The organism is Rhodanobacter sp. B04 (assembly GCF_002001125.1).
In the GTDB taxonomy this organism is placed as follows: domain Bacteria; phylum Pseudomonadota; class Gammaproteobacteria; order Xanthomonadales; family Rhodanobacteraceae; genus Rhodanobacter.
Genome location: NZ_MUNV01000008.1, coordinates 113634 through 225943, shown reverse-complemented (window position 1 = coordinate 225943; position 112310 = coordinate 113634). Strand labels below are relative to the sequence as shown.

At 64.2% G+C, this 112310-nt stretch carries 103 protein-coding genes, 1 tRNA gene, 1 other RNA gene, 4 pseudogenes and 1 riboswitch (2 of these 110 cut by a window edge); of the genes and pseudogenes, 39 read left to right on the top strand and 70 right to left on the bottom strand.

The genetic code is table 11. The features are described 5' to 3' along the window. From B0E46_RS07660 to folD, 5 genes and pseudogenes are all read right to left on the bottom strand, one after another. A pseudogene (locus B0E46_RS07660) lies at positions 1-184 on the bottom strand (conjugal transfer protein TrbE); its annotated part reaches 302 nt to the left of the window's first position; the annotation flags it as partial. A gap of 4 nt (positions 185-188) precedes the next feature. Then, a pseudogene (locus B0E46_RS07655) lies at positions 189-731 on the bottom strand (Arm DNA-binding domain-containing protein); the annotation flags it as partial. 301 nt (positions 732-1032) lie between these two features. Continuing rightward, a complete protein-coding gene (gene guaA / locus B0E46_RS07650) occupies positions 1033-2610 on the bottom strand; it encodes a glutamine-hydrolyzing GMP synthase (protein ID WP_077555175.1) in 1578 nt (525 codons plus the stop codon). A 198-nt stretch (positions 2611-2808) separates the two neighbouring features. Further along, complete coding sequence (gene guaB / locus B0E46_RS07645) at positions 2809-4266, bottom strand: IMP dehydrogenase (protein WP_077555174.1); 1458 nt, start codon at positions 4264-4266, stop codon at positions 2809-2811. Positions 4267-4348: 82 nt separating this feature from the next. Further along, on the bottom strand, positions 4349-5218 hold the full coding sequence (folD, locus tag B0E46_RS07640; RefSeq protein ID WP_077555233.1) for a bifunctional methylenetetrahydrofolate dehydrogenase/methenyltetrahydrofolate cyclohydrolase FolD: 870 nt from the start codon (positions 5216-5218) through the stop codon (positions 4349-4351). A 66-nt stretch (positions 5219-5284) separates the two neighbouring features. On the opposite strand from folD, the gene B0E46_RS07635 reads away from it, so the two are divergent. Further along, on the top strand, positions 5285-5854 hold the full coding sequence (locus B0E46_RS07635; RefSeq protein WP_077555173.1) for a GNAT family protein: 570 nt from the start codon (positions 5285-5287) through the stop codon (positions 5852-5854). On the opposite strand, the gene moeB is transcribed toward B0E46_RS07635, so the two are convergent. The 8 genes from moeB to ndk all read right to left on the bottom strand — a co-directional run bounded on the left by moeB (position 5851) and on the right by ndk (position 13872). Continuing rightward, entirely contained in the window at positions 5851-7020 is a 1170-nt protein-coding gene (moeB, locus tag B0E46_RS07630) for a molybdopterin-synthase adenylyltransferase MoeB (RefSeq protein ID WP_077555172.1), read from the bottom strand. The genes B0E46_RS07635 and moeB overlap by 4 nt on opposite strands. 38 nt (positions 7021-7058) lie before the next feature. Further along, a complete protein-coding gene (gene der / locus B0E46_RS07625) occupies positions 7059-8462 on the bottom strand; it encodes a ribosome biogenesis GTPase Der (RefSeq protein ID WP_077555171.1) in 1404 nt (467 codons plus the stop codon). Between the two features lie 35 nt (positions 8463-8497). After that, positions 8498-9709 (bottom strand): outer membrane protein assembly factor BamB, encoded by a 1212-nt coding sequence (gene bamB, locus B0E46_RS07620; protein WP_254425083.1) that lies wholly within the window; start codon positions 9707-9709, stop codon positions 8498-8500. After that, the gene (locus tag B0E46_RS07615; RefSeq protein ID WP_077555169.1) at positions 9706-10356 is read right to left on the bottom strand and encodes a tetratricopeptide repeat protein; all 651 of its coding nucleotides are present in this window, start codon (positions 10354-10356) and stop codon (positions 9706-9708) included. Before B0E46_RS07615 ends, bamB begins: the two co-directional genes overlap by 4 nt. Before the next feature lie 150 nt (positions 10357-10506). Beyond that, positions 10507-11499: a RodZ domain-containing protein gene (locus B0E46_RS07610; RefSeq protein ID WP_343124467.1), complete on the bottom strand. Its 993-nt coding sequence runs from the start codon at positions 11497-11499 to the stop codon at positions 10507-10509. A gap of 5 nt (positions 11500-11504) precedes the next feature. After that, the gene (pilW, locus tag B0E46_RS07605) at positions 11505-12296 is read right to left on the bottom strand and encodes a type IV pilus biogenesis/stability protein PilW (RefSeq protein WP_077555167.1); all 792 of its coding nucleotides are present in this window, start codon (positions 12294-12296) and stop codon (positions 11505-11507) included. Next, positions 12286-13419 (bottom strand): 23S rRNA (adenine(2503)-C(2))-methyltransferase RlmN, encoded by a 1134-nt coding sequence (gene rlmN / locus B0E46_RS07600; protein ID WP_077555166.1) that lies wholly within the window; start codon positions 13417-13419, stop codon positions 12286-12288. Before rlmN ends, pilW begins: the two co-directional genes overlap by 11 nt. A gap of 27 nt (positions 13420-13446) precedes the next feature. Beyond that, on the bottom strand, positions 13447-13872 hold the full coding sequence (gene ndk, locus B0E46_RS07595) for a nucleoside-diphosphate kinase (RefSeq protein ID WP_077555165.1): 426 nt from the start codon (positions 13870-13872) through the stop codon (positions 13447-13449). Positions 13873-14095: 223 nt separating this feature from the next. On the opposite strand from ndk, the gene B0E46_RS07590 reads away from it, so the two are divergent. From B0E46_RS07590 to B0E46_RS07570, 5 genes are all read left to right on the top strand, one after another. Next, positions 14096-14722, top strand: a complete 627-nt coding sequence (locus B0E46_RS07590) for a TetR/AcrR family transcriptional regulator (RefSeq protein ID WP_077555164.1) — start codon at positions 14096-14098, stop codon at positions 14720-14722. 76 nt (positions 14723-14798) lie between these two features. Beyond that, positions 14799-17186 carry a 3-hydroxyacyl-CoA dehydrogenase/enoyl-CoA hydratase family protein gene (locus B0E46_RS07585; protein ID WP_077555163.1) on the top strand — a complete coding sequence of 796 codons (2388 nt, stop codon included), beginning with the start codon at positions 14799-14801 and terminating at the stop codon, positions 17184-17186. A gap of 151 nt (positions 17187-17337) precedes the next feature. After that, complete coding sequence (locus B0E46_RS07580; RefSeq protein WP_077555162.1) at positions 17338-18543, top strand: acetyl-CoA C-acyltransferase; 1206 nt, start codon at positions 17338-17340, stop codon at positions 18541-18543. A 177-nt stretch (positions 18544-18720) separates the two neighbouring features. Next, positions 18721-18999: a type II toxin-antitoxin system RelE/ParE family toxin gene (locus B0E46_RS07575; protein WP_077555161.1), complete on the top strand. Its 279-nt coding sequence runs from the start codon at positions 18721-18723 to the stop codon at positions 18997-18999. 8 nt (positions 19000-19007) lie between these two features. After that, positions 19008-19307: a HigA family addiction module antitoxin gene (locus tag B0E46_RS07570; RefSeq protein ID WP_077555160.1), complete on the top strand. Its 300-nt coding sequence runs from the start codon at positions 19008-19010 to the stop codon at positions 19305-19307. An 83-nt stretch (positions 19308-19390) separates the two neighbouring features. Here the strand turns inward: B0E46_RS07570 and B0E46_RS07565 are convergent. The 3 genes and pseudogenes from B0E46_RS07565 to B0E46_RS07555 form a co-directional block, all read right to left on the bottom strand. Beyond that, a pseudogene (locus B0E46_RS07565) lies at positions 19391-19627 on the bottom strand (FAD-dependent oxidoreductase); the annotation flags it as partial. A gap of 19 nt (positions 19628-19646) precedes the next feature. Then, positions 19647-20585: a hypothetical protein gene (locus B0E46_RS07560; RefSeq protein ID WP_077555158.1), complete on the bottom strand. Its 939-nt coding sequence runs from the start codon at positions 20583-20585 to the stop codon at positions 19647-19649. Between the two features lie 429 nt (positions 20586-21014). Next, positions 21015-21833 (bottom strand): ATP-binding cassette domain-containing protein, encoded by an 819-nt coding sequence (locus B0E46_RS07555; RefSeq protein WP_077555232.1) that lies wholly within the window; start codon positions 21831-21833, stop codon positions 21015-21017. Positions 21834-22130: 297 nt separating this feature from the next. On the opposite strand from B0E46_RS07555, the gene B0E46_RS07550 reads away from it, so the two are divergent. Further along, positions 22131-23534: an MDR family MFS transporter gene (locus B0E46_RS07550; protein ID WP_254425086.1), complete on the top strand. Its 1404-nt coding sequence runs from the start codon at positions 22131-22133 to the stop codon at positions 23532-23534. A 55-nt stretch (positions 23535-23589) separates the two neighbouring features. Here B0E46_RS07550 and B0E46_RS07545 read toward each other — a convergent pair whose 3' ends face one another. Beyond that, positions 23590-24696, bottom strand: coding sequence for a hypothetical protein (locus B0E46_RS07545; RefSeq protein WP_254425082.1), 1107 nt, complete (start codon positions 24694-24696; stop codon positions 23590-23592). A gap of 377 nt (positions 24697-25073) precedes the next feature. Here B0E46_RS07545 and B0E46_RS07540 point away from each other — a divergent pair, with 377 nt between their 5' ends. Further along, positions 25074-26603, top strand: coding sequence for an SDR family oxidoreductase (locus B0E46_RS07540; RefSeq protein WP_139350467.1), 1530 nt, complete (start codon positions 25074-25076; stop codon positions 26601-26603). Between the two features lie 34 nt (positions 26604-26637). Here the strand turns inward: B0E46_RS07540 and B0E46_RS07535 are convergent, their stop codons facing one another. Then, a complete protein-coding gene (locus B0E46_RS07535) occupies positions 26638-28296 on the bottom strand; it encodes a M28 family peptidase (RefSeq protein ID WP_077555155.1) in 1659 nt (552 codons plus the stop codon). Positions 28297-28495: 199 nt separating this feature from the next. Then, complete coding sequence (locus B0E46_RS07530) at positions 28496-29560, bottom strand: hypothetical protein (RefSeq protein WP_254425081.1); 1065 nt, start codon at positions 29558-29560, stop codon at positions 28496-28498. Between the two features lie 346 nt (positions 29561-29906). On the opposite strand from B0E46_RS07530, the gene B0E46_RS07525 reads away from it, so the two are divergent. Then, entirely contained in the window at positions 29907-30608 is a 702-nt protein-coding gene (locus B0E46_RS07525; RefSeq protein WP_077555154.1) for a pirin family protein, read from the top strand. 30 nt (positions 30609-30638) lie between these two features. Here the strand turns inward: B0E46_RS07525 and B0E46_RS07520 are convergent, their stop codons facing one another. Further along, positions 30639-31277 carry a trimeric intracellular cation channel family protein gene (locus B0E46_RS07520; RefSeq protein ID WP_077555229.1) on the bottom strand — a complete coding sequence of 213 codons (639 nt, stop codon included), beginning with the start codon at positions 31275-31277 and terminating at the stop codon, positions 30639-30641. Positions 31278-31494: 217 nt separating this feature from the next. Between B0E46_RS07520 and B0E46_RS07515 the strand changes: the two genes are divergently transcribed. After that, the gene (locus tag B0E46_RS07515; RefSeq protein WP_077555153.1) at positions 31495-32496 is read left to right on the top strand and encodes an NAD(P)H-quinone oxidoreductase; all 1002 of its coding nucleotides are present in this window, start codon (positions 31495-31497) and stop codon (positions 32494-32496) included. 6 nt (positions 32497-32502) lie between these two features. Here the strand turns inward: B0E46_RS07515 and B0E46_RS07510 are convergent, their stop codons facing one another. Next, positions 32503-33249, bottom strand: a complete 747-nt coding sequence (locus tag B0E46_RS07510; RefSeq protein ID WP_139350459.1) for a hypothetical protein — start codon at positions 33247-33249, stop codon at positions 32503-32505. A gap of 53 nt (positions 33250-33302) precedes the next feature. On the opposite strand from B0E46_RS07510, the gene ada reads away from it, so the two are divergent. The 5 genes from ada (at position 33303) to B0E46_RS07485 (ending at position 38536) form a co-directional block, all read left to right on the top strand. Further along, a complete protein-coding gene (ada, locus tag B0E46_RS07505; RefSeq protein ID WP_077555151.1) occupies positions 33303-34382 on the top strand; it encodes a bifunctional DNA-binding transcriptional regulator/O6-methylguanine-DNA methyltransferase Ada in 1080 nt (359 codons plus the stop codon). After that, the gene (locus tag B0E46_RS07500) at positions 34379-35116 is read left to right on the top strand and encodes a 2OG-Fe(II) oxygenase (protein WP_077555150.1); all 738 of its coding nucleotides are present in this window, start codon (positions 34379-34381) and stop codon (positions 35114-35116) included. Before ada ends, B0E46_RS07500 begins: the two co-directional genes overlap by 4 nt. Further along, entirely contained in the window at positions 35113-35772 is a 660-nt protein-coding gene (gene alkB, locus B0E46_RS07495) for a DNA oxidative demethylase AlkB (protein ID WP_254425080.1), read from the top strand. The genes B0E46_RS07500 and alkB overlap by 4 nt, the downstream gene beginning before the upstream one ends. An 87-nt stretch (positions 35773-35859) precedes the next feature. Beyond that, positions 35860-36789, top strand: a complete 930-nt coding sequence (locus tag B0E46_RS07490; RefSeq protein ID WP_077555148.1) for an MBL fold metallo-hydrolase — start codon at positions 35860-35862, stop codon at positions 36787-36789. Positions 36790-36925: 136 nt separating this feature from the next. Then, complete coding sequence (locus B0E46_RS07485) at positions 36926-38536, top strand: tryptophan halogenase family protein (RefSeq protein WP_077555228.1); 1611 nt, start codon at positions 36926-36928, stop codon at positions 38534-38536. 186 nt (positions 38537-38722) lie between these two features. Here the strand turns inward: B0E46_RS07485 and B0E46_RS07480 are convergent, their stop codons facing one another. The 11 genes from B0E46_RS07480 to cmk form a co-directional block, all read right to left on the bottom strand. Further along, a complete protein-coding gene (locus B0E46_RS07480) occupies positions 38723-39166 on the bottom strand; it encodes a GNAT family N-acetyltransferase (protein ID WP_077555147.1) in 444 nt (147 codons plus the stop codon). Between the two features lies 1 nt (position 39167). Next, complete coding sequence (locus B0E46_RS07475) at positions 39168-39512, bottom strand: tRNA-binding protein (RefSeq protein ID WP_077555146.1); 345 nt, start codon at positions 39510-39512, stop codon at positions 39168-39170. Then, positions 39509-40801, bottom strand: a complete 1293-nt coding sequence (locus B0E46_RS07470) for an FAD-binding oxidoreductase (RefSeq protein ID WP_077555145.1) — start codon at positions 40799-40801, stop codon at positions 39509-39511. The genes B0E46_RS07475 and B0E46_RS07470 overlap by 4 nt, the downstream gene beginning before the upstream one ends. A 175-nt stretch (positions 40802-40976) precedes the next feature. Next, a complete protein-coding gene (gene galU, locus B0E46_RS07465) occupies positions 40977-41861 on the bottom strand; it encodes a UTP--glucose-1-phosphate uridylyltransferase GalU (RefSeq protein WP_077555144.1) in 885 nt (294 codons plus the stop codon). After that, positions 41858-43756 carry a nucleoside-diphosphate sugar epimerase/dehydratase gene (locus B0E46_RS07460; RefSeq protein WP_077555143.1) on the bottom strand — a complete coding sequence of 633 codons (1899 nt, stop codon included), beginning with the start codon at positions 43754-43756 and terminating at the stop codon, positions 41858-41860. Before B0E46_RS07460 ends, galU begins: the two co-directional genes overlap by 4 nt. Beyond that, positions 43743-44768: a glycosyltransferase family 4 protein gene (locus tag B0E46_RS07455; RefSeq protein ID WP_077555227.1), complete on the bottom strand. Its 1026-nt coding sequence runs from the start codon at positions 44766-44768 to the stop codon at positions 43743-43745. Before B0E46_RS07455 ends, B0E46_RS07460 begins: the two co-directional genes overlap by 14 nt. A gap of 7 nt (positions 44769-44775) precedes the next feature. Next, the gene (lapB, locus tag B0E46_RS07450; protein WP_077555142.1) at positions 44776-45948 is read right to left on the bottom strand and encodes a lipopolysaccharide assembly protein LapB; all 1173 of its coding nucleotides are present in this window, start codon (positions 45946-45948) and stop codon (positions 44776-44778) included. Next, complete coding sequence (locus B0E46_RS07445; RefSeq protein WP_077555141.1) at positions 45945-46208, bottom strand: lipopolysaccharide assembly protein LapA domain-containing protein; 264 nt, start codon at positions 46206-46208, stop codon at positions 45945-45947. The genes lapB and B0E46_RS07445 overlap by 4 nt, the downstream gene beginning before the upstream one ends. A 143-nt stretch (positions 46209-46351) precedes the next feature. Beyond that, positions 46352-46651 carry an integration host factor subunit beta gene (locus tag B0E46_RS07440; RefSeq protein ID WP_077555140.1) on the bottom strand — a complete coding sequence of 100 codons (300 nt, stop codon included), beginning with the start codon at positions 46649-46651 and terminating at the stop codon, positions 46352-46354. A gap of 71 nt (positions 46652-46722) precedes the next feature. Then, complete coding sequence (rpsA, locus tag B0E46_RS07435; protein WP_077555139.1) at positions 46723-48396, bottom strand: 30S ribosomal protein S1; 1674 nt, start codon at positions 48394-48396, stop codon at positions 46723-46725. Between the two features lie 188 nt (positions 48397-48584). After that, complete coding sequence (cmk, locus tag B0E46_RS07430) at positions 48585-49265, bottom strand: (d)CMP kinase (protein ID WP_077555138.1); 681 nt, start codon at positions 49263-49265, stop codon at positions 48585-48587. Between the two features lie 110 nt (positions 49266-49375). Between cmk and B0E46_RS07425 the strand changes: the two genes are divergently transcribed. From B0E46_RS07425 to ykgO, 4 genes are all read left to right on the top strand, one after another. Next, positions 49376-49633 (top strand): acyl-CoA-binding protein, encoded by a 258-nt coding sequence (locus tag B0E46_RS07425; protein ID WP_077555137.1) that lies wholly within the window; start codon positions 49376-49378, stop codon positions 49631-49633. A gap of 99 nt (positions 49634-49732) precedes the next feature. Beyond that, positions 49733-51751 (top strand): NADPH-dependent 2,4-dienoyl-CoA reductase, encoded by a 2019-nt coding sequence (locus B0E46_RS07420; protein WP_077555136.1) that lies wholly within the window; start codon positions 49733-49735, stop codon positions 51749-51751. A gap of 255 nt (positions 51752-52006) precedes the next feature. Further along, the gene (locus tag B0E46_RS07415) at positions 52007-52918 is read left to right on the top strand and encodes a LysR substrate-binding domain-containing protein (protein ID WP_077555135.1); all 912 of its coding nucleotides are present in this window, start codon (positions 52007-52009) and stop codon (positions 52916-52918) included. A 61-nt stretch (positions 52919-52979) separates the two neighbouring features. Next, a complete protein-coding gene (gene ykgO / locus B0E46_RS07410) occupies positions 52980-53105 on the top strand; it encodes a type B 50S ribosomal protein L36 (RefSeq protein WP_007080705.1) in 126 nt (41 codons plus the stop codon). 70 nt (positions 53106-53175) lie between these two features. Here ykgO and B0E46_RS07405 read toward each other — a convergent pair whose 3' ends face one another. From B0E46_RS07405 to carA, 5 genes are all read right to left on the bottom strand, one after another. Next, entirely contained in the window at positions 53176-53652 is a 477-nt protein-coding gene (locus B0E46_RS07405; protein ID WP_077555134.1) for a hypothetical protein, read from the bottom strand. Positions 53653-53699: 47 nt separating this feature from the next. After that, positions 53700-54869 carry a glycosyltransferase gene (locus B0E46_RS07400; protein WP_077555226.1) on the bottom strand — a complete coding sequence of 390 codons (1170 nt, stop codon included), beginning with the start codon at positions 54867-54869 and terminating at the stop codon, positions 53700-53702. Between the two features lie 113 nt (positions 54870-54982). After that, the gene (greA, locus tag B0E46_RS07395; RefSeq protein WP_077555133.1) at positions 54983-55459 is read right to left on the bottom strand and encodes a transcription elongation factor GreA; all 477 of its coding nucleotides are present in this window, start codon (positions 55457-55459) and stop codon (positions 54983-54985) included. Continuing rightward, a complete protein-coding gene (gene carB, locus B0E46_RS07390; RefSeq protein ID WP_077555132.1) occupies positions 55456-58683 on the bottom strand; it encodes a carbamoyl-phosphate synthase large subunit in 3228 nt (1075 codons plus the stop codon). The genes greA and carB overlap by 4 nt, the downstream gene beginning before the upstream one ends. A gap of 1 nt (position 58684) precedes the next feature. Beyond that, positions 58685-59812 carry a glutamine-hydrolyzing carbamoyl-phosphate synthase small subunit gene (gene carA, locus B0E46_RS07385; RefSeq protein ID WP_077555131.1) on the bottom strand — a complete coding sequence of 376 codons (1128 nt, stop codon included), beginning with the start codon at positions 59810-59812 and terminating at the stop codon, positions 58685-58687. Between the two features lie 203 nt (positions 59813-60015). Here carA and B0E46_RS07380 point away from each other — a divergent pair, with 203 nt between their 5' ends. Further along, positions 60016-60711 carry a 2OG-Fe(II) oxygenase gene (locus B0E46_RS07380; protein ID WP_077555130.1) on the top strand — a complete coding sequence of 232 codons (696 nt, stop codon included), beginning with the start codon at positions 60016-60018 and terminating at the stop codon, positions 60709-60711. Positions 60712-60729: 18 nt separating this feature from the next. On the opposite strand, the gene B0E46_RS07375 is transcribed toward B0E46_RS07380, so the two are convergent. The 6 genes from B0E46_RS07375 to hrcA form a co-directional block, all read right to left on the bottom strand. Further along, positions 60730-61734 (bottom strand): sodium:calcium antiporter, encoded by a 1005-nt coding sequence (locus tag B0E46_RS07375; RefSeq protein ID WP_077555129.1) that lies wholly within the window; start codon positions 61732-61734, stop codon positions 60730-60732. Next, positions 61727-61953, bottom strand: a riboswitch (yybP-ykoY riboswitch). Its footprint overlaps the gene before it by 8 nt. 54 nt (positions 61954-62007) lie before the next feature. After that, complete coding sequence (dapB, locus tag B0E46_RS07370; protein ID WP_077555225.1) at positions 62008-62808, bottom strand: 4-hydroxy-tetrahydrodipicolinate reductase; 801 nt, start codon at positions 62806-62808, stop codon at positions 62008-62010. 55 nt (positions 62809-62863) lie between these two features. Beyond that, on the bottom strand, positions 62864-63991 hold the full coding sequence (gene dnaJ / locus B0E46_RS07365) for a molecular chaperone DnaJ (RefSeq protein WP_077555128.1): 1128 nt from the start codon (positions 63989-63991) through the stop codon (positions 62864-62866). Between the two features lie 134 nt (positions 63992-64125). After that, the gene (gene dnaK / locus B0E46_RS07360) at positions 64126-66045 is read right to left on the bottom strand and encodes a molecular chaperone DnaK (protein WP_077555127.1); all 1920 of its coding nucleotides are present in this window, start codon (positions 66043-66045) and stop codon (positions 64126-64128) included. A 151-nt stretch (positions 66046-66196) separates the two neighbouring features. After that, positions 66197-66730, bottom strand: coding sequence for a nucleotide exchange factor GrpE (grpE, locus tag B0E46_RS07355; RefSeq protein ID WP_077555126.1), 534 nt, complete (start codon positions 66728-66730; stop codon positions 66197-66199). An 83-nt stretch (positions 66731-66813) separates the two neighbouring features. Then, positions 66814-67875, bottom strand: a complete 1062-nt coding sequence (gene hrcA, locus B0E46_RS07350) for a heat-inducible transcriptional repressor HrcA (RefSeq protein WP_077555125.1) — start codon at positions 67873-67875, stop codon at positions 66814-66816. A gap of 122 nt (positions 67876-67997) precedes the next feature. On the opposite strand from hrcA, the gene recN reads away from it, so the two are divergent. Further along, positions 67998-69671 carry a DNA repair protein RecN gene (recN, locus tag B0E46_RS07345; protein ID WP_077555124.1) on the top strand — a complete coding sequence of 558 codons (1674 nt, stop codon included), beginning with the start codon at positions 67998-68000 and terminating at the stop codon, positions 69669-69671. Positions 69672-69688: 17 nt separating this feature from the next. Here recN and B0E46_RS07340 read toward each other — a convergent pair whose 3' ends face one another. Then, positions 69689-70324, bottom strand: a complete 636-nt coding sequence (locus tag B0E46_RS07340; RefSeq protein WP_077555123.1) for a response regulator transcription factor — start codon at positions 70322-70324, stop codon at positions 69689-69691. An 81-nt stretch (positions 70325-70405) separates the two neighbouring features. On the opposite strand from B0E46_RS07340, the gene B0E46_RS07335 reads away from it, so the two are divergent. Continuing rightward, entirely contained in the window at positions 70406-72004 is a 1599-nt protein-coding gene (locus tag B0E46_RS07335; RefSeq protein ID WP_077555224.1) for an MASE1 domain-containing protein, read from the top strand. Between the two features lie 309 nt (positions 72005-72313). Here the strand turns inward: B0E46_RS07335 and fur are convergent, their stop codons facing one another. Beyond that, positions 72314-72736, bottom strand: a complete 423-nt coding sequence (gene fur, locus B0E46_RS07330; RefSeq protein WP_077555122.1) for a ferric iron uptake transcriptional regulator — start codon at positions 72734-72736, stop codon at positions 72314-72316. Positions 72737-72812: 76 nt separating this feature from the next. Here fur and bamE point away from each other — a divergent pair, with 76 nt between their 5' ends. Next, entirely contained in the window at positions 72813-73280 is a 468-nt protein-coding gene (gene bamE, locus B0E46_RS07325) for an outer membrane protein assembly factor BamE (protein ID WP_077555121.1), read from the top strand. A 32-nt stretch (positions 73281-73312) separates the two neighbouring features. On the opposite strand, the gene B0E46_RS07320 is transcribed toward bamE, so the two are convergent. Both B0E46_RS07320 and B0E46_RS07315 read right to left on the bottom strand, forming a co-directional pair. Then, positions 73313-73588 (bottom strand): RnfH family protein, encoded by a 276-nt coding sequence (locus tag B0E46_RS07320; protein WP_077555120.1) that lies wholly within the window; start codon positions 73586-73588, stop codon positions 73313-73315. Continuing rightward, positions 73581-74012: a type II toxin-antitoxin system RatA family toxin gene (locus B0E46_RS07315; RefSeq protein WP_077555119.1), complete on the bottom strand. Its 432-nt coding sequence runs from the start codon at positions 74010-74012 to the stop codon at positions 73581-73583. The genes B0E46_RS07320 and B0E46_RS07315 overlap by 8 nt, the downstream gene beginning before the upstream one ends. Positions 74013-74095: 83 nt before the next feature. Between B0E46_RS07315 and smpB the strand changes: the two genes are divergently transcribed. Both smpB and B0E46_RS07300 read left to right on the top strand, forming a co-directional pair. After that, entirely contained in the window at positions 74096-74587 is a 492-nt protein-coding gene (gene smpB, locus B0E46_RS07310; RefSeq protein ID WP_077555118.1) for an SsrA-binding protein SmpB, read from the top strand. Between the two features lie 1283 nt (positions 74588-75870). Then, positions 75871-76413: a demethoxyubiquinone hydroxylase family protein gene (locus B0E46_RS07300; RefSeq protein ID WP_077555116.1), complete on the top strand. Its 543-nt coding sequence runs from the start codon at positions 75871-75873 to the stop codon at positions 76411-76413. Between the two features lie 219 nt (positions 76414-76632). Here B0E46_RS07300 and B0E46_RS07295 read toward each other — a convergent pair. Then, positions 76633-77022: pseudogene (locus B0E46_RS07295) on the bottom strand (transposase); the annotation flags it as partial. A gap of 526 nt (positions 77023-77548) precedes the next feature. Here B0E46_RS07295 and B0E46_RS07290 point away from each other — a divergent pair. Further along, positions 77549-78142 (top strand): hypothetical protein, encoded by a 594-nt coding sequence (locus B0E46_RS07290; RefSeq protein WP_139350458.1) that lies wholly within the window; start codon positions 77549-77551, stop codon positions 78140-78142. 15 nt (positions 78143-78157) lie between these two features. Here the strand turns inward: B0E46_RS07290 and B0E46_RS07285 are convergent, their stop codons facing one another. Next, positions 78158-79930, bottom strand: coding sequence for a type 4 pilus major pilin (locus B0E46_RS07285; protein ID WP_077555114.1), 1773 nt, complete (start codon positions 79928-79930; stop codon positions 78158-78160). 154 nt (positions 79931-80084) lie between these two features. Further along, on the bottom strand, positions 80085-80402 hold the full coding sequence (locus B0E46_RS07280; RefSeq protein WP_077555113.1) for a conjugal transfer protein TraD: 318 nt from the start codon (positions 80400-80402) through the stop codon (positions 80085-80087). A gap of 284 nt (positions 80403-80686) precedes the next feature. On the opposite strand from B0E46_RS07280, the gene mobQ reads away from it, so the two are divergent. Beyond that, positions 80687-82405 (top strand): MobQ family relaxase, encoded by a 1719-nt coding sequence (gene mobQ / locus B0E46_RS07275; RefSeq protein WP_077555112.1) that lies wholly within the window; start codon positions 80687-80689, stop codon positions 82403-82405. Positions 82406-82544: 139 nt separating this feature from the next. Continuing rightward, complete coding sequence (locus B0E46_RS07270) at positions 82545-83132, top strand: BglII/BstYI family type II restriction endonuclease (protein ID WP_077555111.1); 588 nt, start codon at positions 82545-82547, stop codon at positions 83130-83132. Here B0E46_RS07270 and B0E46_RS07265 read toward each other — a convergent pair. The 4 genes from B0E46_RS07265 to ssrA form a co-directional block, all read right to left on the bottom strand. Continuing rightward, a complete protein-coding gene (locus tag B0E46_RS07265; protein WP_077555110.1) occupies positions 83104-83772 on the bottom strand; it encodes an MT-A70 family methyltransferase in 669 nt (222 codons plus the stop codon). The genes B0E46_RS07270 and B0E46_RS07265 overlap by 29 nt on opposite strands. 80 nt (positions 83773-83852) lie before the next feature. Beyond that, positions 83853-84761, bottom strand: a complete 909-nt coding sequence (locus B0E46_RS07260) for a hypothetical protein (RefSeq protein WP_077555109.1) — start codon at positions 84759-84761, stop codon at positions 83853-83855. Between the two features lie 385 nt (positions 84762-85146). Continuing rightward, positions 85147-86808, bottom strand: a complete 1662-nt coding sequence (locus tag B0E46_RS07255; protein ID WP_077555108.1) for a site-specific integrase — start codon at positions 86806-86808, stop codon at positions 85147-85149. 105 nt (positions 86809-86913) lie between these two features. Beyond that, positions 86914-87268, bottom strand: a transfer-messenger RNA (tmRNA) gene (ssrA, locus tag B0E46_RS07250). Positions 87269-87500: 232 nt separating this feature from the next. Here ssrA and B0E46_RS07245 point away from each other — a divergent pair. Together B0E46_RS07245 and B0E46_RS07240 are read left to right on the top strand one after the other, a co-directional pair. Continuing rightward, positions 87501-87824 carry a cytochrome c gene (locus B0E46_RS07245; protein WP_077555223.1) on the top strand — a complete coding sequence of 108 codons (324 nt, stop codon included), beginning with the start codon at positions 87501-87503 and terminating at the stop codon, positions 87822-87824. Positions 87825-87842: 18 nt separating this feature from the next. Next, complete coding sequence (locus B0E46_RS07240; protein WP_077555107.1) at positions 87843-88196, top strand: cytochrome c; 354 nt, start codon at positions 87843-87845, stop codon at positions 88194-88196. Positions 88197-88273: 77 nt separating this feature from the next. Here B0E46_RS07240 and B0E46_RS07235 read toward each other — a convergent pair whose 3' ends face one another. Continuing rightward, positions 88274-88882, bottom strand: coding sequence for an NfuA family Fe-S biogenesis protein (locus tag B0E46_RS07235; protein WP_077555106.1), 609 nt, complete (start codon positions 88880-88882; stop codon positions 88274-88276). Between the two features lie 155 nt (positions 88883-89037). On the opposite strand from B0E46_RS07235, the gene B0E46_RS07230 reads away from it, so the two are divergent. Continuing rightward, a complete protein-coding gene (locus B0E46_RS07230; protein ID WP_077555222.1) occupies positions 89038-89379 on the top strand; it encodes a 4a-hydroxytetrahydrobiopterin dehydratase in 342 nt (113 codons plus the stop codon). On the opposite strand, the gene B0E46_RS07225 is transcribed toward B0E46_RS07230, so the two are convergent. After that, entirely contained in the window at positions 89380-90378 is a 999-nt protein-coding gene (locus B0E46_RS07225) for an RluA family pseudouridine synthase (protein WP_077555105.1), read from the bottom strand. It lies immediately after the preceding gene. Between the two features lie 332 nt (positions 90379-90710). Between B0E46_RS07225 and B0E46_RS07220 the strand changes: the two genes are divergently transcribed. Beyond that, entirely contained in the window at positions 90711-93947 is a 3237-nt protein-coding gene (locus B0E46_RS07220) for an Rne/Rng family ribonuclease (protein ID WP_077555104.1), read from the top strand. 108 nt (positions 93948-94055) lie between these two features. On the opposite strand, the gene B0E46_RS07215 is transcribed toward B0E46_RS07220, so the two are convergent. Together B0E46_RS07215 and B0E46_RS07210 are read right to left on the bottom strand one after the other, a co-directional pair. Next, positions 94056-94709, bottom strand: a complete 654-nt coding sequence (locus B0E46_RS07215; protein WP_077555103.1) for a response regulator — start codon at positions 94707-94709, stop codon at positions 94056-94058. Between the two features lie 159 nt (positions 94710-94868). Next, positions 94869-95183 (bottom strand): hypothetical protein, encoded by a 315-nt coding sequence (locus B0E46_RS07210; RefSeq protein WP_254425079.1) that lies wholly within the window; start codon positions 95181-95183, stop codon positions 94869-94871. Between the two features lie 16 nt (positions 95184-95199). Here B0E46_RS07210 and B0E46_RS17265 point away from each other — a divergent pair, with 16 nt between their 5' ends. Next, positions 95200-95385, top strand: coding sequence for a hypothetical protein (locus B0E46_RS17265; RefSeq protein ID WP_139350457.1), 186 nt, complete (start codon positions 95200-95202; stop codon positions 95383-95385). Positions 95386-95413: 28 nt separating this feature from the next. On the opposite strand, the gene B0E46_RS07205 is transcribed toward B0E46_RS17265, so the two are convergent. From B0E46_RS07205 to tpiA, 3 genes are all read right to left on the bottom strand, one after another. Then, positions 95414-95498: transfer RNA gene (locus tag B0E46_RS07205), tRNA-Leu, on the bottom strand. Between the two features lie 11 nt (positions 95499-95509). After that, complete coding sequence (gene secG, locus B0E46_RS07200) at positions 95510-95965, bottom strand: preprotein translocase subunit SecG (RefSeq protein WP_077555101.1); 456 nt, start codon at positions 95963-95965, stop codon at positions 95510-95512. A gap of 6 nt (positions 95966-95971) precedes the next feature. Further along, on the bottom strand, positions 95972-96739 hold the full coding sequence (gene tpiA, locus B0E46_RS07195; protein ID WP_077555100.1) for a triose-phosphate isomerase: 768 nt from the start codon (positions 96737-96739) through the stop codon (positions 95972-95974). Positions 96740-96865: 126 nt separating this feature from the next. Here tpiA and B0E46_RS07190 point away from each other — a divergent pair, with 126 nt between their 5' ends. Further along, positions 96866-97675 (top strand): SDR family oxidoreductase, encoded by an 810-nt coding sequence (locus B0E46_RS07190; RefSeq protein ID WP_077555099.1) that lies wholly within the window; start codon positions 96866-96868, stop codon positions 97673-97675. 27 nt (positions 97676-97702) lie between these two features. Here B0E46_RS07190 and B0E46_RS07185 read toward each other — a convergent pair whose 3' ends face one another. From B0E46_RS07185 to orn, 4 genes are all read right to left on the bottom strand, one after another. Beyond that, positions 97703-98635, bottom strand: coding sequence for a 2-oxoglutarate and iron-dependent oxygenase domain-containing protein (locus B0E46_RS07185; protein ID WP_077555098.1), 933 nt, complete (start codon positions 98633-98635; stop codon positions 97703-97705). Positions 98636-98737: 102 nt separating this feature from the next. Then, the gene (glmM, locus tag B0E46_RS07180; protein WP_077555221.1) at positions 98738-100090 is read right to left on the bottom strand and encodes a phosphoglucosamine mutase; all 1353 of its coding nucleotides are present in this window, start codon (positions 100088-100090) and stop codon (positions 98738-98740) included. An 89-nt stretch (positions 100091-100179) separates the two neighbouring features. Then, on the bottom strand, positions 100180-101088 hold the full coding sequence (folP, locus tag B0E46_RS07175) for a dihydropteroate synthase (RefSeq protein WP_174567066.1): 909 nt from the start codon (positions 101086-101088) through the stop codon (positions 100180-100182). A gap of 51 nt (positions 101089-101139) precedes the next feature. Beyond that, complete coding sequence (gene orn, locus B0E46_RS07170) at positions 101140-101706, bottom strand: oligoribonuclease (protein ID WP_077555096.1); 567 nt, start codon at positions 101704-101706, stop codon at positions 101140-101142. 70 nt (positions 101707-101776) lie between these two features. Between orn and sbcB the strand changes: the two genes are divergently transcribed. Further along, the gene (gene sbcB, locus B0E46_RS07165) at positions 101777-103237 is read left to right on the top strand and encodes an exodeoxyribonuclease I (RefSeq protein ID WP_077555220.1); all 1461 of its coding nucleotides are present in this window, start codon (positions 101777-101779) and stop codon (positions 103235-103237) included. 13 nt (positions 103238-103250) lie between these two features. Continuing rightward, positions 103251-103937 (top strand): DUF2461 domain-containing protein, encoded by a 687-nt coding sequence (locus B0E46_RS07160; protein WP_077555095.1) that lies wholly within the window; start codon positions 103251-103253, stop codon positions 103935-103937. On the opposite strand, the gene B0E46_RS07155 is transcribed toward B0E46_RS07160, so the two are convergent. Then, positions 103934-105268: an MFS transporter gene (locus B0E46_RS07155; protein WP_077555094.1), complete on the bottom strand. Its 1335-nt coding sequence runs from the start codon at positions 105266-105268 to the stop codon at positions 103934-103936. The genes B0E46_RS07160 and B0E46_RS07155 overlap by 4 nt on opposite strands. A gap of 298 nt (positions 105269-105566) precedes the next feature. Here B0E46_RS07155 and aqpZ point away from each other — a divergent pair, with 298 nt between their 5' ends. Further along, positions 105567-106271 carry an aquaporin Z gene (aqpZ, locus tag B0E46_RS07150; RefSeq protein ID WP_217316331.1) on the top strand — a complete coding sequence of 235 codons (705 nt, stop codon included), beginning with the start codon at positions 105567-105569 and terminating at the stop codon, positions 106269-106271. A gap of 42 nt (positions 106272-106313) precedes the next feature. Here aqpZ and B0E46_RS07145 read toward each other — a convergent pair whose 3' ends face one another. The 3 genes from B0E46_RS07145 to ligA are packed head-to-tail and all read right to left on the bottom strand — an operon-like array spanning position 106314 to position 110072. Then, on the bottom strand, positions 106314-106712 hold the full coding sequence (locus tag B0E46_RS07145; protein WP_077555093.1) for a VOC family protein: 399 nt from the start codon (positions 106710-106712) through the stop codon (positions 106314-106316). 7 nt (positions 106713-106719) lie between these two features. Next, entirely contained in the window at positions 106720-107670 is a 951-nt protein-coding gene (gene epmA, locus B0E46_RS07140; protein ID WP_139350456.1) for an EF-P lysine aminoacylase EpmA, read from the bottom strand. Positions 107671-107678: 8 nt separating this feature from the next. Further along, positions 107679-110072: an NAD-dependent DNA ligase LigA gene (gene ligA / locus B0E46_RS07135; RefSeq protein ID WP_077555091.1), complete on the bottom strand. Its 2394-nt coding sequence runs from the start codon at positions 110070-110072 to the stop codon at positions 107679-107681. 142 nt (positions 110073-110214) lie between these two features. Between ligA and B0E46_RS07130 the strand changes: the two genes are divergently transcribed. After that, positions 110215-110841, top strand: coding sequence for a phosphatase PAP2 family protein (locus B0E46_RS07130; protein ID WP_077555218.1), 627 nt, complete (start codon positions 110215-110217; stop codon positions 110839-110841). A 19-nt stretch (positions 110842-110860) separates the two neighbouring features. On the opposite strand, the gene rnk is transcribed toward B0E46_RS07130, so the two are convergent. Beyond that, the gene (gene rnk, locus B0E46_RS07125) at positions 110861-111271 is read right to left on the bottom strand and encodes a nucleoside diphosphate kinase regulator (RefSeq protein ID WP_077555217.1); all 411 of its coding nucleotides are present in this window, start codon (positions 111269-111271) and stop codon (positions 110861-110863) included. A gap of 236 nt (positions 111272-111507) precedes the next feature. On the opposite strand from rnk, the gene B0E46_RS07120 reads away from it, so the two are divergent. Beyond that, positions 111508-112310: the 5' portion of an MFS transporter gene (locus tag B0E46_RS07120; protein WP_077555090.1), read on the top strand. Its footprint extends 622 nt past the window's final position; only the first 803 of its 1425 coding nucleotides appear in the window; its start codon is at positions 111508-111510; its stop codon lies beyond the right edge, outside the window.

The following is a 112310-nucleotide window of genomic DNA, read 5'->3' as shown; positions in this document are numbered from 1 at the left end:
TGGTGCGAATCTGCGGCTCGGTCGCCTGCGGGTTTGGCAGGAAGATGCGGCTCGCGCAGCTCTCGATGATCGCCGGTGCAATGCTCGAATCCTTGATGTCGGCGAGCGATTGCGTGGCAAAGATGACGCTTACGTTCTTCTTGCGCAGTGTCTTCAACCACTGGCGGATGCGCGCCGCAAATACCCACCTTCTCGCCATGCAGGACGGCGAAGGCATAAACCTGCTTCACGATGTCGCGGATATGGATGGCGGTCGCCGGGGCGCCGCGGGCCTTCACCTTGTTGCACAACGCGCGCAAATCGTCGGGACCGATCTCGGTCAGCAGTCGGTTCTGGAATGCTGGAAAGATATCGCGGTCAACGATGCTCTTGCGCATCGCGCGCGTGCTGTCGGCCATACGGGCACCGACGAGCCAGCGGCCCAGCATGTCGCCAAAGGTCTTCACCGCAGTCAGGCGACGCTTCTCACGCTGTTTCTCAAGCGCCGGGGAATTGCCTTGGGCGACTGTCTTCTTGGCGTCGATCAACTTTTCTCGGGCCAAAGCCAGCGAGACGCCAGCCGGCCCGTACCGGCCGATGGTTAGAGTCTCGCGGCGGCCGTTAAGGCGGTAATCGTAGCGGAAGGTGACGGTACCGACGGGCGATACCGTCACGTACATTCCGTCCCGGTCAAAAGCCTTATAAGTCTTTGACTTAGACTTGAGATTACGCAGTGCAGTGTCGGTAAGCATCGAGGTTTTTCCTCCTGTTCGTGACGGCTTTTACCGTCAGGGGCCAAGAGACCTGCTGATGCTCGGAAAGCCGCATAAAACCAGCTTTCCTGAGATGATTTTTACCGTCAAAGACCGTTTTGGTCTGATTAGTAAACGAGAGGGTCTTAATCCGACCTCCAGTTCCTACCGTCAGTTCTACCGCCAACTTGTTTCGCTAGCCGGCGATAGCCACCAATAGCTGCCGAGACGTATTTTTATTATAATCAACACGTTATGACAGTTTTTCGATAGCTTGCGATAGGCCTCGAAGGACCTGATTTCACTCCCACTCGATCGTGGCGGGCGGCTTGCCGCTGATGTCATAAACGACGCGAGAAACACCACGCAACTCATTGATTATTCTGTTAGAAACCTTGCCTAGAAACTCATACGGCAGGTGCGCCCAATGCGCCGTCATGAAGTCGATGGTCTCCACCGCGCGCAGTGCGATCACCCATTCGTAGGCACGCGCGTCGCCCACCACGCCGACCGATTTCACCGGCAGGAATACGGCAAATGCCTGGCTGGTCTTGTCGTACAGGTCGGCCTTGCGCAGTTCGTCGATGAAGATCGCATCGGCCTGGGCCAGCAGTTCGGCGTACTCGCGCTTCACTTCGCCCAGGATGCGCACGCCCAGGCCCGGGCCCGGGAACGGGTGGCGGTAGACCATCGCGCGCGGCAGGCCGAGTTCGACGCCGATGCGGCGCACCTCGTCCTTGAACAGTTCGCGCAGCGGCTCGACCAGCTTGAGCTTCATGTGCGCCGGCAGGCCGCCGACGTTGTGGTGGCTCTTGATGACGTGCGCCTTGCCGGTCTTGCTGCCGGCCGACTCGATCACGTCGGGGTAGATGGTGCCCTGCGCCAGCCACTTCACCTTGCTGCCGGCGGCGGCGATCTTGCCCGACTCCTCGTCGAAGATCTCCACGAACAGGCCGCCGATGATCTTGCGCTTGGCTTCCGGATCGGCCACGCCTTCGAGTGCCTTGAAGTAGCGGTCCGCCGCATTGACGCGGATGACCTTGACGCCCATGTGCTCGGCCATGGTGGCCATCACCTGGTCGCCTTCTTGCCAGCGCAGCAGGCCGGTGTCGACGAAGACGCAGGTGAGCCGGTCGCCGATCGCCTTGTGCAGCAGCGCGGCGACCACCGAGGAATCGACGCCACCGGACAGGCCGAGCAGGACATGGTCGTCGCCGACCTGTTCGCGCACCCGGGCGATCTGGTCGTCGATGATGTTGGCGGCGGTCCACAACGTGGCGCAGCCGCAGATCTCGGTGATGAAACGCTTCAGCAGCGCCCCGCCCTGCTTCGTGTGGGTCACTTCGGGGTGGAACTGCACGCCGTACCAGCGCCTGGCCTCGTTCTCCATCACCGCGACCGGGATGCGGTCGGTGGTACCGGTGATCGCGAAACCCGGCGGCGCCTTGGCGACGTGGTCGCCGTGGCTCATCCACACGTCGAGCTTGTGCCCGCCGGCATGGTCGCTGAGGCCGTCGAACAGACGGCTCGTCGCCACGATATCGACTTCGGCGTGACCGAACTCGCGCGCATCGGCCGCCTCGGTGGCACCACCGAGCTGGGCAGCCAGCGTCTGCATGCCATAGCAGATGCCGAGGATCGGCACGCCGGAGTCGAACACCTCTTGCGGTGCTTTCGGCGCACCTTCGAGCGTGGTCGATTCCGGGCCGCCGGACAGGATGATGCCCTTGGCACCGAACGCAGCGATTTCAGCCGGTTCGTGATCCCAGGCCCAGATCTCGCAATACACGCCAAGCTCGCGGATGCGACGGGCGATCAGCTGCGTGTATTGCGCGCCGAAATCGAGGATCAGGATCTTGTCGGAATGAATGTTGGTCATGGCTGGCCGGGAGGCAAGGATGTGTCAGTCTGGCGGGAGGGTTATGCGTTCCGTCCTTGTGGAAGCCTTGAAAAATCGCCGTCATGCCTGCGCAAGCAGGAATCCAGCGACTTCAGGCCGCAACAACCCACGGCACTGGGTCCCGGCTTTCGCCGGGATGACGAGCAAAAAAGCAGTCTTTCGAGACTTCGCGCATGCTCAGGAATTGAGCCGGTAATTCGGCGCTTCCTTGGTGATCTGGATGTCATGCGGATGCGCTTCGGTGACGCCGGCGGAAGTCACCTTGACGAACTGCGCTTTGTGGCGCACGTCCTCGATGTTGGCCGCGCCCAGGTAACCCATCGACGCACGCAGGCCGCCGATCAGCTGATGGATGATGTTGCGCAGCGGGCCGCGGTACGGCACGCGACCTTCGATGCCTTCCGGCACCAGCTTGTCGGCATCGGCTTCGTCCTGGAAATAGCGATCCTTGGAGCCGAGCTGCATCGCCCCGATCGAACCCATGCCGCGGTAGCTCTTGTAGGAACGGCCCTGGAACAGTTCGACTTCGCCCGGCGATTCCTCGGTGCCGGCGAACATCGAGCCGAGCATCACGGTGGATGCGCCGGCGGCGAGTGCCTTCGGGATATCGCCGGAGTAGCGGATGCCGCCATCGGCGATCAGCGGGATCTCGTCCTTCAGCGCGGTGGCGACCAGGTCGATCGCGGTGATCTGCGGCACGCCGACACCGGCGACCACGCGGGTGGTGCAGATCGAGCCGGGACCCACGCCGACCTTGACCGCATCCACGCCGGCATCGAGCAGCGCGCGCGCCGCTTCGCCGGTGACGATGTTGCCGGCGATCACCTGCACCTGCGGATAGTGTTTCTTGACCCAGCCGGCGCGGTCGATCACGCCTTGCGAATGGCCATGTGCGGTGTCCACCACCAGCACGTCGACCCCGGCATCGACCAGCGCGGCGACGCGCTGCTCGGTATCGCCACCGACGCCCACCGCTGCGCCGACCAGCAGCGCCTCGTTGGGACCCTTGGCGGAATGCGGGTTGTCGCGCGCCTTCTGGATGTCCTTGACGGTGATCAGGCCGCGCAGCTGGAACGCGTCGTTGACCACCAGCACCTTCTCGATGCGGTGCTTGTGCAGCAGCTGCAGCACGTCGTCCTGGCTGGCGCCTTCCCTGACCGTGACCAGCTTGTCCTGGCGGGTCATGATGTTGCGCACCGGATCGTCGTGCTTGCGTTCGAAACGCAGATCGCGGCTGGTGACGATGCCGACCAGCTGCTCGCCGTCGACCACCGGTACGCCGGAGATGTTGTGCGCGTGGGTCAAGCGCAGCACTTCGCGGATCGAGGTGTTCGGGCCCACCGTGATCGGGCTGCGGATCACGCCGGCCTCGAACTTCTTTACCAGCCGCACTTCCGCCGCCTGCTGCTCGGCCGTCATGTTCTTGTGGATGATGCCGATGCCGCCGCACTGCGCCATGGTGATGGCGAGGCGAGCCTCGGTGACCGTGTCCATGGCGGCAGAGACGATCGGGATGTTCAGCCGCAAATTGCGGGTGAACCGCGTGGAGGTGTCCACATCGCGTGGCAACACGATGGAGTGGCCCGGAACCAGATAGACGTCGTCGTAGGTCAGAGCCTCGGCGAGGATGCGCATGCGAAAGTCCCGCTGCAAAGAGGGAATTATACGCGCGTGACCATGAAGCTCGCCAGATCCACAGCTGAATGCAGGCCGTGAATCAGGCGATTTTTTGCAGCGTGGTGCGGGCGTCGGCCGCCTCCAGCGTGTTTTCCATCAAGGTAGCCACCGTCATCGGGCCGACGCCGCCGGGTACCGGCGTGATCCAGCTGGCGTGGGCCGCCGCTGCGTCGAAGTCCACGTCACCGACCAGCCGGCCATCATCGAGGCGGTTGATGCCCACGTCGATCACCACGGCGCCCGGCTTGATCCATTCGCCCTTGACCAGCCCCGGCTTGCCGACCGCCACGACCAGGATATCCGCCTGCCGCACGAAGCTTTCCAGGTCGCGGGTGAAGCGATGGCAGCACGTGGTGGTGCAGCCGGCGATCATCAATTCCAGCACCAGCGGACGGCCGACGTGGTTGGAGACGCCGACCACCACCGCATGCTGGCCACGCACCGGCCGATCGGTGTGTCCCAGCAGGGTCATCACGCCCTTGGGCGTGCATGGACGCAGGCCGAAGCGGCGCAGCGCGAGGCGGCCCACGTTCACCGCCTGGAAACCGTCCACGTCCTTGCCGGGATCGATGCGATCGACCAGTGCGTCCTCGTCGATATGTTCCGGCAGCGGCGACTGCACCAGGATGCCGTGCACGGCCGGATCCGCATTCAGCCGATCGATCAGGGCGAACAGCTCATCCTGCGTGGTGCCCGCCGGCAGGTCGAAGTCGAACGAGCGAAAGCCGACCTGGTGGCAGGCCTTGCGCTTGTTGCGCACATACACCGACGACGCCGCGTCGTCGCCCACCAGTACCACCGCCAGGCCGGGCTCGGCCTGGCCGCGCGCCACGCGGTCGGCGACGCGCAGGCGCAGCCGCTCCAACAGCTCCTGTGCGATGCGTTTGCCGTCGAGGATGCGTGCGCTCATGTTGATGCCTTGCAGGAAGTTGCCCATTATCGCGGCTCCACTTGGTGCGCACAAACCCGGGTTCGCATGGACACATCCGAGACTCCCCTGCCCGCGCCGGAGCTTGCCGACGGACGGCTGCGCCTGCGTCCGTGGCAGGATCAGGATGCTGCCGAGCTGTATCGCGCGGTCCACGAGTCGGTGGCAAGTGTCGGCCAATGGTTGCCGTGGTGTCATGCAGAGTATGGACATGAGGACGCGACTGCCTGGGTGCAGCACTGCCAAGCCGGCTGGCATACGGGCGAACATTTCGCGTTCCCGATTTTCGATGCGTCCACCGGCGAACTGCTGGGCGGTACCGGCCTCAACCAGCCTGATCGGCTGCATCGCAGCGCCAATCTCGGTTACTGGATCCGCCAGTCGCGTCAACGCGAAGGCATTGCCGCGGCTGCCGCGGTGCTGGTGGCGCGTTTCGGATTCGAACAGCTGGGCCTGATCCGGATCGAGGTCATCATCCAGCCCGACAACCATCCGAGCCTGCGTACGGCCGAAAAGCTGGGAGCGAAGTTCGAGGGAATCGCACGCCATCGTCTATGGGTACGAGAGCAGCCGCGTGATGCGGCGGTGTATGCACTGGTGCCGGACGACCTGCGCTAACCCGCCGCCGCACAAAGCCCGGCGATCTGCTGGTATCCCGCGAAGGGCGCCTCAACCGCACAACCTGGACAGGCCGGGTCCCGCGGCAGGCGTGTCTCGCGGAAGTGCATGCCGAGCGCATCGACGCTCAGTACGCGGCCGACCAGCGGCTCGCCCAGGCCAAGCAACAACTTCAACGCCTCGGTCGCCTGCAGCAATCCGACGATGCCGGGCAATACACCGAGCACGCCGGCCTCGCTGCAATTCGGCGCATCGGCGGCCGCCGGTGGTTCGGGGAACAGGCAGCGGTAACACGGCGAATCGTCGCGACGCGGATCGAATACGCTGAGCTGCCCGGTGAAACGCTCGACGGCGCCGTACACCATCGGCAGCTTCAACCGGAGTGATGCCGCCGCCAGCAGGTAACGCGCAGGAAAATTGTCGGCACCGTCGATCAGCACATCATGACCGGCCAGCAACCGCTCCACGTTGTCGGGCTGCAGCCGCTCGGTGCGGGTTTCGATACGGATGCGTGGATTGAGCGCCTGCAGCGCGATGCGTGCCGATTCGGTCTTGGCCATGCCGACGCGGGCATCGGCGTGGATGACCTGGCGATGCAGATTGGAACGTTCGACCTTGTCGTCGTCGATCAGGGTGAGCCGGCCCACGCCGGCTGCCGCAAGATACAGCGCTGCCGGAGCGCCGAGGCCGCCGGCACCGAGCAGGACTACGTTCGCCGCGGCCAGTCTGGCCTGCCCGGCTTCGCCCACCTGCGGCAGGCGCAACTGGCGCGCGTAGCGTTCCGTGGCATCCGCATCCAGCGCACTGCCGGATATCGGCAGGCCATCCGCCTTCCAGCGATTGAACCCGCCGGCCACCGAGCACACCTGGCGATAGCCCATGCGCTGCAGGGCCTCGGCGGCGAGCAACGAACGCTGGCCGCTGCCGCACAGCACCAGCAGCGGGCGATCGCGATCCGCCTCCAGCTGTTCGATGCGCAGTTCGAGAAAGCCGCGCGACAGGCCGAGCGCATGGGACGGCGTGCCGGCGACACGTTCGGCGTCTTCGCGCACGTCGATCAGCAGGGCGCCACGGGCCTGCCGCGCCGATGCCTCGGCCGGGGAAATTTCCGGCACGCGGCGGCGCAGTTCGTCCAGCCAGGATTCGCGATTCAAGGGCTCGCTCATGCGCGTAGCCTAATACGAGATGCGTGGGCGCCGACGAATCAGCGCGTGCGCTTGATCAGGTCGCTGAGCCTGCGCCGGGCCTTCTTCTGCTGTTCCTTGGTCAGCACCTTCTTGCGCCCCGCATACGGGTTTTCGCTTTCGCGGAACGCAATGCGGATCGGAGTGCCTTCCAGCCGGTAACGCTTGCGGAAGAAGTTTTCCAGATAGCGCTGGTAGGCCGGCGCTATGTGCTTGGTGCGGCTGCCGTGGATCACGATGGTCGGCGGGTTGGTGCCGCCCGGGTGGGCGAAGCGCAGCTTCGGCGCATGCCCGTTCACCAACGGCGGCTGGTAGCTCTCGTAGGCCTTTTCCAGCGTCTTGGTCAACTCGGAGGACACCAGCACCTTGGTCGCCGCCGCATGCGCACGCACCACCGCACGCATCAGCTCGCTCATGCCCGAGCCGTGCAGTGCGGAGATGAAGACCTGCTTGGCCCACTCGACGAACACCAGCCGTCGATCCAGCGCACGCTGGCATTCATCGCGCTGGTACTTGTCCAGCCCGTCCCACTTGTTGATGGCGATCACCAGCGCCCTGCCCTCGTCCATCGCGTAACCGATCAGGGTGAGATCCTGGTCGGCCAGATTCTCGCGGGCATCGATCATCACCACCACCACCTGGGCGGCGGCAATCGACTGCAGCGTCTTGATGACGCTGAATTTCTCGACGGCTTCCTCGACCCGCGCCTTGCGCCGGATGCCGGCGGTGTCGATCAGCGTATAGCGCTTGCCGTCGCGTTCCAGCGGTACCCGGATCGGATCGCGGGTGGTGCCGGCCACGTCGGAGACGATGAGCCGCTCTTCGCCGAGCAGACGATTGATCAGGGTCGACTTGCCGGCATTCGGACGGCCGACGATGGCGACGCGGATGCTGCCGTCCTCACCGTCCGCCTCGGTCGTGCTTTCCTCGTCGGCCGGCAGCAGCGGCAGAATCAGCGCGATCAGATCGCTCGTGCCGCGATTGTGTGCGGCGGATAGCGGCAGGATATTGCCGACGCCGAAGGCGGAGAACTCCGCCAGCACGGCCTCTTCTTCCAGCCCGTCGGTCTTGTTGACCGCCGCGATGATGGTCTTGCCGCTGCGCCGCAGCTCGTTGAGGATGGCGTAGTCCTGCGGCAGCAGGCCATCGCGTGCATCGACCACGAACACCAGCACGTTCGCCTCTTCGATGGCCAGGCGCACCTGCTTCGCGGTGAGCACATCCATCGCCTCCTCGACACCGGACAGGCCGCCGGTATCGACCACCACGAAGGGCCGCTCGCCAGTACGGCACACACCATAATGGCGGTCGCGGGTGACGCCCGGCATGTCGGCCACCAGGGCGTCACGGCTGCGCGTCAGTACGTTGAAGAGGGTCGACTTACCGACATTGGGACGACCGACCAGGGCGACGACGGGCAGCATGAGAAAGCATGATTCCTTGCGATCGACTTGAGCGATCAATGGGCCGACAGACGATAGGCGCCGATATGGCCCTTCACGTCCTCGACGTAAACAGTGTCGCCCACGACCAGCGGCTGGGCGTGGATCGCCTTTTTCGACAGGCGCATGCGGGCGGCCAATGCGCCGTCACCGGTCTGCAGCCAGTGCACGTAACCTTCCAGGTCGCCGACCACCACGTAATTGCCCTGCACGGCCGGGCCGGTGACCCAGCGATGCATCAGCGCATCGTTCTTCCAGATGTCGGCACCGGTGCTCTTGTCGAACGCCCATACCTGCGACTGGTCGTTGACGCCATACAGCGCGTTGCCGGCGAGGGCCAACGAAACGAAGGTGGAGAACGGATGCCCCCACAGCGGCCTGCCGCTGGGGCCATCCACTGCCAGCAGGTTGCCGTGATAAGCCGCGGCAAACAGCGTGCTGCCATCGAGCAGGATCGAACCATCGGCGTCATCCAGCCGCTCGATGTCGGTACGGCCCACACCGCTGGAGAGTTTCTGTTCCCACAGCTTGGCACCGTTGTCTTCGCGCAGGGCAACCAGCTTGCCATCGTCGCTGCCGAAGAACACCACGCCGTTGGCGGCCAGCAGGCCACCGTTGCCGCGCAGGCTCAGCAGCGGCACGCTGCCCTGGTCGTAGACCCAGCGGCGCTTGCCGTCGGCCCGATCCAGGCCATAGACACGACCGTCTTCCGTACGTGCCAGCACCAGGTCGCCCGAAATCGCCGGCGCCGCCAGCACCTCGGAATCCAGCTCGGCATCCCAGCGCGGGCTGCCGTCCTTTGCATTCACGCCGTAGACGTGGCCGTCCAGCGTGCCGACCACCAGCAGGTCGCCATCGACGGCAGGACCACCGGCGTACATCGCATCTTTGCGCTTCTTGTCGCCCCAGCCGAACCAGCCCTGGGTGCGTGTGCTCTTCGACCACAAGGTCTTGCCGCTGTTGGCATCGATGGCCGCCAGCTTGCCGTCCGTACTGTCCGCGTAGAGCACGCCATCGACCACGGTCGGGCGCAGGCGCGCGCCACTGTCGCCAGCGCCCTTGCCGATGCTGGTGCTCCACAACTTGGAGACCTGCACCGTCGGCTTGAAATCCTTGGCCAGCGGCGTGGGCGGCTCGACGTTTTCCTTCTTGAACGAATGGCAGCCGGCCAGCGCCACCAGTGACGTCAGAGAGATCAGCAAGACGCGTTTCATCATTTCAGGTTTCATGCACCCTGCTTCCCGGCCACGGCCAAATCATCGAGTTTCATCTGCAAGGCACCGCGCTGCGGTGCATCCTCGCCCAGCGCCGTCAAGGCTGCTTGGTAGGCCTTGCGCGCATCGTCTGAACGCCCAAGCTTGACCAGCACATCGCCACGGAGTTCCTGTGCCAGCCCCTGATAGTCGGTGGCGGGCATGCGATCGAGCGTGGCCAGTGCCGCTGCACCGTTGCCGCGGGCCAGTTCCACCTGCGCGATGCGCAACTGGGTCAACGACTTCAGCGCCGGCGCGTCGGCATGACTCTCGGCCCAGGCCAGCGAGGTTTCCGCCTTGTCCAGCTGCTTATCCTGCACCTGCTGCTTGGCGCGATCGCTGACGGCAAACACGGCATAGGGCGACTTGGCGTGATCCGCCATCAACTGATCGGTAAGCTGCGCGGCGATCTCCGGCTTGCCGGAAGCCGTCGCGATCTGCGCCTGCTTGTACAACTGCGCGGCCTCAGCTTCGTTGCGCGCCTGGTGGTTGTTCCACTGCTGCCAGCCGAAAATGCCGACCAGGCCGATGGCGATACCGACGACGATCGACAGACCATTCTCGCGCAGCCACTTCTGAACCAGTTCGCTTTGTTCGTACTTGTCGTATTCTTCAAACGCCATGCAATCACCATTCAGAGGGCCGCGCACCCGCAGGCGCGTGCATAGGCCAGCGCGATAAAAGGGAAAAGCCGATCATGTCCGTTCGTAACCCGAACGGACAATGGACAAGCATAACCGAAATGGATAGCCCGGAGCGGTGGCGGCGGCAATTCAGAGGCTGGCTGCAGAGGCCTTGCCGTCCTGTACCTGCACACGGAAACGCGCCACATTGGCACGCCGGAAATCGTCCAGCCCCACCGACTGGCCATCGATGCTGACCTGTGCGCCACTGGCATTGCCGATGCGCACGTCCAGCGGCTTGTCGCTGTGATAGACCTTGTTGCTGCCCGCGGGCAGCAGGCCATACTCAAGTCGCGTACCGTCAGCGTCGACCACTTCGACCCAGCTGGCCGCAGTCAGATTCAGGCTCACACTATGGCTGCCGGTTCCCGCGTCCATCACCGGCGTGGTCGCTGCCGGTGATGACGGCACGCTGCTGTTGTCCAGATTCGGAAATGGCGCCATCGAAGCCATCAGCGGCTGATCCTGCTGCGCCGGTGCCGCGACCACTTTCGGCGGCGCTGCCGGAATCACGTTGCGGGTCAGGCTTGCGAGCGTCGTGCTGGCTGTCGTTGCCGGAGCATCCTGCTGCGCCACCGGTGCGGCATCCAGCGGCGCCAGGTGGCTCAGGTCGCGGTCAAGCGTGCCACGCACACCGAGCCAGATCATCGGCACCACGATCACCGCGGTCAGCACGACGTAGGTGGCGGCGGTCGCATAGCGATCCAGCAGGAAGCGCGAGTGGGAAATGCCGCCGGTGGCCACCAGCGTCGGCTCGACCTGCTTGATGCGATCCATCTCGAGCTGGATCGACGCCTCGTTGATGCCGAGGTAGCGGCCGTATTTGCCGATGTAGCTGGCCAGATAGACCTTCGAGTCGATACCGGCGCAAGTCCCCTGCTCGAGCTGGCGCAGCACGCGGGCCGGCAGCTTCAGCGTATGTGCGCACGCTTCGATATCCAGTCCGCGGGCCTCACGCGCCGCGCGCAACCGACTGCCAAAACTCGCCGCGTGGGATTCCGCAGACGGCACATCCATGTTCATCAGGTTGATGCCAAACAGGTCGGGCTCGCTCGAACCCTGTTCGGACGGGGTTGGCTGCATGGAAGTCATGGGCTGGCAGTAGAGGAGTTGAGCGCGCGGGCCTGTTCCGAATCCGGGAACTGGCTCTGCAACCGCTTGTTATAGGCCTGGGCACCGTCCGGGTTGCCCAAATGGGATTCGATATCGTAGCCGAGCTTCAACGATGCGGCCGTCGGCTTGCCCAGCGCGTCGAAACGCTGGATGAAAGCCCGTGCCCGGAACGCATCATTATGTACGTAAAGCGTGTTCGCCAGCTGGAAGAGTGCCTCTCCATTCTGGGGATTTCGCGCGATGGCGTCACGAAAACTCGCTTCGCCTCCGGCGACGTCATTCACCTGCAACTGGCATACGCCCTCGTTCGTCAGCGCCACATCGGGTGTCTGGTAGAACGGATCGGCGACCGCCTTGCGGAAATACTGGTCGGCCTCGGCCACCTTGCCGGTATGGCAGAGGAACACGCCGAGGTTGTTGTTCGGGTCGCCCTTGGTCGGCTCCAGCTCGACCGCCTTGCGGTAATGCACCTCGGCTTCCGGAAGATTGTTGATCTTCTGGTAGAGCACGGCGATCACGGTGTGTGCCGGCGCATAGTTGGGATCGAACTTGAGCGCCGCATTCAATTTCACCAGCGCCGTCTGCATGTCACCGTTGTCCATGTAGTGCTGGCCAAGTTCGGTGTGCACGCGTGCCGCATCAATCGCCTGCTGGGCCTTGCTGCTCTGCGGAATGTTCTTGCCCAGCGAGTTGCTGTCGCTGTGCGTGGTGATGCACCCGGCCAGTGGCAGCAACAAGGCTAAGATCAGTGCGCGCTCAAATCGCATGGATGGTTCCTTCGTCCTGGCGTTTGCGGATATCGGCGCTGCGGCGGGTGCGATCGGTCACCTGCCCGGCCAGCTGGCCGCAGGCAGCGTCGATATCGTCACCACGGGTACGCCGCAACATGGTCAGCACACCGGCATTGAGCAGCTGCGTCTGGAAGTCGCGGATATCGTTCGCGTTCGAGCGCTCGAAGCGGGTGCCGGGAAAAGGGTTGAACGGAATCAGGTTGACCTTGCAGGTCGGCAGCTTGCGCATCAGCTTGATCAGCTGGCGGGCATGCTCGGGCTGGTCGTTGACGCCCTTCATCAAGGTGTACTCGAAGGTGATCGAGGTGCGCGGCTTGCGCGCGACCCAGCGCTGGCAGGCAGCGAGCAGCTCGGCGATCGGATAGCGCTTGTTCAGCGGCACCAGCTCGGTGCGCAGGTCGTCGTTGGCCGCATGCAGCGACACCGCCAGCGACACGTCGATCGCATCCGACAGCTGGTCGATCAGCGGCACCATGCCGGCGGTGGACAGGGTGACGCGCTTGGCGGCCAGGCCGAAGCCGAGGTCGTCACGCATCAGGCTCATCGCGCGCACCACGTTCTCGAAATTGGCCAGCGGCTCGCCCATGCCCATCATCACCACGTTGGTGATGCGGCGGTTCTGGTGGGTGACGTTGCCCAGGTACTTCGCCGCCACCCACACCTGGCCGATGATCTCGGCGGTGGACAGGTTGCGGTTGAAGCCCTGCGCGCCGGTCGAGCAGAACTGGCAGTTCAGCGCGCAACCGATCTGCGAGGACACGCACAAGGTGCCGCGGGTCGGCTCGGGGATGTACACGGTCTCGACCGCGTTGCCCTGGTCCATGCCCAGCAACCACTTGTGCGTACCGTCGTTGGCGGCCTTGTCCAGCATGGTCTTCGGCGCGCCGATGTAGCAGACCTCGGTGAGCTTGGCGCGCAGCGCCTTGCCCACGTCGGTCATGTTTTCGAAGTTGTCTTCCAGGTCGTGGTAGATCCACTTCATCACCTGCTCGGCGCGATACGGCTTCTCGCCGATCTGCGTGAAGAAATCACGCAGGCCCCGGCGATCGAAATCGAGCAGATTGACCTTGGCAGGTGGATTCACAGCAACCTGGTTCACAACTTTTGCCTCAAACAATTGAATCGCTCAGCGCGACAGCACGTCCGTCGCGGCGAAGAAATACGCAATCTCCACCTTGGCGGTCTCGATCGCATCGGAGCCATGCACCGCATTGGCATCGATGGAATCGGCGAAGTCGGCGCGGATCGTGCCCGGCGCGGCTTCCTTCGGGTTGGTGGTACCCATCAGGTCGCGATGAGCCAGCACGGCATTCTCGCCTTCAAGCACGGTGATCATCACCGGACCGGAGATCATGAACTCGACCAGCGCGTTGAAGAACGGGCGCTCGCGATGCACCGCGTAGAAGCCTTCGGCTTCCTGGCGCGACAGCTGCTTCATCTTGGCAGCGATGACCTTCAGGCCAGCCTTCTCGAAACGGGCGTAGATTTCACCGATGACGTTCTTGGCAACGGCGTCGGGCTTGATGATGGAAAGGGTGCGCTCCAGCGCCATACGGGTCTGCTCCGGAAAAACGGATGGATAGGAAAAGGTCGTGGCCGGCGTGACCGGCAGAAGGACTAAACCTGACAAAGATTGCGGATTTAGCTCACGAAAGTTTGACAGATTCTACCTCATACGCAAAGACACTGCCGTTTGCAACAAACGATCGTTTGACGACCGTCGAGCTCTCCGCGTATGCTCAAACGATCGTTTGAACCAGCCCGATGACCGACGCATGACCCTGCTCGTGAACAGTTCCGGCTCGACCAAGGATCGGATACTCGGCGCCGCCGAGCTCCTGTTCGCCCAACGCGGCTTCGATGGCGCGTCGCTGCGCCAGCTGACCGCCGCCGCCGGGGTCAACCTGGCCGCCGTCAACTATCACTTCGGCTCCAAGGAGAAACTGGTCGAGGAAGTGTTCCGCCGCCGCCTGGATGCGCTGAACGCCCGCCGCCTGGAAGCCCTGGCGAAGATCGCCGGCGCCCCCGAGACCACCCTGGAAGACGTGCTGGCCGCCTATATCCGCCCGGCGCTGGACCTGTCGCACGAGGACAGCGGCTCGCTGTTCATGCGCGTGCTGGCACGCGCCTTTGCCGAACACGACGACACTCTGCGCCAGTTCCTGTCCGAAAACTACGGCCACGTGATGCGCCAGTTCACCGCCGAATTCGCCCGCCTGCTGCCGCAGCTGAGCCGGCAGGAGCTGTACTGGCGCATCGACCTGGTCACCGGCGCGCTGACCCATGCCATGTCCGGCTTCGGCATGATCCAGCGCAAGCACGACGTCAGCGAGCTCGCCCATCGCGAGCAGACCGCCCAGCACCTGATCCGCTTCAGTGTCGCCGGCCTGAGCCACCCCTAGTTTCGTGTCACCGGCCGGCAACGGCCGTGCTGTTCCATTCCATCCAAAGTTTCGTGTTCGTACCTCGGAGAAGCCAATGACCGCTGCATCCTCAACTCAATCAGCGCTACGCATCCGCAAGGCTGCCGTGCTGGGCGCCGGCGTCATGGGCGCGCAGATCGCCGCGCACCTGACCAACGCCGGCGTCGAAACCGTGCTGTTCGACCTGCCCGCGAAGGACGGCCCGAAGAGCGGCATCGCGCTCCAGGCCATCGCCAACCTCGCCAAGCTCTCGCCTGCCCCGCTGGCCGACAAGAACCTCGCCGCCGCGATCATCCCGGCGAACTACGACGAGGACATGGCGCATCTGAAGGATGTCGACCTGGTGATCGAGGCGATCGCCGAGCGGATGGACTGGAAGCTGGATTTGTACAAGAAGATCGCGCCGCACCTGTCGGCGACCGCGATCCTTGCCTCCAACACCTCGGGCCTGTCGATCAACGGCCTCGCCGAGGCGCTGCCGGAAGAAATGCGCCACCGCTTCACCGGCGTGCATTTCTTCAACCCGCCGCGCTACATGCACCTGGTCGAGCTGATCCCGACCAAGCTCACCGACCCGGCCGTGATCGAAGGCCTCGAAGCCTTCCTGGTCACCACCGTCGGCAAGGGCGTGGTGATCGCCAAGGACACCCCGAACTTCATCGGCAACCGCATCGGCGTGTTCTCGATGCTGTCGGCGATGTACCACACCGACCAGTTCAAGCTCGGCTTCGACACCGTCGACGCCTTGACCGGCCCGGCGCTGGGCCGTCCGAAGAGCGCCACCTACCGCACCGCCGACGTGGTCGGCCTGGACACCATGGCGCACGTGATCAAGACCATGGCCGACACCTTGCCGGACGACCCGTGGCACCAGTACTTCAAGGCGCCGGCGTGGCTGCAGGGCCTGATCGACCAGGGTGCGCTGGGCCAGAAGACCGGCGCCGGCTTCTACAAGAAAGCGGGCAAGGACATCGTGGTGCTCGACCCGGCGGCCAAGGATTACCGCGCCTCCGAGCAGAAGCCGTCCGACGAAGTCGCCGCGATCCTGGCGATCAAGGATCCGGCCGAGAAGTTCGGCAAGCTGCGCGCCTCCGGCGACCCGCAGGCGCAGTTCCTGTGGGCGAGCTTCCGTGACCTGTTCCACTACACCGCCTACCACCTGGCCGACATCGCCGACACCGCGCGCGACGTGGATTTCGCGATCCGCTGGGGCTACGGCTGGAAGCTCGGCCCGTTCGAGACCTGGCAGGCCGCCGGCTGGCAGCAGATCGCCGGCTGGATCAACGAAGACATCGCTGCCGGCAAGGCGATGAGCAAGGCGCCCCTGCCGGCGTGGGTCACCGATGGCCGTAACGGCGTGCATGGCAAGGATGGCTCGTACTCGGCCAGCGCGCATGCCGACAAGCCGCGTTCGCAGCATCCGGTGTACAAGCGCCAGCTGTTCCCCGATCCGCTGATCGGCGAGAAGTTCGACCAGGGCACCACGCTGTGGGAGAACGAGGGCGTGCGCCTGTGGACGCTGGGCGACGACGGCATCGGCATCCTCTCGTTCAAGACCAAGATGAACACGGTCAACGACTTCGTGCTCGACGGCGTGCAGCACGCGATCAAGCTGGCCGAGGAAAAGCTCAAGGCCGTGGTGATCTGGCAGACCGGCGAGCCGTTCTCCGCCGGTGCGGATCTCAAGGGCGCACTCGGCCTGCTCAAGGAAGGCAGGATCGCCGACTTCGAGAAGATGGTGGAGAACTTCCAGCGCACCAGCATGGCGATCAAGTACTCGCTGGTGCCGGTGGTGTCCGCCGTGCGCGGCATGGCGTTCGGCGGCGGCTGCGAGTTCCAGATGCATTCGGCACGCACCGTGGCGGCGCTGGAAAGCTACATCGGCCTGGTCGAGGCCGGCGTCGGCCTGCTGCCGGCCGGTGGCGGCCTGCATGAACTGGCAGTGCGCGCCGCCAAAGCGAACCCGGGCGACCCGTTCGAGGAACTGAAGAAGGTGTTCGAGACCGTGGCGATGGCCAAGGTCTCCGCCAGCGCCTTCGAAGCGAAGAACCTGGGCCTGCTGCGCGACAGCGACGTGGTGGTGTTCAACGCCTACGAGCTGCTCTACGTGGCCAAGCAGGTGGCGAACGCCCTGGCCGAGAGCGGCTACCGTCCGCCGCTGCCGGCGCGTGCGATTCCGGTCGCCGGCGACGTCGGCACCGCCACGTTCAAGGCCTCGCTGGCCAACCTGCAGGCCGGCTACTTCGCCTCCGAGCACGACGTGGACATCGCCACGCGCATCGCCGACACCTTGTGCGGCGGTGTGATCGAGCGTGGCTCGACGGTCGACGAGGAATGGCTGCTGGCGCTGGAGCGCAAGCACTTCGTGGAGCTGGCGCAGACCGAGAAAACCCAGGCCCGCATCGCCCACACCATGACCACCGGCAAACCGCTGCGCAATTGAAGGCTCGCCCTCAAAAGCCGTCATCCCAGCGAAAGCTGGGATCCAGCGACTCCGAACCATCCTCAAGGCACTGGGTTCCGGCTTTCGCCGGAACGACGATCAAACAACACATGCGTCGCCGCGAACCGCGCGACGCAACGGAGCAAACATCATGACCAAGCAAGTGCAAGACGCCTACATCGTCGCCGCCACCCGCACCCCGGTCGGCAAGGCGCCGCGCGGCGTGTTCCGCAACACCCGTCCGGACGACATGCTCGCCCACGTGATCCGCAGCGTGATGGCGCAATACCCCGGCATCGACCCGCACCGCATCGGCGACGCCATCATCGGCTGCGCCATGCCCGAGGCCGAGCAAGGCATGAACGTGGCGCGCATCGGCGTGCTGCTGGCCGGCCTGCCCGACACCGTGCCCGGCGTCACCATCAACCGCTTCTGCTCGTCCGGCCTGCAGGCCGTGGCGATGGCGGCCGACCGCATCCGCCTCGGCGAGGACGACCTGATGCTCGCCGGCGGCACCGAGAGCATGAGCATGGTGCCAATGATGGGCCACAAGATCGCGATGAACCCTGCGATCTTCAGCAACGAACACATCGGCATCGCCTACGGCATGGGCATCACCGCCGAGAACGTGGCCAAGCAGTGGAAGGTCAGCCGCGAACAGCAGGACGCGTTCGCGGTGGAAAGCCATCGCCGCGCGCTGGCCGCCCAGGCGGCCGGCGAGTTCAACGACGAGATCAGCCCGTTCGCGCTGGACGATCATTACCCCAACCTCGCCACGCGCGGCATCGTCACCGACAGCCGCAGCATCAGCGCCGACGAAGGCCCGCGCGCCGGCACCACGCTCGAAGTGCTCAGCAAGCTCAAGACCGTATTCCGCAACCAGCAGTTCGGCGGCAGCGTCACCGCCGGCAACTCCTCGCAGATGTCCGACGGCGCCGGCGCCGTGCTGCTCGCCAGCGAAAAGGCGATCAAGGAATACAACCTGCAGCCGCTGGCCCGCTTCGTCGGCTTCTCCGTCGCCGGCGTGCGCCCGGAGATCATGGGCATCGGCCCGAAGGAAGCGATCCCCAAAGCCCTCAAGCAGACCGGCATCACCCAGGATCAGCTGGACTGGATCGAACTCAACGAAGCGTTCGCCGCCCAGGCCCTCGCCGTGATGGGCGACCTCAAGCTCGACCCGAGCAAGGTCAACCCGCTCGGCGGCGCCATCGCGCTGGGCCATCCGCTCGGCGCCACCGGCGCGGTGCGCATCGCCACGCTGGTGCACGGCATGCGTCGCAGGAAGCAGAAGTACGGCATGGTGACGATGTGCATCGGCACGGGCATGGGTGCGGCGGGGATTTTCGAGGCGCTCTAAATCTCGTCATCCCGGCGAACCCCACAAAAGGGGGGCGAGGGCCGGAATCGCTTCACCAACAGCAAAGCCAACCTCAAGGCGAAACAACAACGGCGGCGCAGCAATGCGGCGCCGTTGCTCGTTACGGCCTGCTGCAACCTCTTTGACGTATTACGCTGAACGTAATACTCTCGCCCCATGATACGGAGCTTCCACTGCAAGGATACGCAGGCGTTGTTCGAGGGCGGCGATCCGCGGCGATTCCGCGCCATCAAGGACGCGGCCATCCGCAAACTGTCCCAACTCGACGCCGCGCATACGCTGGAGTTCCTACGCTCGCCGCCGGGCAACCAGTTGGAAGTGCTGAAACACGATCGCGCCGGCCAATACAGCATCCGCGTCAATCGGCAGTGGCGCGTGTGTTTCGTCTGGACAGCAGCCGGCCCGGAATACGTCGAAATTGTGGACTACCACTGAGAACCGCCATGAATCCACCTGTCAATCGGATGCGTCCCGTCCACCCCGGCGAAATTCTGCGCGAGGACTATCTAGCGCCGCTGGACATAAGTGCCAACGCACTGGCCGTCGCGCTCAGCGTACCGGCCACACGCATCCACGAAATCGTCAACGAGCGGCGCGGCATCAGCGCCGACACTGCCGAACGCCTGGCCCGCTACTTCGGCGGCGACGCCGTGTCATGGCTGAACCTGCAGGCCATGTACGACCTCAAGACGCTGCCCACTCGTAAGGAGATCATGCGCCGGGTGGAGCCACGGGCAGCGTAGGCTTCTTAATTTCCTCCGTCCCCTTACCACCGTACCACCGTGTCCCCTTACCACCGTCCCCTTACCAGCGAGCGGGCCTCGTCCATGAGGACAGTGACATTGCGCTGTTCGCGCAGGATATGACGCAGCGGCGCCGCGATATCCGGCCCCGACAATCCGGCGGTGGCCACCTGATACAGCAACGGCTGGAACAGATGATGGTTGGTGCGATCCACCAGGGTGATGCGCACCGGTGCCGAACGCAGCGCCCGCGTCGCCCACAGGCCACCGAAGCCGCCACCGAGCATCACCACATGCGGCCTCGCTTGCGCCGTGCTCATCCCACCCGCACCGGATTCGTCAGACTCCCGAGCTGTAACCCGGTATCGGCAGGAAATACCGCGCCCAGTTCTTGAACTCGACCGGCAGGTCGCCGGGGGTCAACAGCCACCAGTTGGGCCATGCCACGCAGGTGGCGCACTGGTCGCTCACCGCGTTGATCATGGTTTGCGTCAGGCCTGGGCCGCCCAGCGGGAACAACCCTCTTTTCGCCTTCAGCTGAGAGGCGGCGATCAGGTAGTACGGCGGTCCGCCGGCCGGCAGGCGATCCGGGCTGTTGTAGACGGTATCGACGACCAGCCAGCCCGCGTGATCGGCCCTGTCGACAAGGATCGTGCTCTTCGCACGTTTCAGGTCGAACCACATGATGTCGGTCTTGTTCCCGAAACTGGGGACGTTGCAGGTGGCATCGGTGAAATTGCCGTCGGGGCCCTTGCTGAAGGAGTGGTTGGTGAACTTCAGCGCCTGGATCGTGCCGAAGTCATGCGTCACGGTCCGCACGTTGCCCGTCCAGGCCACGTCGAAGGTGGACGATCCCGGCAACGTCACGAAGGTCTTGTCGGTGGACGCATTGACCACCTCGGTGTCCTTGAAGCCGAGGATGTGCCAGGCGAGCTGCCGCGCCACCGTGTTGAAGATGCCGCAGTTGCACGACTTGGCGTGGTTGGTGCCGTCCAGCAAGGGGATGCCGCCGGTGCCTGCGCCGGGAATGGCGGGAGGTTTGCCTGGCGCAATCGGGCCGCTGTGGCTGGTCGAACCGTTGTTGCCTGCCGTGTCGATCCAGACCCAGTTGTTGGCCCGCGCATAGCGCCACAGGTTGGCGTTGAGGTTGTGCCAGAGGGTCGTCTTGTTGGCGATGCCGGCCAGCCCGTGGCCCGGCATGTTGACGATATGGTCGGCGGGCTTGCCGTTCCACCCGTAGGCGGCCAGCAATGTGTCGATGACCTGCTGTGTCGGCATATCCAACTCCCTGTCTGTTCAGTGAAAACAGGGATCAGAGTCGATTTTCCTGGAACTGCACCCTGATCCATCCCCGTTCATGTGCGAAGCAGCAACCGCCGGGTCCGTGCGTCGGCCTGTGCAGCCAGAGTGCAGTCTGCGCTTTGCCACAGGCTGCAGCGGCGACACCTATGTTGGTCGCTGCGATCACCCTGCCATGCATGGTTCCCGCTCCCCTCGAAACCTTTGCCAGAATACTGCAGCGCGATCATGCCGATGCAATCAGTGCCGATGCAATCAGTCTTGCATGTCCTCGGGCCAAGGCAGGTCTGGTTGGCCCGGACGTGCCGGCACGCATCGAGCAGCCCCGGTTCACCCCCATTGGCAAGCTAGGAACGAGGGCCATTTATCGCCTGCCCAACGCACCGCGGCAAACGCCTGCGCCGGCACTCAGCCCAACGTCGCCGCGTAGTAATCGCCATGCCGGCTGACCCGCACCGGCATGCCGAACGTGCTGGACAGCGCGGCATCGGTAAGGGTTTCGGCCTTGCTGCCCTGCTGCAGCATCTGGCCATCGCGCAGCAGTACCACATGGTCGATCTCCGGCAGGATTTCCTCGACGTGATGGGTGACCAGCAGCAGCGTGGTGCCGGTGCATGCCAGTTCGCGCAGGCTTTCCAGGAAGTGCCGGCGGCTGGCCATGTCCAGCCCGGCACAGGGCTCGTCCAACAGCAGCGCGCGCGGACGATGCACCAATGCACGTGCGATCAGCACGCGCCGCGCCTCGCCGGTGGACAGGCTGGCCATGGGGCGGCCCACCAGATGCATTGCATCGACGTGGGCCAGCGCCTCGCGTGCACGTTCGCGCATGGCGTCCGTGACGTGGTGACTTCGTGCCACGCCGCGGGCGGCAAAGAACCCCGACACCACGGCATCGAAGACTTCCACCGGCGTGTCGCTGGTGTAGTCCAGTTGCACGGCCGGCGACACGATGCCGAGCAGGCTGCGCAGCTCCGACACCGGCCAGCGGTCGCGGCCGAAGATGCGCACAGCGCCGCTGCCGTCGCTGCATGCGAGTGGATAAAGCTGGCGCGCGACCAGTTTCACCAGCGTCGACTTGCCCGAGCCATTGGCGCCCAGGATGGCGGTGTGCTGACGCGCGGCAATGCGCAGGCTCAGCCGGTCGAGCACCAGCCGATCGCCCTGCATGACGCTGGCCTGGTCGATCTCCAGCAAGGCAACATCGGGGTTGGAGGAAGGGAGCGTCATGTCGGTCTGCATGACCGCAACCTTGCCTGCAGTCGCCGCGAACGGCAACACGACGCCCGGCGAGTGCGGCGCGAACGACGGAACAACGCAGGCGTGACCTCCTGCCCTTGCTGTCCGCTGGATAGAAGCGAATAATTCGCATGTTGCAATGCACAACCCCGCGCATTGCTGCCCACAGCACCCGTACTTCGGCCGGTCAGACGGGTGTCGGAAGGGGTGCGTGTTCCAGGAAACTGCTTCGTGAGCTTGTCGAACATCGAGGAAACGGCGGACGCAACGGCCCTACCCCAGCCAGCGTTGCCCCAACCGGCATTTCCCGACTACCGCGTGACCTCCCTGATCGTGGCCTGCGCCATTTTCATGGAACAGCTGGACGCCACCGTACTGGCCACCGCGCTGCCTGCCATGGCGCGCGATTTCCACGTCACGGCGCCGGCGATGAGCATCGCGATGACCATCTACCTGCTGGCGCTGGCGATCCTGATCCCGGTCAGCGGCGCGGTGGCCGACCGCTACGGCAGCAAGCGGGTGTATGGCGCCGCGATCGGCGTGTTCGTGTTCGGCTCGATCCTGTGCTCGCTGGCCCACAGCCTGCCGACGATGGTGGCTGCACGCCTGCTGCAGGGGGCGGGCGGCGCGATGATGGCGCCGATCGGCCGCTTGATCCTGCTGAGCACGGTGGAACGGCGCAACCTGGTATCGGCGATGTCGTGGAGCCTGGTGCCCGCGTTTCTCGGTCCGATGATCGGGCCACCGCTGGGCGGCTTCATCGTCACCTACCTGGACTGGCGCTGGATCTTCTACATCAATGTGCCGATCGGCCTGCTCGGCTTCTGGCTGGTGCGCCGGTTCATTCCGGAGATTCCGCGTGCGGCGCAGCCGGCACGCTTCGACCTGCGCGGCTTTGCGCTGTGCGGAATCGGCCTGGGTTGCCTGCTGTTCGGCTTCGAGCAGATCGGGCAGAACGCCGACCTGGGCCACGCATTGGCCTTGCTGGCCGTGGGCAGCGCGGCCTGCCTCGGGTATCTGTGGCACGCGAAGCATCGCGCGGCTCCGCTGCTGGATCTGTCCCTGCTGAAGATCGACTCGTTCCGGTTGTCGGTGATCTCGGGCTCGCTGATGCGGGTGACCCAGGGCGCGCAGCCCTTCCTGCTGCCGCTGATGTTCCAGATCGGCTTCGGCCTGTCCGCGCTGCGCAGTGGCCAGCTGATCCTGGCCACGTCGCTGGGCGCGGTACTGACGCGCACCGTGACGCCGCGCATCCTGCGCCGGGTCGGTTTTCGCCGCGGGATGCTGTTCAACGGCATCCTGGCCAGCCTGGGCTATGCGGTGTGCGCGTTGTTCCGGCCTGACTGGCCGTTTGCGGTGATGTTCGGCCTGCTGATGTGCTGCGGCGCCTTCATGTCGTTCCAGTTTGCGGCCTACAACACGGTGGCGTACGAGGCCGTGCCGGCGGCGCGCATGAGTTCAGCCAACGGCTTCTACACCACCCTGCAGCAACTGATGCTCTCGGTGGGCGTGTGCAGCGGCGCGCTGATCCTCAAGCTCAGCATGGCCGCGGGCCAGCACAGCGAACCGCAGTTGCACGATTTCTCGCTCGCCTTCCTGATCGTCACCGCGATCTCGCTGAGTTCGACGTACTGGCATTTCGGGTTTGCGCATGACGCCGGGCATGAGTTGAGCGGGCATCGAAGAAGCTAGCCCAGGCATATCCAATCGCCGTGTCGTTTCGAACACGGCGACGTATGACCGGGCCTCAGCCATGCTTGGCCGTCTTCTGCCTGGCAGGCCATGGCGCGACCCGCCAGCAGGCCTCGTAGTAGTCCTTGATGGCGTCCCTGGCCGGATAGAGCTTGATGGCAAAGCCGTCGCGGAAGGCGCTGGTGCGGCCACCGACCCAGGCACCGATGGTTTGCGCGGAGAGCAGGTCCACCAGTTCGGTCGGCGGATACGGCCGGGTTATCACGACCGCACCATCCACGACGCTGGCACCGTCGTGTTGCTCGGTCAGCACCTCCTGCTGGTTGACCTCGAAATACGATCTCGTCGCACGCGACACGATCTCCCTCGCGCGCGTCTTGCCCACAAAGTCGTACGCGGTGAGCGTCACGTTGCCCGGCCGGCATTGCAGCACGAGCCGATGGCTGCCGGAACGGTCGTCCTGGTCGAGTTCCAGCGATGGCATCGGGGGCAGCAGCACGGTTTTCGCGGTGAGTGGGAGCCGGCCATTGTTGGCCAGTCCGCTCGCCGTCATCTGGTCCGCGCTCAGCCAGACCGGGGAGTCGGCCGCTGACGTCAGCATCGCTGCGAGCCTGCCTGGCTCAATACCCATGTCCTTCAGGTACGCATCCAGCTCGCCGGCAGCCGGCTCGGCCAGGGGTGAGCCGGATGATGTCGCCGCCTGGACGTGGTCGCGGGTCAGACCGATGTGATCGTTGCCGGTGGGCGCCCACCGGTAAAGGCCGCCGAAATAGGCATAGGCGCAGGCTCCGGTGCAGAAGGCCGCCTTGATGCCCTGGTATCCGGCACGCCCGGTACGGCGCGGCGTGCCCAGATGCGTCGCCATCGAGCTCGCGCGGAACAACCGCCCGAGCGCCAGTCCGGCGGCCAGATCCCCACTCGGGGAATTCAGGTAGATGTCGGACCCGGCCGGAATCTTGCCCGACCGCACCAGCGCCTCGAACCGTTGCGGTGCATCGGCATCGATCACGCCATACAGGTACACCTGCGGCCGCCCTGCCACCGAGACCGTCATGCGGTCGTCGTTGACCTGGAAGGACAACTGCTCCGTCCGTGCGCCACGATTGGCGCCTGAGCCGAGGCCATGGGCCACGCCCGCCACGGCAATGCCGATGGCCAGCAACAAGCCACACCACGCGACCTGCGGGCGCGATCGGCTCCCGCGGGCCGTGTTTTCGAATTTTCCGTATCGCACCGCTGCTCCCGTCGCTCAAACCATGCAGTCTTATGGCTTTGAGATGTCCTGCATGTGAACACGATCCCGTGGCCTGCCCCGACCCGGCAAACCCGTCGCAGGCTGGCCCGGCACTGCTGCGGCAACCGTGGAGATGACGCGAAACTGCGAAGACTGCCAGAAAACAGGCAAAATACGCAGTTCGCGATGTGCATCCCCTGTCCACGACATGAACTGGATGTGCACCAACGCCTCTATCTACGACGGACTCCGACTTGACCACCACGACGGCACACCCGCCCTTGCCCGACGACGCGGATGCGACCATGCTCGCCCGTCTGCGCGCTGCAGCCGAGCTGCTGGAATCGGTCGCCGCCGACCGGCAATTGCTCGATCGGCTGCCGGCGGCTGATCGCCAGCGCCTGCATCAGGCGGTAGCGCAGATGTACCACCCCGATCCGGGTGCGCGCCGGATCAAGCTGAAGGCGGCCGAGAAGGCTCGGCATGCGTCCAAGATCCAGGCCGAGGACGCGGTGCTCAACCGCACCGGCATCCGCGAGCTGCGCCGCCGGCCGGTGTTCACCACGCCGAATGTGCATGCGCCGCTGGGTTTCGAGCCGCACGACATCCACCCCGAGGCCGACGCCGCGCAGCCGCGCGAATCGATCGAGCCGAAGCACTGCTATGTGTGCAAGCAGAAGTATTCGACGATCCATTTCTTCTACGACCAGCTGTGCCCGAGCTGCGCCGCGTTCAACTACGCCAAGCGCACCGAGCTGACCGACCTGCGCGGGCGCGTCGCGCTGCTCACGGGCGGCCGGGTCAAGATCGGTTACCAGGCCGGCCTGAAGCTGTTGCGCGCCGGTGCGGAACTGATCGTCACCACGCGCTTTCCGCGCGACTCGGCGGCGCGCTATGCGCAGGAGCCGGACTTCGCCGAATGGGGCCATCGCCTGCAGGTGTACGGACTCGACCTGCGCCATACGCCGAGCGTCGAGGCGTTCTGCCAGGAGCTGGTCGCCACGCGACCGCGGCTGGATTTCATCATCAACAACGCCTGCCAGACCGTGCGCCGGCCGCCGGATTTCTACGCGCACATGATGGAAGGCGAGACCGCCGCGCTGCACGACATGCCGGCACACGTGCGCAGGCTGGTCGGCCACTACGAGGGCTTGCGCAGCTCGCACATCCTGCCGGAAGCCGATCCGTCGGCGCTGACACTCGCAAGCCGTGACTCGCAGGTGCCCGGCCTGACCCGTGCCGCCGAGCTGTCGCAGCTGCCGCTGCTGCCGGAAGAATTGCTCGCACAAAGCCACCTGTTCCCCGAAGGCCGGCTCGATCAGGATCTGCAGCAGGTCGACCTGCGCGAGCGCAATTCATGGCGGCTGCTGATGGCCGAGGTGCCGTCGGTGGAATTGCTGGAGGTGCAGCTGGTCAACGCGATCGCGCCGTTCATCATCAACGCGCGGCTGAAGCCGCTGATGCTGCGCACGCCCGAACGCGACAAGCACATCGTCAACGTGTCGGCGATGGAAGGCCAGTTCTACCGCAACTTCAAGACCACGCGGCATCCGCACACCAACATGGCCAAGGCCGCGCTGAACATGATGACGCGCACCTCGGCCACCGATTACCACAACGACGGCATCCACATGAACAGCGTCGACACCGGCTGGGTGACCGACGAAGATCCGGCGGCACTGGCCGCGCGCAAGGTCGCCGAGGAGCGCTTCCACCCGCCGCTGGATATCGTCGATGGCGCCGCGCGCATCGTCGATCCGATCATCAGCGGCATCAACACGGGCACGCATGTGTGGGGACAGTTCCTGAAGGACTATCGACCCACCGACTGGTGAGCCCGAGCGACGCCACTGTCATCCGTCAACCGGATCACTTCGCTTCCGTGCCCGGGCGCGTGAAATCGCTGTCCGGGTTCCAGCGCGGGAACGGGGTGTCCCCCTTGGCGAGCTTGCTGCCGACCATGTAGAGCAACCGCAGGTCCTGCACCATGCCGCTGAGGTCCCAGTTCGGATCGAAAACGTCGCTGGGCTGGTGATAGCAGTTCGCGATGTAGTCGTCGTAGGCTTTGCGGCCCGCGGGCACGCCACCGTGGAGCAGGTCCAGGCCCGAGCGTGCATACAGCACCGGCACGCCGGCCTTGGCGAAATTGAACTGCTCCGAGCGGGCGAAGAAACCCCTGGTCGGCACCTTGTCCGGCGTCAAGGCGCGCCCCTGCGTCCGCGCTGCTTCGACGAGATATCCGTCGAGCTGCGACTGGCCGTAGCCGATGACCGCGATATCGTGGCTGGGCCCGATGACCGTCAACGCATCCACATCGATATCGGCCACGGTCAGATCCAGCGGCACCAGCGGATGGTTGACGTAATAGTGCGAGCCAAGCAGGCCCGACTCCTCCATCGTCAGCGCCAGGAACAGGATGGTGCGCGACGGCTTGGGCTTGCGATGCGCAAACGCCTCGGCGATCTTCAACAGGCCAGCCACGCCCGACGCATTCTCCACGGCACCGTGATAGATCTTGCTGCCGTCCTTGCCGAGATGGTCCCAGTGCGTGGAATAGATGATCGTGTCGTAAGGACGCGTGCTGCCGGGCAACTCGCCGACCACGTTGTTCGACTGGCCATGGCTGATCGTGCTGTCGATCGCCACGCTGGCCTTGGCGTCGAGTTCGACGGGTTTGAAGCCGCGCCTGTCGGCGGCTTGCTTCAGCGCATCGAAATCGGCACCGGCATCGGCAAACAGTTTTTCCGCGGCGGCGGTCGTCAGCCAGCCGGCGATCGGCAGGTGTGGCGTGAGATCCTCGCCGGTCGGCAGGCTGAACTGCGGTCCACTCCAGCCGGTTTGCACCACATTCCACGGATAGCCCGCCGCTGCCGTGTCATGCACGATGAAGGCCGCTGCAGCTCCACGGCGCGCGGCCGCCTCGAACTTGCTGGCCCAGTGGCCGTACCAGGTCAGCTCGCGCCCCTTGAACAGCATCGGATCCTCGCTGCTCCAGCCGGGATCGTTGACCAGCATCACGACGGTCTTGCCCTTGAAATCCAGCCCCGCGTAATCGTTCCACTGCTGGTCGGGTTCGTCGACACCGTAGCCGACGAAGACGATCGGCGAGTCCTTGATCTCGGCATGTGCTTGGTTCGCCGGCGAGCCGACCACCATGTCGCTGCCGAAGGCCAGCTCGGATTTGCCCTTGCCGCCATCGATCGCCAGCTTTGCCTGATCGGCATGCTGCAGCGTGGCTTGCACATACGGCACGGCCTGCAGCCAGCTGCCGTGATTGGCGGGTTGCAGGCCGATACGCTGGAATTGCCGGATCAGGTAATCGGTGGTGCGCTGCTCGCCCCGACTCCCTGGAGCACGCCCTTCGAACGCAGCGGAGGCCAGCACCTTAACGTGTTCGTTTACATCCGCTTCCGTGATGCCGGGCGAGAACGTCGCCTCGGAATAGCTGCCGCTTCTGCCGTCGGCCGAATGCTGATGGCAGGCCACCAGCAACAGGCTGATGGCTATGGTCGACAACAAGCGATACACAAGCGCTCCCCCGAGTGTTGAGGGAGCGAATGTACTCAGGTGTCTCCATCAGCCGCAACAGGCATCGCGCAATCGCGAAAACTTGCGGCTCGCAGGCCGATTGCGGCAATGCGATTTGCACGCCCGACTGAGTGAACCTCAATCCCTGCGCAGGCCGGCGCGACATGGGTGGAACGACATCGCCCCCGCAGCAACTTGCTCAACCGGTGACTGAAAATGCCGGCATGGCATCGACTGCGCGTGAACGGCTGCGCCCGCGACGCCAGCCATCCACGAACGTACGCAGCTTGCCGCCCACGACAGCAACCACCGGATACGCCGCCAGTCGTATCGCAGGGAAAGTCCCCGGCGACATGGCCAGACCGATCTGATGTTCGGCCCGCATCCTTGCCGCCTTTGCGGCAAACCAGGCCTTGGGGCCGGCCAACAGCACGCCCGAGTCGGACTCCGCCTGCCGCGAACTCTCGATCGTACGGCGCAGGTGGGCAAGATGGATGTCGCTGAAAGCCTGGGCCAGCGCACCGACCGTGAAAGGCGATGCGACGAATTCGTCCAGCAAACTGCCCAGCATCGCCGCTGCGCGCAGCGCGATCTGGCGATTGGTGCGTTCCACGTGCGAGGTGCCCACGGCCAGCCGATAGGCGCCCTCGATGGCCTCCACCAGGGCCTGGAACTCTGCCTGGTTGAGCGGGCGGCGGTCCAGAGGCACGCGGCGGCGCTCGATCAGCCAAGCCTGGTCGACCGCGGCAAGCGCATGCGAGCGATGAGCCGCGCGGTGGCGAGCGTCTTCCAGCGGCAGGCCATTCTCGGTGACCAGCTCCACGGTCAAGGCTTCCTGCGTCAGCGGCTCCACTCGTGCTGCGCCGCTGGGGTCGTACCAGCGGCGATACTCCAGCGTGGCTGCACGGAACATGCCTCTCGGTGGACGCACCGTGGCGCGCGCCTCGGCGGCATAGTCGAGCGTGGGGGCGATCGGGCGAAGACCTGCCGCACGCGCGGCCAGCACGCGGCCAAACAGGATTTCGGCGATGACCAGGTGCCGGTGATAAGCCGAGTGCCGCTCGTTCTCGCCAGGTGCCGTGAAGTAGACGAAGCGGAACAGGGACGCGCGAGCCACTTTGGCGGAATGCCCATTACCGGGCTGGATGCCCCGTCGCCCGATCAATGGGGCACGGTGCGCATTGGGCAGATTTCCCAGCATCAGGTCGATGGCGGGAATCGAAACAATGACGGGTCTGGCCGGTACGGCCTCTTGCACGCTCATATCAACTGCTACTTGCACACTGCAACCTTCATCGCCGGTGCGACCGTAGCGCCCATCTCCACAAGCGCCGCATGTCGCGCGGGTACACCCATACCACCCATGCTGGATGGCCTCACCGTCACATTGGCATATTGCGTGCCATGAAAATGTGCGCTGCCCCGCAGTATCCAAGACTCGGCTGTGGCTGTCTCGACCCGTGCCTCTCGCAATACCGGAATGCGTGGCGCGCACCCAAGGGTTCGATCCGGCAACAGTCCGTTCCATTCTGGCCTCTGTGCTCGCCGCTGCACTGGCCGTATCGTGGTGTCCTGACCATATGGCAGCGCACGCTACCGGAGCCACGACCATGATTGAACGCAGACCCTTCGCCAGCCTGGGTGGAGCCGACCACGGCTGGCTGAACGCGAAACACCATTTCTCGTTTGCCGGTTACCGCGACCCGCAGCGGATGGGCTGGGGCGCGCTGCGGGTATGGAACGACGACACGATTGCCGCGCAGACGGGGTTTCCGCCGCACCCGCATGCGGACATGGAGATCATCACCTATGTCCGTGAAGGCGCGATCAGCCACAAAGACAACCTCGGCAATGCAGGTCGCACCGAGGCCGGCGACGTGCAGGTGATGAGTGCCGGCAGCGGCATCACCCATGCCGAGTACAACCTCGAAGACGAAACCACCCGGATCTTCCAGATCTGGATCATCCCCGATGCGCACGGCCAGCCGCCGGCATGGGGTGCCCGACCGTTTCCGAAGGGCGAGCGTTCGGGCCGCTTCGTGGCGCTGGCCAGCGGCTTCAAGGAGGATGCCGAGGCGCTGCCCCTGCGTGCCGACGCGCGCGTGCTCGGCGCCACCCTCAAGGCGGGCGAAGTCACCGAATATGCCCTGGCCCAGGGCCGCTACGCTTATCTGGTCCCAGCCACCGGCCGGGTGGAAATCAACGGTGTGGCACTCGACGCCCGCGATGGCGCAGCCATCCGCGACGAGACCGTGTTGCGCGTGAAGGCGCTGGAAGATGCCGAGCTGGTGCTGGTCGATACGGTGGCGTGATCCAGGGCATTCACTGGAACGGACCCGTACCTATGGACGGAAATCCTGATCCGGTTTCTCCGCATAACGTGCCACCGGCAGATGCCATTGATGGCGGATGGCCATGTAGCGCAGGCCAAAGCAAAGTCCCGCACCGGCCAAGGTGGTGGCCATCGGCGGCAGTTGCAGCAGACTGCCCAGGACCACCACGGCCGCACCGGCCAGCGCGGCCACGGCATACAGGTCGGCACGCAGCACGGTGGGAATCTGCGACACCAGCACGTCGCGCAGCATGCCGCCGCCGATGCCGGTGAGCATGCCCAGCAACGCTGCCATTGCCGGGTTGAGCCCGTAGGCCAGTGCCTTCTGTGCGCCAGCCACGGCGAACAACGCGAGGCCGGCCGCATCGGACAACTGCACCGGATTGCGCAGCCGTTCGATCGTTTCGTACCGATAGAAAGTGATCACCCCGGCCAGCACCGACACTCCGAGATAGCGCCAGTCGGCAATGGCTGACGGTGGCGTGGCGCCGATCAGCACGTCGCGGGTGATGCCACCGGCATTGCCGGCCGCAAACGACAACACCAGTACGCCAAACAGGTCCAGCCGGCGACGTACCGCGGTCAACGCACCACTGAGCGCGAATACGAAGGTGCCGACCAGGTCGAGCACCAGCAGCAACGTGTGCATCATGGACGTCGTTTCCGCGCTGAGGCAGCAGCCTGTTTATCGCCAGCGCACCCATTGGTCAACCATCGCGCGCAATGCGGCATACCCAGGTCGCGGATCGGGGCGTTTCCAGCACATTCGGGTCGATGCTGTGCATCGTCCGCTGCTTGATATCGGCCGTATTGGCGCCAGAGTTACCGTCACCTCCATACGACAGCGAAGCCGCGCCATGCCCTCCATGCAAGCCATCGAGATCGCCCGTCCCGGCAGCCCGGACGTATTGCAGCCGACGCAACGGCCGATCCCGCAACCCGGCGCGGGCGAAGTGCTGATCAAGGTGGCTGCCGCCGGGGTAAACCGACCGGATGTGTTCCAGCGACAGGGCAACTATGCTCCGCCGCCCGGGGCATCGGATCTGCCAGGCTTGGAAGTGGCCGGCACCCTTGTCGAAGGTGACCTGGCCGGCGACAACCCGTTTAGCCTCAAGCGCGGCGACGCCGTGTGTGCCCTGCTCGCCGGCGGCGGCTATGCCGAGTACGCCGTGGCCCCGCTGGCGCAATGCCTGCCGATGCCGACGGGATTCTCGATGATCGAGGCGGCGGCGCTGCCGGAAAATTACTTCACCGTGTGGAGCAACGTGTTCGAACGTGGCCAGCTCGGCCACGGTGAAGGCGGCCCCCGCGAAACCCTGCTAGTGCAAGGCGGCTCCAGCGGTATCGGCGTGACCGCGATCCAGCTGGCGCATGCACTCGGACATCGCGTGTTCGCCACCGCAGGCAGTGCGGAGAAGTGCGCTGCCTGCGAGAAGCTCGGCGCCGAGCGTGCGATCAACTATCGCGAGGAGGATTTCGTTACGGTGGTGAAACAGGCCACCGACGGCCGCGGCGTCGACGTGATCCTCGACATGGTTGCCGGCGACTACATCCCGCGCGAACTCGATACGCTGGCCGAAGGCGGCCGGCTGGTCGTGATCGCCACCCTGGGCGGCAGCAAGGCAAGCATCGACGCCGCGACGATCATGCGCCGCCGGCTCACGCTGACCGGATCAACCTTGCGTGGCCGCCCGGTCGCGTTCAAGCGTGCACTGGCACGCCAGCTGCACGACAAGGTCTGGCCACTGCTTGAAGCGGGCCGGCTGCGCCCGGTGATCCATCAGGTGTTTCCTGCCGCCGAGGCTGCCAAGGCCCATACGCTGATGGAAAGCAGCGTGCACATCGGCAAGCTGATGCTGCGCTGGTGATGCAGCCTACTTTCCGATCAGGCCCTGACTCTGCAAGTCCCAGACGAAATTCATCACCACGTCGCCGACGACGTGATGAAACGCATCCGCTGTCGTCGTCGGCGTGGCGCCGGCAGGGCCGTTGATCTTGCCGAAAGTGGTGTGGATCGCGTGCTTGTAGATTGCCTGGTAGGCAGTGCCGCCGGGATGGCGGTAGGCCATCGTGAATTCATAGTTGTCATCGATCATCGAACCGGTACTGCCCAGCGTCAGGCCGGTATGGAAGCCACGGTGACGGGCATCCTCCAGGTCGCTGCTGTCGTTGGCTGTGACAGTGATCTGCGCTGCCGCATTGGTGCCGGTGGCCGGCGAAAATACGCCGCTGGCCGTCAGTGCCTGTTCGAGCTGCCGCTGCAGTTCGGCGTCGACGGCAGGCGTCGGCTTGCCGTTGGTCTGGAATCGAGCCGTTACCTGCACCGGAATCGGCTGGGCCAGCGGATGTATCGCATCCGAGGTGGCCTGGTGGTACTGCGGATCGACATAGGCCTTGGTGGCAATCGTGCACGCCGAGAGCGACGCCATGGCCACCGGTGCAATCAACATCTTCAGAATCGTCTTCATGAACTTCCCCGGGCCGTGGATACGAGGGACCGCCATGTCCGTCATGGTAAACGGAATGACGTGCAAAAGCCGCGTCCTGTGCGCGATGGCCCGCTCCCCCGGCCGACGCCCAGTCTGAACGAATTCGAGCGCAAGACCCGGAGTGTCGCCCATGCCATCCATCGCTAGATTGACTGCCACGCGTTAATCTCCCGGGAGGATCAGCCATGAAAGCATCCGAGAAAAACATCCGGCGGGCGGCGGCCACGCTCAACGATCCGCGCTGGATCGCGGTGCAGGCCCATGACGCGAGCGCAGACGGCGCCTTCTATTATTCGGTGCGCACCACCGGTGTGTATTGCCGCCCGTCCTGCGCCGCGCGTCCGGCACGGCCGGAGAATGTGGCATTCCACGCGAATGCCGCCGAAGCGGAGCGTGCCGGGTTCCGTCCCTGCAAGCGCTGCCGCCCCGATCAGCCGTCACTGGGCGAGCAACACGCCATGCTGGTGACGGTGGCCTGTCGATCGATCGAAAGTGCCGAGACACTGCCCACGCTCGAACAGCTGGCGAAGCCCAGCGGCCTGAGCCCGTTCCATTTCCATCGCATATTCAAGGCCGTCACCGGGCTGACACCGAAGCAATACGCGCAGGCACAGCGCGCACGCCGGGTGCGTCGCGAGCTGGGCCGCAGCGACAGCGTGACCACGGCCATTTTCGATGCCGGCTACAACGCCAGCAGCCGCTTCTACGAAACAGCCGACCAAGTGCTCGGCATGACGCCTTCCAGTTACCGCGCAGGCGGCATCGACCACGACATCCGCTTCGCGGTCGGCGAATGCTCGCTGGGTGCGATCCTGGTCGCGCAAAGCGTGCGTGGCGTCTGTGCGATCCTGCTGGGCGACGATCCTGATGCACTGGCCCGCGACCTGCAGGATCGCTTCCCGAAGGCCAACCTGATCGGCGGCGACCACGCGTTCGAGCAACTGGTGGCGCAGGTGGTCGGCTTCGTCGAGGTACCGGCCATCGGTCTCCAGTTGCCGCTGGATGTCCGCGGCACCGCGTTCCAGCAGCGCGTATGGCAGGCCTTGCGCGAGATTCCGGCAGGCAGCACGGCAAGCTACAGCGAGGTAGCCGCGCGCATCGGCTCGCCGCGTGCAGTGCGTGCAGTCGCCCAGGCCTGTGCGGCGAATGCGCTTGCGGTGGCGATCCCCTGTCATCGGGTGGTGCGCAACGACGGTGGCTTGTCCGGTTACCGCTGGGGGGTGGAGCGCAAGCGTGCACTGCTGGAGCGCGAGGCAGCACGATGAATGCGGTGCGGTGCGCCACGCCCGATTCCGATGCCAATGCACGCTTGCAGGTCTTCGACTGGGCCAGCATCGCCAGCGAACTCGATGCACAAGGTTGCGCGGTACTCGAGGCCCTGCTGTCGCCGCAGGAGTGCCAGGCCTTGGCCAGTCTGTATGCCAGGGAGTCGTGCTTCCGCAGCCGTATCGTGATGGGCAGGCATGGCTTCGGTCGCGGCGAATACCAGTATTTTCGCTATCCCTTGCCTACGGCCGTAGCCGATCTGCGCACGGCGCTCTATCCGCGACTGGTGCCGATCGCGAATCGCTGGAACGCAGCGATGGGACTTGCCGTGGATTACCCCGACGCGCACGCCGCCTTCATCCAACGTTGCCATGCCGCCGGGCAGCAGCGCCCTACTCCCTTGCTGCTGAAATACGGCACAGGCGACTACAACTGCCTGCATCAGGATCTGTACGGTGAACATGCATTTCCGTTGCAGGTGGCGCTCCTGTTGTCCGAGCCGGAGCGCGATTTCAGCGGCGGCGAATTCGTGCTTACCGAGCAACGCCCGCGCATGCAGTCGCAGCCGATGGTGGTACCGTTGCGCCAGGGCGATGCCGTGGTCTTCGCCGTGCATCACCGTCCGGTCCAAGGCGCGCGCGGCATTTATCGGGTGAATCTGCGTCATGGCGTGAGTCGCGTGCGTGCAGGCCGGCGGCACACCCTCGGCATCGTTTTCCACGACGCCACATGATGGACATGGCGGACCTGTTCGGCCATGTCGTCAGTCCTGTGCGCCGGGACGAACCGCTGTGCGATGGCGCGGTGGTGCTGCGCGGATTTGCACTGGCCGACGAAGTTGCGCTGCTGCAGGCGCTGAACACGGTAGTCGCACAGGCACCTTTTCGTCATCTGATCACGCCTGGCGGGTTCCGCATGTCGGTAGGCATGACCAACACAGGGCCGCTGGGCTGGGTCAGCGACCGTCGTGGCTATCGCTACGACCCGGTCGACCCGCTCAGCGGCAACCCCTGGCCGGGATTGCCGGACACGTTCCTGCAGCTGGCTACGGGCGCCGCCGCACGAGCCGGATATGTCGGCTTCATGCCGGATGCCTGCCTGATCAACCGCTACGAGCCGGGTACGCGGCTGAGCCTGCATCAGGATCGCGACGAGCTCGATCTCGCACAACCGATCGTGTCGGTTTCACTGGGCATGCCGGCCGTGTTCCTGTTCGGCGGCATGCTGCGTACGGATGCGCAGGTCCGCGTGCCATTGGCACATGGCGACGTGGTGGTCTGGGGTGGTCCGGCGCGGTTGCGCTACCACGGTGTGATGCCGCTCAAGCCTGGGTATCACGAAGCGCTCGGCGGAGTCCGCATCAACCTGACGTTCCGCAAGGCGGGATAGGACGGGCCAGGCCGGGCGACCAAGGAGCAAATGCTTCTCCCTGCGCGACTTGCTAACCTCGTCTAACAGACTCATCGCGAGGCAGGCATGGCCATCCACGGCATCCATACCATCGACACCGGTTTCGTCCGGCCACGGTTCGATGCGGCGTACCTGATCGTCGAGAACGGCCGTGGCGCATTCATCGACTGCGGCACCAACCATTCCGTGCCACGCATGCTGGCTGCACTGGTGGATGCCGGGATCACCGCTGCCGATGTGGACTGGCTGATCCTTACCCATGTACATCTGGATCATGCCGGCGGCGCGGGCGAGCTGATCGCGCGGTTGCCGAATGCCCAACTGCTCGTGCATCCACGCGGCGCGCGACACATGATCGATCCTTCGGTGCTGTGGGCCGGCGCCAGTGCGGTATATGGCGAGGCCGTAATGGAACAGGAATATGGACGGCTGCGACCGGTGGCCGCCGAGCGCGTGGTCGAGGCTCAGGATGGGTACATCGCAAGCCTGGCCGGGCGGCCCCTGCACTGCCTCGACACCCCCGGTCACGCCAAGCACCACATCGCGATCCACGACAAGCAGGCGGATGTGTGCTTCACCGGCGACGTCTTTGGCCTTTCCTATCGCGAATTCGATACCGCGAAGGGGCCGTTCATCCTGCCCACCACCTCGCCGGTGCAGTTCGATCCGGAAGAGCTACATGCCTCCATCGATCGCCTGCTCGCCCTGCAACCCGTGGCCATGTACCCCACCCACTTCGGTCGTATCGAGGACATCACCCGGCTGGCTGTCGACCTGCACGTGCAGATCGACGCCATGGTGGCGCTTGCGCTGGAGGCGGACGCTGGCCCCGACAGGCACGCCAGACTGGTCGATGGCCTCACCGGGTTGTATGCCGCACGTGCCCATGCGCACGGCTGGAACCAGGGGCATGTGGTACTGGAGCAACTGCTGCACATGGACATCGAGCTGAATGCGCAGGGGCTGGAAGTCTGGCTGGATCGCATCGCTCGTTGAATCGCCGCGCCAGTCGCGACAACACCAGCCATCGCAGCCAGTGCCTGATCAGCGGGGACACCGGCACCGGCTATTGACCACGATCCCGAAATGGATTCCTCTTGGGCACCGCCTCGACAAGTCAGTGACCTGCGCCATGCCAGACACCGCCGCACCATTCAACGAGCCTGTTGCCGCACACCGATCCGGCACGCGGATCGAAGCCGATCCGCCGGTGCGCCGGATCGTCGTGGTCGGTGGTGGCACCGCCGGCTGGATGACGGCACTGACCCTGGCCAACTCGGGCTATGGATCCAGGCTCGAAGTCACCGTGATCGAGTCGCCGCAAGTCGCCACGATCGGCGTCGGCGAGGGTTCGACACCGTTCCTGCGCCGCTTCTTCGAGGACCTCGGCATCGAGGAAGCCGAATGGATGCCCGCCTGCAACGCGACCTACAAAAACGGCATCACCTTCGACAAGTGGTCGACACGGCCGGGTTTCGAGAGCTACTTCCACGCGTTTGCGTCGATGCTCGACAACCTGACCATGACGCAATTCATCAACAACGTGCACTCGCGCCTGAACCATGCCGACGTGCACGCACACCCAGACCGATTCTTCATCGCCAGCCGTCTGGCGCGCGACTGCCGGGCACCCAAGCCGGCGCACAGCTTCCCGTTCGACATCTGGCATGGCTACCACTTCGATGCCACCCTGCTTGGCGCCTTTCTGCTCAGGAAGGCGCTGGAGCGTGGCGTGCGCCATGTCGCGCGCCACGTGAACGAAGTGATCCTGAAGGACAATGGCGATATCGGTTCCCTGCGCCTCGATGGCGACGAGATGCTGGATGCCGACTTCTTCATCGACTGCACCGGCTTTGCCTCGATGCTGATCGGCAAGGCACTGAAGACATCGTTCGTTCCCTACGCGGAGAACCTGTTCAACAACGCGGCGATTGCGCTGGCAACGCCCATCGACGGGCCGATCATGTCGCAGACCGTCTCCACCGCGCTCAAGAACGGCTGGGCCTGGAAGATTCCGCTGACCAACCGTTACGGCAACGGCTACGTCTACAGCACCGATTACTGCTCGCCCGAGCAGGCCGAGACGGAACTGCGTGCGCATCTCGGCGTGCTGGATGCCGACGTGCCGGCACGCCACCTGAAGATGCGTGTCGGCCGCGTCGCGGAAAGCTGGAACCGCAACTGCCTCGCAGTAGGCCTTGCGCAAGGATTCATCGAGCCCCTGGAGGCCACGACCCTGCTTTTCGTCCAGAGAACCGCTTACATGTTCGTCGCGGCGCTGGAAAAGGGCGACCTCGGTGCCGAGGCGCGGGCAAACTTCAACCAGACGATCAACGTCCAGTTCGAGGGCACCCGCGACTACATCGTCACCCACTACAAGACCAACACGCGCACCGACACCGATTACTGGCGCGCAAACGCAGCCAACACCCACTTGTCGCGCCCGCTCCAGCATTTGCTGACCACCTGGCTGGCCAGCAAGCCGATCATTCCGGGACTGAAAAAAGGTGTCTTCGGCCAAGGCTACCCGACGATGTCCTGGTACAGCCTGCTCGCTGGCGTGGGACTGTTCCCGGATCCGCAGCACATGCGCCCGCCCACGTCCGAAGAGGCACAGCACGATCTCGCCCAGATCGACAACCTGCTCGAACGCAGCGCGATGAATTACCCCGACCAGCGCGAGCTGTTGCAGCGGATTCCGCTCAAGTCGAGGGAACCATCGCTGCAGGTCTATCTCTGGTAGGCAACCGCTTCGGCGGCGAACGCCGCGTGCTCAACCCAACCATGTGCCGTTGGGTAGCGGCCGCTTCAATGCGCTGAGCGCCACGTCATCATCCGTGGGAAGACCGACAAGCAGGAACTGCGGCCGAACGGGCAAGCTGCACCAGCGGATCGACGCGATGGCGACGAAATGAGGAACGCGGCTGACTCACGCATCAAGCAACTTGGCATAGGCATGCTGGGTTTTTCGATGGACATAGCCCAGGCGCCGGTAGAACGGATGCGACTGAAGCCGCGTCACATTGGAGCGCACCGAAACAACGTCGAATCCCTGCTGGCGTGCCCAGTGTTCCGCATCGTTTACCAGCACATGCCCGATACCACGGCCCCTGGCTGCGGCATCTACCACCAGGCCGACGATCTCGACGCGTTCGCCGGATTCAAGCGTGAGCCTGCGCTCGACGGCAATCCAGCCGAGCAAGCTGCCGTCTTCGGCTTGTACAACCATCACATGCTGATGCGGCTGCGGCAGCAGTGCGGCAAGCCGGACAGCCATGGCCTGCGTCTCGGTCGGATAGCCAAGCTCGCCGGCCAATCGTGCGATTTCCGCGGCATCCTCGATACAGGCATGCAGACTGGGCGCATCCGGCATGTCAGGCCAACCGGGTGCCGTTCGGCACCGTGCGTTCGATCGCCGTCAGCACCACACCGGCATCGGTCGGAAACCCGGTAAGCAGGAATTGCGAACGGAACGGTCCGATCTGTTTCTCCGGAAAATTGATCACGCCGACAATCTGCCGACCCAGCAACTGTTCGGCGCTGTACAGTGCTGCGATCTGCGCGCTGGTCTTCTTCTCGCCGTAGGGGCCGAAATCCGCCCAGACCTTCCAGGCCGGCTTGCGCGCCTCCGGGAATGGTTCCACCCGCGTCACCGTACCGGCGACGATCAACACTTTCTCGAAATCGCTCCAGCTGATTTCACCGACCTGTTCGCTCATCCTTCCAGCCTCGTCTTCAACCAGTCATGACCTTGTTGCCACCAGTAACTTGCCTGGGCACCTAGATAACCCAACGGTCGATGTGTGGGGCTCAGTCCGTAGTCCGCAAACTGCTTCCAGCCGTCATCGCCTTCGGCAATCGCCGCCGCGAGCAGTTCGCCAGCGGCGCAGGTCGGTGCCAGGCCATGGCCGCCAAACGCCTGGGCCCACCACAGCCCATCGCCACTGCCGCCAATCTGCGGCATCTGGTGGCGCGCATAACTCATCAGGCCCGACCAGGCGTAGTCGATCTTGATGCCCTGCAGTTGCGGGAACACCCGCAGCAGGTCGCTGCTGAGCAGGCGTTGCACGGCGCGCGGTGAACGATTGCGGATGGAGATGCGTCCACCCCACAGCAGGCGCGTATCCGGCAGCGGCCGGTAATAATCGAACGCAAAGCGGCTGTCGTATATCGCGGCCTGCGTATGCAGGCATGCGTCCATCCGTTCGCGCAGCGGTTCGGTCACCATCACATAGGTGGCAATCGGCAGGATCGCGCGGTCGATCGATCGGCGCAGACCCGCCAGGTAGCCGCCACAGGCCAGTACCACCTGGTCGGCCAACAGCTCACCCTGGTCGGTGCGCAGGCGCCATTGCGTGCCCTCGCGGGCCAGGCCGCGCACACCGCTGTGTTCATGCACGCGCACGCCTTGCGTCGCGGCAGCGGTGGCCAGGCCGATTGCATAGTTGAGCGGATGCAGATGCAGTGCATCGCGTTCGTACAGAGCGTCGTGATAGCGCTCGCTGCGAACAAGCCCGCGCAGTTCATCCTGCGGCAGCCACTGCCAGTCCACGCCGTAATGCCTGGCCAGCAGCTGCTGGCGCCGGCGTAGCACGGCAGGATCGCGGAACCAGTTGGCCCAGATCACCCCTTGATCGACCGCGTCGCAGGCGATCGCATACTTCGCCACGCGCTCTCGAATGCGCTGCACGGCCGCCGTGGTGTGACCGAACAGGGCCTGCGCGCGCGCCTCGCCCAACTGGTCCAGCAACGACTGCTCGCCCAGCGAATAGCCCGCAAACACAAAACCGCCATTGCGGCCGGATGCGCCGAAGCCGATCTGCTCACGCTCCAGCAGCACCACATCGCGCACGCCGCGCTCGGCCAGACCCAGCGCTGTGTTCAGGCCGGCATAACCGCCGCCGACAATGGCCACCCGCGCTGCCTGCCTGCCCTGCAAGGGCGCGTGCGGCTCGTAAGGTGTAGCCGTCGCGCGATAGTAGGAAGACGCATGGTTGGAAGCGAGCATGACGTAGGCGGCATGTCCTGGACGGGGTCGGCAAGTGAGATTACTCGCCCTTGCCGCAGCGGCGATACAAGCGGATGCTGCGGCGAGACATGCCTGGATTCTGACATGTCGCCGCATGAAAGCAGAAGGCGCCACAAGGGCGCCTTCATTGCATCCAGCCCGGCCCCGATCAGGTTCAGAGTTTGGCGGCGAACTCGCGCACGGTCTGGGCCAGCTTCGGATCCTGCATCGCCATGTGCATGGTGGCGCGCACCAGACCGGCCTTGTTGCCGCAGTCGAAACGGGTGCCCTCGAAGCGGTAGGCCAGCACCTTGCCCTGTTCCTTCAGCAGGGCATCGATCGCGTCGGTGAGCTGGATCTCGCCACCGGCGCCTGGCGTGGTCTGTTCCAGCAACTGGAAGATGCGGCCCGGCAACACATAGCGGCCGACCACGGCCAGATTGGACGGTGCATCGGCAGGTCTGGGTTTCTCCACCATGTGGCGGATCCGTGCGCTGCGTTCGTCGATCGGCGTGGCATCGACGATGCCGTACTTGTCGGTCTCGTTGTGCGGCACTTCCTCGACCGCAATGACGCCGGCCTGCTGGGCATCCGCCAGTTCGGCCATCTGCCGCAGTGCGCTCTTGCCGGTGCCGATCGCGCCGTTCCAGATCAGGTCATCGGGCAGCACCACACCGAACGGCTCGTCGCCGACCACCGGTTTGGCGCACAAAACGGCATGCCCCAGGCCAAGGGCTTCGGGCTGGGTCACGAAGATCGCCCGCACGTGGCGTGGCAAGGTGCCCTGCACCAGCGCAAGCAGCTCGTCCTTGCCCTTCTCCTGCAGCTTCGCCTCGAGCTCGTAAGCCTTGTCGAAATAATCGGCGATCGCGTGCTTGTAGCGGTTGGTCACGAAGATCAGGGTGTCGGCTCCGGCGTCCACCGCCTCGTCGACGGCGTACTGGATCAGCGGTTTGTCCAGCACCGGCAGCATTTCCTTGGCAACCACCTTGGTCGCCGGCAGAAAACGCGTGCCGAGTCCGGCCACGGGAAACACGACCTTGCGCAGAGGCTTGCTCACTCACTTATCTCCGGGTTGATACGGCGGATCGACACCACGTTGTCAGGCTGTGCCGATTCGCTCCAGCGGAACGAGGGCAGCAGGCTGGACACGCAGCGCCGAAGCTCTTCTTCATCGAATACATCGACTGCTTCGACCGCCTTGTGCAGCAGCGCCTGCAGCATCTCCCACGATACCTCACGATGCTGCGCGAGGAAGATCTTGGTGTGTTCGGTACTGCTGTAGTTTTCCAGCGGGTGGAACAATTCCTCGAACAGCTTCTCGCCGGCGCGCAGGCCGGTATAGACGATCGGGATTTCGCTGCCGGGCTTCTTGCCGGCAAGACGGATCATCTGCTCGGCCAGGTCGCGGATCTTCACCGGTTCGCCCATGTCCAGCGCGAAGATCTCGCCGCCCTTGCCGATGCTCGCGGTCTGCAGGATCAACTGGCAGGCCTCGGGAATCGTCATGAAATAGCGCGAAATCTCCGGGTGGGTGACCGTCACGGGGCCGCCCGCGTGGATCTGCTCCCGGAACAGCGGCACCACCGATCCGGCCGAGTCCAGCACATTGCCGAATCGTACCGTCATGAAACGGGTGTCGGCACGCGCATCGAGGTTCTGGCAGTAGATCTCGGCGACACGCTTGCAGGCGCCCATCACGCTGGTCGGATTGACCGCCTTGTCGGTAGAGATCAGCACGAAACACTCGACACCGACTTCACGGGCCGCATCCGCTACCGTGCAGGTGCCCAGCACATTGTTGCGGAATGCCGCCCTCAGCTGCCCTTGCAGCATCGGCACATGCTTGTAGGCCGCTGCATGGAACACCACCTGCGGCCTGGCTTCCGAAAACACCTTGCGCATCGCAGCCTGGTCGCCGCAATTGGCCAGAATGCCATCGAGGATCAACTCCGGAAAATCCGCGCGCAGTTCCTGCGTGATGCGATAGAGGTTGTATTCGCTCTGTTCGACCACGATGAGCGACTGGGCACCGAGCCGGGCGACCTGACGACACAGTTCCGAACCGATCGAGCCGCCGCCACCGGTGACCAGCACGCGGCGCATGGACAGGGTTTCCCGGATGGCCGTCCAGTCCAGTTCCACCGCGTCGCGGCCGAGCAGGTCCTCGATCGCCACTTCCTTGATCTGGTTGAACTGCGCGCGACCGGCAACCACGTCCTCCAGTCGAGGTACGGTGCGATACGGCAGGTCGGTCGCGTCGCACAGCGACACCACCCGGCGCATCTCGACGGTCGAAGCTCCCGGCAACGCGATCAGCAGCATGTCGACCGCTGCCGAACGCGCCACATCGGGCAGCTGGCTCAAGCGTCCCAGTACCGGATGCCCATTGATACTGGCGCCGCGCAGAGTGGCCTTGTCGTCGACGAAACCGACCACGGCATAGCGGTTGTCGCGCCGCAGGTCGCGCGCAAGCACCTCGCCAGCCGAATCCGCCCCTACGATCAGGACTCGCTTCACCGTCTGGTTCTGCAGCAGGTCGTTGCGGCTGTCCTTCCAGTAGCGATAGATCAACCTGGGGCCACCGAGCAGCACGGCCAGCAAACCGGGGTAAAGCAGCAACACCGAGCGCGGCACGCCATCCAGCCGGTTGTACAGGAACAGGGCCAGGTAGATAGCCACCGCCCCCATCACCACGGCACGCAGGATATTCCACAGATCAGGCAGGCTGGCAAAGCGCCAGACGCTCTTGTACAACCCGGTCCAGCGGAAGATCAGCCCCTGCACCAGCAGCACGATCGGGACTTCAAACAACTGGTAGCTGACGATTTCGTCCGGTTTCAGCGCATAACGCAGCAGCTTGGCAATCCACCATGCCAGCGCCGCCATCGCCAGGTCGTGCAGCACGACCGCGATACGTGGGTGAATGAAACCGATCAGCTTACGTAGCGACATGACCATCCTTGAAAAGATCGCGCCGCAAACAGCGACGTTTCAGCGCCAGCCACAGAATCGCGGCCGCCAGATAGGCAGCCATGGTAATCGGCAGCGCCAGTCGCAGATGACTGCACGCCAACCAGGCCAACGGGGCCGCGACCAGCAGGTTCCAGGCGAGGTAGGCGGCCCCCACTCCCGCATGCGACCTGCCGCGCCGCACCAGCCACTGGTACAGATGCTCGCGATGCGCCGCATACCAGCGGCGTCCACGCCACATGCGCGTCAGCAAAGTCAGGCTGGCATCCACCACGAACGCCGAAGACAGGATCAGCGCCGGCCACAACAGGTCATGCCGGAGCCGCCAGAGCATGGCGCTGAACGCAAAGATCAGCAGGCCGATACTGCCGCTGCCGACATCGCCCATGAAAATCCGCGCCGGTGGACGGTTGTAGCACCAGAAACCGAGGGTCGCTGCCGCCAGGGTCGCAGCAGCCAGGGCCAGCGTCGGTTCCGCTGCGGTCCAGGCCAGCCATGCCAAGCCACCGGCCACGAATATCGCCTGCTGCGCCAGCAAGCCGTCGATGCCATCCATGAAGTTATGCAGGTTGATGCTCCAGGCACCGCCCGCCAGCAGCAACGGCAGCCACCAGAACGACAAACCCGTCGCCAGCAGCGCAAGGGAAAAGCCGAGCACCGCCAGCAGCTGCGTCGCCAGTCGCGGCAGCACCGGCAGCGACCGGTGGTCATCCCACCACCCCGTCAATGCCACCAACGCCAAGGCACCGAGCAGCCCCGCCATCAGGCTGGGCGTCCAAAGCATCTTCGGCGCGAACCACCATTCGCCGCCCAGACAGGCCAGCATGGCCACCACGATGCCGATGCCGCCGCCGCGTGGCGTGGGCATGCGGTGAGAGCGGCGTTGCCCCGGCTGATCAAGCATGCCAAGCCGATATGCGTAGCCGATCGCGCCGCGCACCAGCAACAGCGTGATCAACAAGGCAGCGAGCAACCATCCGATGGTCATGCCGATCATCATGTCACTCGCTGGCGACGCCATGGATCGGGCGGATCGTGCTCCAGCTCTTGCAGCTCGGGCACTGCCAGTGATGCGCCTTGGCGCCGAAACCGCAACGGCTGCAGCGATACATCGCCTGGCCTTCCAGCAGTTTCTTGGTGAGATCGCGCAGGATCAAGAAATTCTCCCTCGCTTCACCTTCGACCTTGTCCATGGTGGCATCGATCAGCGCCATCAGGCCGCGCACGGACGGCCGCTGGCGCAATTGCGAAGTCAGGAAATCGATCGAGGCACGCTCGCCATCACGTTGCCGGTACAACTGGGTCAGCGCCAGCACCGGCGAGACACCGTGATAACGGCTCAGCATCTCGCGCAGGAAAGTTTCGGCCCGTTCCATCTGATGCGAACGGGCATAGCTGTTGAGCAACGGCGGCAAAATCTCCGGGGTGAAGGCGATATCGGCTTGAACCGCCGCCTCGTACGCGGTCACCGCATCCGCATGACGCCCCTCCTCGGCAAACAACCGGCCGGTAAGCATGAAGGCGCGGACGCAGTCGGCCTGGCATTCGAAGGCCTGGCGCAGATAGTCGCGTGCCTCGGCACGCGCGCCATGCTGGCGTGAGCGGTCGGCCAGTTCGCAATAGAACTGGGCGATCATCGGCGCCTCGTCCTCACCGGTCATCACTTCCAGTCGGCGCGCATGCTCGATCGCCTTGTTCCAGTCGCGCTCGTGCTGGTAGATCGCGATCAGATGACGCAAGGCCGAGGGTGCATGCGCCTCCATCGCCACCAGATCGGAAAACAGCGCCTCGGCACGATCCAGCAGGCCGGCACGCATGTAGTCCTCGCCCAGTTCGAGCAGGGCCACCGTCTTCATCGCATCGGACAGGCCGGGCCGGGAGACCAGGTGTTGATGCAGGCGAATCGCCCGGTCCACCTCGCCACGCCGGCGGAACAGGTTGCCCAGCGCCAGATGGGTTTCCACCGTGTCGCGGTTGTATTCGGCCAGCTTGAGGAAGACTTCGATCGCCTTGTCCTGCTCCTCGTTGAGCAGGTAGTTCAGGCCGCGGAAATAGTCCGAGGACAGTTCGCTGACTTCGGCACCCGAGCGGCGCGCGCCGACCCGACGGGATGACCACCAACCCAGGGCAAAGGCCGCTGGCACCAGGGGGACCAGCACAGACAGGAGATTCATGGCTTGGCAGGCAGCTTCTTGTTCTTGTCGGCCCGCATCTGCTGCCGGCGCAGTCGACGCTGTCCCGAACTCACACCCAGCCATGCAGTAAGCCCGCCCAGCAGCCAGCCGATCACCAGGGCGGCAAGCAAGGCGGCCCCCTTGGGCAATCGCACTTGGGCAAACGCGAGGTCGTAACTGACCAGATCGGCGTTGAGTGCCCCCAGCACCACGCCGGCCGCGATGAAGATCACCAGGATAAGTATGACGAGCAGTCGCATGACGAGACTTTACCCGATTGGCCGCGGCTGGCACAGGCGATGCTTGAGATCCGTGTCATGAACATGCCGCCTGATCCGGATTTGCCATAAAAAAAGCAGGCTGACTTGCGTCGCCTGCCTTTGATAAACCTCAAGTTGTCGGCTCAGCCTGCGTTCTGATCCAGATCAAGGTTGACGCGTTCGCGCAATTCCTTGCCTGGCTTGAAATGCGGCACATGCTTGCCGGGCAGCGCCACGGCATCCCCGGTCTTCGGGTTGCGGCCCATGCGCGGCGGGCGGAAATGCAGCGCGAAGCTGCCAAAACCACGCACCTCGATGCGCTCGCCCTGGGCCAGAGCCTGGCTCATCTGCTCGATGACGCTTTTGACAGCCATCTCGACATCGGCAAACGCAAGATGGGTCTGACGCTTGGCCAGCGCCTCGATCAATTCGGATTTGGTCATGGGACCCCAATGTCCGTGACATGAAACAACGGGGCGGCGATTGCCGCCCCGCATCAGGCTTCAACGTGCGATCAATCGGCCTTGTCGAACTGTTCCTTCAGCAACGCACCAAGCTTGGTGGTACCGGTGGACGCAGACGCATAGTCGGCGATCGCTTCCTGCACGTCTTCCTCGTCCTTCGCACGGATCGACAGCGACAGCTGGCGGCCCTTGCGATCCATGCCGGTGAACTTGGCTTCGACCTTGTCGCCCACCTTCAGATGCAGCGTGGCATCCTCGATGCGCTCCTTGGCGATGTCGTTGGCGCGCAGGTAACCCTCGACGCCCTCGCCCAGATCGATCACGGCGCCCTTCGCATCGACTTCCTTGACGGTGCCGTTGACGATGGTGCCGCGCGGATTGGCCGCCATGAACTGGCCGAACGGATCCTGTTCCATCTGCTTGATGCCGAGCGAGATGCGCTCGCGCTCCGGATCGACGGCCAGCACCACGGCCTCGATCTCGTCGCCCTTCTTGAAGTTGCGGACCAGATCTTCGCCGGACATCTGCCAGGAGATGTCGGACAGGTGCACCAGGCCGTCGATGCCGCCGTCCAGGCCGATGAACACGCCGAAGTCGGTGATCGACTTGATCTGACCGGAGACCTTGTCGCCCTTCTTGTGCATGGCGGCGAAGGCTTCCCACGGGTTCGAGCGGGTCTGCTTGATACCCAGCGAGATGCGGCGACGCTCCTCATCCACGTCCAGCACGGTGACTTCGGTCTCGTCGCCGACCTGAACCACCTTGGCCGGATTGACGTTCTTGTTGGTCCAGTCCATCTCGGACACGTGCACCAGGCCTTCCACGCCCGGCTCGATCTCGACGAAGCAGCCGTAATCGGTGACGTTGGAAACCTTGCCGAACAGGCGGCTGCCGACCGGGTAACGGCGGGCAATGGCGACCCACGGGTCGTCGCCCAGCTGCTTCAGGCCGAGCGAAACGCGGTTGCGCTCCTTGTCGTACTTCAGCACGCGCACGTCCAGCTCGTCGCCGACGTTGACCACTTCGGACGGATGACGCACACGCTTCCACGCCATGTCGGTGATGTGCAGCAGGCCGTCGATGCCGCCCAGATCCACGAACGCGCCGTAGTCGGTCAGGTTCTTGACGGTGCCCTTGACCACGGCGCCCTCGGTCAGGCGCTCAAGCAGCTGCTCGCGCTCGGCGGAGAACTCGGTCTCGACGACGGCGCGGCGGCTGACCACCACGTTGTTGCGCTTGCGGTCGAGCTTGATGATCTTGAACTCGAGTTCCTTGCCCTCGAGGAACACCGGGTCGCGCACCGGGCGCACGTCGACCAGCGAGCCCGGCAGGAATGCGCGGACGTCCTTGATGTCGACCGTGAAACCGCCCTTGACCTTGCCGGAGATGAGGCCAACGATGGTCTCTTCCTTGTCGAACGCGTGCTCGAGGTCGTCCCACACCATCGAGCGCTTGGCCTTCTCGCGCGACAGCTTGGTTTCGCCGAAACCGTCTTCCAAAGCTTCGAGGGCAACCTTCACCTCGTCGCCTACCTGCACCTCCAGGACGCCCTCTTCGTTCTTGAACTGCTCGATCGGGACGATGCCTTCGCTCTTCAGGCCCGCATTGATCACGACGACGTCATTGCGGATTTCCACAACGATGCCGGTGACGATGGCGCCGGGCTTCAGCTTGGAGATGGCCTGTTGGCTCTGTTCAAACAGTTCGGCAAAACTTTCAGTCATGTTGATTCCATAGTGGGAAAAGACCGTTGTACGTTGCGCTTGTCGACGTGTTGCGCACGAACTTTCCGGTCCACCGGTCGGGGGTGTCATCAGGTGGTTCCTCAGGAACCGACCGTCGTCACCGTGGGTCAAAATCCCCTGCCGCGGCAGGAGCGCAGAAACCGTCGTGCAACCGGATCCTTGATGATCTATGGCTGCACGACGGCAAGTACTTTCGCGACGACCTCTTCGATGCCCATCCCGGTGGTGTCCACCAGCACGGCATCTTCGGCAGGCTTGAGCGGCGCGACCGCACGCGATGCATCGCGGCTGTCACGCGCCTCAATTTCGCGCTGAAGGCCGCCAAGTGTAACGCTGAGTCCCTTTTCCTTCAACTGCTTATAGCGTCTTTTCGCGCGTTCGGCGGCGCTCGCGGTAAGGAACACCTTGAACGCGGCGTCCGGGAAGATCACCGTCCCCATGTCCCGCCCGTCGGCAACCAGCCCGGGCGACTTGCGAAAGCCTAATTGCAACGCCACCAGGGCTTCGCGCACCGACGGCATCGAGGCGATCGCCGAGGCCGCCGCCCCCGCGGTTTCGGTGCGCAGCTCGTCGGTGGCGTCGTGCCCGTTGACGATCACCCGGGTCTGGCTGCCGTCACTGGCCGCACGGAAGTGGATCTTGGTGGCCTGGGCGCAGCGGGTCACCGCATCCACGTCCGACAAGTCCAGTCCGGCCATGCCGGCGGCGTAGCCCACGGCCCGGTACAAGGCGCCCGAATCCAGCAAGCGCCAGCCCAGATGCTCTGCCACCAGTGCGCTGATGGTGCCCTTGCCCGACCCGGATGGCCCGTCGATGGTCAGTACGGGTACGGGCGAGGCATGACTCATGGTGATTCCTTGGCTGAGCGGTCGAAAGCGGAAGTTTAACGCGTTGACCCCGTCTGGAACGCGTGCTATCTAGCCGGTCTTCCTGCAATCAAGCCAGCCTGATCCGCCCTATGACCGATCTTCGCCGCGAATTCGAACAAGCCGCCGAGGATATCCAGCGATTGGGTACGCGCCCCGACAACGACACCTTGCTGAAGCTATATGCCCTGTACAAGCAAGGCTCGGAAGGCGACCTGCGACGGACCCAGCCGGGCTTCTTCGACTTTGTGGGCACCGCCAAGCATTCGGCGTGGGCGCAATTGAATGGCGTACCCGAAGAGGAAGCCATGCGCCGTTACATCGCCCTGGTGCAGCAGTTGCTGGCCTGAGTTTCCCGACCTGAGTTTGCCGCGGCTGCTACGCGGCGCTTGCTTTCCGATACCCAACACCGGCACATTCATACGATCGTTTGATCCGGTGCCGGTCGCATGAACTACCCGAAGCTGTTCGCCCCGCTCGATCTGGGCCATGTCACGTTGCCCAACCGTATCCTGATGGGCTCGATGCATACCGGGCTGGAGGACAAAGCCGGCGATTACGACAAACTGGCGGCCTATTTCGCCGAGCGCGCCCGCGGTGGCGTCGGGCTGATGGTCACCGGCGGCATTGCGCCGAGCATCCAGGGCTGGCTGAAACCGTTCGGTGGCCGCCTCACGATGCCATGGCACAAGCCTCGCCATCGCAAGCTCACCGGCGCCGTGCATGCGGAAGGCGGCCGTATCTGCCTGCAGATCCTGCATGCCGGACGCTACGGCTATCACCCGCTGTCGGTGGCGCCATCGAAGATCAAGTCGCCGATCACCCCGTTCACCCCGCGTGCGCTGTCATCGCGCGGGGTGGAGCGCAGCATCCACGACTTCGTGCACTGCGCGGAACTGGCGCAGGAAGCGGGCTACGACGGCATCGAGGTGATGGGTTCGGAAGGCTACCTGATCAACCAGTTCATCGCTGCGCGCACCAACCAGCGCAACGACGCCTGGGGCGGCGATGCCACCCGCCGCATGCGCTTCGCGACCGAGATCGTGCGGCGCACGCGTGAAGCCGTCGGCAGCAACTTCATCATCATCTACCGGCTGTCGATGCTCGACCTGGTCGAAGGTGGCCAGGACTGGAGCGAGATCGTCACGCTGGCCAAGGCGATCGAAGCGGCTGGCGCGTCGATCATCAATACCGGCATCGGCTGGCATGAGGCGCGCGTCCCGACCATCGTCACCAGCGTGCCGCGTGCGGGTTTTGCCTGGGTCACGAAGAAACTCAAGGGTGAAGTGGCGATTCCGTTGATCACCACCAACCGCATCAACATGCCCGAGGTGGCCGAGCGCATCCTGGCCGATGGCGAGGCCGACATGGTCTCGATGGCACGTCCGCTGCTGGCCGATCCGGCCTGGGCCAACAAGGCCAAGGCCGGACGCAGCGAGCGCATCAACACCTGCATCGCCTGCAACCAGGCCTGCCTCGACCACGTGTTCCAGAACAAGCGTGCCAGTTGCCTGGTCAACCCGCGCGCCTGTCACGAGACCGAGCTGAAAATCGAACCGGCCAGCACGCACAAGCGCATCGCGGTGGTCGGCGCGGGCCCCGCAGGCATGGCCTGCGCAAGCACGCTGGGCGAACGCGGCCACATGGTGACCTTGATCGACCAGGCCAGCGAGATTGGCGGCCAGTTCAACTACGCCAAGCAGATCCCGGGCAAGGAAGAATTCCACGAGACATTGCGCTATTTCCGCCATCGGCTGGACGATGCCGGTGTCGAGCTGCAACTGGGCCGCAGCGCCGATGCCGCCGCACTGCATGCCGCCGGCTATGACGAGGTGGTGATCGCCACCGGCATCACGCCGCGCAAGGTGAGCTTTCCCGGCAGCGACGATCCACGTGTCCTGAGCTATCTGGATGTACTGGCCCGGCATCAGCCAGTCGGTGCCAAGGTGGCGATCATCGGCGCCGGCGGCATAGGCTTCGACGTGGCCGAGTTTCTGGTCGAGCCCGCGCCCTCGCCCACCACGGATATTCCCCGTTGGACCCGCGAATGGGGTGTGGACATGCAGCTTGCGCAGCGTGGCGGCCTGCAAAAACCGCAACCGGAAGCTCCGGCCCGGCAGATCTGGTTATTGCAGCGCAGCGAGGGACGCCCCGGCGCGCGGCTCAACAAAACCACCGGCTGGGTACACCGGGCCACGCTCAAGGCCAAGCAAGTCAGCATGCTGGGCAATGTCAGTTATCAGCGTTTCGACGATCAGGGCCTGCATATCGGCATCGACGGCAACACACAAATCCTGCCAGTCGACCAGGTAGTGGTCTGCGCCGGTCAGGAGCCCAACCGGCAACTTGCTGACGAGCTGATCGCCGCTGGCCTGAAGGTGCACGTCATTGGCGGGGCTGATGTGGCCGCCGAACTCGATGCCAAGCGCGCAATCGCCCAAGGTACCCGATTGGCCAGCCTGCTCTGATCCAGTCCCAGACGCGCCGACGCCGCTGCCTGGCTGGCAACGGCGTCGGAATCAGAAAAAAGCGCCCCGCAGGGAAGACGCATCGATATGGGTTCAGGGGGGAGTTGAACCAGATATCGTATTTAGCGTCGCTGCGGGGCGAGGGCCGCCGCCACTAGGGGGGAGGGGAAGTGGCGGGACGAAAGAGAGTTTATGATCGACACGTTAAAGTATCAAATATATATTTAGCGCCTTATTTATTCGGTTTAGCTATATATGTTTGATTTCCGCCAACTGCGCTACTTCGTCGCCGTTGCCGAGGAGCTCAGCTTCACGCGGGCGGCACTGCGCCTGCATCTTTCGCAGCCACCACTGTCCCAGCAGATCCAGGCGCTGGAACAGGATCTGGGCGTACGCCTGCTCGAGCGCAACAAGCGCAATGTGGCGCTGACCGAGCCGGGCCGCATCTTTCTGGATCAAGCCCGGCAGATCCTGGCCAAGGCCGACGAAGCGCGCGGCCACGTGCTTGCCGCCGCTGCCGGCCATAGTGGACAGCTGCGCCTGGCTTACACTGTCTCGGTTTCGTTTCATCCGGCGCTGCCGCAGACCCTGCTTCGCTACGGACAGATCGCACCGAATGTGCGCATGCATCTCAGTGAGATGTATACCGAACCGCAGTTTGCCGCGTTGCTGGCCGGGCAGATCGATGTCGGCTTTGTGCGTGACGAGCCCATCCATGCACAGGATGCACGCAGCCTGCGCCTGAGCGTGATCGATCGCGAACCCCTGTTGCTCGCCCTGCCCTCCGGCCACGCCCTGTCCGGGCGCAGCAGCCTGCGCCTCGCCGAAGTGGCGGGCGATTCTTTCGTCTCGCAGCCACGCGAACTCGCCGCCACGTTGTTCGACCGGCTGGTGAAACTGGCGGCCAAGGCAGGCTTCCAGCCAACGATCATCCAGCATGCCCAGCAGATCAACGGCTTGCTGGCCCTGGTCGCCGCAGGCTTGGGACTGGCGCTGGTGCCGGCCAGCATGCGCGCCGTGCGCCTGGCGGGTGTCAGCTACGTGAAACTGGAAGACGCCGATGCCTACCTGTTGCTTGCCGTCGCCAGCCGCAGCGACGACCACTCGCCGGTGCTGCAGCAGTTCCTTTCCACGGTAGCCGAATCGGCTGTCGTGCCCAGCTTGTGACGGGGCGGGTTAATCGCTATACTTGCGCGCTTACATTTTCGTTTAGTGTCAGGAGCTGGCCGTGAAGGTGCTTAACTCTTTGAAGTCCGCCAAGGCGCGGCACCGCGATTGCAAGATTGTGCGTCGTCGCGGCAAGGTGTTCGTGATCTGCAAGAGCAATCCCCGTTTCAAGGCTCGTCAGCGCTGATTCCAGCGTAATGAGTCATGAAAAGGCCGCACATGTGCGGCCTTTTTTGTGCCCGACATCCGGCAGTTGCTTAGCGACGCCATGGCGTCGGGCGGCACGACAACCAGAACAGCAGCGCGGACACGGCTAGCGAAATCCAGTAGTCGCTGGGTGCCGGGCCCCACCAGTGGATATGCCATGGGATGTAGCGCGGTGCGAAATGCGCCACGCCGTAGGCGGGGTTGAACACGAACCACAGAAAATCCTCGGTGATCCAGAACAGCATGATGCAGGCGAACACACGCGCCTCGGCGCGCCAGCTCCAGCGGCCGGTGAAGATCAGCGGGAAATGGAAGAACAGCCCCATGCACGGGAAAAGCCACGCGTGGTAGCCGGTCATTGGCCGCCCGCCCCAGAAAATATCCAGCAGCCAGTGATGCTCGATGCGCCAGGTCGGCAGGTTCGCCGCCCAACCGGCAGCTCCCTCGATCTGGATCTCCACGTTGGCAAAGAAAAAAGCCAGCAGGACAGTCCAGCCGAGTGTCAGCAACAGCACCACGGGACGCATGGAGACTGGTGCTTCCCCTGCATGCAAGAGTTGTTGATCCGACTGCCTCACGCTCGATGATCCACCCATTTAGCCGCTGACGGCTGGCCTTCAAGCTCGGCCCGCACGATCTCGAGCACGCGCTGCGCCGCCTGCGGCTGGCCCAGACGACGCGCGCATGCACGCATTCGCGCCAGCCGTTGTGGCTCGGCCAGCAATTGGCACACCCGGTATTCAAGCGAGATCAGATCGATCGCCTTGAGCGCCGCCCCCTGCTCGAGCACATAGTCCGCATTGCGTTCTTCCTGGCCCGGGACTGGCGCATACACCACCATCGGCACGCCCATCGCAAGGCATTCGGAAGTGGTCAGCCCGCCAGGCTTGGTGATCACCAGGTCCGAGCAGGCCATCAGCCGTGGCACTTCGTTGGTGAAGCCAAACGGAAACAGCCGCCCCGGATATTCCGCTGCATGAGTCTTCAGCCTGGCCAGCGCGGCCTCGTTGCGTCCGGCCAGCACGATCAGCTGGAAGTCGTGTTCGAGCCGCATCAACGCGGCCGCCACCTCGTCGAGCTTGCCGACGCCGGCACCGCCACCCATCAGCATGATGGTCTGCTTGGCCGGATCGAGGCCGAGGCGCTCGGCGCAGGTCCGGCGATCCTGCGGCTGGGTGAACTCAGGCATCACCGGGATGCCGGTGGCATGCACGCGCCCCGCGTCGATGCGGTTCGCCTTCATGCGGAAGGCAATTTCATCGCTGGCGGCGAAGAAGCCCGTCATGCGCGGAATCACCCACATGCCATGCAGGTCGAAATCGGTGACCTGGAGCCACACCGGCACCGCAAACCGTTCGCGCCGGATCTCATGCATCAGCATTTCGGCGGGCAGGAAATGGGTGCAGACGATGGCGTCGGGCGCAAAGGCATTGATCGCCTTGCGCAGATCACCCGTGCCCAGCCGCTCCATGGCACGCCGCAGCTTCTGCATCGGGCCGTCCGGATCGGCCTCTGAGCTGCGCTGGTACAGCACGCCCCACAGGGTCGGGTAACTGCTGATCAGCGTGATGTAGAAATCGGTGTACAGCTTGCGGAATGCGGACGGCACGTAGTCCATCGCATCCAGATGCCGGGTCTCGACATCCGGCAGGCTTGCCTCGGCGGTGAGGCGCAGCGCCTCCGCCGCACGCATGTGGCCGGCACCGGCCGAGACGCTGAGGAACAGGATCTTCTGCTGCGGCATGTTGTGGACCGTTGTCAGATGCCCATCGACCGAGGCGGTCGTGCCGTCGGCGGCTTGCCAGGCCGGCCGCATCAGCGGCCGGCCGTCCCGCACATAGCCTGCTACACACTCGTTCAGGAATAACGCACGCCAGTGATTTCATAGTGCTTCACGCCATTTGGCGCGCTGAACTCGAAACTGTCGCCCACGCTCTTGCCGATCAGCGCACGGGCAATCGGCGAGGACACGGCAATCAATCGTTGCTTGATGTCCGCCTCGAGGTCGCCAACGATCTGGTACGTGACCGCCGTGCCACTGTCCTCGTCTTCCAGATCGACGATGGCTCCAAACACCACGCGGTTGCCTGGATTGAGCTGGGTGACATCGATCACCTCGGCTGTCGACAGCAGGGCTTCAAGTTGGCCGATGCGACCTTCGGTGAAACTCTGCTGCTCACGCGCGGCATGATACTCGGCGTTCTCCTTGAGATCGCCGTGCGCACGCGCCTCGGCAATCGCGGCAATGATGCGCGGCCGATCGATCGACTTCAGGCGTTCCAACTCGCCACGCAGGCGTTCCGAACCAGCCTTGGTAATGGGGGCGCGACTCATGCGCGAAGCTCCTCGTGCAGTTCCTGCAGGCTGTGCACCTCGCCATTGCTGTGGAAATCCAGCGAATGCACGAGCGCGCGGGCGCCTGCCACGGTGGTGGAATAGGTGACGCGATGCTGCAAGGCCTCGCGCCGGATCGAGAACGAGTCGGCGATCGCCTGCTTGCCCTCGGTGGTGTTGACGATATAGACGATCTCGCCGTTCTTGATCAGGTCGACCACGTGTGGCCGGCCTTCGAGCACCTTGTTGATGCGCTCGCAGGCCACGCCGTGCTCGGCCAGATAGCGCGCCGTGCCCTCGGTAGCCACCAGGCTGAAACCGCGCGCGAGCACTTCCTTGGCTACCGGCAGCAGGCGGTCCTTGTCGGCGTCGCGCACCGACACGAACACCTTGCCCTTTGGCGGCGTCTTGATGCCAGCGGCATCGTGACCGCGGGCGAAGGCGGCGCCGAAGCTGCGGCCCACACCCATCACTTCGCCGGTGGAACGCATCTCGGGGCCAAGGATCGGATCGACGTTCTGGAACTTCAGGAACGGGAAGATCGCTTCCTTCACCGAGTAGTACGCCGGGATGACCTCGCGTGTCGTGCCCTGCGCCACCAGCGAACGGCCGGCCATCGCGCGAGCGGCGATCTTCGCCAGCGGCACGCCGGTCGCCTTGGACACGAACGGCACCGTGCGCGAGGCGCGCGGATTCACTTCGAGGATGAACACGGTGTCGCCCTGGATCGCGAACTGCGTGTTCATCAGGCCGATGACCTTCAGTTCCTTCGCCATCGCGGCAACCTGGCGACGCATCTCGTCCTGTACTTCCTGCGACAGCGAATACGGCGGCAACGAGCAGGAGGAGTCGCCCGAATGCACGCCGGCTTCCTCGATGTGCTCCATGATGCCGCCGATCAGTACGTTGCCTTCGGCATCGGCGATGATGTCCACATCCACCTCGACCGCATGGTCGAGGAAGCGGTCCAGCAGCACCGGCGAATCGTTCGACACCTGCACGGCCTCGCGGATGTAGCGCGACAGGTCGGCGTCGTCATAGACCACTTCCATCGCGCGGCCGCCCAGCACGTAGCTCGGGCGCACCACCAGCGGGTAACCGATTTCGCTGGCCATCGCCAATGCCTCGTCGGCGTTGCGCGCGGTGCGATTCGGCGGCTGGATCAGGCCAAGCTTCACGATCATCTGCTGGAAGCGCTCGCGGTCTTCGGCCAGATCGATCGAATCCGGCGAGGTACCGATCACCGGTACGCCATTGGCCTCCAGCGCTCGCGCCAGCTTCAGCGGGGTCTGGCCGCCGTACTGCACGATCACGCCCTTCGGCTTCTCCAGGTCGACGATCTCCAGCACGTCTTCCAGCGTCAGCGGCTCGAAGTACAGGCGGTCGGAGGTGTCGTAATCGGTGGAAACCGTTTCTGGGTTGCAGTTGACCATGATCGTCTCGAACCCGTCCTCGCGCAGCGCGAGTGCCGCGTGCACGCAGCAGTAGTCGAACTCGATGCCCTGGCCGATGCGGTTCGGTCCGCCGCCGAGCACGATGATCTTGTCGCGATGGGTCGGATTCGCCTCGCACTCTTCCTCGTAGGTCGAGTACATATAAGCGGTGGTGGTGGCGAATTCGGCCGCGCAGGAGTCCACCCGCTTGTACACCGGGCGCACACCCAGCGCATGACGCAGCTGGCGCATCGCCGCTTCGTCGGTCGCGGTCAGTTCGGCCAGACGCGCATCGGCGAAACCCATGCGCTTCAGTTCACGCATGCGCGGTGCGTCGAGCGCAGTCAGCCCCTGCGCAGTCACTTCGCCTTCGGTCAGCACGATGTCTTCGAAGGCGGCGAGGAACCACGGATCGACATGGCTGAGGTTGTGCACCTCCTCCAGCGTGAGGCCCGCGCGGAACGCGTCGGCCAGGTGGAATACGCGATCCGGCCGCGGTTCGCGCAGCTCGCGCTTGAGCGTGGCCAGCCCGGCTTCGGTGGTGATGTCCAGCCCGGTCGGATTGAGGCCGGTCTTGCCGATCTCCAACCCGCGCAGCGCCTTCTGCAGCGATTCGTGGAAGGTGCGGCCCATCGCCATCACCTCGCCCACCGACTTCATCTGGGTGGTGAGGCGAGCGTCGGCGGCCGGGAACTTCTCGAACGCGAAACGCGGGATCTTGGTGACCACGTAGTCGATCGACGGCTCGAACGACGCCGGCGTGAGGCCACCGGTGATGTCGTTCTTCAACTCGTCCAGCGTGTAGCCCACCGCCAGCTTCGCGGCGATCTTGGCGATCGGGAAACCGGTCGCCTTCGACGCCAGCGCCGACGAACGCGACACGCGCGGATTCATCTCGATGACGACGACGCGGCCGTTCTCGGCATTGATGCCGAACTGCACGTTGGAGCCACCGGTGTCCACGCCGATCTTGCGCAGCACCGCAATCGAGGCGTCGCGCAGGCGCTGGTATTCCTTGTCGGTCAGCGTCTGCGCCGGCGCCACGGTGATCGAGTCGCCGGTGTGCACGCCCATCGGATCGAGGTTTTCGATCGAGCACACGATGATGCAGTTGTCCGCCTTGTCGCGGACCACTTCCATCTCGAATTCCTTCCAGCCGAGCACGGATTCCTCGACCAGCACCTCGCCCACCGGCGAAAGGTCGAGGCCGCGCTTGACGATCTCCTCGAACTCCTCGCGGTTATAGGCAATGCCGCCGCCGGAACCGCCGAGCGTGAAGCTGGGACGGATGATGGTCGGGTAGCCGACCTTGGCCTGGGTCAGCAGCGCCTGCTCGAACGTGCGCACGACCTCGGCCTTCGGACAATCCAGTCCGATCTCGGCCATGGCCACGCGGAACAGCTCGCGGTCCTCGGCCATGCGGATCGCTTCGCGCGAAGCGCCGATCAGCTCGACGTTGTACTTCTCCAGGACACCATGATCGGCCAGGTCCAGTGCGCAGTTCAGGCCGGTTTGGCCGCCCATCGTCGGCAGCACCGCATCCGGGCGCTCCTTGGCGATGATGTGCTCCACCGTCTGCCAGTTGATCGGCTCGATGTAGACCGCGTCGGCGGTCTCCGGGTCGGTCATGATCGTGGCGGGATTGGAGTTCACCAGGATGACCCGGTAGCCCTCTTCCTTCAGCGCCTTGCAGGCCTGTGCGCCGGAGTAGTCGAACTCGCAGGCCTGGCCGATCACGATCGGACCGGCGCCGATGATGAGGATGCTCTTGATATCGGTACGCTTGGCCATCTCAGCGGGCCTCCTGCATCAGTTTGGCAAACCGGTCAAACAGGTAGCCGATGTCGTGGGGACCGGGCGAGGCTTCCGGATGGCCCTGGAAGCAGAATGCCGGCCGATCGGTGAGCGCAAAGCCCTGCAGCGAACCGTCGAACAGCGAGCTGTGGGTGACCCGCACGTTCGCCGGCAGCGTGGCCGGATCGACCGCGAAACCGTGGTTCTGCGAGGTGATCAACACGCGGCCGTCGTCCAGATCCTTCACCGGATGATTCGCGCCGTGGTGGCCGAACTTCATCTTCAGCGTCTTCGCGCCCACGGCCAGGCCCATGATCTGGTGACCCAGGCAGATGCCGAACAGCGGGATCTTCGCGTCGAGCAACTGCTTGGTCGCCTCGATCGCGTAGTCGCAGGCGGCCGGATCACCGGGGCCGTTGGAGAGGAACACGCCATCGGGCTTCATCGCCAGCACCTCGGCCGCCGGCGTCTGTGCCGGCACCACGGTGATGTCGCAGCCCTGCTCGGCCAGCAGGCGCAGGATGTTGTGCTTGGCACCGAAGTCGTAGGCCACGACCTTGAAGCGCAGCGCAGGCTGGTTGAAGGCGGTGCGATCGAGATCGTAGATGCCCTCCTTCCAGCCATACGGCCTGGCGATGCTGACCACCTTGGCCAGGTCCATGCCGTTGAGCCCCGGGAACGCGCGCGCCTTGCCCAGCGCGGCTTCGGCATCCAGCTGCTCGCCGGCCACGATGCAGCCGGCCAGGGCGCCCTTGTCGCGCAGGATCCGGGTGAGCCGACGTGTATCGATGCCGGCGATCGCCACGATGCCATGCCGCTTGAGGTAATCGGGCAGGCTTTCGCTGCTGCGCCAGTTGCTGGCCCGGCGCGGCACGTCGCGCACGATCAGGCCGGCGGCGTGCACGGCCGTGGATTCGGCATCCTCGGCATTGATGCCGGTATTGCCGATATGCGGATAGGTCAAGGTGACGATCTGGCGCGAGTAGGAAGGATCCGTGAGGATTTCCTGATAGCCCGTCATCGCCGTGTTGAATACGACTTCGCCGATGGTTTCGCCAGTCGCGCCTACGGCATGACCGTGAAACACGCTGCCGTCTTCGAGGGCCAGCAGAGCGGGAATAGGCATAAAGTTAACCGCCTTTTGGATGCAGCAAGATCCGCAAGCCGCACGATTGCTGGCTTGTGGAGCTCGTTAGGGAAAGGGTCAGGGCGGGTAGAAATGATAAGCGGAGACGCCGTTTCTGTCCACCTTACGGAGTATGAATCCCAGCCACTCGTGGCCGACCGGCCGGCGCTACACTAGATCCCATTATTGGAGTTGAATGCCCTATGAGTGCTGCCGTCCTGCTCGATCCCGCCCGACTCGATCGCCCGGATACCACGGTGCAGCAAGATCCCTTCCCCTTCATGGTGGCCCACGGCCAATTGCCGGATGAAGTGCGCAGTGAGCTGGATCGCGACTTTCCCAATTATTCCAGCGCCGGGTTCTTTCCTTACGATCCAAGCGATTGCGGGCCCTCGGTCAACACGCTGATCGCCGACATGACATCGCCGGCGTTTGCCAGCGCGATCGGCCAGCGGCTGGGCATCGACAATCTCGGTCAGTATCCGACCCTGGTCACCTTGTGCCGCCTGCTCAACAAGCGCCACGGCACCATCCATACCGACAGCAAGTCCAAGGTGGCCACGGCACTGATCTATCTGAATGCGCAATGGCCGGATACCAGCGATGGCTGCTTGCGCTTCCTGCACCAGATCGACGACATCGACAGCCTCGCCGCACCGGAACTGACTCCGCTTTACGGCGAGTTTGCAGTATTCAAGCGCTGCGATAATTCCTTCCACGGCCACCTTCCTTACGAGGGCGAACGGCGGGTGATCCAGGTCGCCTGGCTCACCAGCGAGGAAGAGAAGTTGCGCAAGACCAAACGCGGCAAATTCTCGCGCGTGTTCAAGAAGCTGTTCGGCAGGCTCGACACCAGGCTGGGTGCGGGCCGCGACCGCAACGCATCCCATCGCGACTGAACCCGCTTTCGCCAGCCATCAGCCGGCGAAATGCCAGGCCACCAAAACGGCAAACACGCCGTACAACAAGCCCACCGGCAACAGCCAGCGGGCATCTACCCGGCCGCGACGAAACAGCCACCACAGATAGACGATGGCCATCGTGGTCAACGCACCGGCCACGATCAACGGCGTGTCGAACAGCCACGGCGTGGCGAACAATGCCAGCGAGCTGGGGATGGTCGCCTGGATCATCATCGCACCGGAGATATTGGCCAATGCGAGTCGCTCCTTGCCCTGGCGCACCCAGATCAATGCATTGATGGTTTCCGGCAATTCCGTCGCCACCGGACTCAGCACCAGCGCCACCAGGTGCGGCGGCAGTGCGAACGCCGAGCCAATCGCTTCGAGCTGGCCGACAAAAACTCGCGACGCAGCCGCAATTACCAGCAGCGCCGCGACAGTCTGCGCCACCACCCAGCGCCATGCCGGCTCGGCGTGCTTCGGACGAAGCTTCAGCGGCTCAAGCACCTCCTCCTCCGGCGCGCTGTCATCGCTGCGCATCTCGCGCCACACGTAAAGCGCGTAGGCAGCCAGGAAAAGCACGCCCAGCAGCGGCTTGAACGCGAACACGACCAGCCCCAGCCCGACCTTGACCACGAAGATCGCCAGGAACCACGACTGGTCGCGCGCCAACCGCCGATGATCGACCCGGATGATCCGGTCAGTCCGCTGCAGCTGTCGACGGTTGTACCAGAGCGCCACGCCGACCACCGCGTAGGCGATCGTGGCCAGCACCAACGGGCCACCCAGCGCGGCGCCGACACCGATGTCGCGTGCCTCCGGCGTCTTGCCGAAGATCACCGCAACGAAGGTCACCGCACTTTCCGGCAATGCCGTGCCGAATGCGGCAAGCACCGTACCGGTTGCCGTGGCACCAAGCTTGAGTTTCTGCCCAAACCATTCGACGCCGTTGACGAAGTACTCGCAGGCAAAATAGATCGCGCCGGCCGAGCCGAGAAACAGACACAGGGTAAGCAACATGGAATGACCTGGGCCGGGCGAACGGAATAACCGATGGCTCAACGACACCGCTCGCCCGGCCGGGTAAGCATGTCGATGGCCAAAGGTCTCGCCGGGCAGGGCCGCTACCTGGTGGCGACGGCTGCTGTTCGCACCATGGCGCCGGAAACGACCGGCGACCAAGTGTGTTGATGCGAACGCCTCTGGGGACGAGGCAGGCTACTCCCCAATGACAACGTATCGATGCTAACGGCGGCGGCGGCGCGACACAAGCCGATGCCGGCGAACAGTGGACTAGCGCAGCGTAGCGATCACGTCATCCAGCTGCCAATGTCCGGGCGCGTGACCGGCCAGCCAATGGGCTGCCTGCAAGGCGCCGCGCGCGAAAATCGAGCGATCGGTGGCGCGATGCCCGAGTTCCAGCCGCTCACCCTGCCCGATCAACACGGCGGTGTGCTCGCCGACGATATCGCCACCGCGAACCACGGCGAAACCGATGCTGCCGTCGACACGCTCACCTGTCTGGCCTTCGCGGCTGTACACGGCGGCCTGTTCGAGCGCGGTGTGGCGAGCCGCCGCAGCTGCATGGCCCAGGGCCAGTGCGGTGCCCGATGGCGCATCCTGCTTGCGGCTGTGATGGGCCTCGACGATTTCGAGATCCCAATCCGGCAGCGCCGCGGCAGCTTCACGCAACAACCGCGTCAACACCGCCACGCCAAGACTGAAATTGGCTGCACGCAGGATCGCAATATGCTTGCCGGCATCGGCCAGACGCACTTCCATCGCAGCATCAAGCCCGGTGGTGCCGCTGACCAGCGCCGCACCGCACACGCGGCAATGATCGAGCGCCGTGGCCAGGCCAGCCGCGCCACTGAAGTCGATGACGACATCCAGTGCCGGTGCATGCGTCCAGTCAACGGCATAACGCAATGAATCGCCATGGCCCGCGAACACCGGCTGGCCGGCGTGGGTCGAACCGGGCGAAACCACCGCGTGCACCAGTTCGAAGCGCACATCCTCGCCGAGCAGATGCAGCAACGCGCGGCCCATGCGGCCAGAGGCACCACTGATGGCGAGGCGAACCGGTCGGGTCATCGGCATATTCCAGTCAATCCGTCGATCGGCCCATGCTAGCGCGTGTGCCGTTGCTTCATGCGGTGACTTTCGACCAGAACTGCTTCACGCCGTCGACCCAGCCCTTGGCGCGCGGCGTGTGCTTGCCGGCGTCGTTGCTGTCGAAGGTGGCTTCCAGTGATTCGAGCAGTTCGCGCTGCTGCTTGGTCAGCCGCACCGGCGTCTCGACCACCACGCGGCAGATCAGATCGCCGTGGCGGCTGCTGCGCACCGACTTGACGCCGCGTCCGCGCAGGCGGAACTGCGTGCCGGTCTGCGTTTCGGGCGGAATGCTGATCGGTATTTCGCCTTCCAGCGTCGGCACCGGCAATTCGACACCGAGCGCCGCCTGCGAGAAGCGGATCGGCAGTTCGCAGTACAGATCATTGCCTTCGCGCTGGAAGATCGCGTGCTCGCGCACATGCACTTCCACGTACAAGTCACCAGCCGGCGTACCGGACGGCCCCGCCTCGCCCTGCCCGGTCAGACGGATGCGATCGCCGTTGTCGACGCCGGCCGGAATCTGCACGGACAAGGTGCGGGTTTCCTCGATGCGCCCCTCGCCATGGCACTTCTTGCACGGCCTCTCGATCGCCTGGCCGGTGCCGCTGCAATGCGGGCAGGTCTGCTGGATCGAGAAGATGCCGTTCTGCATGCGTACCTGGCCGTGGCCGTGGCAGGTCTTGCACTTGCTGACCTTGCCGTCTTCCGAGCCGCTGCCATTGCAGTGGTGGCAATTGACCTGGCTCGGCACCTCGATCTGCCGGCTGACGCCGAACACGGCCTCTTCCAGATCCAGTTCCATGATGTAGCGCAGGTCGGCACCGCGTCGCGGACGCCCGCGACCGCCGCCATTCCTGCCGAAGATGTCGCCGAAGATGTCGCCGAAGATGTCGCCCACGTCGCCAAAGCCGGCGCCGCCGCGACCGCCCATGCCGTGCTCGAACGCGGCATGGCCGTGCTGGTCGTACATCGCGCGCTTCTGCGCATCGGAGAGCACCTCGTAGGCCTCCTTGGCCTCCTTGAACTTCTCCTGCGCATGCGGATCGTCCGGGCAGCGGTCAGGGTGGTACTTCATCGCCAGCCGGCGGAAGGATTTCTTCAGCTCGACCTCGGTGACGGTACGTTCGACACCCAGCACTTCGTAATAGTCACGCTTGCTCATTCACCTATCCACACTGCTTGTCGCGCCCCTGCATGGAACCGGTCGTTCCATGTCCTGCATTCTCTCAACAAACAGCCCACGCCTGGAATGCCGGACGCGGGCTGTCGAATCGACCATGTCAATAACGCTGGCGATTACTTCTTGTCGTCCTTCACTTCGGTGAACTCGGCATCGACCACGTCGTCCGGCTGCGCCGAACCGTGCGGTCCGGCCTGCGGACCGGCATCGGCATGGCCGCCGCCCTGTGCCGCTGCCTGGAGTGCCTGCGCGGCCTGCTCCAGCTTTTCGACCTTGGCTTCGATCGCAGCCTTGTCGTCGCCGTCCTTGACCTTTTCCAGGTCGGACAGCGCACCCTCGATTACCGAAAGCTGGTCAGCCGGCACCTTGCCGCCGTGTTCCTTCAGCGCGCTGCGGGTGGCGTGCACCAGCTGGTCAGCCTTGTTGCGCGTGGCGACCAGTTCGTGGAACTTCTTGTCCTCTTCCTTGTTCGCCTCGGCGTCGGCAACCATCCGCGCGATCTCGTCCTCGGACAGGCCCGAGCCGGCCTTGATCTCGATCTTCTGCTCCTTGCCGGTCTTCTTGTCCTTGGCCGACACGTGCAGGATGCCGTTCGCATCGATGTCGAAGGTCACTTCGATCTGCGGCATGCCGCGCGGTGCAGGCTCGATGCCCTGCAGGTCGAACTTGCCCAGCGACTTGTTCGCGCTGGCACGCTCGCGCTCGCCCTGCAGCACGTGCACGGTCACCGCGGTCTGGTTGTCGTCGGCGGTCGAGAACGTCTGCGAGGCCTTGGTCGGCACGGTGGTGTTCTTTTCGATCAGCTTGGTCATCACGCCGCCCATCGTCTCGATGCCGAGCGACAGCGGGGTGACGTCGAGCAGCAGCACGTCCTTGACGGTGCCGCCCAGCACGCCACCCTGGATCGCCGCACCGACGGCGACGGCCTCGTCCGGGTTGACGTCCTTGCGCGGTTCCTTGCCGAAGAAGTCCTTCACCGACTCCTGCACCTTCGGCATGCGGGTCTGGCCGCCGACGAGGATCACCTCGTTGATGTCGGACACGCGCAGGCCGGCGTCGTTCAGCGCAGTGCGGCACGGCTCGATGGTGCGCTTGACCAGATCCTCCACCAGGGACTCCAGCTTGGCGCGGGTCAGCTTGATGTTCAGGTGCTTCGGACCGGAGGCGTCCGCCGTCACGTACGGCAGGTTCACGTCGGTCTGGTGGCTGGAGGACAGCTCGATCTTGGCGCGCTCGGCGGCATCCTTCAGGCGCTGCAGCGCGAGTGGATCCTTGCGCAGGTCGATGCCCTGCTCCTTGTTGAATTCGTCGACGAGATAGTCGATGACGCGCATGTCGAAGTCTTCGCCGCCGAGGAAGGTGTCGCCATTCGTCGCCAGCACTTCGAACTGCTTCTCGCCGTCGACTTCGGCGATCTCGATGATCGACACGTCGAACGTGCCACCGCCCAGGTCGTACACCGCGATCTTGCGGTCGCCGCCCTTCTTGTCCAGGCCATAGGCCAGCGCCGCCGCGGTCGGCTCGTTGATGATGCGCTTGACGTCGAGGCCGGCGATCTTGCCGGCGTCCTTGGTCGCCTGGCGCTGGCTGTCGTTGAAGTACGCCGGCACGGTGATCACCGCCTCGGTGATCGTCTCGCCGAGGTAGTCCTCGGCGGTCTTCTTCATCTTCATCAGCACCTTGGCCGCGATCTCCTGGGGCGCCATCTTCTTGCCGTCGGAAGTCTCGACCCAGGCGTCGCCATTGTCGTGCGCGACGATCTTGTACGGCACGATGTGCAGGTCTTTCTGCACTTCCGCGTCGGTGAACTTGCGGCCGATCAGGCGCTTCACCGCATAGAAGGTGTTCTTCGGGTTGGTCACGCTCTGGCGCTTGGCCGAGGCGCCGACCAGCACTTCGCCGTCCTTGTTGAAGGCGACGATGGACGGCGTGGTGCGATCGCCTTCCGAATTCTCGATGACTTTGGCACTGCTGCCGTCCATCACGGCGACGCAGGAATTGGTGGTGCCCAAGTCGATACCAATGATCTTGCCCATGTGTATGCTCCGGATCTTTTTGCGGCCCCCGCGGCCGCGACTGGTTTTCAGATGGGGGTCTGGTCAGGCGATTCAATGCCGACAAGGCCCCGGATGCGATTTCATGCTGTTTGCCGGCGCGCCATTCAGGTTGGCGCCAGCAAGAAAAACTTCAGTCCCTGGCCACCGCGACCAGGGCCGGACGCAACAGACGGTCGTTGAGCACGTAGCCCTTCTGCAGCACGCTGACCACGGTGCCCGGTGCCTGGCCCGGCGCCTCGACCATGCTCACGGCATGGTGGCGCTCCGGATCGAGCGGCAGGCCGAGCGGATCGACCTGCGACATGCCGTTGTTCTCGGCCACCTTCAGCAGCGACTTCAGGGTGAGGCTGATACCCTCGCGCATCGAGGCGACATCGGCGCTTTCCACCGCCAGCCCACTTTCCAGTCCGTCGTAGACCGGCAGCAACTCGTTCAGCAGTTTCTCGTTGGCGAAGCGGCGCGCCTGCTCCAGGTCACGGTGCAGGCGGCGGCGCTGGTTCTCGATCTCGGCCTTCTCGCGCAGCACGGTCTCGCGCAATTCGGCGTTGCTCGCTTCCAGCTCGGCCACGCGCGCCTGCAGCGCCTCGAGTTCAGCGCCCGAAGTTGCATCCGGCGTGGCCTGGGCCGGCGCCGCGCCCGGCGACTGTGGATCGTTGTTCTGCATGCGTCACTCCAAACGAAGGTTCATGGCCGGCACGTAGTGCCAACCGTCGATGATTTTGCGGGGTATTCCGCCTCCCGGGGCGGTTATAAGGTCGTTGCGGCGCGATTCAAGGCGTCACTGAGCAATCCGGCGGTAGCCTGTACCACCGGGATCACCCGCTCGTAGGCCATCCGCGTTGGTCCGATCACGCCAACCGCACCCAGTACCCGCCCTTGCACCCCGTAGCTGGCGGTGACCACGCTGCATCCATCCAGTGCCGTGAAGCCCGATTCCTCGCCGATGAACAGCCGAACGCCGGGCGCGCGGGCACATACTTCCATCAGTTGCAGCATTTCGTTCTTCTTCTGGAACGCCTCGAACAGCTCGCGCAGCCGCTCCAGGTTGGCCAGTTCGGAATACGCCATCAGGTTGGTCTGGCCGCTGACCAGCACATCATCGCCTTCGCTGTGCGGGGCGAACGAGGCAGCCGCCAATTCCATCGAACTGGCCAGCAGGCTGTTCAGCTCGCTGCCGGCCTCGCGCAGCTCGCGCAACAGGTGGGCGCGGATATCGTCCACGCGCAGGCCTGCAAAATGATGGTTGAGGTAGTTCGCCGCCTGCTCCAGCTCGCGGCTGTCCAGCGGCTTGGCCAGCTGCACGATGCGGTTCTGCACCTGGTTGTCGCTGAACACCAGGATCACCAGCACGCGGGCGTCGGGCAACGGCACGAAATCAATATGTCGCAGTGGGAAATCCACCTGCCGCGGCACCGTGACTACGCCGGCGAAATGGGTCATCGCCGACAGCAGGGTCGACACGTTGCCCAGCAGGTCACGGGTGGTGGTCGGCCCCGGCGGAAGCTCGCGCTGCAGCCGGGCCATGTCCTCGCGCGGCAGCGGCTGCAGCTCGATCAGGCTGTCGACGAACAGGCGCAACCCGCGCGGCGTCGGCACGCGCCCGGCCGAGGTATGCGGCGAAGCCACCAGGCCGGCGTCCTCAAGGTCGGCCATGATGTTGCGGATGGTCGCCGGGCTCACGTCCAGTCCGGACGAGCGCGACAGCGTGCGCGAACCCACCGGCTCGCCATCGACCAGATACTGGGCGATCAGCGTGCGCAACAGGCGTCGTGCGCGGGCATCAAGGTCGTGGCCGTGGGAAAAAGGCATGCGCTGTGGCAATCCGTGAGACTACAAACAAATAAGGTCTGCGCGCTTCGCATGCAAGCCTTGGCATGATTCTGCCACGTGGCATGCCGTTACAATCGCCCGACTCCACATTGTCCTCATCCATGCTTACTTCGCTCTACGTCCGCCATTTCGCCGTTGTCGAAGAAGCCGAGATCGCTTTCGGCCCAGGCCTTACCGTGGTCAGTGGCGAGACCGGCGCCGGCAAGTCGCTGCTGGTCGACGCGCTGATGCTGCTGGCCGGTGCCCGCGCCGACAGCGGCATGGTGCGCGCCGGCAGCGATCGCGCCGAACTGGCCGCCGAGTTCGACCTGGCCGAACTGCCCGAAGCCCGCGCGTGGCTGCAGCGCGAGGAGCTGGACGAGGATGGCGCCTGCCAGCTGCGCCGGGTGATCCGTGCCGAAGGCAGCTCGCGCGCCTGGATCAACGGTCGTCCGGCGAACGCCAGCCAGCTCGGCGAACTGGCCACCCTGCTGGTGGAAATCCACGGCCAGCACGAGCACCAGGCGCTGCTGTCGCGCGCCCACCAGCTCAACCTGCTCGATGCGTACGCCGGCAACGAAACGCTGGCAGCGCAGGTGCGCGAGCTGGCCACGCAATGGCGCGAGCTCGGCGCCCGCATCCGCAAGCTGAGCGGCGGCGACGATCGCGAACATCGGCTCGAACTGCTGCGCCATGAAGCCAGTGAACTGGAAAAATGGGCACTCCCCGCTGCCGAACTGACCGAGCTGGAGGCCAGCCACAAACGCCTCGCCAATGCCGGCCGGCTCGCCGAAGGCGCCGCCGGCGTGGTCGAACTGCTCGACGGCGACAGCGAGTTCGCCCTGCGTCGTGCGCTTGGCCGCGCCCATGCCGAACTGGGCAAGCTCGCCGCGCTCGACGACAAGCTCAACCCGCTGCTCGAACTGCTGGACAACGCCACCATCCAGCTTGGCGAGGCCGCCGATGGCCTTAGCCACTACGCGCAGGATGTCGATCTCGACCCGGAACGCTATGCCGAGGTCGACACCCACCTCACCCGCCTGCACGAACTGTCGCGCCGCCATCGCCTGCCGGTCGCCGAACTGCACGAGAAGCTGGCCTCACTGCAAGCGGAACTGGCCGAGCTGGAAGGCGCCGGCGAGGCGCTGGAGCAGTTGGCTACCCAGCGCGAGAAACTGCAGCGCGACTACACCCAGGCCGCCCATGCCTTGAGCAAGGCCCGCGGCACGGCCGCCGAACGACTCGGCACGGAAGTCAGCGCACTGATGGCCGAGCTGGGCATGGCCGGCGGCGTGCTGAAGATCGAGTTGGAGCCTGCCGAAAGCGATGAACCCGATGCGCAAGGCCGCGAGCGTTGCGAACTGCTGGTCAGCGCCAACCCGGGCCAGCCGCCACGACCGTTGCGCAAGGTCGCCTCCGGCGGCGAACTGGCGCGCATCAGCCTTGCCATCGAGGTCGCCACGCTGGGCAAGGACACCGTCGGCAGCATGATCTTCGACGAGGTCGACACCGGCATCGGCGGCGCGGTGGCCGAGGTGGTCGGGCAGAAGCTGCGCGCCCTCGGCGGTCAGCGCCAGGTGCTGTGCGTCACCCATCTGCCGCAGGTGGCTGCGCAAGGCCATGCCCATCTGCGCGTGGCCAAGCACAGCGATGGCGATTCCACCCGCACGCAGATCGAGAAGCTGGACAGCAACGGCCGTCGCGACGAACTGGCGCGCATGCTCGGCGGGGTGGAGATCACCCGCGAAACCCGCGCCCACGCCAAGCAGATGCTGGACCGCGCACAGACCGCCTGAATCGCCGTACGGCAGGCTCAGCCGCTGGGTGGCAACAACCCGCGTTCGGTCGCCATGCGGTACAAATCCAGTTCCGAGCCGGCACCCAGCTTGCCCATCAGGCTGGCGCGATGGATGTACACCGTCTTCTGGCCGATCCCCAGTTGCGCCGCCACCTGCTTCGGTGCGCGGCCTCCGGCGAGCAACAGGAAAACCTCGCGCTCGCGCGCAGTCAGCCGGTTGATCGGATCCAGCGCGGCGTTCGGCCGGTCAGCCCGGCGCTGGCGCAGGTCAGAGCTGAGGAAGCACTCGCCCTGCATCACTGCCCGCAGGCCCGCCACCAGTTCCTCAGGCGCCACGCCCTTGGTGACGTAGCCGCTGGCCCCGCGGCGCAACGCCTCGGACACGTAGGGTTCGCCATCGTGCATGCTCAACACCACGATGCGCGTCTCGGCTGACACGCTGAGCAAATGCTCGATCAATGGCAGGCCGCTGCCATCGGGCAGCGAAAGATCCAGCGCCACCAGATCAGGGCGGTAGTGACTGACGGACTCCACCGCATCATCGGCGTTGCGGCACTCGGCCACCACGTCGAGATCCGGCTCCATTTCGATCAGCCGCTTGAAACCTTCGCGAACGATGGCGTGGTCATCGACCAGGACAATGCTGTACATCCCACTACTCTGACACAGTGATGCACGCCTTGGCAGGTCGCGGCGCAGCATCCTTGCGAACCGCGCATGTACCATCTGCCCATGCATCAGAGATCACTCCATCTGCCCGACTCCGGTCCCTTGCTGGGTGCCGGCTACCTTTTGCTCTGGTTACTGCTGTGGCCCACCGTGCAACCCTACTGGGCGTTGCCGTACGGTCTGCGCTTCGGCGCCCTGTTGCTGACGCCCGTCCGCTACTGGGGCTGGCTGTTCGGAGCCGAGTTGCTGGCCACCGCTGGCATCGACATGGCCCATGGCCTGCCGCTGGGCTGGACTGGCTTCCTGATCGAGGAGCTGCCCGAGCCTCTGGTGATGGCCGGCGTGCTGTGGCTGCTGCGGCGCCTGAATCTGCACGCCAGCCTGCACAGCCCGCAGGAGGTGACCCGGTCGCTGCTGTCGGTAGTGCTGATCGTGGCAGCCACCACCGCCGTGGACGCAGCCATGCTGGCGCTGATCCATGCACCGGCGCTGCCCAACCTGACAACGGATGTACTCGGCGAAGACCTGCTCAGCCATTACCTGGGCATCCTGCTGATCGTGCCGCTGCTGATCATGCTGTTGCATACGCGCTTCAATCCACGCGCACTGACCAGCCTGTGCATGGACGGCCTGCTGGTGATGCTGCCCTCCATGGTGATATTGCTGATGCTGTCCGAACATGCGGCGCCACAACCGCAGTTCGCGCGGGTTCTGTCGCTGGCACCGGTATTGTTTTTCGCATTTCGCCACGGCTGGCGTGGCGCCAGTCTGGCCATGATCGTGTCCAGCCTGGGCATGACCCTGGTCGATCAGCACCTGGGGCACGCCCCCTCTTCCGCCGCCGCCTATCTGTTCCTGGCGGTGGCCGGCACCGGCGCACTCATGCTGGGCTCAGCCACCGATGCCCTGCGTCGCAGCAGCGAACGGGTAGCCGAGCAGAACATCTACCTGGGCGCCGTCAACCGTCGTCTTGATCAATTGGCGCATCAATTGCGCAGCGCCGCACGCGGCAACCTGCAGGCGGACGAAAACCAGCGCCGGCACCTGGCCGCCGAGCTGCATGACGAGCTGGGCCAGAACATCACCGCGATCCAGACCCACGTGAAGCTGGCACAGACCCGCCTGCACCAGGCCGGTATGGAGGACATCAGCACCTCGATCAACACCATTCTGGCGCACATGCGCCGGGCGCTGCATCGTCTGCTGGACGACCTGCGTCCGGCGGTGCTTGACGAGTTCGGACTGTTGCGCGCGCTGGATGAAGGCCCGATCAGGGATCTGCTGAACACTGCCGGTATGAGCTATCACACCGAATTGCACGGCGACCCACGCCTGCTCGACGACGATACCCGCACCGCGATCTACCGGCTGGCCCAGGAAAGCGCGACCAATGCCGTCAAGCATGCCCAGGCCAGCGAGTTCCGTTTGCGCCTGCGCATCGGCGAACGCCAGGGCATTGCGCTGGCCTTGCTGGATCTGCGCGACAACGGCACCGGCCTGCCCAGCCGCTTGCCTCGCGGCGGTCGCGGATTGCAAGGGATGCGTGACCGGGTCACGTCTCTGGGCGGCCAGTTCCGTCTGCGCGCCGATCACGCCGGTGTCCACCTGCGTATTCTGCTGCGTAGCAACAATCACCCTGTCGAATTGGGGCGGCAGACCTAGGAATTTTTCTGATACCCCTAACGTGAAGACATCGTTACGATCTTGTCATCGATGTGGGGGAGCCACCATCGCAAGATGGTGGATTCAGAGTTGCCGTGGGGACGGCGGCTCTGAAACAACGGCAGGATGCCGTTTCGCCGCTACCGGTAGCAGCTGTGCCATCGCGATATCTTTCGCCGAGGCCGGTTAGCAAGTCAGGTAGTGGAGCAGCCGCAGGTGGACAGGAGTCCTCCTTGCGGCTTTTTTATGCCTGTGCATTTCGCAACGACCTTGCCACCACCCTTCGCAGGCCAAGCCCGCATCTGCGGCTCAGGCTTTCCGCGCGCGGTGCTTCGGTCGCACATACAGCACCAGGCTGTGATCCTCGATCACATAGCCGTGGCGCGCGGCAATTTCATGCTGCAGGCGTTCGATTTCTTCACTGACGAACTCAATCACTTTCCCGCTGTCCACATCAATCATGTGGTCATGATGCTTGCCGCGGTCGAGCTCGTAGACGGCCTGGCCGCCTTCAAAGTTGTGCTTGACGACGATGCCGGCTGCCTCGAACTGGGTCAGCACGCGGTATACCGTCGCCAGGCCGATATCTTCCTGGTGCGCAAGCAGATTCTTGTAGACATCTTCGGCGGTGAGGTGCTGCACGCCTTCCTCCTCGAAGATCTGCAGGATACGCATGCGCGGGTGGGTCACCTTCAGGCCAACCCGACGCAGTTCTTTGGTTTCCTGTTCCATCGCCCACTCTCCGCACACGGCGTTGCCTAGCCGGTAGTGTATCATCCGACACCTTTACGATCCGGACGCAACACGCATGCAAAAGCTGATTACCCTGCTGGTTTTCGCCGTGCTGGCGCTTTCCATCGCCGGCTGCCACATCGTCTATACGCCTGACGTGCAGCAAGGCAACCTGCTCGACAAGAAAACCGTGGATCAGCTGAAGCCAGGCATGACCAAGCGCCAGGTCGTGGTGCTGATGGGTTCGCCCTCGGTCAGCACGCCGTTCGACCAGAGCCGCTGGGACTATGTCTCGACCCAGCAGCACCGCGGTGGCCCGATCAAGGTGCGCACGTTTACGTTGACCTTCAACAACGACACGCTGGTGCGCACCGAAGGCGATTTCTTCGCCCAGGACGCTCAGCAATTGGTGAAGGACAGCAAGAAATACCACACCAGCTATCCGGTCAACGAGACCCAGGGCGACAAGAGCAAGGGGCCGGACGACAACAAGAATGGCGGCGGCTTCGGCAACGGTGACAGTGGCGACAACAACGGTCATTGATCGACCACGCACGGCGCCGGGTGACTGCTCTCTCAGCGGGCTCGGCGACGGCGCGCCTCCATCGGATCGAGTTGCAGCGGGCGGTAGATCTCGATCCGATCGCCGTCATGCACAAGCTGATCCGGCGCGACCTTCCGCGCAAAGATACCCAGGCGGTATGGATCCACACCGCCGGGTAGCGCGGCAGCAATCCCCGAAGCGTCAATCGCGTGCATCACCGTACTGCCGGCGAACAGTTCGACGCGACGCACGATCTGATGATCGGCCCCCGCATGGACTACCGTCACCACGATCGTGGGCTCAGCCATATACGCGCCCGGCTTCGGCACAAAAATCGTCCACCATGCGTCCAGCCAGTCCCTGAAAGCCCAGTCTGAGGGCGCCACCACCCAGCCTGCCCGCGTAGTCGAAATCCAGCGCAAAGGCGACCTTGCAGCCAGCCTCACCCAGAGCAATGAAATCCCACACGCCCTCTAGGCTGCGGAACGGGCCATCGACGAGACTCATCTGCAGGCGTCTGGGGCGCTCGACCGTATTGCGCGTGGTGAAACTCTGGTGCAGACCGGCAAACTTGAGATCCAGTCGTGCCACCAATACATCGTGCTGACGCTCGAGAATCTCGGCATCGGCACACCAGGGGAAACGCTTTGGGTATGCTTCGACCTCATTGACCAGGTCGAACATCTGCGCCGGCGAATACTTCACCAAGGCGCTGCGGCGGATTTCGATCACGGCAGCCTCTTCACATCACGCTTGATCAGGCCCGATATGCGGCCAGACCGGCATCAGGGCAACAAGGCCCGAGTTTAACGGACATGGCCAAGGCAAAGGACAAAGACAACAAGGGCGGCGGCACCATCGCGCTCAACAAACGTGCGCGTTTCGAGTACCACATCGACCAACGTTTCGAGGCCGGCGTCGCCCTGCAGGGTTGGGAGCTGAAAGCACTGCGTGCCGGCCGGATCAACTTCGGCGACGGTTACGCGATCGTGCTGCACAACGAGATCTTCCTGGTCGGCGCTTCCATCCCGCCACTGATCAGCGCCTCCACCCACGTCATCGCCGAGGATCGGCGCACGCGCAAGCTGCTGCTGCATCGCAAGGAGATCGATCAGCTGATCGGCGCCGTCGAGCGCAAGGGGTACACCCTGGTACCCACCGCGATGTACTGGAAAGGCAATAAGGTCAAAGTCGAGATCGGCCTGGCCCGCGGCAAGCAGGAGCACGACAAGCGCGACACCGAAAAGCAGCGCGACTGGCAAATCGAGAAGCAGCGCACCATGCGTTCGCACAATCGCAGCGCCTGAGTCCGCAACCAGTCGGTGGCGTCTATTGAACTGTCACCTGCAAGCCTTGTGCTGCAACGGTTGGGAGATTCGGCAATTCCAAGTTGCCCCCACAATCTGTCAGATGCCATCGCACGCCTTCATGCTTTGCCAGAGTCATTTGCGCACGCGCATGCCTTTTGGGCTTACATAACTCACTCGCGGTCAGCTCGCGCCGAGCCGCTTCCACAGGTGCGGCGTCACCCTCACCGTGCGCGGGCCAGTAGAGCACACGTCACGCTACTACCCTCCTGATGATCAAAACATGGCGAGATTAGATGGCAGGATTAGGCTGCAACAATGCGATCAAGTCATTGATTTCATAGGCCCCGACCGCACTCGACAATCTACTCGTGTGGAATAGGCTGCAGGGATTAGACTGCAAATTGAAATCTACTTAGCGTTAGAACGCAGAACAAATGAGGCGTGACCTTGAAAGAAAAAGCTGATCTGTATGCGGCTCAGTGGAATGCTTTGCGCCTTCGGAACAGGCTTGTTTTGTCCGTCCTTGCAGTAGGCGTAGTTGTACTTTTTGTCGCGTCATCTCCAATGTTTGCAAAATACCAGGGCATCGTTGGGCTGACTTGGTTTACATTGTTTGTTCTGTCAAGTTCGTACTACGGTGCGTTCCGATGTCCGCGATGCCACAAGCCATTCTTCAAAGCTGGATTCTTGGCGTCCAACACCCTCGCCAAGAAGTGTCTTCACTGTGGACTTGCCAAATGGACTTAAGCTCGCAGTGCGTTCTAAATACTCGTTCAAGGCGGACGCCTTCGGCGCCGCTTAACTCCAGCGTTAGGCCTTCCATACTCCGTCGCCCACATGTAGTCGCTCTCATAATGGACTCACAGTTTGGCAAAAACGTCGACCCGATTGCCTCGCGCGTCCACGTGTGGCTTGTGGGTTCAGAAACCAATCGAGTTGCTGCCCAATCGTTCCGGGAGCAACAACAGGAGAAAGCTCCGTCCATCGAGACTGGCATTACCGTGTTCGCAACCGACCCGAGCGAAGAGCTCGAGCAATCATGCATAGCTATATTAGGTACCATTGACCTGCATCATGGGGAGTATTCGCATGAACCGCCTCTATCGGCAGTCGAAGTCTATGGTCTGCCTCTTAGCGGCACGCTCCAGTCGGCATTCGAAGCCTATGGCTTCTCCATGTTCCAAACGACAAGCTACGGTTTCTTCGCTGGCAATAAGACTGCCTAACCACTCATTCGAGGCGGACGGCTCCGCCGCCGCTTAACTCCAGCGTTAGGCCTCATGGAATTGATCGCGCAATCTGCAGCCACCAATGAACTCGGCGACCGCATTATTAAGGTCAATCATGCTGGTGAGCATGGTGCTATCAACATCTATAACGGGCAAATCTTCATGGCGCGCCTCACTGCGCGCAGCATGGTCAGTCAGCTCACAGCGTTTCGGTCGCATGAGCAGCGGCATCGAGCCATCTTTGGCGCGGAGTTGCAACGTCGTGGTCGGCCGCACTGCCGCAGTTATTGGCTGTGTGGTTTCGGCGGTCTTGTTCTCGGTCTCATCACCGGGCTCTTTGGTGCCCGCACCATCGCGGCCACTACTCTTGCGGTCGAGAGTGTTGTGCTTCGGCACTTGGAGCAACAACTTGTGGTGCTGCAAGGCAATGACCCTGATGCCGTCTCTGCCATCTCAGCTATTGTCTCTGAGGAGCAACAGCACCATGACCATTCCGCAAGCCGCGTTCAAGAGGGTACGTTCTGGCCTAAAGTACTTGTCCCCATCGTGTCCGCCTCCACTGAGGCAGTCATCTGGTTGGGCATGCGGCTATGAGGCCTAACTACTCCGTAAGAGACTTCCGATCAAGCCCGGGTGCATGAAGCCTTTGCCCTGAGCTTTCGGGCCGCTGCTGGTCATCGTGTTGTCCTGTATTGCGTCGTGCGTGTCAGTGCTTTGCGTGTTGCAACGAATGTCAGACTGTCTACCGTATCGCGCTGACGTTGAATCGAAACTTTCTTCTAGGCCGCTTGCGCCGCTTCGGTTTGCCGGTGCATGGCCCGTGGCCACCCGGTCGGACAGCCGCACCTGCTGGTCGATGTCCTTGACCGACACGAAGCGCATGTTGCCCTGGCGCGCCGCCGTGGCGATCGCTTCGGCATCGGCGCGATCGTTCTTGGTGCGGCCACTCTTGCGGAACGGCTTGACGAGTTGGGCGGCGATGATGCGCGGCTGCAGGCCGGACTCCAGGCACCGCCGCGCCCAATAATGCGCCCCGCTGCACGCCTCCATTGCCACCACCGTGCCGGCGGGAAGCTGCGCAAGCCACGCCGCAAAGGCATTCCGCTTGAGATCAAGCCGACGCAGCACACGGCCCGCGCCATCCACCTCACACACCGAAAATACGTTCTTCGCCACATCCACGCCGATGGTTATAGTGCTCATGGAGACTTCCTCTTCTGCTGACGGTTGTTTCGCAACACCATCATGGCCCTCGAGGCCGTAAGGGGAGGAAGTCTCTTTTTACTCGTTCAAGGCGGCCGGCTCCGCCGCCGCTTAATTCGAGCGTTAGCCCTCATGAAACCAACATCGCTATGCCCCGTGTCTGCGGGGGCGTTATTTGCCCTTCGTTGTTTGAGTACATTCCTCGACGCTGGGGCTGCAGGCAGTACAAGTGCGAGCGTTGCTCTACGTGGCGATCCCTAAGCGGGCGCTTCAAACGGGCACGGACTGTATTGGCCACAAAAAAGGCCGGAACCTTTGCTGTTGCTAGGGTTACCGGCCTTCGTTGGACTGCGTTGGAGCTTGAAATGGTGGAGGTGGCGGGACAGTCAAAATGCCCCGTCACAACACACTGAAAATGCAGGCTTTTCGCTAAATTTTCGGTGCAAAAAACGATACCCAAAACGGTATCTTTGAAGGCTAACACCGCACGGGCGGTGGGCGCCAGTCCTCTTAGAGGACTGGCGTCATGGTCAAAGGATCACGGGTTTGGGCCCTCTTGGGCTTGCTGGCTTGGGGCACTGGTTCGATTGCGGTAATGGGAATTGAATCGGCACAGGCTCAAGATGTGAGGGGCTTGGGCTATGAAGCTCTCGGCACTTTGACGAGCAAGGCCGGGGAAACAGAAACCCAGTTTTTGGATAGCATTCGTGCCCCCATCCGGGCGTTTATCGACCGCACTGGCTTTGAAGCGTGCGCCGAAATTGGGCAAGCCCCGGACGGCAAAAGCTGGGGGCTCATTCTGGGCTCTAGTCATAGCCACATCGGTTGCGCCGTCGTAGTTGGTCGGGTGCCGTCAGGGATGAAGCCCACGGGCGTCACGATCCATGGGCATCCCGCACTGAAACGGTTTTCTCCGAACCCGAACGACAAGATTTTGCTTGGCGCCATGGGCATGGATGACTACGACATCTTGCCGCTCACTCGCGCAGCAATCGACCATTTTTCGCCCGATGACTTTGCCGGTGGCCCGGGGTATCTGGCGACACCCGCCGGCCTCCTGTATCAAAACGGTCACCCGGGATCCGAAACGGTCGTGAAGGTCTCCACCGCGGCGCTGTAACGCCAGTGGCAACCTTTACGGGCTGCCGACTTGGCCGGAGCACGTTGTCGTGAAACCCCCGTTGGGCGCGCCAGCGAGGTTGACCGACGCCGTGAAACTTTTGCCAGCAACGGTTGCCGATTGCGATGCGGTGGCCGCGTTCGGTCCAGTGGGCTGGACGGACACGGCCAGGGTTTGGCTCTGTCCAGCGTAGGTGACCACGATGGACAGTGAGCAGGTAGCCTGAACGTGCTGGAAGTAGCTCGGCGGGGTTTGTGAATTCCCCCACGTCGGCCCGTTGGTGTAAACGCAAGTCAAACCATTGCCGAAGTCTATACAGAACTTTCCGCTGCTGTAAGTCGCAGGCGGCGGCGGTGCCGGCGGCGGCGGCGCCACGCACTGGTTGTTGACGTTGTAAGGATTGCCCGAGGCCACCCAAGGGCCGTAAGTCGTCGGGTTTGTGGCATAGGGGCCGGTCGGCGCCGGGCAGCTGTAGGTAGTCGTAGTGGTGCGGGTGTAGTTCTGCGAATACGTGTAGGTGCCCGTATCCCCGGCCGGGCATGCCGGTGAATAGTTGACCGTTTCGCTCTGGCTGCCCGTGGCGGTCGGCGGGGCCACGCACTTGGCCGCGCAGGCCGTGCCGGCGGTGGGGGACCAGGGCGACCACGGGCCATAGGCCGTCGCGTCGACACCCGTTGGCGCTGGGCAGCTATAGGTCACCGAGCGGGTCTGGGTCTGGGTGAAGCTGCTGGCACCGGCAGGCGTGACCTGACCAGATGGGCAGCTGGCCGGCTGGGTGCCGGTTTGCGTGGTCGGAGGGGGCGCCACGCACGCGGGCGAGCAGGCCGTGCCGACGGTGGGGGACCAGGGCGACCACGGGCCATAGGCCGTCGCGTAAGGACCCGTCGGCGCCGGGCAGCTATAGGTCACCGAGCGGGTCTCGGTCTGGGTGAAGCTGCTGGCACCGGCAGGCGTGACCTGACCAGATGGGCAGCTGGCCGACTGCGTGCCGCTGCCGGTCGTGGCCGGAGGCGCCGAGCAGATCGGCGCGCAGGTGTTGGCGGTGGGCGTCCAGGGCCCCCAAACCACCGGGCCATACGGCTGCGGACACGAAGAACTGCGGCCCTGGGTGATGCCGTTGGGGCTGTAGGGTGGAACAGATGAGATTTGCCCCGTCGGGCAGCCGACCATCTGGGTCTGGTCCGGTTGAACGACGCATGAGGTCAAACCTGGATTGCCGCCCAGGGCATCGCCGGGTCGGTAATTGATGAATTGGAGCACGTTGGTATCGGTGGCTGCGCAAAGCGCCACTGCCGAAGCCATCTGAACCGCTTTGCCGGTCACGACCGAACTGCCGTTGACGGTGACATCCGCAAAGCCCTGCCCGCCATTGGCGGCAAAGCGGGCGCAGGTGTTCGCCGGGACGTTGTCGAATTCGATCAAGTAGCCCTTGCCGGCCCCGGTCGAGCTGACCACGATTGGGCCGCCCCAGGTGCTTTGCGCCTGTCCGCCGACCAAGACCCCCGCCGGAAACAACTTGTCCCGAAGGGCGCTGGTTTGAGTAAGCGCGATGTAATTGGCGGCGCTGGCATAGCTGGTGCGGATCGCGTTGCTGATGGCCTGCGCGTTCCCCGCTTCCAAAGACACCTGCCGGGCGCGGTCGCCCTGGATGTAAACCGTATATCCCACCCCGACCACCACAGCGGATAGGGCCAGGGTCACGATGATGCCGAGCAGGCCAAAACCGCGCTGATCGCGGGGCGGCAGGCTGCGGCCGATAGCAGCGGGCAAAGCGCGGAGGGTGTTCATGGCTGGCTCCGTCCCGCACGGCGGGTTTTGTTTTTTTTAGGCGCGGGCTTGTTTAAGCCCAGGGCAGCGGACAACGTCTGCCGGGGCTTGAGAGAAGCCGGCGGGACGCCGGACGGATGAACGCGCGGTAGGTTGGGCCGGATCGTGAAAATCCTCATGACCGGCTCCTGGCGGCTTCGCGTGCTTCGAGATGTTTTATGCCCCGTTCCCGAACCCGGGCCGCGCGGTCGTCGTCGCGGTTGTGAAGCCAGCCCAGCAACGCGCCGACCAACTCCGCTGGGTCAAGGTGATCGGCACCGGCGGCGATGACCAGGCCCCCCATCGTGATTTTTCGATGCGCATCGGCCCGGCGGCTGGCGCTGGCAGCTTTTGCTTTTTCCTGCTTTTCCCGGATGAACGCTTTGGCTTTGAGCTTTGCCAGTCGGTCGGTTTGCCGGGCGATTTGATCAGCGAGGGTTGTGCGGGTGGTCATGGCAACTTTTCCAATGGTCTAACTTGACGTTAATCAAGATTGGAAAAGCCGCAAGCCCTTGACCGATGAGGGAAATCCACGAGGATAGGTAGAGGCGGAGCGCGAAAGCGCGAGGCCGTTCTATTGCCGTCGGAGCGAAGCGAAGACCAAAGCAATAGCGCACTTAGGCAAACCCTCCGGGTTTGCGTGCGCAGGGGCTCCGCCCCTGACCCCGGCGCTGTCGCGCCGCCCCCGATGCTTGCCCCCCGAGGGGCTTCGCTAAAACCACCCAGGACCCCGCCGCCATCGCGCTGTATCACGCCAGTATCAAGACCATCAGCCGCACCGACGGGCATAGCGCCGTTGGCGCGGCGGCCTATCGGGCTGGGCTGGATTTAGCCGATGAAGCCACTGGCGAACTCCATACCTACGCGCGGCGCGGCGGTGTTGTTGAAAGCGTCATGTTTGCCCCGGACGGTTCGCCCGCTTGGGCCAATGACCCGGCGAAACTCTGGAACGCGGCGGAGCTGGCCGAAAACCGGAAAAACTCGACCGTGGCAAGGGAGTTTGAAGTCTCCCTGCCCTATGAGCTGACCGCTGATCAGCGGCAAGCGCTTGTTGCGGACTTGGGCCAGACGCTTGTTGCCCGCTACGGTTTTGCCGTCCAGGCAAGCACACACGCGCCGCACCGATCGGATGCGGACGAGCGCAATCACCATGTCCACATACTTGCCACCACTCGGCGCATGACCCCCGCCGGCCTTGGCGAAAAAACCCGCGAACTCGATGGCGGACCCAAGGGGCGGGAGGAGATTAAGGCCGTGCGCGAACTGATCGGAGAGCGAATTAACCATCATCTTGAGCTGGCGGGCCACGGCGAGCGCGTGGACCATCGGAGCCTAGCGGATCAATCCACCGCTGCCAAAGCCAGGGGCGACCTAACGGCGGCCGCCCTGCTCGCTCGCGAGCCTACTCAACACGAAGGCAAGGCGGCCACGGCGGGCAAGCGTGCGGGGCGGGAGATGGACCGAGTTACCGTCAATGCCGACATCAAACAAGCCAACCGCGACGCCCTCGCCGCCCACATCCGCACGGTTCGGGCCGAAGGCCGGGTGCTGGAACCGGTGCCAGGCCAGCAGACGCAAGCGCGCCACGACGCCAACAAGGAAAAGCGGCCGGTGGGCGTGCGCGGCCATGAACGTGCCTTGCCCAATGGCAACACGACCAGCGTGCGACCGCACGAGCGCCTGGCGCGCGTGTCGGTGCCGACGCCAGCCGGGGGCAAGGTCAATCTAGGCAGCGCGGGGGCCACAGGCGAGAAGGCGAAAGCCGCCATGGAAACCGAGAGGCATCTCAACGCATGGCTAGCAGAGCTGGCCGCGAGCGGCCGCAAAATCGCAAAGCAAACGGAAGACGTTTTGCGCGCCCTGGCCCACACGCCGCGCGGGACGCCGGCCGCCCCGGGCCATGCGGAAGGCGGTGGCGGGTTCAAGCACTGGCTGCGTGACCACGCGAAAACGATGGAAGAGCACGAGCGGGCTAAGAGCCGTCCCGCTCGACGGGTTGCGGCTTACGAAGCCGCCATAGGCGAGACCGACCGGCGGGCGCACCGGCTTCACCGATGGGACGCCGCAAACCCCGAGCCGGCAGCGAAATGGTGGAACCCTTCCGACAAAAGGCAGTGGGCAGAACGCCGCCGCAAGCGGTCCGACCCGCTTGAACGGCAACAAGCACGCCGAGACGAGGCGCGGTCTCTGGCGACCGATCCCAATCACCTGCGGACGTATGAACAGCAGACCGAGGCAGTCATGAAGCGGTTACGCCAGCAAGAGACCGATCGGGCCGCTACTTGGCCGATGGCCGGCCTAGATTTCGAGATCGAATTCGGCCAGGACGTTCCGGGGCTGGTGTCTCTGCGTGACCTCAACGCCGAGCCGAAGCCAGGGGAGCCTGACCCGGTCAAACGGGCGAAGAGCGGAACGAGCGCCCAGGTTCGACCGCGCCCACGTCCACAGCCGCGCTAATCGCGCCAGCCACCCAGAAGCGGCAACCCCTAGAACGGGCTTGCCGCTTCTACGCGGCTATGTTTTCAGGACAGGCAGGAGGGGTATCTTCTCGCGGGTTGGGTCGATAGGATCCGGTGATCATTACCGGTTGTCTTTCATGCCCATTAGCGCCCTGTCACCCTTCATCCAAAACAACTACGAAGTCCACGAATGGCGCCACGCCAGCGCTATTTTGGCGTCTGACTTCCCCCAGGAGCTCGCTGACATTCAGGCGGTGCTTAAAGGGTTCCGACTTCGTAGAAGCGAGGTGCTGACCCCGGGCGGCAGCAAGTCCGATATTGCCGGATGGATCGACGGCGCCCTAGAAGCTCGCGGCTGGGTTGAAAAGAAATTCGAGACCCAGATCAAGGTCGATGACCACATCATGGACACACCGACCCATAAGGTCGATTGTGTCAAAAACCGCGTGGCGCTCGAAATCGAGTGGAACAACAAAGACCCGTTTTTTGATCGAGACTTGAACAACTTCCGCCTGCTGTTCGAGCTGCGCGCCATCAGTGTGGGCGTCATCATCACCCGGTGTAGCGAGCTCCAGACCATCTTTAACGGCTTAGGCCGGGGCAGCTCTTACGGGAACAGCACCACGCATATGCTCAAGCTTCTCCCCCGCATTGAAGGCGGCGGCGGGGGCGGCTGTCCGTTGCTGGTGTTTGGGATCACTCCCCGGCTTTACGTCGAGGACTAGCCGGCTTCTTGTGGCTCTGCGAGTGGTTGGCGTAGGTATCCCAGGTCGGCTCATATTCCTCCGACTGGTTGCCCCAGACCTTCCACCCCTTTCGGGGGCCACGGGCGAACATCTCAAGGAACGGACCGGGGCTACAGGCTTCAATCAGCGGGTATTGCTCGTCCGGCTTGCGCGAGTGTTCTCGCTTTTGCGTGCCCAGGAAGTTCACTTGACTGCGGCCGGGTGGAAGCGTCCGCGCGTTCTTTCCTCGCACACCGAAAAGGATCAGTTCCGTCGTGTTGCGAAAATAGAAGCCGACCCCTCGTCCATCGGGCCCGCCGTCCTTGCGGACCTTGTGCCAGACCAAGTTGCTTTTGTATTGAAACCCCCAGGCTTCCATGACCTTGAGGCCATCGGGCAGCAGCGCATTGGGCACCCACAGATACAGGTGCGCGGTTGGCGCGACGACCTGCGCCACTGGCAAGGCCATGATTTCGTCAAGGGTCATGGTGCCGTAACGGTTCAGGCGCTTGTGTTCCGGCGCCATCTTCCCGGTGCGGTTCTGAAACCGCCAGGGTGGATCCGCTAGGACGGTCGCAAATTGCTTGCCCTTGGCAGCGTTGAGGAGGTCGGCGCCAGGATCCAGTTGTTTCGGGGTCACAGTGTTCCAGGGTCAAAAATGCGATCCGCAATGATAGCCGTTGCGGATCTCAAAACCCCAGACTTAGGACCGGAAGAACATCACAGCAACACGCGCCGACGCTGCGCCTTTGCCGCTTCCACCTCTTGATCATGGCGGCTTGCCGCCAGTTGGGAAGCTTTGGCTTGATCAGGCAGCAGGATCACCAGGGTTCGGATCTTTGTGTAAACCAGTCGATCGTGTTGATCGACATGCCAGGCGGTCAGCAACGGATCGGCGCCCTTGGTCAGGCGTGCCGCCGCCGTGCGTAGGCGCTGGCGGAACTGCGGCAGGGCGAGGCTCGACCCGCAGAGGCGATGGAGTTCCTTCAACGGCCACGGAAACGCCTTATCGTTGCTCTGGGTCGAGATGAAGTCATGGAGCCAGAGTGCCAACTGTGACCTGCCCAACGTGGCTTTGCGCTTGAGGTTAATCACCGCCACTTCATCGCGCAGCAAGTCGATCATGCGTGCCTCAATGGCAATCGAAATTGCCCCGGTCGTCTCGTCCATGGTCAACGCGCCCAGCAGGCTGTCGCTGAAACGCTGGCGCTTAGTGCGGAGCTCAATTTGTCCCGCCTGAAGCTCGGTGAGTGTGTCCCACACCCAGCACCGCATGGTGCGGCTGGTGTCGTCACGCTTGCCTGCGGCATCGAGGAGCTTGCGGCGATTGGTCACCAACTGCTGCTGCCCTTCCAACTCTGGCGCGCCACTGGCGGCGTGTTGTTCGAGAAGCAGCGCCACGACAGATTGCCAAACCAAGTTGTGTTGCTGATGAAGACGGGGGCCCGTGTAAGTCAGTTCAATGCCGGGACCGGCGGGAAGCTTGACCCGTTGAAGCGTCAGGCCGGTTCGCTCTTGAACGCTGAATAAGGCACTACGCGCAAAACCCAGCGGCAGGCCAAGGTGCGCACGCGGCGCAGCGCGGTCGGTTTCAACGCGGAGGATGGTGCGGAAGAACGGCGACGGCATGGCGCTTAACCTTGGCGAAGGCAAGCCGCCCTCTCCTAGGTTGTAGTGAATTTTCGGCTGGCCGGAAGCCCCCGAGGGGGGAATAGTTGCTACGAAAAGGGGGAATAGTTGCTACGGGTGGGGGGAACAGTTGCTATTTGAATGCCTGGAAACCATTGCTGGGCTTGGCTTTCCGGGTTCCATAGATAACAGCTTTAGATTTTAAGCTCTAGACAAAAGCTTTAGAAAAGAGACGCGCCGGCAGCGCGCACTTTTTTTGATGGGACGAAAAAGCAGCTGGGCCAAGCCCAGCGCGTGGGTTCAGGTGGGGCGGCGCCCCACACCCCACCACTAGGGACAAGAGCGGCGGAGCACGGCCTAGGCCGTGCCGTGCCGGGGGCGCGGGTCAGGCTTTACTGCTGCGTCTGGCACGACCGTCCACCGCCGCTTTGCGGCGCTGGACCTTCTTATGCTTGGTGAAGAAGGCGGCGAAACGGCCCGCGGCATACGGGGCCACAGGCGGCAGATCGAAGACCACGGCGCTAACGGTCGCCAGTCGTTCCAAGAGGCTCGGCGCGTCGATGTAGTGCTCGCGTAGGATGGAACCGCCAGTGCTGTGCCCCGTGATCCGCGCAATTCTTGCTTCTGAGACCCCGGCGCGGTCGGCTTTCGTGCTGAAAGAATGCCTAAAGCAATGAAAAACCTGGCCCGCGTCGAAGCCGCACACCGAACGCAAATAGGTGCGGTTGAACCAGTCGCCAACAGTGTCGCCAGGCTTGGCGCCTAGACCCGGAAAAAGCCGATCAGCACCCGCCGCGATCGCATCCGCTCGATAGTCGAGCAAGCCAGCAGCAATCAGCGCGGGATGGAGCGGCACGAACCGGCGCGACTGCGCATTTTTCAGGTGCTGCCCTTCCCCGGCGGCGGTGATATGTAACCCCCAGATACCCGCCACCTCCTCAACATCTGCCGCGCGAAGTTGGGCCAGCTCCTGGGCTCGCGCTCCGGTGTAGAGCGCCAGGAGCGGAAGCCACCACCGGCTGGGCGTATCGCAATGCTTGGCGCGGCGCTCGGGGTCAAAAATCGTTGCCAGTTCAGCATCCGAGAACGCCCGGCGCGTCCGGGTTTCTTCTTCCGCCCGGGTCATCACATGAAGACCAGCGGCGGGATTATCATCGAGCTCCTTCCGCCTCACGCACCATTTGAAAAATTTGCGCAAGCTATCGAGATGCTTCTCCTGGGTGCGTTGGGAAATCACTCGGCCGCCGAGCTTCTTTGCCTTCTTCACGATGGCAGCAGGTGTCAGATCCTTAAAAGCTGCCTGCTTGGTCGCATTGGGCGGCCAGTGTTGGATGGCATCGAGAAACTTATCCATGTCGGTCGCTTCTACATCCCGCACTGGCTTATCCCCGACCACGGACAACAGGATACGCAGCGTAAAAGTCGTGTCCAGGATGTTGGCGGCAGAAGGCTTTTTCTGTCGAAACTGGGTCAGAAAAAGCGGGATGTTTACTGACAACAGGGGCGACGGGCGCGCGGATTGAACCGGGGCGGCCGGCGCCACGGCGCCATGAAAATGGACGGCCATTTGCGCAGCCATTTCCATCGCCCGCCTGTGATCTTCTTCCGTGCCGTCCGTGGTCAGGGTAAACGTCCCATCCGGCCCCATTTGCTGGGTGTAGTGAAACACTTCATCGCCCGCGCCGTTTTGAATGCGCACCGGCGGGGGTGTGTGATCGCCAGGCGCAAACGGGTCAACCTCATCCGCCAGTGCTTCAGGGGGCGGCAGCGATGAGGCCAGCGGCGCATAGCCCACGCCATGCTTGAGCATCATCGGGCCGGGTAGTGTTTTGCGTTTCTTGACCATCGGCATCCCTGCGCGCAGTGCGCCAATTGACTGCGCTAGATTGTAACCAAATTGGGCAGCGGTCAGCCTGGCGGCATCGCCGGCGAGGTTGCCAAGGCTGCGCACGAGATAGCGCCTACCGAAGGCGGCGCGACAATCGAGCGGTATCAGGAAGCGCACATAGAGGCCCGAGGGGCGGCGCAAAAAGTGGGGCTTTGGCATAAAACGATACCCAAAACGATACCTGTCTAAAGGGCGTTTTGAGTATCGTTTTAACCAGAAAAAGCTCGACAGATCAGCGGTTTACTGCTAACCTGTCGATAGGACTGGTGGAGGTGGCGGGAGTCGAACCCGCGTCCGAAGGCGTTAAATGCCCGGATCTACATGCTTAGCTCACCGTTCGATCTCGTTCCGCGACAAGCACGGTGGGCAAAGCGCACCGCGAAACCAGCCTGATTGATCTGACCTAGTACCGCCAGGCGGCAGTCTTCGGCGATCCCGTGATAATGACCCTACACCGACGAGCACGAGCACAAGTGGGTTCGGGGCTTACGCCTTAAGCGGCGAGAGCGTAGTTGTCGTCGTTGGCAACTATGAGTTTGCTGCTGGATTAACGAGGAAAGCTGCCCCCTCGGCATGCACCAAGTCATCTCACTACCCCCGTCGAAGCCAGGACACCCCCGGGGAAAACGATATGACCCGACAAGTATATGGGGCTTGTGGTCACGGCATCAATGGCATTCGCTAGGGGCGGCCATCACCGCGGGCGAAGGAGCACGCACACAACGGTGGTGAGTAAGCGCTGCACGAACATTGGCCACGGCAAAGCTGAATGTTGTTCACGCGTGAATGCAACGTCTATACTTGCCGACTTATATCACCCTGTACCCGTCGCACTCGTGGGAATGATCTCGATGACTCGACTGCAATTGCTGGGCCTGGCCGTGGCCACAGCCTTCTTCGCCACTGCCAGCGCACACGCCGAAGGCGACAAGGCCGCCGGGCGCAAACTGATCTATACGTGCGCTGGTTGCCACGGTGTGCCCGGTTACACCAACGCCTACCCGCAGTATCCGGTGCCAAAGATTGCCGGGCAGAACGAGCAATACATCATCAATGCGCTGCATGGTTACCAGAGTGGCGGCCGCACGCATCCGACCATGGATGCACAGGCGCAGAGTCTGTCCGATACGGACATTCAGAACATTGCCGCCTACCTTTCCAGCCTCGCCAAGTAGTTGCCAAGGACCCTCCGCATGAAACGTGCGCTTTCCCTGATGTCATTCGGCGCCATGCTGGTGCTCGCTTCCACCCATTTGATGGCCAGCGGCAATGCCGAAAACGGCAAGCAGAAGGCTGCCACCTGCTTCGCCTGCCACGGTGTCGATGGCAATGCCGTCGATCCACAGTACCCGCGCCTGGCTGGCCAGTACAACACCTACCTGCAGCATGTACTGCATGAGTACAAGGACGGCCAGCGTGACAACCCGATCATGAAGGGCATGGTGGCCACCCTGTCCGACCAGGACATCGAGGACGTCGCCGCGTACTTCTCCGGCCTGCCGACCAAACTCGACACGCTGCAGGGTCACATCAGCGGCGACAAATAAGTCCACTTGATCTGATGACATAAAAGCAAAGGCCCGCTGCAGCGGGCCTTTGCTTTTGGTTGATTCGCAAGGCCGGCTCAGGCGATCGCGGACTTGCCTTCAGCCTTGTTGTAATACGGCTTCTGCCCGGAGGCATGATCGGTCGCATCACGTACCGCAGTGATTTCGGGCACTCGCTCGCGCAAGGTCTTTTCCACGCCCTGCTTCAGCGTCACGTCGACCATGCCACAACCGTGGCAGCCACCGCCGAACTGCAGCAGCACCGCACCGTCGGCGTCGATCTCCAGCAAGGTGACCCGGCCGCCGTGCGAGGCCAACCGGGGATTGACCTCCGATTCCAGGACATAGCGCACACGTTCGATCAGGCCGGCTTCAACGCCAGGTACGTCGCCCTTGATCCGCGGCGCGCGGATATTGAGTTGACCGCCAGTGGCATTCGGCTCGTAATCGATCGTGGCATGGTCCAGCCAGCTGGCGCTGTCGCCATCAATATGGAAAAGAAAGCCGGCGCACTCGATCGTCCACTCGCCGCCAGCGAGATCGGCCGCCTCACAGAACTCCAGCTCGCAGTTGGCCGCCGCGGTACCGGCAGCCGTTACCCGCAACCGGATGCCCAGATCATCGATGCCCTGTTGTGAAAGAAGCCGCAGGAAGTGCTGCTGCGCGCGTTCGGAAATATCGATCATGCCTGCTCCAAGGACGCCAAACGGGTGCTGGCAAACCTCGCCAGCGAAACAGCACCATTTTAGTCCTGTTTCAAGTCTGGTGCGCGCTTTGACTTTTGCGCGCGCAACTTCGACCCTGCGCATCCTTTAGACTTTCAGCACTCATGGAGATCCACATGAACGCCAACGACCTGGCTACCCTGCACTGCCAACCGCGCAAGGGCAAGGAACATGCGCTCGATGCCGCGCAGATCAATGACTTTCTCCAACAGGTGCCGGGCTGGCAGCTGCACGCCGATGGCCACGCCATCGTCAAGGATTTCAGGTTCGCCGACTTCCGCCATACGCTGGGCTTCATCAACGCGGTCGGCTTCATGGCCAACCACGAGGATCATCACCCGGATATCGAAGCCGGCTACGGCCATTGCCAGCTGCTGTGGTCGACCCACGACGTAGGCGGCCTGTCGCTGAACGACTTCATCTGCGCCGCGCGGGTCGAAGCGCTGCTGGCGCGCTGATCAGAAGTCCGTGCGCGACTTGTCCCGTGTGTAGACCAGTCGCTTGCCCTTGACTGAGAGCGCATCGAGAAAATCTTTCAGGTCATCCGGCAGCGGTGCGGAAAAGCTGTAGGCGCGCCCGTCCAGCTCGAAGCTCATGTGCGCGGCGTGCAGGAACATCCGGTTCAGGCCCATCTCGCGGAAACGCTTGTTCATCTCCTTGTCGCCGTACTTCGGATCACCAGCCAATGGATGGCCGATGTGCGCGGCATGCACGCGGATCTGGTGGGTCCGTCCGGTACCCAGGGTGGCCTGCATCAGGCGGGCACCGGGGTACTGCTCCATTTCGCGGAAAAACGTCAGCGACGGCTTGCCGTTGTCTGCCACCCGCACCATGCGCTCGCCGCCCTGCAGTACGGATTTCAGCAGCGGCGCGTTGACATCGAACTTGGCCTTGGACGGGTGACCGAGCATCAGGCACAGATATTGTTTGGTGACTTCGCCGGCACGAATCGCCGCCTGCAGGCCGGTCAACCCGGCCCGCGTCTTGGCGAAGACCAGCACGCCGCTGGTATCGCGATCCAGCCGGTGCACCAGTTCCATGTGCTCCTGTGGCCTTGCGGCCCGCAGCAGCTCGATCGCGCCATGGCTGACCCCGCTACCGCCATGACTGGCCACCCCGGCCGGCTTGTCGATGACCAGGAAGTGCTTGTCTTCGAAAATGATGGCGTCAGCCACCGAGGCGACCAGGCCCGTGGCCGGTGCGTTGCCTTCGGGCCGTTCGGCCACTCGTACGGGCGGAATTCGCAGCATATCACCAGCTGTGAGACGGGTGTCCGGCTTTGCCCGCTTGCCGTTCACGCGCACCTGACCGGTGCGCAACAGCCGGTAAATCATGCTCTTCGGTACACCTTTGAGCATGGTCACCAGCGCGTTGTCGATGCGCTGCCCGTCTCGCTCGGGGCCAATCTCGACTTGACGTACACCGTGAGGTGCGTCGGGGGAAGTTACCGTCTGCATTGAAAAAAACCTGCTGAAATAGGATACTCGGTGGGCGCTACATTCTGCCCATCGATGTCTGGATCGGGTCGAGTGCCCGCCCGTAACGTCGGCGAGGATTGCGCCGGTTGCCTTGGCGGCCGGTCGCGGCTCCCTTTCATCGTAACGGTTCGGGCTGCCGTTTGTCCGATGCCATTGAGGTATCGGGGCGGCAGGCGCAGCTGACCGAATCATCCCGACACCGGTAACGGTGCCGTTTTTTTGCCGCTTTACCGCAGCGGCGCGATCCCCGGCAGGCCGCCATTGTGGCGCCACCGTGGCACGCGACGCGCGGCAAGCCGAGGATAACTAGCATGAAACGTATGTTGATCAACGCGACTCAGCGTGAAGAGTTGCGCGTGGCCATTGTCGATGGCCAGAACCTGTACGACCTGGACATCGAAATCCCTTCGCGGGAACAGAAAAAGTCCAATATTTACAAAGGTCGCATCACCCGTGTCGAGGCTTCGCTCGAAGCCTGCTTCGTCGAATACGGCGCCGAACGCCACGGTTTCCTGCCGCTGAAAGAAATTTCCCGTGAGTACTTCACGGCAGGCCTGGATCCGCACAAGGCGAACATCCGGGAGCTTATCAAGGAAGGCCAGGAAGTCGTCGTTCAGGTCGAGAAGGAAGAGCGCGGCAACAAGGGCGCCGCCCTGACCACCTTCATCAGCCTTGCCGGCCGCTACATGGTGCTGATGCCGAACAACCCTAAGGCCGGCGGCGTTTCGCGCCGGATCGAGGGCGAGGATCGGCAGGCGCTGAAGGAAGCGCTGGAGCACGTTACCGTACCCGACGATGTCGGTCTGATCGTGCGCACCGCCGGCCTTGGCCGCGACGCCGAGGAGCTGCAGTGGGATCTCGATTACCTGCTGCAGCTGTGGAAATCGATCTCCGAGGCGGCCAACAAGCAAAAGGCGCCCTTCCTGATTTACCAGGAATCGAAGCTGTTCATCCGCGCCCTGCGCGACTACCTGCGCAGCGACATCGGCGAGATCCTGATCGACGAGGAGTCGCTGTACAACGACGCCCGCGACTTCATGCAGCAGGTGATGCCAAACGCGCTGCGCAAACTCAAGCTGTACAAGGACGACACTCCGCTGTTCACGCGTTACCAGATCGAGACGCAGATCGAGAGCGCGTTCGACCGCCAGGTTCGCCTGCCCTCCGGCGGCTCGATCGTGATCGACCAGACCGAAGCGCTGACCGCGATCGACATCAACTCCTCCAAGGCCACCAAGGGCAGCGACATCGAGGAGACCGCGTTCAACACGAATTGCGAGGCCGCGGTGGAAATCGCCCGCCAGGCGCGCATCCGTGACGCCGGCGGCCTGATCGTGATCGATTTCATCGACATGGACAGCCCCAAGCACCAGCGCGAAGTGGAAGATCGCCTGAAGGAAGCGCTGAAGCTCGATCGTGCCCGCGTGCAGATCGGCCGCATCTCGCGCTTTGGCCTGCTCGAGATGTCGCGTCAGCGCCTGCGCCCGAGCCTCGGCGAAGCGACCCAGATCGTCTGCCCGCGCTGCGAGGGTCATGGCCACATCCGCGGCGTGGAATCGCTGTCGCTGTCGACCCTGCGCCTCATCGAAGAACACGCGATGAAGGACAATACCGGCCAGGTGCTGGTGCAGGCCCCGACCAGCGTGGCCAACTTCCTGCTCAACGAAAAGCGCGCCAGCGTGGTGGAGATCGAACTGCGCCACAAGGTGCACGTGATGATCGTCGCCGACGAGAAGCTGGAAACGCCACATATCGAAATCCAGCGCATCCGCGAAGCCGACATGGGCGAGCACAGCAAACCGAGCTACGAGCGGTTGACCACGGTGGAAACGGCCGAACTGCCCAAGATGGGCCAGGCCCTGGGCAGCAGCGAACAGCCGGCGGTCAGCGGCATCGTGCCGTCCAGCCCGGCGCCGTTGCGCGAGGAAGTTGCCGCACCCGTCGCTGCAGCCCAGCCAGTTGCCCGCCGCCAGCCGACGGCGGTTGCCCAGGCAGCAGCCCAACCGGCCCCGTCCGGCGGCGTCATCTCGCGACTGTTGGGCTGGTTCCGCAGCGCCGAACCGGCTGCGCCCACGCCGGCGCCCCGGCGTGCCGATGGCAACGACAATTCACGCGAGCGCCGCGACGAACGCATGGGTCGCAACAATACCCAGAACACCTCGACGCAGCGATCGCCCCGGCGCGAATCCGCGCAGCAGCCTGCGTCGAAATCAAACCCGACACAGCAGCCGAAGAACGCGCGTCAACGCAATAACGAGCAGCCGCGCCAGCCGCAGCAGCAGACGCAAGCTCCGGCAGCCAAGGCGGAACGCCAGCCCAAGCCGGCCGTAAACGGGAACAACCCCGCACGCACTGAGCGCAAGCCCAATCCGCCGCAGCAGCCCAAGACCGAGCGTCCGCCACGTCCGGCCGGCAACGAGCGCCCGGCAGCCGTATCGCCAAGCGATGCCGCCAAGGAAGCCGAACTGCTGCTCGCACCGCTGCCGGAATCGACGGCACCGGACTCTGCCGATACGCCGGCAGACACTGATGGAAGCCAGTCGCGGCGCCGTCGCGGCCGTCGTGGCGGTCGCCGTCGCCGTCGTCATGACGAAGCTGCGCCGAACGGCACGAATCTCGATGCCGTGGAAGCGCTCGACGACGAAGACCGTGATGAGGCCATCAGCCCCGCCGAGGCCGACCAGCCACGCACCCGCAGCCAGCCACCATCAGCGGATGCTGTCGTGGCCGCAGGCACAACGGCTGCCATCGCCGGTCCCAGCGTCACGAATAGCGCCATGCCTGTTCAAGCGGCGGCACCGGTCGGTGCACTGCCTGAATCACGCAAACCGGACGCGCAGACGTCTGCGGCACCGATAACCGAGGCACCGACCGAAAAGGCTGCGGCAACGGATACGATGACGAACAGTCAGCCACAGAAGCCGCTCGTCTCACCTGCAGCGACCGTTGCGGTCGCCACACCTGCCGTTGCGGCGTTCAACCTGCCCACCCTGCCGCCCATTCCTGACCAGGTCAGACCGGTAGCCAATGTCGCCGTAGCAGACGAGCGTGCCAACGCAGCATCGCCCGCCGCTCCTGCTGCACCCGTGCCGCAGGTCAACCGGCCGCCACAGCCCTCGACCGTCACTGCCGTCACTCATACCACCGATGCAGCCAACAACCGGATCAGCGAGAGCGCGCCGGTACCCGCATCCGTCGTCGTACCTGCTGCTGCGCCTGTCGCATCCGAAGCACAAGCTGCAGCTGTTGTGAGCGCTCCAACAACCCCGGTTGTTGTCGCACCGGCTGTCCAGGTCCGGCCTGCAGCCATCGCCGTTCCAGCAACCAGCCCGATCAGCCAGCCAGCGACGGTCAACACGCCGGCAGCTGCCGTGACCACTGCGGCTGACGTACCCTCCCCAACGACCGCTGCCGTACCGCAGCCCAAGCAGGGCGACCTGCTCGCTCAGCCCGCCCACCCGGCTACGCCGGCTGCACCACGCGATGAGGCAGTCAAGCCGATGGCCGCCGCGGCTGATGAAGCGCACAAGGATGACTCGCACGGTTGAGCCATCCGTGGCGAGGATCGAGCAACAAAAAACCGGACTGCGTGTCCGGTTTTTTGTTGCCGTGAATTGGCAGCGCCAACGATGGGGCACTCTATCCGGGATAACGGGTCAGACACCCACCTGATGATTCGGGGTATCGATCAGGCCGTGCACCGTCATCAGGTGCGCAAGACTCAGCACATGGTCCACCTGCAGCTTTTCCATCAGGCGCTGCTTGTACGTCGACACGGTTTTCGGACTCAGGTTGAGCTGCTCGCCAATGACGGTCAACGGCTTGCCACGCACCAGCATCATCGCCACTTCGAGCTCGCGGCTGGACAGCACGTCGAACGGTGACGCGCTGCCATCCAGCGTAGCCAGCGCCAGCTGCTGGGCCACCGCCGGCGCGAGGTAGCGCCGGCCATTGGCCACCTGGCGCACGGCAGACACCAGCTCCTCGGCACTGCAGCCCTTGGTCAGGTAGCCGAGCGCACCGGCATCCAGCAGCCGCTTGGGAAAACGCGCATCGTCCACCACCGTGACAATGACGATATGGGTGGACATCTTCGACCGGCACACGCGCTCGGTGAGTTCGATGCCACTCATGCCGGGCATGTGCACGTCGACCAACGCGATATCGGGGCTCAGCGTGCGTATCAGCCGCAGACCTTCTTCGGCACTCCCCGCTTCACCGCAGACGCAGATATCCGCCTGTTGCTGCAGGATCATCCGGAAGCCGGTACGAACCAGCTCGTGATCGTCCACCAGGACAACATTGATCACTTCACTCCCCTCCTTGATTGGGCCGTGCGAACTCAGGCTGCAAAATGCTCGACGGCAAAACCGGCTGCTGCACCCATGACCATCCTGCGAGCCGGCAGCGCTTCATATCCGGACTTCATACATGGTACTGCGACATCAGGCTGTTTTTCTGCGCAGCAGTCAGGCCGCAAGCGAGCTGTCGACGCTCATTTCATCGCTGCCCGAATAGCGGGCCAGCACGATCGCCAAGGTCGGGCCAGGCATCTCGACGCAGACGGAACGACCTGCGCGCCGATATTCGTCACGTGCGAGCTCCCTTGCCAGCTTGATCGCCGCACCCAGCTGCAGATCGCTGAACAATGCGATATGGCAGCGACAGATCTTCCACCCGCCGGTTCCCGAAGGTTTGAGTGAAATAGTCAGCATGGCTCTGCCCCTGCTCCATGAAAAACCAGACGCGGTACGACGGCCGGACCAGCCGGCTTCATCGTTCATGGGAACGCAATGTGCCATGCCAAAAACAGCCGATATGTCAGTTGGCACCTACAAGCCATGTGCGGGAATCACGGTGCACATGCCTGTAAATGCGGATGCCGTGCCTGCCGGGGACACGCCTGTCATTGGCACGCTTGTTCGCCCTGAGCATTCGCCAGATACAAAAAAACCGCCCGATGGCGGTTTTTCTGCTTCTGCATGATCCCAGTGAGGGTCACTGAAATCCTTATTGGTGCCCAAGAGGGGACTCGAACCCCTACGACTTACGTCGCTACCACCTCAAGGTAGTGCGTCTACCAGTTCCGCCACCTGGGCAGGTGTGTTGCTCAGTGCTTCTGGGCCGGCGGTGTGGCTGCCGGCACCTCGCCCTTGGTCGGGGCGGGAGTTGTTGCAGGTTGTGCAGCCGGTACGGCATTGCCGGTAGCGGCAGGAGCCGCCGCCGGCACCTCCGTCCCCGCCGGTGCAGCCGGAGCCGCCTGCTGTGCCGCCGGTTTGCTGGCAAGGCCGGCCATCACGCCCAGATCATCGGTCTTGCCGCTATGCGGTGCACCGTTGACGTGGAGATAGATGCCCATGCTGAGGCTGAGCAGGAAAAACAGCGAGGCCAGCACGCTGGTGGCACGGGTCAGGAACGTGGCCGAGCCACGCGCACCGAACACCGTCGCCGACGCGCCGCTGCCGAAGCCGGAGCCTGCATCGGCGCCCGCGCCGTTCTGCAACAGAATCAGCACGATCATCGCCGCAGCGATCAGGATGTAAAACACGCTGAAGATGACGAACATGATTATTTATTGAGCCTGTAGCGCCTGATGCGCCGCGGCGCAGATTCCAAGGAAGTCGGACGCGGCCAGCGAGGCCCCACCGATCAGTCCACCGTCCACGTCCGCCTGCGCGAACAATTCCGCGGCATTGGCCGCCTTGACACTGCCGCCGTAAAGCAGTCGGGTCAGACGGGCAATCATAACATCTTCCTTTTCCAGTTGGCTACGAATGAAGGCATGAACTTGCTGCGCCATCTCCGGTGTGGCGGTGCGACCGGTGCCGATGGCCCAGACCGGCTCATAAGCGATCACCGCCGTGTCGAAGCTGGCAATGCCGTTGAGAGCGAGCACGGCCTGCAGTTGGCGTGCGATGACGGCTTCGGTCTGACCGGCTTCGCGTTGCTCCAGTGTTTCGCCGACACACAGGATCGGAGTGAGGCCGCCCGCCCGCGCCGCCGCGAACTTGCGTGCTACCAGTTCATCGCTCTCGCCGTGATACTGGCGGCGCTCGGAATGGCCGACCAGCGCCCACTGCGCACCGACATCCGCCAGCATCGCGGCGGAAACCTCACCGGTATAGGCCCCCTGCCCCTCGTGCTCGCTGACGTCCTGCGCGCCCACGCCCAACCCGGAGTCGGCATGCTGCCAGGCCAACTCGGCGAGATAGGGAAACGGCGGAAACACGACCACGTCGACGGACGCCGGCTTGGCCGCGACAATCTCGTTTACCAGGCCGGTGGCCATCGAACGGCTGCCGTGCATTTTCCAGTTGCCCGCGACAAGTTTCCTGCGCATGGTCTGCTTCCGCTGCGATCAAACCGCAAGCTTACCGAGGGGTCGCCGCATCGGCAAACATGCGCGACGGCTGGCGCCCGCGCATGCGCACGGTCAAGAATGGCCGTCCGCCATCCAGGAATGCCCATGTCGCCCAGCCGCCCCCTCAGTCTGATCACCGGCGCCTCTGCCGGCATCGGTGCCGCATTCGCCCGGCACCTGGCCGCGCTCGGCCACGACCTGGTACTCACCGCGCGGCGAATCGACAGGCTGGAAACACTCGCCGCCGAACTGCACGAAAAGCATGGCATCGCCGTGACCGTGCTGCCGAACGATCTTGCCGACCCGGCTGCACCGCAAGCCTTGTGCGATGCGTTGCGACAGCGTGGACTGCAGGTGGACTGGCTGATCAACAACGCAGGCTATGGCGTGCCCGGCTCGTTCCTGGCGAACGACTGGAAAACCCATGCGGACTTCCTGCAAGTGCTGTTGACGGCCCCTACCGAACTGGCATGGCGACTGCTGCCCGGCATGCGCGAGCGCGGCCATGGCCGCATCATCAACGTGGCCTCGCTGGCCGGGCATGTGCCCGGGCCGGCCGGGCATACCTTGTACGCCGCGTCCAAGGCCTACCTGATCAAGTTCTCGCAATCGCTGTCGCTGGAAAGCCGCGAAGCTGGCGTGAACGTCTGTGCGCTGTGCCCGGGTTTCACCTGGTCGGAATTCCACGACGTCACCGGCACCCGCGACAAGATGAACCGGATGCCAGGCTTCATGTGGCTCAGTGCCGAAGAAGTCGTGCGCCAGGGCATCGCGGCGGTCGAACGCGGCCAGGCCGTATATATCCCTGGGCGCGTCAACCGGGCGATCAAGACGGTCGTGCAACTGATGCCGGATCGGCTGGCGATGTGGCTGTCCGCACGCGAATCGAAGCGCTACCGGAATGCCGATGCCTAGGGCGGTCGATCCGGCAGTGCCCCGCGTTCAGATCAGCTTGATCTCGCGCAGCCGCTGCATCAGATACTCATGCGAGTTGATCGACGTGTCGTAGCGGCGCGGATTGTCCGGGGTGATGCAGGAGTCGAGCGGATCCAGCACGACGTCCGGATTCGGATGCAGGAAGAACGGCACCGAATAGCGCGGCTTGCGCGCGTTGTCGTTCTGCGGATTGACCACCCGGTGCGAGGTGGACGGATACACGTGGTTGCTCAACCGCTGCAGCATGTCGCCGATGTTCACCACGATCGCATCGCCCTCGGTGGTGATCGGCAGCCATTCGCCGTCGCTCAGCACCTCCAGCCCCTCGGCGCTGGCGCCGACCAGCAAGGTGATGAAGTTGATGTCCTCATGCGCGCCGGCGCGCACGTTGGGGATGTTGTCCTGGGTGATCGGCGGGTAGTGGATCGGACGCAGGATCGAGTTGCCGACGTCGGTCTTGTCCTCGAAAAAGTTTTCCGGCTGATCGATGTGCAGCGCCAGCGCACGCAAGACGCGCGTGCCGAGCTGGTCCAGCGCCTCGAACAGGCCATAGCCGTACTGCTTGAAATCCGCCACTTCGGCCGGCCAGATGTTCGGCGGCATCACATCGGCGAACTTCGAGTCGCGCGGAATCTCGCGGCCGATATGCCAGAACTCCTTCAGGTCCGCGTACTGGCTGTCCTTGGCGGTTTCCACCTTGAACGGCGTATAGCCGCGCGCACCGCCGCTGCCGGCGATGTGGTACTTCATCTTGGTGTCGGTCGGCAGCGCGAAGAAGCGCTGGAAGGCATCGTACGAGCCGTCGATCAGCTCGCGTGGAATGCCGTGCCCGCTGATGCAGCAGAAGCCGAATTCGCGATAGGCCGCACCCAGCTCGGCGACGAAGGCGTCGCGGTCGGTGTCGTAACGGCGGATATCGAGGGTGGGAACATTCTTCATGATGGTTGTAGTCCACTAGGTTGGGCGTGCGGTCGATTCATCCGCCACCGCAGGGGCGGTGCACGTCGGGCCTGTCCATGGCGACCCAGTACAACTACAGGTTCACGAGCGTTCGGCTACGGATTTTACAATCTCCGCAAGCTTTTCCGCCAACTGCCGCACTTCCGCCGCATCGGCTGCCTCGATGGTGACACGCACCAGCGGCTCGGTACCGGAGGCACGCAGCACCACCCGGCCGCGACCGCGCAGGACCTGCTCCACTTCGGCCAGTGCCTGCTGCACCTCACGGCTGGCCAGCGCCTCGCGGGCACCGGCGGCACGCACGTTGAGCATCACCTGGGGCAACTTCCTCAACCCCTGCCGGGCCGTGGCCAGGTCCTGGCCGGACAGCGACAGCGCCTCCAGCACCGCCAGCGCAGCGACGATGCCGTCGCCGGTGGTGGCACGATCCAGGCACAGGATGTGGCCGGATGTCTCGCCACCCAGTACGCCGCCGTGCTGCCTCAACTGCTGCATCACGTAGCGATCGCCGACGTTGGCGCGGATCAGCGACACCTCGAGCTGTGCCAGAGCCAGCTGCAGGCCGTAATTGCTCATCAAGGTGCCCACTACCGGCCCCTCGAGCAGGCCGCGGGCATGCCAGCTGTGCGCCAGCACGTACAGAATGTCGTCACCGTCGGCCAGCACGCCATGCCGATCGACCAGCACCAGCCGGTCACCGTCACCGTCGAACGCGATACCCAGGTCCGCGCCATGCGCCAGCACGGCTTGCTGCAGGGCCTGCGGATGGGTGGAGCCGACTTCGCGGTTGATGTTGAAGCCATCCGGCTTGTCGCCGATCGTGACCACCTCGGCGCCGAGTTCGGCAAACACCTTCGGCGCCACCTGATAGGTCGCGCCATGGGCGCAGTCCAGCACCAGCTTCAAACCGCGCAGGCTGAAATCCTCAGCCACCGTCGCCTTGCAGAATTCGGCGTAGCGCGCCACCGCATCGCTGATCCGGGTCGCCTTGCCCAGCCGCTCGGACGGCACCGTGACGAAATCGGCATCGACTTCCCGCTCGATCGCCAGCTCGACCGCATCGGACAGCTTCTCGCCATTGGCGGAGAAGAACTTGATGCCGTTGTCATGATGCGGATTGTGCGAGGCACTGATGACGATGCCTGCGCTGGCGCGCATCGAGCGGGTCAGGAAGGCCACCGCCGGCGTCGGCATCGGCCCGAGCAGCCCCACGTCGGCGCCGGCCGCGACGAGCCCAGCCTCCAGTGCCGATTCGAACATGTAGCCGGAAACACGGGTGTCCTTGCCGATCAGCACCTTGGGCCGATCCTTGCCGTCTCGTGCAAGCACGCTGCCTACGGCACGGCCCAGCCGCAACATGAAGTCCGCGCTGATCGGCCACTGCCCGACCATGCCGCGAATGCCGTCCGTGCCGAAATATTTGCGTTGATTCATCGTGTGCTGCGATCCCAATGGGTTTCCCTGTCCCTGCGGCGAAGCATGGTACTGCGCCGCCCTCCTCAAACATTCATCTGCCACGGCGCTCAGTCGTCGTCGGGCCAGCGCGGCGCGGCGGTTTTCTCGTCACGTCGCGGCGCTGCATCGACCGCATGAACCGCCTGCCAGACTGCCAGCGCATCCACCGTGGCGGCCACATCGTGCACACGCACCATGCGGGCCCCTCGCTGAACCGCAATCAACGCGGCCGCCGCCGAGCCGGCGGCACGATCCGCAGGCTCGGCGCGACCGGTCAGCGTGCCGATCATCGATTTGCGCGACAGCCCGGCATACACGCCACTGCCCAGGCTGGCGAAGCGCTCCAGCGCACACAGCAGGGCCAGATTGTGCTCCAGTGTCTTGCCGAAACCGAAACCGGGATCGAGCATCACCTTGCGCCGGTCGATGCCGGCCAGTTCGCAGGCGAACAGCCGGTCGGTGAGGAAGCGGTGCACCTCGCCGACCACGTCGTCGTAGTGCGGATCGGCCTGCATGCTGCGTGGCTCGCCCTGCATGTGCATCAGGCATACCGGCACGCCCAGCTCGGCGACGGCATCCAGCGCGCCGTCGCGGCGCAACGCATACACGTCGTTGATCATGCCGGCACCGGCAGCCACCGCGGCACGCATCACCTCCGGCTTGGAGGTGTCGATCGCAATCGGCAACGTGGTGCGCGCGATCAGCTGTTCGATCACCGGCAGCACACGCCGCAACTCTTCCTCGACCGAGACATCCGCCGCGCCAGGCCGGGTGGATTCGCCGCCGACGTCCAGCATGTCGGCGCCCTCTTCCACCATGCACAGGCCGTGCGCCACCGCCGCATCCACGCTGGCGTGCGCACCGCCGTCGGAGAACGAATCCGGGGTGAGATTGAGGATGCCGACCACGCGCGGCCGATCGAGCCGCAACGGACGCCCGGCACAGTCCAGCACCGGCGCAAACAGATCGATCGACATGTTCAACTCCCAAACTGATCCGGCATCATGCCGATTGGCAACAGGTCAATGTCAGACCTCGACCTGACCGCCCAACTCGCCCATGTAGCTGCGGTAGTGACGCAACTCGGCAATCGAATCGCGGATATCCGACAACGCCGTATGCGCCGATTCCTTGCCGAAACTCTTGGCGATGTTCGGCGCCCAGCGCCGGGCCAGCTCCTTGAGCGTGGAGACATCCAGGTTGCGGTAATGGAAATAACGCTCCAGCCGCGGCATCTGCCGGTGCATGAAGCGCCGGTCCTGGCAGATCGAGTTGCCGCACATCGGCGACTTCCCCGGCGGCACCCATGCGCGCAGGAAATCGACCGTGGCCTGCTCGGCCATCGCGTGATCGGTCTCCGAGATCAGCACCTGTCGCCACAGGCCGGACTTGTGGTGCTGGTTGCAGTTCCAGCTGTCCATCGACTCCAGCCGGTCGATTTCATGACGGATCGCGAAGACCGGTCCTTCGGCCAGCACGTTGAGATGCTTGTCGGTGACGACCGTGGCGATCTCCAGAATCGAGTCGTTGTCGGTATCGAGGCCGGTCATTTCCAGATCGATCCAGATCAGGTTGTCTTCGTGGGCTTGGCTCATGAGCTCTCCTTGTGCCAGCGAGTTTATCAGTCTTGCCGCTTCGACTTTGGAGCATGCGATCATCGGCCCCATGCAGACCTTCTTCTGGCACGACTACGAGACCTCCGGCGCCGACCCGCGCCGTGACCGTCCACTGCAGTTCGCCGGCATCCGTACCACGCCGGAGCTGGAAATCATCGGTGCGCCGGTGATGTTCTACGGCAAGCCACCACGCGAGATGCCGCCGCACCCGGATGCCTGCCTGATCACCGGCATCACCCCGCAACAGGCCGAACGCGAAGGCGTCAGCGAGGCCGAATTCGCCGCACGCGTGCACGAGCAACTGGCCGAACCGGGCACCTGCGGCGTCGGCTACAACTCGCTGCGTTTCGACGACGAGTTCACCCGGCAGATGCTGTACCGCAACTTCTACGAGCCGTACGGCCGCGAGTGGGAAAACGGCAACTCGCGCTGGGACCTGATCGACCTGGTGCGCCTGTGCCAGGCACTGCGCCCGGAAGGCATCGTCTGGCCGGCGCGAGACGACGGCACGCCCAGCTTCAAGCTGGAGCACCTGGCCAGCGCCAACCAGCTGAAACAGGAGCGCGCGCACGATGCACTCTCCGACGTATACGCGCTGATCGGTCTGGCCCGGCTGATCCGCGTGCGCCAGCCACGGCTGTGGGACTGGTATTACGGCCTGCGCCGCAAGCAGAAGGTGTTCGAGCTGCTCGACGTGGTGAACATGACACCGGTGGTGCATGTGTCCTCGCGCTATCCGGCCAGCCGGCATTGCCTGGCGGTGATCGCGCCGCTGGCGCCACATCCGAGTCGTGCCGGCGAAGTGATCGTGTACGACCTGGCCAGCGACCCGGCCGAATGGCTGGCGCTGGACGAGGACGAGATCGCCGACCGCATCTTCACCGCGCGCGCCGACCTGCCGGAAGGCGTCGGGCGCATCCCGCTGCGTACCGTGCGCGCCAATCACGCACCGGCGCTGGCGCCGTTGTCCGTACTGCAAGGTACCGACTTGAATCGTCTGCAACTGGACCTCGACCGTTGCATCGCGCATCGCGATACCCTGCGCGCGGTGGAGGGGCTGACCGAAAAGCTGCGCCGCGTGTTCCAGCGCGCCGCCGAACTGCCGCCGCCGGAGGACCCCGAGCTGGCGCTGTACGGTGGCGGCTTCCTGCCCGACGCCGACAAGAAGCTGCTGGCCCAGGTACGTGCCACGCCGCCGGCGGAGCTGGGCAGGCGCGCCTTTCCATTCCGCGACCCGCGTTATCCGGAGCTGCTGTTTCGCTACCGTGCACGCAACTGGCCGGATACCCTGGATGCCGGCGAGCATTCGCGCTGGGAACGTTTCCGGCAGGCGCGCTTGACGCGCCACACGGCGTTGACCGGCCTGACCCTGGAAGACTACTTCACCCGCATCGCCGAATTGCGCGAAGATCCGCCGGCGCAAGACAAGCTGCCCCTGCTCGATCAGCTGCAGGCCTGGGGCGAACAGCTCGCCGCCGGTATCGACACTGGTTTGGTCCAATCACCTTGAGTCAACGACAACCATGCCGCAAACCTATTTCACCCCCGCCACCTTCCGCTTCCTGCGCGCCCTCGACAAGAACAACAGCCGCGACTGGTTTGCCGCGCACAAGGACGATTACGAGCGCCACGTGCGCGAACCGTTCCTGCAGCTGATCACCGACCTGCAGGCACCGCTGGCGAAGATCAGCCCGCACTACCGCGCCGATGCGCGCAAGAACGGCGGCTCGCTGTTCCGCATCTTTCGCGACACGCGCTTTTCCAACAACAAGCTGCCGTACAAGCCGTGGCAGGGTTCGCGCTTTTTCCACGAACGCCGCCACGAGATCCCGGCGCCGTCGTTCTACATGCACATCCAGCCCGGCGACTGTTTCGCCGGCGGCGGCATGTGGCACCCGGAACCCGATGCGCTGAAGCGCATCCGCGCGTTCATCGCCGACAACCCTGCCGCATGGAAACGCGCCACCCGGAGCAAGCCGTTCCGCGAGCACTTCACGTTCTGGGGCGAGTCGCTGAGCCGGCCGCCACGCGGCTTCGATCCGGAGCACGAGCTGATCGAGGATCTGAAGCGCAAGGATTTCGCGGTGGGCGAGAACTTCGACGAGGCGCTCGCCTGCTCGGGTGAACTGCTGCCGTGGACCGTGGCAACGTTCAAGCGCATATCGCCACTGATCGACTATCTGTGCGCGGCACAGGAACTGGAGTTCTAACCGCCGGCCCGCGCCACGTCATGCCCGGCTCGGCGCGTGGCCATCGACCAGGCCGCAACGGCGATCCCGATCACGGCGGTAAACGCCACATAGTGCGCCGGTGCCAGCACGCCGAACCGCTGCACCAGCAACCCGATCAGCGGCGGCGTGAGACCGCCGAACAGCGCATAGGCGATGTTGTAGGAAAACGACAGGCCAGAGAAACGCACTGCCGGCGGAAACGCCACCACCATCAGTGCCGGCACCACGCCGACCACGCCGACGCTGAAACCGGCCAGCGCATACAGCGCGACGAAATGTGCGCCACCGACCTGCAAATCCAGGTACAGCGCATAGCTAGAAACCAGCAAGCCGGCTGCCCCGAGCAGCAGTGCGCGCGGGTAACCGATGCGATCGGCCAGCCAGCCATAACACAGGCAGCCCAGCGCCAGCGCGAACGAGGCCACGTTGTTGCCGAGAAAGGCGCGCTCGGGCTCGACATGGAACACCGACTGCACCAGCGACGGGGTCATCAGGATCATCACCACGATCGCGGCGGTGAGCATCCAGGTCACCAGCATCGACAGCAGCACGCTGGGCAGATGCCGTTCAAACACCTGCCGCAATGGCAGTCCCAACGCCAGTTCGCGGCGCGCATGCATCGCCTCGAACACCGGCGTCTCGCTGAGCCACCGGCGCAGCCATACCGCAAAGAAACCGAACACGCCACCGACCAGGAACGGCAGCCGCCAGCCCCAGTCGAGCACTTCGGCCGGCGTCATCCGGTGATTGATCGTCGCCGCCACCAGCGAGCCGATCAGGATGCCGACGGTAAGTCCCGAGGTAAGGCTGGCACAGGCAAACCCGATCCGTTGCGCCGGCACATGCTCGGCCACGAACACCCAGGCACCCGGCACTTCACCGCCCACGGCGATGCCCTGCACCACGCGCAACAGCAGCAACAGCAGCGGCGCCAGCATGCCGATCTGCACATATACGGGCAGCAGGCCGATGCCCAACGTCGGCACCGCCATCAGGAACACGCTGAGCGTGAACATCTTCTTGCGCCCCAGCTTGTCGCCGTAATGCGCCATCACGATGCCGCCGAGCGGTCGCGCCAGGTAGCCGGCCGCGAAGATGCCATACACCTGCAACTGGGCCAGCCAGGAGGCCGTGTCCTTCGGAAAGAACAGGTGGCTCAGCGGGATCGCGAAGAACACGAACACCACGAAATCGTAGAACTCCAGCGCGCCACCGAGGGCCGACAGGCCCAATGTGCGCAGATCGCGTCGACCGAGTGCGCGCGAGGATGCCGAGGCATTCGAAAGAGGCGAAATCGCGGCATCAGGCATCGGTGGTTCCACGGGACGCTCAGGTAAAGGTTTGCGCAACATAACGTATCGCCACGTGATTGGAAGGGGGCAAGGCATCGCTCGTGCCCGCCCTCCGCATCGCTTATGCTGCGCGCGACCGGCATGGATCGCGGGTGAATGAAGTCCGCGGGCGGCAGCGCGCGTCCACGCAACATGCGTTGCTGCAGTCCGTACGCTTGTGGACTTGGGGTTCTGGGGAAAACGTCTTCGCATGTTGTGACGAATAGCGCTCGTGGTGCGCACGCGCGCCTGCATTCAACCGACAAGGAGTTTCCTGATGAGCATGAGCAAGCGTTTGGCTGCCGAATTCTTCGGCACGTTCTGGCTGGTGATCGGCGGCTGTGGCAGCGCGGTACTGGCTGCAGGCTTTCCCGGACTGGGCATCGGTTTCGCGGGCGTCGCATTCGCCTTCGGCCTCACCGTGCTGACCATGGTGTACGCGGTCGGGCCTATCTCCGGCGGCCATTTCAATCCGGCGGTGACCGTGGGGCTCTGCGCCGGCGGCCGCTTCCCGGCGAAAGACGTGGTTCCGTACGTCGTCGCGCAGGTGATCGCCGCCATTGCCGCAGCGGCCGTGCTGTACGTGATCGCCAGCGGCAAGGCCGGCTTCGACGCCAGTGCCAGCGGCTTCGCCTCGAACGGCTACGGCGCGCATTCGCCGGGCGGCTATTCGATGTGCGCGGCCATGGTGTGCGAACTGGTGATGACCGCGTTCTTCCTGATCGTGATCCACGGCGCCACCGACAAGCGCGCCCCGGCCGGCTTCGCCGGCATCGCGATCGGCCTCACCCTGACCCTGATCCACCTGATCAGCATCCCGGTCACCAACACCTCGGTGAACCCGGCCCGCTCGACCGGCGTGGCGTTGTTCCAGGGCGGTTGGGCCGTCGAACAGCTGTGGTTCTTCTGGCTGGTGCCGCTGCTCGGCGGCATCGTCGGCGGTCTGATCTACCGCTTTTTGCTGGAAAGCCGCGACGCCTGATGCGAGCCGCCCCGCCCGGCAACGGGTGGGGTTCTGGGCCGCTCAACCTGCCTCGTAAAGCTCGATCGGCAGGCCATCGGGATCGGCGAAAAAGGTGAAGCGCCGACCGGTGTATTCGTCGACCCGCACCGGCTCGCAATTCACCCCACGCCCGCCCAGGACGCCGACCGTCGCGTCCACGTCGGACACGGCAAAAGCCAGGTGACGCAGGCCCTGCGCCTCCGGTCGCGATGGCCGTGGCGGTGGCCCGGGAAAGGAAAACAGCTCCAGCTGCACGCCGGGACTGACCAGCAGATCGCATTTCCAGGAATCGCGCGCCTCGCGATAGACTTCGTGCACGATCGGCAATCCCAGCGTCTCGCTGTAGAACGCACGCGAACGCGGATAGTCCGAACAGATCAGCGCTACATGGTGGATGGCGCCCAGCAGCGGTTTGCTCATGCGCCACTCATGCCCGGTTGAAGGGAAACGCCAGCACGTCGGCGATCGCATCGGTGCCGCCCAGGCACATCAGCAGGCGTTCCACGCCAAGCGCCACACCGGCGCAATCGGGCATCGCACCGAGTGCGCCGAGCAGACGCTCGTCGATCGGAATCTCGCGCAGGCCCCGGCTGTGGCGCACCTCGTTGTCGCGTTCGAATCGCGCGCGCTGCTCGGCCGCATCGTTCAGTTCGTGGTAGCCGTTGGCCAGCTCGTAGCGTCCCAGGTAAAGCTCGAAGCGTTCGGCCAGCGGGGGCTCGCCGGGGCGGATCCTGGCCAGCGCGCACTGGGTGGCCGGGTAATCGTGGATCACCGTGATGCGGTCGCGCGGGAACGCGGGCTGCAGCCTGTGCGTGATCAGCAGGTCGAGCCAGTCGTCGCGACCCAGGCCATCCGGGCCGATGTTGTATTCGGCCAGCGGCGCGCGCAGCTCGTCGATCGGCGCATGCAGCGGGTCGATGCCCAGCTCGTCCAGGAACAACTGCCGGTAGCTCTCGATCAGCACTTCGCCGCGCCGCCCGACCATCGCCAGCGCCGCCTCGACCAGTTCGATGGCCTCGCCCATCAGACGGCGGTGATCCCAGCCCACCCGATACCATTCCAGCATGCTGAACTCGGGATTGTGCCGCCCGCCCGCTTCGCCGTTGCGGAACACGCGACCGAGCTCGTAGCAGTCGCCGACACCTGCAGCGAGCAGCCGCTTCAGCGGAAACTCCGGCGACGTGCGCAGCCAGCGCTCCCGCGCACCGGCATCGGCGTGACCGCTGAAATGGGTGCTGAAACTCTGGATGTTGGGGTCGGTGTTGCCTGCGGCGGAGAGCACCGGGGTTTCGACTTCAAGCACATGGCGTTCGGCAAAGAACGTGCGCATCAGCGCGTACAGCTGCGCACGCAATCGCAACGAAATGACCCATGCCATGTCACGCATCATGTCGTGCTCTCATGCTTGGCCAGCAATGCCAACAGCTGCGCTTCGTCCCAAACCGCCACGCCAAGCTCCTGCGCCTTGTCGAGCTTGGAACCGGCCGCTTCGCCGGCGACCACGAAGCTGGTCTTCTTCGAAACCGAACCGGACACCTTCGCCCCCAGCGCCTCCAGTCGATCCTTCGCCTCGTCGCGACTGAGCGAAGTCAGCGTGCCGGTGAGCACGATGGTCTGGCCATCGAGTGGCGCCTGACTCGCCGCCGCCATAGCGGGAGTGGCCGCCAGCAAGCGCCGCATCGCAGCCTCGCTACCGCGCAATCCGGCAAGCGCCGACGGGTCGGCGAGAAATCCCTGCAGGCTCGATGCGGCCGCCTGCGGCAGGCCGGCGGCAATCCAGTGGGCGGCGCCGCCCGCCAGCAACCGGTCCAGGGTCGGGAAATGCTCGACCAGCAGGCGCGTGCTCTTGGGGCCGAGTTTGCTGATCCCGGACTGGTCCAGCAACACGCCCAGGTTCAGCCGCTCGCGCAACAGTGGCGACGGCGCGGTCTCGTCGCCGAGCACGATGCCGGCGGCGAGCAGCGCATCGACCACCTGCTGGTTGCCTTGCTGCGCGAAGAAGCCGGCGATCGAGGACGCCACTTCATCGCCGATATCCGGCAACACACGCAGCACCGCTGCCGGCATGCCGCGCACGAATTCCAGTCGGCCCAGCCATGCTGCCAGCGTCTTCGCCGTACTCTCGCCGATATGCATGATGCCCAGCGCGAACAGGAAGCGGGCCAGCGTCGTGCGCCGGCTGGCCTCGATGCCTGCGACCAGGTTCTCGGCCCACTTGGTCGCGACCTTGCCGGCCTTCACCGTCTCCGGCGTGGTGCCATCCCGCTCGTCGATGCGCCGTTTCATGTCGACGAAGTCGTCCACGCTCAATCCGTACAGGTCCGCCGGTGTGTGCACGACGTCAAGTTCCACCAGCGCCTCGGCGAAGCGCTCGCCCAGGCCCTCGATATCCATCGCGCGACGCGAGGCGAAATGGATCAGCGCCTCCTTGCGCTGCGCGGCGCAGATCAGCCCGCCGGAACAGCGCCAGGCTGCCGCGCCCTCCTCGCGGATCAGCGCGGAGCCGCATACCGGGCAATGCGTCGGCATCGTCCACGGCACCGTGCCGGCGGGGCGCTGATCCTCGATCACCCGCACCACTTCCGGAATCACATCGCCGGCACGGCGCACGATCACGGTGTCGCCCACGCGAACGTCCAGCCGCGCGATCTGGTCGGCGTTGTGCAGGGTGGCGTAGGTCACCACGACGCCGGCCACCTGTACCGGCTCCATCCGTGCGCGTGGCGTCGCCGCACCCGTGCGGCCGATCTGGACCTCGATGTCGAGCAGACGCGTGGCCTGCTCCTGTGCCGGAAACTTGTGCGCGATCGCCCAGCGCGGCGCGCGCGAGACGAAACCCATCTCGCGCTGGCCGGCGTAGTCGTCAAGCTTGTAGACCACGCCATCGATGTCGTACGGCAGCGCGTCGCGCTTGGCGCCGATGCGCCGGAAGTACGCGATCAGCCCGTCGAAGCCGCGCGCGATGCCTACTTCCGGCGATACCGGCAAGCCCCACTCGCGCAGTTGCCGCAAAGTGGCGGAATGCGTCGAAGGCAGCATGCCGCCCTCGACCACGCCGATCGCGTAGGCGAAAAAGCTCAAGCGCCGTTTCGCCGTGATCGCCGGATCGAGCTGGCGCAATGAACCAGCCGCACCGTTGCGCGGATTGGCCAGCGGCTTCTCGCCATGGGTACGGGCGTACTCGTTGAACGCTTCGAAATCCTTGCGCAGCATGATCACCTCCCCGCGCACTTCCAGCACGTCGGGCCAGCCTTCGCCACGCAGCTTCAGGGGAATCGCGCGCACCGTGCGCAGGTTCGCCGTGACGTCTTCGCCGGTTTCGCCGTCGCCACGCGTGGCGCCCTGCACGAACACGCCATGTTCGTAGCGCAGGCTGATCGCCAGGCCGTCCAGCTTCGGTTCGACCGAGAAGACGGGTTCGGTCCGTTTCGTCGTCTGCTCGATGCGCCGCTCGAACTCGGCCACTTCGCGGAAACGCTCGCGCTCCGTCTCGCCGTCCTGTTCGAACGCATTGCCGAGCGACAGCATCGGCAGCTGATGACGTACTTCGGCAAAACCGCCCTGCGCCCGCGCACCGACCTTGCGCGTCGGTGAATCGTCCGAGGCAAGCGCCGGATATTCGGCTTCCAGCGCTTCCAGCTCGCGCATCCGGCGATCGTAGTCGGCGTCGGTGATCTGCGGCTCGTCGAGCACGTGATAGCAGTAATTCGCCTGCTCGATCTGCGCCCGCAGCGCGGCGGCGCGGGCGACGATCTCGGCGGGGGCTGGGCGTTCGGTCATGCAGGTCTCCTTGCTACCGCGCAGTTTAGCGACAACCCCGGGATTTCCAGCCGGCGGAATAAGCGAAACAAAAGATTTTGAGCCTAGCCTCAGCAATTTGATACGTGCGGCGTTCCATCACGTCGAGGAGGGCAACATGATCATGCGTGTTCCGCGGTATTTGCTGGCCTTGGTTGCCGTGGTCGCCTCCGGCACTGCCCTGGCTGGCGGTGGCCCGCTCGGCATCGACCACCGCCTGCATTACGACAACAGCGGCATCTGGAAGCGCAGCGACCAGAACGTGCTGATGTACGGCACCATCCTCACCGTGGGCGGCGGCGCGTTGGCGTTCGGCGATGAGGACAAGTTCGGCGACACGATGTGGCGCGCGGTCGACGCGATGGTGATCAGCAGCATCGGCGCGCAGGCGATGAAATACACCTTCCAGCGCGAACGCCCTTCGCAGACCAGCAATCCTAACGAGTTCTTCAAGGGCACCCACGCCCAGAGCTTTCCCAGCGGTGAGGTCACCGCGATTGCCGCTGCCGTGACGCCCTTCATGGCCGCCTACGGCGACGATCATCCTGCGGTCTACGCCCTGGCTTTATTGCCAGCCTACGACGCCGTGGCGCGAATGAAGACCCGCGGTCACTGGCAGAGCGACGTGCTGGTCGGTGCGGCGCTGGGCACTGGCGTGGGCCTGTGGGCCGCGCATCGGCAGTCGCCGCTGATCCTCGGCTGGCTGCCGGGCGGTTTTCAGGTTGGCTTCGTGCATCACTTCAAGCCCTGAATCCCGGCCGCGGCCTGGTTCAGCGGTGGTAATGCCCCGCCGCTTCCGGCTGATAGCCGATCTCCAGCACGCGCAGGCGGCGATGACGGCCGTCCGGGGTCGGCCAATCGATCTGCTGGTCGCGCGACAAACCGAGCAGTGCGCTGCCTACCGGCGCCAGGATCGATACCGTGCCTGGCGCTCCGGCAGCGGCAGGATAGACCAGCGTCAAGGTGAGCTTCTCGCCGTTGCTTTCATCCTCGAAGCTGACTGTGGAGTTCATCGTCACGATGTGTTCCGGCATCGCCGTCGGCTCGACCACCTCGGCACGATCGAGCTCCGCGCGCAATGCGTCGAAATGCGCGGACTCGGCGGCTGGCAGGCGCTCCAGCAGCGCCTCGATGCGCTCGAGATCGATGCGGGACACGGTGATCGGTGGCTTGCTGCTCATGGTGACTCCTCCTGCGGGCGGCTCCTGCCGCGCAAAAAACACGCGCCGAGACGAAACCGCCTCGGCGCGCATGGTCGTTATGGCGCCGTCATGGCCCGCTGGGCGTGACGGCAGATGAAACCGGCTTAACTCTGCAGACGCCACTCACGAAAAGCAAGCTGTCATAGCAAGTATCATCTGCGCCGATGCCTCCCCAAGCTGCCGCAGATCCCCACGCTGCCGCCTCCGCTGCCTCCATGCCAGCGACGGTTTCAGCAGCCCTGTCCGAGGTTTCCACGCGCGAACGCTTCCGCGGTCTGCTGTGGCTGGTAGCCGCCGCGTTCTTCATGCAGTCGCTGGATTCGACCGTGGTCAACACCGCGGTACCGGCGATGGCCGATGCCTTGCATGTCACGCCGCTGGGCATGCGCACGGCGCTGACCAGTTACGTGCTGACCCTGGCGATCCTGATTCCCGCCAGCCCGTGGCTGTGCGATCGCCTGGGCACGCGCAGGGTATTCGGCGCCGCGATCGTGGTGTTCGGCCTCGGCTCACTGCTGTGCGGCATCGCGCAGACACTGCCCGAGCTGGTTGCGGCGCGTGTGCTGCAAGGTGTCGGTGGCGCCTCGCTGATGCCGGTAGGCCGTTACGTGCTGGTGCGCAGCATCGCCAAGCGCGAGTTCGTGCGTGCGATGAGCACGGTGGCCACGTTCGGCCTGCTCGGCTCGGTGCTCGGGCCGTTGCTCGGCGGCGCGCTGGTCGAATTCACCTCATGGCGGCTGATCTTCCTGATCAATGTGCCGGTGGCGATCGCCGGCGTGTGGATGAACCGGCGCGACATGCCCGACTACCGGCTGGAACATGCAAACCGCTTCGACCTGTTCGGCTTCCTGCTGTTTGCCGCCGCCTCGGCCTTGCTGCTCACCGCATCGGAACTGGCCGGCAGCAAGCCGCTACCGTGGGCGCACATCGGACTGTGCAGTGCGCTCGCGCTGCTGCTCGGCACCGTGTACGTATGGCACAGCCGCCGCACCGCGCATCCGGTGGCGGACCTCGGCCT

What these genes read in the sequence shown, in the direction of transcription:
- guaA (WP_077555175.1), bottom strand. Translation starts at nt 2,610, where the DNA reads ATGACCAACATTCATTCCGACAAGATCCTGATCCTCGATTTCGGCGCG.
- guaB (WP_077555174.1), bottom strand. Translation starts at nt 4,266, where the DNA reads ATGCGCATCCTCGCCGAGGCTCTGACCTACGACGACGTCTATCTGGTT.
- folD (WP_077555233.1), bottom strand. Translation starts at nt 5,218, where the DNA reads ATGAGCGCACGCATCCTCGACGGCAAACGCATCGCACAGGAGCTGTTG.
- B0E46_RS07635 (WP_077555173.1), top strand. Translation starts at nt 5,285, where the DNA reads ATGGACACATCCGAGACTCCCCTGCCCGCGCCGGAGCTTGCCGACGGA.
- moeB (WP_077555172.1), bottom strand. Translation starts at nt 7,020, where the DNA reads ATGAGCGAGCCCTTGAATCGCGAATCCTGGCTGGACGAACTGCGCCGC.
- der (WP_077555171.1), bottom strand. Translation starts at nt 8,462, where the DNA reads ATGCTGCCCGTCGTCGCCCTGGTCGGTCGTCCCAATGTCGGTAAGTCG.
- bamB (WP_254425083.1), bottom strand. Translation starts at nt 9,709, where the DNA reads ATGAAACCTGAAATGATGAAACGCGTCTTGCTGATCTCTCTGACGTCA.
- B0E46_RS07615 (WP_077555169.1), bottom strand. Translation starts at nt 10,356, where the DNA reads ATGGCGTTTGAAGAATACGACAAGTACGAACAAAGCGAACTGGTTCAG.
- B0E46_RS07610 (WP_343124467.1), bottom strand. Translation starts at nt 11,499, where the DNA reads ATGCAGCCAACCCCGTCCGAACAGGGTTCGAGCGAGCCCGACCTGTTT.
- pilW (WP_077555167.1), bottom strand. Translation starts at nt 12,296, where the DNA reads ATGCGATTTGAGCGCGCACTGATCTTAGCCTTGTTGCTGCCACTGGCC.
- ndk (WP_077555165.1), bottom strand. Translation starts at nt 13,872, where the DNA reads ATGGCGCTGGAGCGCACCCTTTCCATCATCAAGCCCGACGCCGTTGCC.
- B0E46_RS07590 (WP_077555164.1), top strand. Translation starts at nt 14,096, where the DNA reads ATGACCCTGCTCGTGAACAGTTCCGGCTCGACCAAGGATCGGATACTC.
- B0E46_RS07585 (WP_077555163.1), top strand. Translation starts at nt 14,799, where the DNA reads ATGACCGCTGCATCCTCAACTCAATCAGCGCTACGCATCCGCAAGGCT.
- B0E46_RS07580 (WP_077555162.1), top strand. Translation starts at nt 17,338, where the DNA reads ATGACCAAGCAAGTGCAAGACGCCTACATCGTCGCCGCCACCCGCACC.
- B0E46_RS07575 (WP_077555161.1), top strand. Translation starts at nt 18,721, where the DNA reads ATGATACGGAGCTTCCACTGCAAGGATACGCAGGCGTTGTTCGAGGGC.
- B0E46_RS07570 (WP_077555160.1), top strand. Translation starts at nt 19,008, where the DNA reads ATGAATCCACCTGTCAATCGGATGCGTCCCGTCCACCCCGGCGAAATT.
- B0E46_RS07560 (WP_077555158.1), bottom strand. Translation starts at nt 20,585, where the DNA reads ATGCCGACACAGCAGGTCATCGACACATTGCTGGCCGCCTACGGGTGG.
- B0E46_RS07555 (WP_077555232.1), bottom strand. Translation starts at nt 21,833, where the DNA reads ATGACGCTCCCTTCCTCCAACCCCGATGTTGCCTTGCTGGAGATCGAC.
- B0E46_RS07540 (WP_139350467.1), top strand. Translation starts at nt 25,074, where the DNA reads ATGCTCGCCCGTCTGCGCGCTGCAGCCGAGCTGCTGGAATCGGTCGCC.
- B0E46_RS07530 (WP_254425081.1), bottom strand. Translation starts at nt 29,560, where the DNA reads ATGAGCGTGCAAGAGGCCGTACCGGCCAGACCCGTCATTGTTTCGATT.
- B0E46_RS07525 (WP_077555154.1), top strand. Translation starts at nt 29,907, where the DNA reads ATGATTGAACGCAGACCCTTCGCCAGCCTGGGTGGAGCCGACCACGGC.
- B0E46_RS07520 (WP_077555229.1), bottom strand. Translation starts at nt 31,277, where the DNA reads ATGCACACGTTGCTGCTGGTGCTCGACCTGGTCGGCACCTTCGTATTC.
- B0E46_RS07515 (WP_077555153.1), top strand. Translation starts at nt 31,495, where the DNA reads ATGCAAGCCATCGAGATCGCCCGTCCCGGCAGCCCGGACGTATTGCAG.
- B0E46_RS07510 (WP_139350459.1), bottom strand. Translation starts at nt 33,249, where the DNA reads ATGGGCGACACTCCGGGTCTTGCGCTCGAATTCGTTCAGACTGGGCGT.
- ada (WP_077555151.1), top strand. Translation starts at nt 33,303, where the DNA reads ATGAAAGCATCCGAGAAAAACATCCGGCGGGCGGCGGCCACGCTCAAC.
- B0E46_RS07500 (WP_077555150.1), top strand. Translation starts at nt 34,379, where the DNA reads ATGAATGCGGTGCGGTGCGCCACGCCCGATTCCGATGCCAATGCACGC.
- alkB (WP_254425080.1), top strand. Translation starts at nt 35,113, where the DNA reads ATGATGGACATGGCGGACCTGTTCGGCCATGTCGTCAGTCCTGTGCGC.
- B0E46_RS07490 (WP_077555148.1), top strand. Translation starts at nt 35,860, where the DNA reads ATGGCCATCCACGGCATCCATACCATCGACACCGGTTTCGTCCGGCCA.
- B0E46_RS07485 (WP_077555228.1), top strand. Translation starts at nt 36,926, where the DNA reads ATGCCAGACACCGCCGCACCATTCAACGAGCCTGTTGCCGCACACCGA.
- B0E46_RS07480 (WP_077555147.1), bottom strand. Translation starts at nt 39,166, where the DNA reads ATGCCGGATGCGCCCAGTCTGCATGCCTGTATCGAGGATGCCGCGGAA.
- B0E46_RS07475 (WP_077555146.1), bottom strand. Translation starts at nt 39,512, where the DNA reads ATGAGCGAACAGGTCGGTGAAATCAGCTGGAGCGATTTCGAGAAAGTG.
- B0E46_RS07470 (WP_077555145.1), bottom strand. Translation starts at nt 40,801, where the DNA reads ATGCTCGCTTCCAACCATGCGTCTTCCTACTATCGCGCGACGGCTACA.
- B0E46_RS07460 (WP_077555143.1), bottom strand. Translation starts at nt 43,756, where the DNA reads ATGTCGCTACGTAAGCTGATCGGTTTCATTCACCCACGTATCGCGGTC.
- lapB (WP_077555142.1), bottom strand. Translation starts at nt 45,948, where the DNA reads ATGAATCTCCTGTCTGTGCTGGTCCCCCTGGTGCCAGCGGCCTTTGCC.
- B0E46_RS07445 (WP_077555141.1), bottom strand. Translation starts at nt 46,208, where the DNA reads ATGCGACTGCTCGTCATACTTATCCTGGTGATCTTCATCGCGGCCGGC.
- B0E46_RS07440 (WP_077555140.1), bottom strand. Translation starts at nt 46,651, where the DNA reads ATGACCAAATCCGAATTGATCGAGGCGCTGGCCAAGCGTCAGACCCAT.
- rpsA (WP_077555139.1), bottom strand. Translation starts at nt 48,396, where the DNA reads ATGACTGAAAGTTTTGCCGAACTGTTTGAACAGAGCCAACAGGCCATC.
- cmk (WP_077555138.1), bottom strand. Translation starts at nt 49,265, where the DNA reads ATGAGTCATGCCTCGCCCGTACCCGTACTGACCATCGACGGGCCATCC.
- B0E46_RS07425 (WP_077555137.1), top strand. Translation starts at nt 49,376, where the DNA reads ATGACCGATCTTCGCCGCGAATTCGAACAAGCCGCCGAGGATATCCAG.
- B0E46_RS07420 (WP_077555136.1), top strand. Translation starts at nt 49,733, where the DNA reads ATGAACTACCCGAAGCTGTTCGCCCCGCTCGATCTGGGCCATGTCACG.
- B0E46_RS07415 (WP_077555135.1), top strand. Translation starts at nt 52,007, where the DNA reads ATGTTTGATTTCCGCCAACTGCGCTACTTCGTCGCCGTTGCCGAGGAG.
- B0E46_RS07405 (WP_077555134.1), bottom strand. Translation starts at nt 53,652, where the DNA reads ATGCGTCCCGTGGTGCTGTTGCTGACACTCGGCTGGACTGTCCTGCTG.
- B0E46_RS07400 (WP_077555226.1), bottom strand. Translation starts at nt 54,869, where the DNA reads ATGCCGCAGCAGAAGATCCTGTTCCTCAGCGTCTCGGCCGGTGCCGGC.
- greA (WP_077555133.1), bottom strand. Translation starts at nt 55,459, where the DNA reads ATGAGTCGCGCCCCCATTACCAAGGCTGGTTCGGAACGCCTGCGTGGC.
- carB (WP_077555132.1), bottom strand. Translation starts at nt 58,683, where the DNA reads ATGGCCAAGCGTACCGATATCAAGAGCATCCTCATCATCGGCGCCGGT.
- carA (WP_077555131.1), bottom strand. Translation starts at nt 59,812, where the DNA reads ATGCCTATTCCCGCTCTGCTGGCCCTCGAAGACGGCAGCGTGTTTCAC.
- B0E46_RS07380 (WP_077555130.1), top strand. Translation starts at nt 60,016, where the DNA reads ATGAGTGCTGCCGTCCTGCTCGATCCCGCCCGACTCGATCGCCCGGAT.
- B0E46_RS07375 (WP_077555129.1), bottom strand. Translation starts at nt 61,734, where the DNA reads ATGTTGCTTACCCTGTGTCTGTTTCTCGGCTCGGCCGGCGCGATCTAT.
- dapB (WP_077555225.1), bottom strand. Translation starts at nt 62,808, where the DNA reads ATGACCCGACCGGTTCGCCTCGCCATCAGTGGTGCCTCTGGCCGCATG.
- dnaJ (WP_077555128.1), bottom strand. Translation starts at nt 63,991, where the DNA reads ATGAGCAAGCGTGACTATTACGAAGTGCTGGGTGTCGAACGTACCGTC.
- dnaK (WP_077555127.1), bottom strand. Translation starts at nt 66,045, where the DNA reads ATGGGCAAGATCATTGGTATCGACTTGGGCACCACCAATTCCTGCGTC.
- grpE (WP_077555126.1), bottom strand. Translation starts at nt 66,730, where the DNA reads ATGCAGAACAACGATCCACAGTCGCCGGGCGCGGCGCCGGCCCAGGCC.
- hrcA (WP_077555125.1), bottom strand. Translation starts at nt 67,875, where the DNA reads ATGCCTTTTTCCCACGGCCACGACCTTGATGCCCGCGCACGACGCCTG.
- recN (WP_077555124.1), top strand. Translation starts at nt 67,998, where the DNA reads ATGCTTACTTCGCTCTACGTCCGCCATTTCGCCGTTGTCGAAGAAGCC.
- B0E46_RS07340 (WP_077555123.1), bottom strand. Translation starts at nt 70,324, where the DNA reads ATGTACAGCATTGTCCTGGTCGATGACCACGCCATCGTTCGCGAAGGT.
- B0E46_RS07335 (WP_077555224.1), top strand. Translation starts at nt 70,406, where the DNA reads ATGCATCAGAGATCACTCCATCTGCCCGACTCCGGTCCCTTGCTGGGT.
- fur (WP_077555122.1), bottom strand. Translation starts at nt 72,736, where the DNA reads ATGGAACAGGAAACCAAAGAACTGCGTCGGGTTGGCCTGAAGGTGACC.
- bamE (WP_077555121.1), top strand. Translation starts at nt 72,813, where the DNA reads ATGCAAAAGCTGATTACCCTGCTGGTTTTCGCCGTGCTGGCGCTTTCC.
- B0E46_RS07320 (WP_077555120.1), bottom strand. Translation starts at nt 73,588, where the DNA reads ATGGCTGAGCCCACGATCGTGGTGACGGTAGTCCATGCGGGGGCCGAT.
- smpB (WP_077555118.1), top strand. Translation starts at nt 74,096, where the DNA reads ATGGCCAAGGCAAAGGACAAAGACAACAAGGGCGGCGGCACCATCGCG.
- B0E46_RS07300 (WP_077555116.1), top strand. Translation starts at nt 75,871, where the DNA reads ATGGAATTGATCGCGCAATCTGCAGCCACCAATGAACTCGGCGACCGC.
- B0E46_RS07290 (WP_139350458.1), top strand. Translation starts at nt 77,549, where the DNA reads ATGGTCAAAGGATCACGGGTTTGGGCCCTCTTGGGCTTGCTGGCTTGG.
- B0E46_RS07285 (WP_077555114.1), bottom strand. Translation starts at nt 79,930, where the DNA reads ATGAACACCCTCCGCGCTTTGCCCGCTGCTATCGGCCGCAGCCTGCCG.
- B0E46_RS07280 (WP_077555113.1), bottom strand. Translation starts at nt 80,402, where the DNA reads ATGACCACCCGCACAACCCTCGCTGATCAAATCGCCCGGCAAACCGAC.
- B0E46_RS07270 (WP_077555111.1), top strand. Translation starts at nt 82,545, where the DNA reads ATGCCCATTAGCGCCCTGTCACCCTTCATCCAAAACAACTACGAAGTC.
- B0E46_RS07260 (WP_077555109.1), bottom strand. Translation starts at nt 84,761, where the DNA reads ATGCCGTCGCCGTTCTTCCGCACCATCCTCCGCGTTGAAACCGACCGC.
- B0E46_RS07255 (WP_077555108.1), bottom strand. Translation starts at nt 86,808, where the DNA reads ATGCCAAAGCCCCACTTTTTGCGCCGCCCCTCGGGCCTCTATGTGCGC.
- B0E46_RS07245 (WP_077555223.1), top strand. Translation starts at nt 87,501, where the DNA reads ATGACTCGACTGCAATTGCTGGGCCTGGCCGTGGCCACAGCCTTCTTC.
- B0E46_RS07240 (WP_077555107.1), top strand. Translation starts at nt 87,843, where the DNA reads ATGAAACGTGCGCTTTCCCTGATGTCATTCGGCGCCATGCTGGTGCTC.
- B0E46_RS07235 (WP_077555106.1), bottom strand. Translation starts at nt 88,882, where the DNA reads ATGATCGATATTTCCGAACGCGCGCAGCAGCACTTCCTGCGGCTTCTT.
- B0E46_RS07230 (WP_077555222.1), top strand. Translation starts at nt 89,038, where the DNA reads ATGAACGCCAACGACCTGGCTACCCTGCACTGCCAACCGCGCAAGGGC.
- B0E46_RS07225 (WP_077555105.1), bottom strand. Translation starts at nt 90,378, where the DNA reads ATGCAGACGGTAACTTCCCCCGACGCACCTCACGGTGTACGTCAAGTC.
- B0E46_RS07220 (WP_077555104.1), top strand. Translation starts at nt 90,711, where the DNA reads ATGAAACGTATGTTGATCAACGCGACTCAGCGTGAAGAGTTGCGCGTG.
- B0E46_RS07210 (WP_254425079.1), bottom strand. Translation starts at nt 95,183, where the DNA reads ATGAACGATGAAGCCGGCTGGTCCGGCCGTCGTACCGCGTCTGGTTTT.
- B0E46_RS17265 (WP_139350457.1), top strand. Translation starts at nt 95,200, where the DNA reads ATGCCAAAAACAGCCGATATGTCAGTTGGCACCTACAAGCCATGTGCG.
- secG (WP_077555101.1), bottom strand. Translation starts at nt 95,965, where the DNA reads ATGTTCGTCATCTTCAGCGTGTTTTACATCCTGATCGCTGCGGCGATG.
- tpiA (WP_077555100.1), bottom strand. Translation starts at nt 96,739, where the DNA reads ATGCGCAGGAAACTTGTCGCGGGCAACTGGAAAATGCACGGCAGCCGT.
- B0E46_RS07190 (WP_077555099.1), top strand. Translation starts at nt 96,866, where the DNA reads ATGTCGCCCAGCCGCCCCCTCAGTCTGATCACCGGCGCCTCTGCCGGC.
- B0E46_RS07185 (WP_077555098.1), bottom strand. Translation starts at nt 98,635, where the DNA reads ATGAAGAATGTTCCCACCCTCGATATCCGCCGTTACGACACCGACCGC.
- glmM (WP_077555221.1), bottom strand. Translation starts at nt 100,090, where the DNA reads ATGAATCAACGCAAATATTTCGGCACGGACGGCATTCGCGGCATGGTC.
- folP (WP_174567066.1), bottom strand. Translation starts at nt 101,088, where the DNA reads ATGTCGATCGATCTGTTTGCGCCGGTGCTGGACTGTGCCGGGCGTCCG.
- orn (WP_077555096.1), bottom strand. Translation starts at nt 101,706, where the DNA reads ATGAGCCAAGCCCACGAAGACAACCTGATCTGGATCGATCTGGAAATG.
- sbcB (WP_077555220.1), top strand. Translation starts at nt 101,777, where the DNA reads ATGCAGACCTTCTTCTGGCACGACTACGAGACCTCCGGCGCCGACCCG.
- B0E46_RS07160 (WP_077555095.1), top strand. Translation starts at nt 103,251, where the DNA reads ATGCCGCAAACCTATTTCACCCCCGCCACCTTCCGCTTCCTGCGCGCC.
- B0E46_RS07155 (WP_077555094.1), bottom strand. Translation starts at nt 105,268, where the DNA reads ATGCCTGATGCCGCGATTTCGCCTCTTTCGAATGCCTCGGCATCCTCG.
- aqpZ (WP_217316331.1), top strand. Translation starts at nt 105,567, where the DNA reads ATGAGCATGAGCAAGCGTTTGGCTGCCGAATTCTTCGGCACGTTCTGG.
- B0E46_RS07145 (WP_077555093.1), bottom strand. Translation starts at nt 106,712, where the DNA reads ATGAGCAAACCGCTGCTGGGCGCCATCCACCATGTAGCGCTGATCTGT.
- epmA (WP_139350456.1), bottom strand. Translation starts at nt 107,670, where the DNA reads ATGGCATGGGTCATTTCGTTGCGATTGCGTGCGCAGCTGTACGCGCTG.
- ligA (WP_077555091.1), bottom strand. Translation starts at nt 110,072, where the DNA reads ATGACCGAACGCCCAGCCCCCGCCGAGATCGTCGCCCGCGCCGCCGCG.
- B0E46_RS07130 (WP_077555218.1), top strand. Translation starts at nt 110,215, where the DNA reads ATGCGTGTTCCGCGGTATTTGCTGGCCTTGGTTGCCGTGGTCGCCTCC.
- rnk (WP_077555217.1), bottom strand. Translation starts at nt 111,271, where the DNA reads ATGAGCAGCAAGCCACCGATCACCGTGTCCCGCATCGATCTCGAGCGC.